Origin of the sequence: Streptomyces sp. SLBN-31, assembly GCF_006715395.1 — a bacterium.
GTDB lineage: Bacteria > Actinomycetota > Actinomycetes > Streptomycetales > Streptomycetaceae > Streptomyces.
The window spans coordinates 3,120,224-3,234,370 of record NZ_VFNC01000001.1; the positions used below are offsets into that span (position 1 = coordinate 3,120,224).

The 114,147-nt window shown below is 72.3% G+C and carries 98 protein-coding genes and 3 pseudogenes (1 of these 101 running past the window's edge); 50 read left to right on the top strand and 51 right to left on the bottom strand.

Going from position 1 to position 114,147, the window contains the following annotated elements:
* The 3 genes from FBY22_RS14395 to FBY22_RS14405 form a co-directional block, all read right to left on the bottom strand.
* Positions 1 to 433, bottom strand: the 5' portion of a protein-coding gene (locus FBY22_RS14395) for a chitosanase (protein ID WP_142145706.1). 413 nt of this gene lie to the left of the window's left edge; the window shows 433 of its 846 coding nt (coding positions 1-433); it begins with the start codon at positions 431 to 433; the stop codon falls past the left edge of the window.
* A 154-nt stretch (positions 434 to 587) separates the two neighbouring features.
* On the bottom strand, positions 588 to 3,380 hold the full coding sequence (locus tag FBY22_RS14400) for a SpoIIE family protein phosphatase/ATP-binding protein (protein WP_174267143.1): 2,793 nt from the start codon (positions 3,378 to 3,380) through the stop codon (positions 588 to 590).
* Positions 3,381 to 4,551: 1,171 nt separating this feature from the next.
* Complete coding sequence (locus FBY22_RS14405; protein WP_142145708.1) at positions 4,552 to 7,155, bottom strand: SpoIIE family protein phosphatase; 2,604 nt, start codon at positions 7,153 to 7,155, stop codon at positions 4,552 to 4,554.
* 713 nt (positions 7,156 to 7,868) lie between these two features.
* On the opposite strand from FBY22_RS14405, the gene FBY22_RS14415 reads away from it, so the two are divergent.
* The gene (locus FBY22_RS14415; protein ID WP_142145712.1) at positions 7,869 to 8,501 is read left to right on the top strand and encodes an N-acetyltransferase; all 633 of its coding nucleotides are present in this window, start codon (positions 7,869 to 7,871) and stop codon (positions 8,499 to 8,501) included.
* Between the two features lie 15 nt (positions 8,502 to 8,516).
* On the opposite strand, the gene FBY22_RS14420 is transcribed toward FBY22_RS14415, so the two are convergent.
* Positions 8,517 to 10,193 carry a dolichyl-phosphate-mannose--protein mannosyltransferase gene (locus FBY22_RS14420; RefSeq protein WP_142145714.1) on the bottom strand — a complete coding sequence of 559 codons (1,677 nt, stop codon included), beginning with the start codon at positions 10,191 to 10,193 and terminating at the stop codon, positions 8,517 to 8,519.
* Positions 10,194 to 10,295: 102 nt separating this feature from the next.
* Here FBY22_RS14420 and FBY22_RS14425 point away from each other — a divergent pair, with 102 nt between their 5' ends.
* On the top strand, positions 10,296 to 10,853 hold the full coding sequence (locus FBY22_RS14425) for an AAA family ATPase (RefSeq protein ID WP_142145716.1): 558 nt from the start codon (positions 10,296 to 10,298) through the stop codon (positions 10,851 to 10,853).
* A 69-nt stretch (positions 10,854 to 10,922) separates the two neighbouring features.
* On the opposite strand, the gene FBY22_RS14430 is transcribed toward FBY22_RS14425, so the two are convergent.
* On the bottom strand, positions 10,923 to 11,234 hold the full coding sequence (locus tag FBY22_RS14430; RefSeq protein WP_142145717.1) for a glycoside hydrolase domain-containing protein: 312 nt from the start codon (positions 11,232 to 11,234) through the stop codon (positions 10,923 to 10,925).
* A gap of 387 nt (positions 11,235 to 11,621) precedes the next feature.
* Between FBY22_RS14430 and FBY22_RS14435 the strand changes: the two genes are divergently transcribed.
* From FBY22_RS14435 to FBY22_RS14445, 3 genes are all read left to right on the top strand, one after another.
* Positions 11,622 to 12,410 (top strand): maleylpyruvate isomerase family mycothiol-dependent enzyme, encoded by a 789-nt coding sequence (locus FBY22_RS14435; RefSeq protein ID WP_260844835.1) that lies wholly within the window; start codon positions 11,622 to 11,624, stop codon positions 12,408 to 12,410.
* A 153-nt stretch (positions 12,411 to 12,563) separates the two neighbouring features.
* Positions 12,564 to 15,566, top strand: a complete 3,003-nt coding sequence (locus FBY22_RS14440) for a glycosyl hydrolase (protein WP_142145721.1) — start codon at positions 12,564 to 12,566, stop codon at positions 15,564 to 15,566.
* Positions 15,567 to 15,733: 167 nt separating this feature from the next.
* Positions 15,734 to 15,970, top strand: a complete 237-nt coding sequence (locus tag FBY22_RS14445; RefSeq protein ID WP_142145723.1) for a LamG-like jellyroll fold domain-containing protein — start codon at positions 15,734 to 15,736, stop codon at positions 15,968 to 15,970.
* Between the two features lie 15 nt (positions 15,971 to 15,985).
* Here FBY22_RS14445 and FBY22_RS14450 read toward each other — a convergent pair whose 3' ends face one another.
* Positions 15,986 to 16,519: a DoxX family membrane protein gene (locus tag FBY22_RS14450; RefSeq protein ID WP_142145725.1), complete on the bottom strand. Its 534-nt coding sequence runs from the start codon at positions 16,517 to 16,519 to the stop codon at positions 15,986 to 15,988.
* Between the two features lie 206 nt (positions 16,520 to 16,725).
* On the opposite strand from FBY22_RS14450, the gene FBY22_RS14455 reads away from it, so the two are divergent.
* From FBY22_RS14455 to FBY22_RS14495, 9 genes are all read left to right on the top strand, one after another.
* A complete protein-coding gene (locus FBY22_RS14455) occupies positions 16,726 to 18,873 on the top strand; it encodes a DUF1996 domain-containing protein (protein ID WP_399211104.1) in 2,148 nt (715 codons plus the stop codon).
* A 68-nt stretch (positions 18,874 to 18,941) separates the two neighbouring features.
* A complete protein-coding gene (locus FBY22_RS14460) occupies positions 18,942 to 19,394 on the top strand; it encodes a flavodoxin family protein (protein ID WP_142145727.1) in 453 nt (150 codons plus the stop codon).
* Positions 19,395 to 19,867: 473 nt separating this feature from the next.
* Entirely contained in the window at positions 19,868 to 20,227 is a 360-nt protein-coding gene (locus tag FBY22_RS44860; RefSeq protein ID WP_260844985.1) for a DUF485 domain-containing protein, read from the top strand.
* Positions 20,221 to 21,813 carry a cation acetate symporter gene (locus FBY22_RS14470; RefSeq protein WP_142145731.1) on the top strand — a complete coding sequence of 531 codons (1,593 nt, stop codon included), beginning with the start codon at positions 20,221 to 20,223 and terminating at the stop codon, positions 21,811 to 21,813. Before FBY22_RS44860 ends, FBY22_RS14470 begins: the two co-directional genes overlap by 7 nt.
* 80 nt (positions 21,814 to 21,893) lie before the next feature.
* Entirely contained in the window at positions 21,894 to 23,486 is a 1,593-nt protein-coding gene (locus FBY22_RS14475) for a serine/threonine-protein kinase (protein ID WP_142145733.1), read from the top strand.
* Between the two features lie 109 nt (positions 23,487 to 23,595).
* On the top strand, positions 23,596 to 24,771 hold the full coding sequence (locus tag FBY22_RS14480) for a serine hydrolase (RefSeq protein ID WP_142145735.1): 1,176 nt from the start codon (positions 23,596 to 23,598) through the stop codon (positions 24,769 to 24,771).
* A gap of 81 nt (positions 24,772 to 24,852) precedes the next feature.
* Positions 24,853 to 26,493, top strand: coding sequence for a phosphoglucomutase (alpha-D-glucose-1,6-bisphosphate-dependent) (gene pgm / locus FBY22_RS14485; protein ID WP_142145737.1), 1,641 nt, complete (start codon positions 24,853 to 24,855; stop codon positions 26,491 to 26,493).
* A 137-nt stretch (positions 26,494 to 26,630) separates the two neighbouring features.
* On the top strand, positions 26,631 to 27,461 hold the full coding sequence (locus FBY22_RS14490) for a PP2C family protein-serine/threonine phosphatase (protein ID WP_142145739.1): 831 nt from the start codon (positions 26,631 to 26,633) through the stop codon (positions 27,459 to 27,461).
* A 69-nt stretch (positions 27,462 to 27,530) separates the two neighbouring features.
* Entirely contained in the window at positions 27,531 to 28,550 is a 1,020-nt protein-coding gene (locus FBY22_RS14495) for an MASE1 domain-containing protein (RefSeq protein ID WP_142145741.1), read from the top strand.
* Here the strand turns inward: FBY22_RS14495 and FBY22_RS14500 are convergent.
* The 3 genes from FBY22_RS14500 to FBY22_RS14510 all read right to left on the bottom strand — a co-directional run bounded on the left by FBY22_RS14500 (position 28,532) and on the right by FBY22_RS14510 (position 30,069).
* A complete protein-coding gene (locus tag FBY22_RS14500; protein WP_142145743.1) occupies positions 28,532 to 28,999 on the bottom strand; it encodes a hypothetical protein in 468 nt (155 codons plus the stop codon). The two genes, FBY22_RS14495 and FBY22_RS14500, sit on opposite strands and share 19 nt — an antisense overlap.
* 114 nt (positions 29,000 to 29,113) lie before the next feature.
* A complete protein-coding gene (locus tag FBY22_RS14505) occupies positions 29,114 to 29,500 on the bottom strand; it encodes a helix-turn-helix transcriptional regulator (protein ID WP_142145745.1) in 387 nt (128 codons plus the stop codon).
* Positions 29,501 to 29,694: 194 nt separating this feature from the next.
* Positions 29,695 to 30,069: a hypothetical protein gene (locus FBY22_RS14510; RefSeq protein WP_142145747.1), complete on the bottom strand. Its 375-nt coding sequence runs from the start codon at positions 30,067 to 30,069 to the stop codon at positions 29,695 to 29,697.
* A 307-nt stretch (positions 30,070 to 30,376) separates the two neighbouring features.
* Between FBY22_RS14510 and FBY22_RS14515 the strand changes: the two genes are divergently transcribed.
* Entirely contained in the window at positions 30,377 to 30,790 is a 414-nt protein-coding gene (locus FBY22_RS14515) for an SRPBCC family protein (RefSeq protein WP_142145749.1), read from the top strand.
* A 24-nt stretch (positions 30,791 to 30,814) separates the two neighbouring features.
* Here FBY22_RS14515 and FBY22_RS14520 read toward each other — a convergent pair whose 3' ends face one another.
* From FBY22_RS14520 to FBY22_RS14540, 5 genes are read right to left on the bottom strand one after another with little or no spacing between them, the layout of a single operon-like run.
* Positions 30,815 to 32,281, bottom strand: a complete 1,467-nt coding sequence (locus tag FBY22_RS14520; RefSeq protein ID WP_142145751.1) for an HAD-IA family hydrolase — start codon at positions 32,279 to 32,281, stop codon at positions 30,815 to 30,817.
* A 51-nt stretch (positions 32,282 to 32,332) separates the two neighbouring features.
* The gene (locus FBY22_RS14525; RefSeq protein WP_142145752.1) at positions 32,333 to 33,409 is read right to left on the bottom strand and encodes an ABC transporter ATP-binding protein; all 1,077 of its coding nucleotides are present in this window, start codon (positions 33,407 to 33,409) and stop codon (positions 32,333 to 32,335) included.
* Between the two features lie 3 nt (positions 33,410 to 33,412).
* Complete coding sequence (locus FBY22_RS14530) at positions 33,413 to 34,228, bottom strand: ABC transporter permease (RefSeq protein WP_142145754.1); 816 nt, start codon at positions 34,226 to 34,228, stop codon at positions 33,413 to 33,415.
* On the bottom strand, positions 34,216 to 35,115 hold the full coding sequence (locus tag FBY22_RS14535; RefSeq protein ID WP_142145756.1) for an ABC transporter permease subunit: 900 nt from the start codon (positions 35,113 to 35,115) through the stop codon (positions 34,216 to 34,218). The genes FBY22_RS14530 and FBY22_RS14535 overlap by 13 nt, the downstream gene beginning before the upstream one ends.
* Positions 35,112 to 36,263, bottom strand: coding sequence for an ABC transporter substrate-binding protein (locus tag FBY22_RS14540; RefSeq protein WP_142145758.1), 1,152 nt, complete (start codon positions 36,261 to 36,263; stop codon positions 35,112 to 35,114). Before FBY22_RS14540 ends, FBY22_RS14535 begins: the two co-directional genes overlap by 4 nt.
* Positions 36,264 to 36,475: 212 nt before the next feature.
* On the opposite strand from FBY22_RS14540, the gene FBY22_RS14545 reads away from it, so the two are divergent.
* The gene (locus FBY22_RS14545; RefSeq protein ID WP_142145760.1) at positions 36,476 to 37,216 is read left to right on the top strand and encodes a GntR family transcriptional regulator; all 741 of its coding nucleotides are present in this window, start codon (positions 36,476 to 36,478) and stop codon (positions 37,214 to 37,216) included.
* 16 nt (positions 37,217 to 37,232) lie between these two features.
* Here the strand turns inward: FBY22_RS14545 and FBY22_RS14550 are convergent, their stop codons facing one another.
* On the bottom strand, positions 37,233 to 37,877 hold the full coding sequence (locus FBY22_RS14550) for a hypothetical protein (RefSeq protein ID WP_142145762.1): 645 nt from the start codon (positions 37,875 to 37,877) through the stop codon (positions 37,233 to 37,235).
* Positions 37,878 to 37,898: 21 nt separating this feature from the next.
* On the bottom strand, positions 37,899 to 38,618 hold the full coding sequence (locus FBY22_RS14555; RefSeq protein WP_142147627.1) for an FAD binding domain-containing protein: 720 nt from the start codon (positions 38,616 to 38,618) through the stop codon (positions 37,899 to 37,901).
* Positions 38,619 to 38,811: 193 nt separating this feature from the next.
* On the opposite strand from FBY22_RS14555, the gene FBY22_RS14560 reads away from it, so the two are divergent.
* Positions 38,812 to 39,492 carry a dienelactone hydrolase family protein gene (locus FBY22_RS14560; RefSeq protein WP_313905396.1) on the top strand — a complete coding sequence of 227 codons (681 nt, stop codon included), beginning with the start codon at positions 38,812 to 38,814 and terminating at the stop codon, positions 39,490 to 39,492.
* 10 nt (positions 39,493 to 39,502) lie between these two features.
* On the opposite strand, the gene FBY22_RS14565 is transcribed toward FBY22_RS14560, so the two are convergent.
* Positions 39,503 to 40,828 carry an alpha/beta fold hydrolase gene (locus FBY22_RS14565; protein WP_142145766.1) on the bottom strand — a complete coding sequence of 442 codons (1,326 nt, stop codon included), beginning with the start codon at positions 40,826 to 40,828 and terminating at the stop codon, positions 39,503 to 39,505.
* A 306-nt stretch (positions 40,829 to 41,134) separates the two neighbouring features.
* Between FBY22_RS14565 and FBY22_RS14570 the strand changes: the two genes are divergently transcribed.
* On the top strand, positions 41,135 to 42,610 hold the full coding sequence (locus tag FBY22_RS14570) for an MFS transporter (RefSeq protein WP_142145768.1): 1,476 nt from the start codon (positions 41,135 to 41,137) through the stop codon (positions 42,608 to 42,610).
* Positions 42,611 to 42,663: 53 nt separating this feature from the next.
* Here FBY22_RS14570 and FBY22_RS14575 read toward each other — a convergent pair whose 3' ends face one another.
* Complete coding sequence (locus tag FBY22_RS14575) at positions 42,664 to 43,038, bottom strand: ATP-binding protein (protein WP_260844838.1); 375 nt, start codon at positions 43,036 to 43,038, stop codon at positions 42,664 to 42,666.
* 359 nt (positions 43,039 to 43,397) lie between these two features.
* Between FBY22_RS14575 and FBY22_RS14580 the strand changes: the two genes are divergently transcribed.
* From FBY22_RS14580 to FBY22_RS44150, 4 genes are all read left to right on the top strand, one after another.
* Positions 43,398 to 43,973, top strand: coding sequence for a hypothetical protein (locus FBY22_RS14580; RefSeq protein WP_142145770.1), 576 nt, complete (start codon positions 43,398 to 43,400; stop codon positions 43,971 to 43,973).
* Positions 43,974 to 44,142: 169 nt separating this feature from the next.
* Entirely contained in the window at positions 44,143 to 45,669 is a 1,527-nt protein-coding gene (locus tag FBY22_RS14585; RefSeq protein ID WP_142145772.1) for an APC family permease, read from the top strand.
* Positions 45,670 to 45,839: 170 nt separating this feature from the next.
* On the top strand, positions 45,840 to 46,754 hold the full coding sequence (locus FBY22_RS14590) for an SGNH/GDSL hydrolase family protein (RefSeq protein WP_142145774.1): 915 nt from the start codon (positions 45,840 to 45,842) through the stop codon (positions 46,752 to 46,754).
* A 120-nt stretch (positions 46,755 to 46,874) separates the two neighbouring features.
* Complete coding sequence (locus tag FBY22_RS44150) at positions 46,875 to 47,051, top strand: hypothetical protein (protein WP_174267145.1); 177 nt, start codon at positions 46,875 to 46,877, stop codon at positions 47,049 to 47,051.
* A gap of 23 nt (positions 47,052 to 47,074) precedes the next feature.
* On the opposite strand, the gene FBY22_RS14595 is transcribed toward FBY22_RS44150, so the two are convergent.
* Positions 47,075 to 47,506 carry a MarR family winged helix-turn-helix transcriptional regulator gene (locus FBY22_RS14595; protein WP_142145776.1) on the bottom strand — a complete coding sequence of 144 codons (432 nt, stop codon included), beginning with the start codon at positions 47,504 to 47,506 and terminating at the stop codon, positions 47,075 to 47,077.
* Between the two features lie 147 nt (positions 47,507 to 47,653).
* Here FBY22_RS14595 and FBY22_RS14600 point away from each other — a divergent pair, with 147 nt between their 5' ends.
* The 3 genes from FBY22_RS14600 to gap all read left to right on the top strand — a co-directional run bounded on the left by FBY22_RS14600 (position 47,654) and on the right by gap (position 51,222).
* Complete coding sequence (locus tag FBY22_RS14600) at positions 47,654 to 49,063, top strand: DHA2 family efflux MFS transporter permease subunit (RefSeq protein ID WP_142147631.1); 1,410 nt, start codon at positions 47,654 to 47,656, stop codon at positions 49,061 to 49,063.
* An 80-nt stretch (positions 49,064 to 49,143) separates the two neighbouring features.
* Positions 49,144 to 50,100, top strand: a complete 957-nt coding sequence (locus FBY22_RS14605; RefSeq protein WP_142145778.1) for a GlxA family transcriptional regulator — start codon at positions 49,144 to 49,146, stop codon at positions 50,098 to 50,100.
* A gap of 123 nt (positions 50,101 to 50,223) precedes the next feature.
* Positions 50,224 to 51,222 (top strand): type I glyceraldehyde-3-phosphate dehydrogenase, encoded by a 999-nt coding sequence (gene gap / locus FBY22_RS14610; protein WP_142145779.1) that lies wholly within the window; start codon positions 50,224 to 50,226, stop codon positions 51,220 to 51,222.
* 132 nt (positions 51,223 to 51,354) lie between these two features.
* On the opposite strand, the gene FBY22_RS14615 is transcribed toward gap, so the two are convergent.
* The 4 genes from FBY22_RS14615 to FBY22_RS14630 form a co-directional block, all read right to left on the bottom strand.
* Positions 51,355 to 51,783 (bottom strand): pyridoxamine 5'-phosphate oxidase family protein, encoded by a 429-nt coding sequence (locus tag FBY22_RS14615; protein WP_142145781.1) that lies wholly within the window; start codon positions 51,781 to 51,783, stop codon positions 51,355 to 51,357.
* A gap of 45 nt (positions 51,784 to 51,828) precedes the next feature.
* Positions 51,829 to 52,395, bottom strand: a complete 567-nt coding sequence (locus tag FBY22_RS14620) for a hypothetical protein (protein ID WP_174267146.1) — start codon at positions 52,393 to 52,395, stop codon at positions 51,829 to 51,831.
* Positions 52,396 to 52,618: 223 nt separating this feature from the next.
* The gene (locus FBY22_RS14625) at positions 52,619 to 53,833 is read right to left on the bottom strand and encodes a carbohydrate-binding protein (RefSeq protein ID WP_174267147.1); all 1,215 of its coding nucleotides are present in this window, start codon (positions 53,831 to 53,833) and stop codon (positions 52,619 to 52,621) included.
* Between the two features lie 123 nt (positions 53,834 to 53,956).
* Entirely contained in the window at positions 53,957 to 54,256 is a 300-nt protein-coding gene (locus FBY22_RS14630; RefSeq protein ID WP_142145785.1) for a hypothetical protein, read from the bottom strand.
* On the opposite strand from FBY22_RS14630, the gene FBY22_RS14635 reads away from it, so the two are divergent.
* Entirely contained in the window at positions 54,255 to 54,554 is a 300-nt protein-coding gene (locus FBY22_RS14635) for a hypothetical protein (RefSeq protein WP_174267148.1), read from the top strand. The genes FBY22_RS14630 and FBY22_RS14635 overlap by 2 nt on opposite strands.
* Before the next feature lie 80 nt (positions 54,555 to 54,634).
* Here the strand turns inward: FBY22_RS14635 and FBY22_RS14640 are convergent, their stop codons facing one another.
* The 5 genes and pseudogenes from FBY22_RS14640 to FBY22_RS14660 form a co-directional block, all read right to left on the bottom strand.
* Positions 54,635 to 56,383 carry a cellulase family glycosylhydrolase gene (locus tag FBY22_RS14640; RefSeq protein WP_142145787.1) on the bottom strand — a complete coding sequence of 583 codons (1,749 nt, stop codon included), beginning with the start codon at positions 56,381 to 56,383 and terminating at the stop codon, positions 54,635 to 54,637.
* A gap of 84 nt (positions 56,384 to 56,467) precedes the next feature.
* Positions 56,468 to 57,976, bottom strand: a complete 1,509-nt coding sequence (locus tag FBY22_RS14645; RefSeq protein WP_142145789.1) for a glycoside hydrolase family 43 protein — start codon at positions 57,974 to 57,976, stop codon at positions 56,468 to 56,470.
* Between the two features lie 239 nt (positions 57,977 to 58,215).
* Positions 58,216 to 58,989 carry an NPP1 family protein gene (locus FBY22_RS14650; RefSeq protein ID WP_142145791.1) on the bottom strand — a complete coding sequence of 258 codons (774 nt, stop codon included), beginning with the start codon at positions 58,987 to 58,989 and terminating at the stop codon, positions 58,216 to 58,218.
* An 8-nt stretch (positions 58,990 to 58,997) separates the two neighbouring features.
* Positions 58,998 to 61,179: pseudogene (locus FBY22_RS14655) on the bottom strand (RICIN domain-containing protein).
* A gap of 27 nt (positions 61,180 to 61,206) precedes the next feature.
* Entirely contained in the window at positions 61,207 to 62,577 is a 1,371-nt protein-coding gene (locus tag FBY22_RS14660) for a chitinase (RefSeq protein ID WP_142145793.1), read from the bottom strand.
* Positions 62,578 to 62,790: 213 nt separating this feature from the next.
* Here FBY22_RS14660 and FBY22_RS14665 point away from each other — a divergent pair, with 213 nt between their 5' ends.
* Both FBY22_RS14665 and FBY22_RS14670 read left to right on the top strand, forming a co-directional pair.
* Positions 62,791 to 63,273, top strand: a complete 483-nt coding sequence (locus tag FBY22_RS14665; protein WP_260844840.1) for a flavin reductase family protein — start codon at positions 62,791 to 62,793, stop codon at positions 63,271 to 63,273.
* A 111-nt stretch (positions 63,274 to 63,384) separates the two neighbouring features.
* Positions 63,385 to 64,080: a DUF899 family protein gene (locus tag FBY22_RS14670; protein ID WP_142145795.1), complete on the top strand. Its 696-nt coding sequence runs from the start codon at positions 63,385 to 63,387 to the stop codon at positions 64,078 to 64,080.
* Between the two features lie 65 nt (positions 64,081 to 64,145).
* Here the strand turns inward: FBY22_RS14670 and FBY22_RS14675 are convergent, their stop codons facing one another.
* Together FBY22_RS14675 and FBY22_RS14680 are read right to left on the bottom strand one after the other, a co-directional pair.
* Positions 64,146 to 64,601: a hypothetical protein gene (locus FBY22_RS14675; protein ID WP_142145798.1), complete on the bottom strand. Its 456-nt coding sequence runs from the start codon at positions 64,599 to 64,601 to the stop codon at positions 64,146 to 64,148.
* A 131-nt stretch (positions 64,602 to 64,732) separates the two neighbouring features.
* Positions 64,733 to 65,764 carry a helix-turn-helix transcriptional regulator gene (locus FBY22_RS14680; RefSeq protein ID WP_142145800.1) on the bottom strand — a complete coding sequence of 344 codons (1,032 nt, stop codon included), beginning with the start codon at positions 65,762 to 65,764 and terminating at the stop codon, positions 64,733 to 64,735.
* 212 nt (positions 65,765 to 65,976) lie between these two features.
* Between FBY22_RS14680 and FBY22_RS14685 the strand changes: the two genes are divergently transcribed.
* Together FBY22_RS14685 and FBY22_RS14690 are read left to right on the top strand one after the other, a co-directional pair.
* Positions 65,977 to 66,792, top strand: a complete 816-nt coding sequence (locus FBY22_RS14685) for an SAM-dependent methyltransferase (protein ID WP_142145802.1) — start codon at positions 65,977 to 65,979, stop codon at positions 66,790 to 66,792.
* 151 nt (positions 66,793 to 66,943) lie between these two features.
* Positions 66,944 to 67,207, top strand: a pseudogene (locus FBY22_RS14690) (hypothetical protein); the annotation flags it as partial.
* A gap of 119 nt (positions 67,208 to 67,326) precedes the next feature.
* On the opposite strand, the gene FBY22_RS14695 reads toward FBY22_RS14690, so the two are convergent.
* Positions 67,327 to 68,571, bottom strand: coding sequence for a cytochrome P450 (locus FBY22_RS14695; RefSeq protein ID WP_142145804.1), 1,245 nt, complete (start codon positions 68,569 to 68,571; stop codon positions 67,327 to 67,329).
* A gap of 139 nt (positions 68,572 to 68,710) precedes the next feature.
* Positions 68,711 to 69,112 (bottom strand): DUF302 domain-containing protein, encoded by a 402-nt coding sequence (locus FBY22_RS14700; RefSeq protein WP_142147639.1) that lies wholly within the window; start codon positions 69,110 to 69,112, stop codon positions 68,711 to 68,713.
* A gap of 178 nt (positions 69,113 to 69,290) precedes the next feature.
* Here FBY22_RS14700 and FBY22_RS14705 point away from each other — a divergent pair, with 178 nt between their 5' ends.
* The 3 genes from FBY22_RS14705 to FBY22_RS14715 all read left to right on the top strand — a co-directional run bounded on the left by FBY22_RS14705 (position 69,291) and on the right by FBY22_RS14715 (position 71,834).
* A complete protein-coding gene (locus FBY22_RS14705) occupies positions 69,291 to 70,649 on the top strand; it encodes a rhodanese-like domain-containing protein (RefSeq protein WP_142145806.1) in 1,359 nt (452 codons plus the stop codon).
* A gap of 61 nt (positions 70,650 to 70,710) precedes the next feature.
* Positions 70,711 to 71,091 carry a rhodanese-like domain-containing protein gene (locus FBY22_RS14710; RefSeq protein WP_142145807.1) on the top strand — a complete coding sequence of 127 codons (381 nt, stop codon included), beginning with the start codon at positions 70,711 to 70,713 and terminating at the stop codon, positions 71,089 to 71,091.
* Entirely contained in the window at positions 71,088 to 71,834 is a 747-nt protein-coding gene (locus FBY22_RS14715; protein WP_142145809.1) for a sulfite exporter TauE/SafE family protein, read from the top strand. The genes FBY22_RS14710 and FBY22_RS14715 overlap by 4 nt, the downstream gene beginning before the upstream one ends.
* A gap of 21 nt (positions 71,835 to 71,855) precedes the next feature.
* Here the strand turns inward: FBY22_RS14715 and FBY22_RS14720 are convergent, their stop codons facing one another.
* Positions 71,856 to 72,143, bottom strand: a complete 288-nt coding sequence (locus tag FBY22_RS14720; RefSeq protein ID WP_142145811.1) for a metal-sensitive transcriptional regulator — start codon at positions 72,141 to 72,143, stop codon at positions 71,856 to 71,858.
* Positions 72,144 to 72,222: 79 nt separating this feature from the next.
* Here FBY22_RS14720 and FBY22_RS14725 point away from each other — a divergent pair, with 79 nt between their 5' ends.
* Positions 72,223 to 72,810, top strand: a complete 588-nt coding sequence (locus FBY22_RS14725; RefSeq protein ID WP_142145813.1) for a rhodanese-like domain-containing protein — start codon at positions 72,223 to 72,225, stop codon at positions 72,808 to 72,810.
* A gap of 78 nt (positions 72,811 to 72,888) precedes the next feature.
* Here FBY22_RS14725 and FBY22_RS14730 read toward each other — a convergent pair whose 3' ends face one another.
* From FBY22_RS14730 to FBY22_RS14760, 7 genes are all read right to left on the bottom strand, one after another.
* On the bottom strand, positions 72,889 to 74,619 hold the full coding sequence (locus tag FBY22_RS14730; RefSeq protein ID WP_142145815.1) for an aminotransferase class V-fold PLP-dependent enzyme: 1,731 nt from the start codon (positions 74,617 to 74,619) through the stop codon (positions 72,889 to 72,891).
* 129 nt (positions 74,620 to 74,748) lie between these two features.
* Positions 74,749 to 75,354: a class I SAM-dependent methyltransferase gene (locus FBY22_RS14735; protein ID WP_142145817.1), complete on the bottom strand. Its 606-nt coding sequence runs from the start codon at positions 75,352 to 75,354 to the stop codon at positions 74,749 to 74,751.
* A 76-nt stretch (positions 75,355 to 75,430) separates the two neighbouring features.
* Positions 75,431 to 76,816, bottom strand: a complete 1,386-nt coding sequence (locus tag FBY22_RS14740; protein ID WP_142145819.1) for a rhodanese-like domain-containing protein — start codon at positions 76,814 to 76,816, stop codon at positions 75,431 to 75,433.
* 71 nt (positions 76,817 to 76,887) lie between these two features.
* On the bottom strand, positions 76,888 to 78,117 hold the full coding sequence (locus FBY22_RS14745) for an FAD/NAD(P)-binding oxidoreductase (RefSeq protein ID WP_142145821.1): 1,230 nt from the start codon (positions 78,115 to 78,117) through the stop codon (positions 76,888 to 76,890).
* Positions 78,118 to 78,167: 50 nt separating this feature from the next.
* Positions 78,168 to 78,494 (bottom strand): rhodanese-like domain-containing protein, encoded by a 327-nt coding sequence (locus FBY22_RS14750; protein ID WP_142145823.1) that lies wholly within the window; start codon positions 78,492 to 78,494, stop codon positions 78,168 to 78,170.
* A 68-nt stretch (positions 78,495 to 78,562) separates the two neighbouring features.
* Positions 78,563 to 80,044 carry a cell wall metabolism sensor histidine kinase WalK gene (locus tag FBY22_RS14755; RefSeq protein WP_142145825.1) on the bottom strand — a complete coding sequence of 494 codons (1,482 nt, stop codon included), beginning with the start codon at positions 80,042 to 80,044 and terminating at the stop codon, positions 78,563 to 78,565.
* On the bottom strand, positions 80,034 to 80,729 hold the full coding sequence (locus tag FBY22_RS14760) for a response regulator transcription factor (RefSeq protein ID WP_142145827.1): 696 nt from the start codon (positions 80,727 to 80,729) through the stop codon (positions 80,034 to 80,036). Before FBY22_RS14760 ends, FBY22_RS14755 begins: the two co-directional genes overlap by 11 nt.
* A gap of 178 nt (positions 80,730 to 80,907) precedes the next feature.
* Between FBY22_RS14760 and FBY22_RS14765 the strand changes: the two genes are divergently transcribed.
* Positions 80,908 to 81,588: a DUF2202 domain-containing protein gene (locus FBY22_RS14765; protein ID WP_142145828.1), complete on the top strand. Its 681-nt coding sequence runs from the start codon at positions 80,908 to 80,910 to the stop codon at positions 81,586 to 81,588.
* Between the two features lies 1 nt (position 81,589).
* Here FBY22_RS14765 and FBY22_RS14770 read toward each other — a convergent pair whose 3' ends face one another.
* Positions 81,590 to 82,111 (bottom strand): DinB family protein, encoded by a 522-nt coding sequence (locus FBY22_RS14770; protein WP_142145829.1) that lies wholly within the window; start codon positions 82,109 to 82,111, stop codon positions 81,590 to 81,592.
* 13 nt (positions 82,112 to 82,124) lie between these two features.
* Positions 82,125 to 82,802 (bottom strand): metalloregulator ArsR/SmtB family transcription factor, encoded by a 678-nt coding sequence (locus tag FBY22_RS14775; protein WP_142145830.1) that lies wholly within the window; start codon positions 82,800 to 82,802, stop codon positions 82,125 to 82,127.
* A 98-nt stretch (positions 82,803 to 82,900) separates the two neighbouring features.
* On the opposite strand from FBY22_RS14775, the gene FBY22_RS14780 reads away from it, so the two are divergent.
* The 6 genes from FBY22_RS14780 to FBY22_RS14805 all read left to right on the top strand — a co-directional run bounded on the left by FBY22_RS14780 (position 82,901) and on the right by FBY22_RS14805 (position 91,437).
* A complete protein-coding gene (locus FBY22_RS14780) occupies positions 82,901 to 84,160 on the top strand; it encodes an MFS transporter (RefSeq protein ID WP_142145831.1) in 1,260 nt (419 codons plus the stop codon).
* 29 nt (positions 84,161 to 84,189) lie between these two features.
* A complete protein-coding gene (locus FBY22_RS14785) occupies positions 84,190 to 84,867 on the top strand; it encodes a DUF429 domain-containing protein (RefSeq protein WP_142145832.1) in 678 nt (225 codons plus the stop codon).
* Positions 84,868 to 85,061: 194 nt separating this feature from the next.
* Complete coding sequence (locus FBY22_RS14790; RefSeq protein ID WP_142147640.1) at positions 85,062 to 85,949, top strand: universal stress protein; 888 nt, start codon at positions 85,062 to 85,064, stop codon at positions 85,947 to 85,949.
* Between the two features lie 175 nt (positions 85,950 to 86,124).
* A complete protein-coding gene (locus FBY22_RS14795; protein WP_174267149.1) occupies positions 86,125 to 87,006 on the top strand; it encodes a universal stress protein in 882 nt (293 codons plus the stop codon).
* Between the two features lie 2 nt (positions 87,007 to 87,008).
* Positions 87,009 to 89,732: a cation-translocating P-type ATPase gene (locus FBY22_RS14800; RefSeq protein ID WP_142145833.1), complete on the top strand. Its 2,724-nt coding sequence runs from the start codon at positions 87,009 to 87,011 to the stop codon at positions 89,730 to 89,732.
* A gap of 175 nt (positions 89,733 to 89,907) precedes the next feature.
* A complete protein-coding gene (locus FBY22_RS14805; RefSeq protein ID WP_399211125.1) occupies positions 89,908 to 91,437 on the top strand; it encodes a hypothetical protein in 1,530 nt (509 codons plus the stop codon).
* Between the two features lie 99 nt (positions 91,438 to 91,536).
* Here the strand turns inward: FBY22_RS14805 and FBY22_RS14810 are convergent, their stop codons facing one another.
* From FBY22_RS14810 to FBY22_RS14820, 3 genes are all read right to left on the bottom strand, one after another.
* Complete coding sequence (locus tag FBY22_RS14810) at positions 91,537 to 93,867, bottom strand: heavy metal translocating P-type ATPase (protein WP_142145834.1); 2,331 nt, start codon at positions 93,865 to 93,867, stop codon at positions 91,537 to 91,539.
* A 154-nt stretch (positions 93,868 to 94,021) separates the two neighbouring features.
* Positions 94,022 to 95,131 (bottom strand): HAMP domain-containing sensor histidine kinase, encoded by a 1,110-nt coding sequence (locus tag FBY22_RS14815; protein WP_222127755.1) that lies wholly within the window; start codon positions 95,129 to 95,131, stop codon positions 94,022 to 94,024.
* The gene (locus FBY22_RS14820; protein WP_142145835.1) at positions 95,124 to 95,819 is read right to left on the bottom strand and encodes a response regulator transcription factor; all 696 of its coding nucleotides are present in this window, start codon (positions 95,817 to 95,819) and stop codon (positions 95,124 to 95,126) included. Before FBY22_RS14820 ends, FBY22_RS14815 begins: the two co-directional genes overlap by 8 nt.
* A gap of 87 nt (positions 95,820 to 95,906) precedes the next feature.
* On the opposite strand from FBY22_RS14820, the gene FBY22_RS14825 reads away from it, so the two are divergent.
* The 3 genes from FBY22_RS14825 to FBY22_RS14835 all read left to right on the top strand — a co-directional run bounded on the left by FBY22_RS14825 (position 95,907) and on the right by FBY22_RS14835 (position 99,788).
* Positions 95,907 to 97,022 (top strand): endonuclease/exonuclease/phosphatase family protein, encoded by a 1,116-nt coding sequence (locus tag FBY22_RS14825; protein ID WP_142145836.1) that lies wholly within the window; start codon positions 95,907 to 95,909, stop codon positions 97,020 to 97,022.
* 193 nt (positions 97,023 to 97,215) lie between these two features.
* The gene (locus FBY22_RS14830; protein ID WP_142145837.1) at positions 97,216 to 97,989 is read left to right on the top strand and encodes a polysaccharide deacetylase family protein; all 774 of its coding nucleotides are present in this window, start codon (positions 97,216 to 97,218) and stop codon (positions 97,987 to 97,989) included.
* A gap of 140 nt (positions 97,990 to 98,129) precedes the next feature.
* A complete protein-coding gene (locus FBY22_RS14835) occupies positions 98,130 to 99,788 on the top strand; it encodes a serine/threonine-protein kinase (protein WP_160159870.1) in 1,659 nt (552 codons plus the stop codon).
* Between the two features lie 49 nt (positions 99,789 to 99,837).
* Here FBY22_RS14835 and FBY22_RS14840 read toward each other — a convergent pair whose 3' ends face one another.
* On the bottom strand, positions 99,838 to 100,149 hold the full coding sequence (locus FBY22_RS14840; RefSeq protein WP_222127756.1) for a hypothetical protein: 312 nt from the start codon (positions 100,147 to 100,149) through the stop codon (positions 99,838 to 99,840).
* Between FBY22_RS14840 and FBY22_RS14845 the strand changes: the two are divergent.
* Positions 100,132 to 100,497: pseudogene (locus tag FBY22_RS14845) on the top strand (LysR family transcriptional regulator); the annotation flags it as partial. The gene FBY22_RS14840 and the pseudogene FBY22_RS14845 sit on opposite strands and share 18 nt — an antisense overlap.
* Before the next feature lie 291 nt (positions 100,498 to 100,788).
* Positions 100,789 to 103,386 carry a rifamycin-inactivating phosphotransferase gene (gene rph, locus FBY22_RS14850; RefSeq protein WP_142145839.1) on the top strand — a complete coding sequence of 866 codons (2,598 nt, stop codon included), beginning with the start codon at positions 100,789 to 100,791 and terminating at the stop codon, positions 103,384 to 103,386.
* A gap of 50 nt (positions 103,387 to 103,436) precedes the next feature.
* Here rph and FBY22_RS14855 read toward each other — a convergent pair whose 3' ends face one another.
* Both FBY22_RS14855 and FBY22_RS14860 read right to left on the bottom strand, forming a co-directional pair.
* The gene (locus FBY22_RS14855; protein WP_142145840.1) at positions 103,437 to 104,180 is read right to left on the bottom strand and encodes a cyclopropane-fatty-acyl-phospholipid synthase family protein; all 744 of its coding nucleotides are present in this window, start codon (positions 104,178 to 104,180) and stop codon (positions 103,437 to 103,439) included.
* 58 nt (positions 104,181 to 104,238) lie between these two features.
* Entirely contained in the window at positions 104,239 to 104,562 is a 324-nt protein-coding gene (locus FBY22_RS14860; RefSeq protein WP_142145841.1) for a hypothetical protein, read from the bottom strand.
* A 183-nt stretch (positions 104,563 to 104,745) separates the two neighbouring features.
* Between FBY22_RS14860 and FBY22_RS14865 the strand changes: the two genes are divergently transcribed.
* The 3 genes from FBY22_RS14865 (at position 104,746) to FBY22_RS14875 (ending at position 108,081) form a co-directional block, all read left to right on the top strand.
* The gene (locus FBY22_RS14865; protein WP_260844841.1) at positions 104,746 to 105,438 is read left to right on the top strand and encodes a GAF and ANTAR domain-containing protein; all 693 of its coding nucleotides are present in this window, start codon (positions 104,746 to 104,748) and stop codon (positions 105,436 to 105,438) included.
* Between the two features lie 344 nt (positions 105,439 to 105,782).
* Complete coding sequence (locus tag FBY22_RS14870) at positions 105,783 to 106,478, top strand: GAF and ANTAR domain-containing protein (protein WP_142147648.1); 696 nt, start codon at positions 105,783 to 105,785, stop codon at positions 106,476 to 106,478.
* 139 nt (positions 106,479 to 106,617) lie between these two features.
* Positions 106,618 to 108,081, top strand: a complete 1,464-nt coding sequence (locus tag FBY22_RS14875; protein ID WP_142145843.1) for an aminotransferase class I/II-fold pyridoxal phosphate-dependent enzyme — start codon at positions 106,618 to 106,620, stop codon at positions 108,079 to 108,081.
* 24 nt (positions 108,082 to 108,105) lie between these two features.
* Here FBY22_RS14875 and FBY22_RS14880 read toward each other — a convergent pair whose 3' ends face one another.
* From FBY22_RS14880 to FBY22_RS14890, 3 genes are read right to left on the bottom strand one after another with little or no spacing between them, the layout of a single operon-like run.
* Positions 108,106 to 109,803: a RecQ family ATP-dependent DNA helicase gene (locus FBY22_RS14880; RefSeq protein WP_142145844.1), complete on the bottom strand. Its 1,698-nt coding sequence runs from the start codon at positions 109,801 to 109,803 to the stop codon at positions 108,106 to 108,108.
* Positions 109,804 to 109,811: 8 nt separating this feature from the next.
* Positions 109,812 to 110,027 (bottom strand): hypothetical protein, encoded by a 216-nt coding sequence (locus FBY22_RS14885; protein ID WP_142145845.1) that lies wholly within the window; start codon positions 110,025 to 110,027, stop codon positions 109,812 to 109,814.
* A 56-nt stretch (positions 110,028 to 110,083) separates the two neighbouring features.
* The gene (locus tag FBY22_RS14890) at positions 110,084 to 111,838 is read right to left on the bottom strand and encodes a SpoIIE family protein phosphatase (RefSeq protein ID WP_142145846.1); all 1,755 of its coding nucleotides are present in this window, start codon (positions 111,836 to 111,838) and stop codon (positions 110,084 to 110,086) included.
* A gap of 289 nt (positions 111,839 to 112,127) precedes the next feature.
* Here FBY22_RS14890 and FBY22_RS14895 point away from each other — a divergent pair, with 289 nt between their 5' ends.
* A complete protein-coding gene (locus FBY22_RS14895) occupies positions 112,128 to 114,119 on the top strand; it encodes a hypothetical protein (RefSeq protein ID WP_260844843.1) in 1,992 nt (663 codons plus the stop codon).
* Positions 114,120 to 114,147 lie beyond the last annotated feature (28 nt).

The following is a 114,147-nucleotide window of genomic DNA, read 5'->3' on the forward strand; positions in this document are numbered from 1 at the left end:
AGTCCTTGGGGAAGTTCGGGTCGAGGCCGTCGTGCGAGTCGGAGCCGTTCACCTCGCGCAGGGCCGGCAGGTACTTGGCGAGGACGTTTCCGGGCTTGCGGTCGGTGTAGAGCTGGACCAGGTCGAGCATGTCGCCGGTGCCCGAACAGAAGCCGATGATCCCGGCGGTGTAGCCCCGTCCGTCACCGATGTCCTCGATGTACTTGTACTGCGCCTTCCAGTCGAGCGAGGAGTTCTCCGCGCTCGACACCAACTTCATCGCGATCTCCTTCTTGGCGGGGTCGTCCAGCCCCACGCAGCCCGCGGCGGCCGGGGACGCCGAGGCGTGGGAGGGGCGCAGCAGCAGCGGGGCCGCCGCCAGGGAGGCGCCGAACAGGGCGAGGAGGGTGCGGCGCGAGGTGTGGACGGCGGTGCCGTCGGAAGCGTCTCTCACGGGTGCTCCAAAGGGGAGTGGGGGGTGGGGAGTTGGCCGTACTTCACTCTGATAGGAAGGTTTCCTATCAGAAGCTGGCCGTGAGGAACACCCACCGCGGAGAACTTGGCGGGGAACCGGGAGAACTTCGTAGGGAACGACGAAGGACGTCCGCTCAGGGCAGCGGCTGCTCGGCCCAGATGACCTTGCCCGCCGGCGTGTACCGCGTCCCCCAGCGCTCGGCGAGCTGGGCCACCAGGAACAGCCCCCGGCCGCCCTCGTCGGTCATCGCCGCATACCGCAGATGCGGAGAGGTGCTGCTGCTGTCGAAGACCTCGCAGATCAGGGTGCGGTCGAACAGCACGCGTACGTGGATGGGATCGGCGCCGTAACGAATCGCGTTGGTGACCAGCTCGCTCAGGATCAGCTCCGTACTGAACTCCAGCTCGTCGAGCCCCCACCGCTCCAACTGCCGGTTCAGCGCGGCCCGCACCCCGGCGACGGCCGCCGGGTCCGGCGGTACGTCCCACTCGGCGACGCGGTCGGCGGGCAGGGCCCGGGTGCGGGCGACGATCAGCGCGACGTCGTCGCTGGGCTTCGCCGGCAGTTGCGCCTCCAGTACGGCCCGGCAGGTCTCCTCCGGCGACTTGCCCGCCCGCTCCAGCGCGCCGCGCAGCATGTCGAGTCCCTCGTCGATGTCCCGCTCCCGGTTCTCCACCAGCCCGTCGGTGTACAGGACGAGACGGCTGCCCTCCTCCAGCGCCAGCTCGGCCGTCTCGAACGGCAGACCGCCGAGCCCCAGCGGGGGACCGGCCGGCACGTCCGGGAACGTGACGCTGCCGTCCGGCCGGACGAGGGCCGGCGGGGGATGGCCCGCGCGGGCGACGGTGCAGCTCCGGGCCACCGGGTCGTAGATCGCGTACAGGCAGGTCGCGCCGGTGATCGGGGCGCTGCCGTCGTGGGCCGCCTCGTCCTGGTCGATGCGGGCGACCAACTCGTCCAGCAGCGCCACCAGTTCGTCGGGCGGCAGGTCCAGCGCGGAGAAGTTGTGCACCGCCGTGCGCAGCCGGCCCATCGTGGCCGCCGCGTACAGGCCGTGCCCCACGACATCGCCCACCACGAGCGCGACCCGCGCCCCCGACAGCGGCAGTACGTCGAACCAGTCGCCGCCCACCCCGGCCTGCGCGGGCAGGTACCGGTAGGCGATGTCCAGGGCCGACTGCTCGGGCAGGCGGCGCGGGAGCAGACTCCGCTGCAGCGTCACGGCCATGCTGTGCTCGCGCGTGTAGCGGCGCGCGTTGTCGATGGAGACCGCGGCCCGCGCCACCAGCTCCTCGGCGAGGGCCAGCTCCTCCGTGTCGAACGGCTCGGGCTTCTCCGAGCGCCAGAAGCTGACCACGCCCAGCAACAGGGACCCGGCACGCAGCGGCACGGTGATCAGCGAGTGGATGCCGTAGTCCACTACCTGGGCGGTCCGCTCCAGGTCCTGGGCGTGCCAGCCCATCGCCAGGTCGAGGTCCGGTTCCAGCACCGCCTGCTCGGTGCGCAGGCTGCGGGCCTGCGGCGAGGTGTCGACGAACCTGAGCTGCCGGCCCACCGGGTACAGCGGCGCGTCCTCGCGGATCCCGCTCACCGCGGTACGGCGCAGGGGCGTCACCGCCTCCGGCTGGCCGCCGCCGAGCACCGCGTCGAACAGGTCGACGGTCGCGAAGTCCGCGAACCGGGGCACGGCCAGCTCGGCCAGCTCCTGGGCGGTGCGGGTGACGTCCAGGCTGGTGCCGATCCCCACCCCCGCGTCGTACAGCATCTCCAGGCGTTCGCGAGCCGCCTCCGCTCGGCCGGACAGGGCACGCAGCTCGGTCGAGTCACGCAAGGTCGCGACACTGCCCGGCGGGCCGCCCTGGACGTCGGTGGGGCGCTGGTTGACCGCCAGCAGCCGGTCCTTGACCAGGTGCACCTCGTCCGTGGCGACACGGCCGGAGGCCAGCAGGTCGGCGGTGTCCGCGGGCAGGCCCAGCTCCAGGACGTGCCGGCCCTCGGCGTCCTCGGGGAGGTCGAGCAGCCGGTGCGCCTCGTCGTTGGCGAGCAGCAGCCGCCCCTCGTCCGTGGCGATGAGCACGCCCTCGCGCACCGCGTGGAGTACGGCGTCGTGGTGCTCGTACATGCGGGTCATCTCGTGCGGCCCGAGTCCGTGCGTCTGCCGCAGCAGACGTCTGCTCACCAGTGCCGTGCCGCCCGTGGCGAGGGCGAGTGCGACGGCGGCGGCCAGCAGGACGAGCGGCAGCTGACGGTTGGCGGCGCCGCCGATGTTCCTGGTGGTGACGCCGGCCGACACCAGGCCCACCACCTTGCCGTCGGGCGCGGTGACCGGCACGACCGCCTGGTCCAGCCGCCCGATCGTCCCGTTGACCTCCTCGACCACCGTCTTGCCGGCCAGCGCGGGCGCGATCGTGCCGACGAACTTCTTGCCGATGCGGTTCGGTTTGGGGTGGGTGTAGCGGATGCCGTCGGTGTTCATGACGACGATGAAGTCCACGCCGGTCGCCTTGCGGGCCGCCTCCGCCCGGGGCTGGAGGATCACCGTGGGACGCGGGCTGCTCAACGCCTCGCGGGTGCCCGGCGCGTTGGCGAAGGCCTGGGCGACCGCGACCGACCGTTTGCGGGCCTCCTGGGTGCTGTCGTGCCGCGCCTGCAGGTACAGCGACACCACCGCGGCGACCACCAGCAGCAGCACGATCACCACTTGCAGGACGAACACCTGCCCGGCGACGCTCCGCCCGGTCAGCGTCGACCGCAGTCTCCCCGTCCGCTTCTGCTCCGCGCTCTCCGTGCGCCCGCCCGCGCCGACCGCCGCGCCCCGGGCCCGCCGCCTGTGCGTCGCGCGGGCATGGTCGGCCACGCGCCGGGCACGGGGACCGCCGGGCCGGTGCGGGGACCGGCTCCCGGAGCGGTCCGGAAGTCGGACCATGTGCCCATGTCTACACTGCCGGGCCCCGGGAGGCGAGGGGCGTCACAGAGGGTGACAAGGCGGCATTCCGAGGGAAAGCGGTATCACCGAGGGGGTGCGGCGGTGCCGCGGGGGCGTTGTTCCGCGGTCCCGCACGGGCGCGGTCCCGCGATCCGGTGGGGTGATCGGGCGCCCGTGCGGTGGCGCCTGCGAGTGCGTGTGGGCGCGGTCTCGCGGTTCTGTGCGGTGGCGTCCGCGGACGCGTGAGGGCTCGGTTCCGGGGTCCCTTGTGGTGGCGTCCCGCGAGCGCGGTTTCGTGGTCCCTTGTGGTGGCGTCTCGCGAGCGCGTGCGGGCGCGGTTTCGTGGTCCTGTGTGTTGGCGTCTGCGGTCCGCCTGCGGGGTGCTGTCCGCGATGGCGGACGGGCGCGGACTGGCCGGTCCCGTGCGGTGGCGTTTACGGACCCGTGCGGGCGCGGTCTCGCGGGTCTTGCGCGTTGGCGTCTGCGGACGCGCGAGGGCTCCGTCCCGTGCTCTGTTGGAGTGGCGGCCCGCGAGCCCGTGCGGGCGTTGTCTCTAGGTCCGGTGCGGCGTCGGCAATCCGTGCGGGCGGTGGCGAAGAGCCGCGGAAAGCGGCGGCGAGAATCGTCTGAGGTCGGCGGTGAAGAGCCCTGGGGCCGCTGGTGACGGAGCCTCGGAGGACAGCGGCGCACGCCCGCCGGGGGCCGGGATGTACGCCAAGGGGCAGCAGTGGATTCCGGGCGGCGTGGGGTGAACGCCTCCGGGGATGGCGGTGAACTCCCGGGCCAGCGGTGAATGTCGCGTGGCCCGGGTGCACGCCCACGGGGACGGTGGTGAAAGCCACGGGGCAGCGGTGAACTCCCGGGCCAGCGGTGAATGTCGCGTGGCCCGGGGTGCACGCCCACGGGGACGGTGGTGAGAGCCACGGGGCAGCGGTGTACGCCCCCGGGGCAACGGTGGATTCCGCGTCGCCTGGGGTGCACGCCCCGGGGACGGCGGTGAACACCACGGGCAGCGGTGTACGCCCCCGGTCACTCGTGAATCCCCCGCGGCAGCGGTGTACGCCCCCGGCCACTCGTTAATCCCCCGCGGTAGCGGTAGATGCCCCCGGCCGCCCGTTAATCCCCCGCGGCAGCGGTGACGGCCCCCACGCCTCCCCTGAGGCAAAGCCCGTCAGGTCGGGGGGCGTAGGGGATGGACGGTGCCTCGGCGGTGGTTGCGGGCCGCTACTCGGCGGGTGGCCAGGAGGAGGGCGATGTCGTCGGGGCGGTCGGCGGTGTGCCGGGCCTTGGCGGTGAGCCGGTCGGCGACCCCGGCGAGGGGACGCCGGCCCGGACGCGCGGCGGAGGCCCCCGCCCTGGCCAGGGCGACGCGGAGCGCGGTGATGCCCTCGTCGATGTCGACGCCGGGCCGTTCGACGAGCCCGTCCGTGTACAGCGCGAGCACGGCGCCGGGCTCGATCAGCAGCTCGGTGACCGGGTAGCGGGCGTGTGGGTCCACCCCGAGCACCACGCCGCCGGGCAGGTCCACGACCTCCGTATGGCCGTCGGGGCGGCGCAGCAACGGCGGCGGGTGCCCGGCGTTCGCCGCCCGGGCCAGTCCCGAGGCCGGATCCAGCCGGATGTAGCAGCAGCTGGCGAACTGGCCGGGGTCGAGGTCGATGAGCAGATGGTTGATGCCGCTCAGCACCTCGTCGGGCGGCCGGTCGCCGAGCGCGAACGCCCTCACCGCGCTGCGCAGTTGCCCCATGGTGGCCGCGGCCGACACCCCGTGCCCCTGGACGTCGCCGATCACCAGCGCCAGACCGTCACCGGCCTCCACGACGTCGTACCAGTCGCCGCCCACCTCCATGCCCTGGGTGCCCGGCAGATAGCGCCCGGCGGTGTCGACCTGCGGATGGACGGACAGCCGGCGGGGGAGGAGGGCCTGCTGCAGCCCCCGGGCCAGCGCTGCCTCGCTCTCGTAGCGCTGCGCCTTCTCCATGGCGTGGGCGATCAGCCCGGCGAGCGCGGTGAGCACGGCCCGCTCCTCGGTGCTGAACGTGCGCGGTGTGTCGAAGCCCAGGATGCAGGAGCCGACCGGCCGGCCGGAGGCGATCAGCGGCAGGAAGGCGCGCGCTCCGCGCGTGGCGTCCAGCGGTATGCCGGGGTAGGCCTCCGTCAGCTGCTGCATCGAGTCGAAGAACAGCGGCCGGCCGCTGGTCAGCGTCTCCACACCGGGCAGATGGGCGTCCAGCCCCACGCCCTCGAAGGGGGTCAGGAAGCCTTTCGGGAAGCCGTTCTCCCAGGCCAGGTAGAGATGCCGGTCCTGCAGGAGGTAGATGGCGAGGCGACGGCCGCCGAACGCGGGCAGCAGCTCCCGCATGACCACGGCCGCCACCTGGCGCGCCGTGACCGCCTCGGTGAGCGCGATGGCCAGGACGATGGGCCGGTACAGCGGAGCCAGTGACGCGGCGCGGGGCGCCGCATCGGGGACCGTCTCTTCGGGCTCGGCCGGGGGAGGCAGCCCGGCGGCCTCGGCGACCCGGCTCGCCGGGCGGAAGGTGCACGCCAGGACGTCGGGCCCCGGAAAGACGCACACATCGAGCCAGGCGCCCTCGTACGGCGCTCCGCCCACCTCCTCCTCCGAGGGCGGGGTGGCGCTTCCGAGGGCCGGGCGGGCCACGTGGAAGCGCACCGGGTCCGGAGAGAGCAGGGCGCCGCGCAGGTGGTCCTCGCAGGTCGGCTGGTTCAGCCAGGGCACCCCCTCCCACAGCGAGCGGCCGAGCAGCTCGGCCCGGGGGCGGTGCAGGAGCTGTGCGGCGCGCGGGTTGGCGTAGTGGATCACGCCCAGCCGGTCCAGGCACAGGATTCCGTCCGGCAGCAGGTCGGCCGCCGCGTCGGCCGCCGCCCCGGGGCCCGGATCCACGACGAAGCCCCGGACCGGGTGAGCGCCCGAGGGCGTGCCGGGCGGAGAGGGCGCGGCGTACGGGCTCCACAGCTCCACCAGCCGCAGCGCCTCGTCCGCGGCCCGCACGTACAGCGGCAGCGGCGGCGGTCTGCCCGCCGCCGTCTCCCGCAGCGCGGCCAACACCCGTGACGGGTCGGCCGGGGCCACGGCCTCGGCGAGCGCGTGCACACCCGGGCCGAACTCCTCGGCCGGCACCCCCAGCAGCGCGGGCAGCCGTTCGTCGACGGTCACCACGTCGGTCACCGGGTCCCAGGCGAACCCGCCGGCCCGTCCGGCCGGCGGGCGGGTGCCGGGCGGCCGCACGCACACGGGCTCGCCGTCCCAGGCGACGGGCGGGCCGCCCCTGCCGCTCTCCAGCCGCAGCAAGGTCGCGCCCAGGTCCTCGGCCAGGGCCACCAGGCGGTCGCGGTGGTGCATCAGCTCGGCGGCGTCCGCGGCGGAGGGGCGCAGCACGGTCAGTACGCCGTAAGTGGTTCCCGCGCCCACCACCGGGACGTAGAGGGATCCGAACTGGAACGGCAGCCCCGCGGCGAACTGCGGGTAGCGGCGCATCGTCTCGGTGGCGTTCGGCAGGACCACCTGGACGCCGAGCCGGTAGGCGTCGGCCACCGGGAACGGCCGGTCGACGTGCATCCGCCACCAGGGCCGGAACAGCTGGCCGGGCAGTCCCGCGAGCACCGCCAGCCGCAGCAGTCCGGGCGTGCCGGAGCGCAGATAGATGCCCCCGGAATGGCCGCCGGCCACGCCGATCGCCTCTTCCGAGGCGTCGATCAGCAGCGTGGACAGCTGCCCGGACGTCCGGTGTGCCTCCTCCGCGCTCCCAGTCATCGGCCCTACCTCGTCCGTGCCGCCCTAGGCCCCGTCGTCAGATCCCCGCCCGCCCGGAGGCGCCCGGCGCCCGCTCCTCCGGAGGGCACACCCTCAGTGGCGTTCCCGAACCACCCACGTGGCTCCTCCTCCACGCTCGAATGCACTTGCGCGGCGGCACCCCCGTCGAGGGCGCCCCGGCGCCTTGCGATCGCACGCACCAGACACCTCCGGGCCGTCCTCCGGACGGACGACGGGAATTCGACGACAGGGCCTTGCGGATGACACAGCAAGAATGCGCCACCAGGGGCCTCGGGCGCACCCGGGCGGACAGTGTGGATCCGGCGACGAGAGCGAGACAGGCGTCGCGGGGGACCGCGCCGAGTGCCCCCAGGGGCACCCCGGCAGGCCCGGACCAGGGGCTTTTACGCCGACCGGGTGAGGCTCGCGCGCCCGGGCGGGGCGCGCCCGGCGGGATCTCCCGAGCGGCCCACGTCCCGTACCGAGTGCCACGGGGACGTCGAGGTGGCCGGAATACGGTTCCCGGCGGCGCGAGGAACGTGGCCGAGGAGCATGCCCTGGGCTGCTCGGCGGACCGGCCGGAAGATTGTCGTGGCCCGGCCGGAACGGCGATGCAGCGTTCCGGCGTTCCCGGTCCCGCCGGCTTGCGGGAGCCTGTGCGGGAGCTTGTAGAACCTCTTGTGGGAGCGCTCCCAGAGCGTCAGGATGCTGGGGTGACCCCGACTCCCATCGTCCGTCCGTACCGGCTCGAGGACCGCGAGGCCCTCGACGACATCTGCGTCCGTACCGCCCATGTCGGCCAGGACAGCCGGGGCGTCCACGCGGACCCCTCGATCTTCCCGGCGACCTTCGCGGCGCCCTACGTCCACCTGGAACCGGAGCTGGCGTTCGTCCTCGACGACGGTCACGGGCAGGCGGTCGGCTACATCCTGGGCACCGCCGACACCCCCCGCTTCGTCGCGGAGTTCCGAGCCAAGTGGCTGCCCCTCGTCGCGGAGCGCCACCCGGAGCCCGCCGGGCCGCCGGAGACCCCCGACGAGGCGATCGTCCTGCTGCTGCACCGGCCCGAGCGGATGATCGTCCCCGAAGTCGCCGCCTACCCCGCCCACCTGCACATCGACCTGCTCCCCGACTGGCAGGGCCGCGGGCACGGCCGTGCGCTGATGCGCACCTTCCTGCAGGCGCTGCGGGACCGGGACGTGGCGGCGGTCCACCTCACCATGGTCACGGCCAACACCCCGGCCCGGGCCTTCTACGACCGCATGGGCTTCCACGAGATCGAGGTGCCCGACCCCGGCCCGGTCACGTATCTCGGGCGCACGACGGGGGACTTGGACGCCCTGTGAGGTGCCGTACGGCCGTCAGATCCAGGTGTCCAGCCACATCCGCGCGTGCCAGTCGGCGTAGGGGATCGCCCGGCCCGCGTACAAGGGGAAGAAGTAGATGAAGCTCCAGGCGATGAGCAGCACCAGTGCCCCCGCGGCCACCGCGCCCACCACACGCCGTCCCTCACTCGACCGCGGCGGTCCCAGCAGGGCGCCCACCAGCATCGCGACGGCCAGACACAGGTACGGCACGAAGGCGACGGCGTAGAAGGAGAAGATCGTCCGGTCCTGGAAGCCGAACCAGGGCAGGTAGCCGGCCGCCACCGCGCACAGCACGGCCCCCGCCCGCCAGTCGCGGCGCAACGCCCACCGGAAGAGCAGGTAGACCAGCGCGGCGCAGGCCGTCCACCACAGCAGCGGCGTGCCCAACGCGAGGATCTCCTGGGGGCAGGGGGAAGTGCCGTGACAGCCCTGCTGCCCCGGCTGCGGGGTCTCGTAGTAGAAGGACACGGGACGGCCGAGGATCAGCCAACTCCAGGGATTCGACTGGTACTTGTGCGGCGAGTGCAGGTTCACGTTGAACTGGTAGACGAGGTACTCGTAGTGCCACAGGCTGCGCAGCGGGGCCGGGACCCACCCCCAGGGGCCGCCACGGCCGTCCGCCCAGTGCCGGGCGTAGCCCTTGGCGGACAGGAACCACCCCGTCCAGGTGGCCAGGTACGTCACCAGGGCGACCGGTATCAGGGACAGCACGGACCAGCCGAGGTCCCTGCGCAGGGCCGAGTGGTACGGGCGGTGCGCGCCGGCGACCCGGCGTGCGCCGACGTCCCACAGCAGGGTCAGAGCGGTGAAGAAGACCAGGAAGTACAGGCCGTTCCACTTGCTGGAGGCCGCCAGCCCCAGGAACACGCCGGCCGCGAGCCGCCACGGGCGCAGGCCCAGGCGTGTGTGCGTGCCCGTGTCGTGGTCGGGCCCGGCCGAGCCGTCCTCGCGCGGCGGCAGCGCGGCCGCGAGCCGGGCCCGGGACCGGTCGCGGTCGATCAGCAGACAGCCGAACGCCGCCAGCGCGAAGAACATGACGACGATGTCGAGCAGCGCGGTGCGGCTCATCACGAAGTGCAGACCGTCGACGGCCATCAGCGCCCCGGCCAGGCAGCCCAGCGCCGTGGACCGGAACAGCCGGCGCCCGATGCGGCACAGCATGAGGACCGACAGCGTGCCGAGCACCGCCGTCATGAACCGCCAGCCGAACGGGCCCAGCCCGAACAGCCCCTCCCCGAGGGCGATCACCCACTTGCCCACCGGCGGGTGCGCGACGAAGGAGGCGGTGTCGGAGAGCGGGACGACCTGAGGGTGGGCCAGGAGTTGCGGGTCGGCGATCTTGCGGTCCGGCCAGGTCCCCTCGTAGCCGAACCGCAGCATCGACCAGGCGTCCTTGGCGTAGAACGTCTCGTCGAAGACGACCGCCCGGGGCTGCCCCAGCCGCCAGAAGCGGAGCACCCCGGCGAAGACGGCCACGAGGACCGGCCCGAGCCAGCCCATCGCGGCGCCCGTCCGAGAGGTGGGCCCGGGGAAGGGCGGCACCAGACGTTCGCGGGTGTCGGGTCGGGGGAGGGCCAGGTAGCCGAACCGCCGCAGTCGCTCGGCCCATGCGGTGGCCTCGGGCACGACGGCCGTGCGCACGTCTTCGTCGACGCCGGTGTCACTGGTCATCCGGTCATCGTAGGGAACGCGCGTACGAGCCGTGACGATCTCCCGGACAGTGACAGCGCTGATCCACAACCGCCGTGCCACGGCGTCTGTTTCACTGGGCGGATGCTCTCCCGTCCCGCCCTGATCGTCGTCAGCGGCCCGCCCGGAAGCGGCAAGACGACCCTCGCCCACGAGCTCGCCCGCCTGGTGGGCTGCCCGGCCGTCTGCCGGGACGAGATCAAGGAGGGCATGGTCCACGCGACGCCCGGCTTCGTGCCCGGCCCCGGGGACGAGCTGAGCACGCGCACGCTGTCCACGTTCTTCGACGTCCTCGAACTGCTCCTGCGGGCCGGCGTGACCACCGTCGCGGAGGCGGCGTTCCAGGACCGCCTCTGGCGCCCCGGCCTGCGACCGCTGCTGGACCTCGCCGACATCCGTGTCGTCCACTGCCGGGCGGACGCCCGCGTGGTGCTGCACCGCAGGCGCCGGCGGCTGCGGGACAGCCCCCTGCGGTGGGCGCACGCCGAGCGTTCCTACGACGATCCCGCACAACATGCCCGCGACTACGCCGCGTTCGACCGGGTCTTGCTCGACGTGCCGTCCCTCGAGGTCGACACCACGCGCGGATACGACCCCGCGCTCGACGAGATCGCGGCGTTCGCCTCCGCCCGCCGCACATGACGGACGGCCGCCGTGGTCACCGCTGTCCACGACAGCCGCCGTCCGCCCTCAATCAGGTTGCGGGGCAGCTCACTTCGGCAGCGTCCCCGGGTTCGTGGCCCACTCGGTGTTCGGCTCCACGGCCAGCCGGAAGTCGAGCCGGCCACCGGTGCGCAGCAGACCGGTGTCCGTCCAAGACCGTTGCAGTGGAAGCCCGTTGAGCCGCACGGCGTCGATGTACTGGTGCCTGTCGTCGGCCGCCGGCGCGGTGATCACCAGGTCCGCCCGGCCCGGCCGGTCCACCACCGCGGCCGGGAAGACCGGTGCGCCCAGCAGGAGGGTCGCGGTGCCCGGCGTCTGCGGATAGACGCCGAGGGCGGAGAAGACGTACCAGGCGGACATGGTGCGTGGTGCGGCGGGGGTGCCGCGGGGTGGCGGGCGGTCGGGGTGAACGGTGCCGCCGGGGCGCGTCGGGGCGTCGACGCCGGGGGCCGGGCCGCACGGTTCCCCCGGAGCCCCGCCGCCGGGCGCGGGACCGCCGCGGGCGCCCGCACCGGCACATGGTGGCGGCCCCGACTTGACCTATGGGCGCGGGAGCCTCGGCGGCGGGGCGGGGGACCACAACGCCGACCGCGCCGAGTACCGCGGGAGCTTCTTGCGTGCGCGCACCGGCCGCCCGGCAGTGGCCCGGCCCGTACCGACCAGGCGGGACCGACCCGGGCACCCCCACCGCCGGCGGCCCGCGCCGCGGCCGACCAGCCGGCGGGCCCAATGCCCCATGATGTGCTCGTGACTTCGCTGACCTTCGAGCACTACTGTCACCAGATCGTCGCCCAGACCGACCTGCTCAGAGATCAGGTCGGAGGGGCGGACACCGGAATCCCCGTGCCGACCTGCCCCGGATGGGACCTCGGCCGGCTGCTGCGGCACGTGGGTGGGGACCATCGCTGGGCGGAGGAGATCGTCCGGACGCGGGCCGTCGACCCCGTCTTGGACGACGGCGTCAACGACCCCCAGGCGTATACCGGGTTGGACGGCTCCACGCTCGACGGCTGGCTGGGTGAGGGCGCTGCCCGGCTCGCCGCCACCTTGCGCGGTACGGGGCCGGACGTGCGGGTCTGGACCCCGGCCGACGGCAGTGTCGTACCGCAGTCCGCCGGGTTCTGGGCCAGGCGGATGACCCATGAGACGGTCGTCCACCGGGCCGACGCGGCGTTCGCGGTCGGCGACGGGTTCACCCTGGAGGACGGGTTGGCGGTCGACGCGGTGGAGGAGTGGCTGGAGTTCTCGACGGTCGCCGAGGCGTATGAGCCGGGGCCCGGCACCCCCGGTCTGCTCGGGCCCGGCCGCTCGCTCCGCCTCGACGCGCCCGGCGCCGGGCAGTGGTTCGTCGACCTCACCGGAGACCGGCCCGCATGGCACGCCGGGGCCGGGCGGGCCGCCGTGGTCGTGCGCGGACCCGTGACGGACCTGCTGTTGTTCCTCTACCGCCGCCCCGCGCCGGCCGTCGAGACGCGCGGTGACGCGGCGCTGCTCGAACTCTGGCTCCGCCGCACGGGGTTCTGGCTGGAGGCGTAGCCGTCGAAACCGACGTCTCGCGGCATGTGTTCGGTCCTGCCCTTGGCGATCACTTGCCGCCGACCCCTTGACCTTGGGCGAGCCACCGACCTAACGTTCCGGCGTTTACATCGGTTTGAAACGATTCAATCCACCGACTCCAGGGGCACACCCATGCACGAACTCGTCTCGCGCGGCGGGATGTCACGCCGCACGGTCCTCGCCACCGGACTGGCCGTGGGGGCCGTGGCCGCCCTCGGCACCGTGTCGCCCGCCGCGGCCGCACCGGCCGCCGGTGCCGAACCGGGCCCGGCCGCCGACTGGTTCGCCCGGCCCGCGCGGTCCGTGCGCCCCCGGTTCCGGTGGTGGTGGCCGGACGGCCTCGTCGACCCGGACGAGATCGCCCGCGAGATCGACCAGATCGCCGACGCCGGCTTCGGCGGCGTGGAGATCGCCGGTGTGCACCACAGCATCAAGGACAAGTCGGTCCTCGACACCGACCACCACGGGTGGGGCAGCCGACCGTGGCTCGACGGTGTGGAGGCGGCGCTGCGCCGGGCGGCGAGACGCGGCCTCACCGTCGACCTCACCCTGGGCCCCAGCTGGCCCGTGGCCGTCCCCGGTGTCGGCCCCGACGACGAGGCCGCCGCCCAGGAACTCGCCTACGGGCGGGCGTCGTTGGCCGGCGGAGCCACTTACCGGGGCCCGGTCCCGCCGCCCGCGCACGCCCCCGCCTCCGGCGTCACGCGCCGGCGGCTGCTCGCCGTCCAGGCCGCCCGCGTCGCACCGGCGAACTCCACCCGCAAGGAGACCGGCCTCGACCTGTCGACGGTCCGCGACCTCACCGCGACCGTCGCCGACGACGTCCTGAGCTGGACCGCGCCCACCGACGGCGACTGGGTCCTGATCTCCTACTGGCAGCGCGGCTCCGGCCAGCAGCCCGAGTCCGGCCCGCACACCGCGCCCGCCGCCTATGTGGTCGACCACTTCAGCCCGGCCGGCACCGCCGCCGTCACCGGCCACTGGGACGACATGCTGACGCGTGACCTGCGGCTGCTCCTGAAGGCCGCGGGCGGTTCCTTCTTCGAGGACTCCGTGGAACTGGAGACCGACGGGCTGACCTGGACCACGCGCCTTCCCGACGCCTTCCGTGAACACACCGGGCGAGAGCTGCTGCCGTACCTCCCGGCGCTCGTCCTTGACAAGGGAAACCAGGTCTTCGCCTTCGAGGCCCAACTCACCCGGCAGATCAGACACGACTTCTGGGAGACCGTCTCCGGCCTCTTCAACCGTCACCACCTCGGCGCCCTGCGGGACTGGGCGCACTCGCTGCACATGACCCTGCGCGCCCAGCCCTACGGCCTGCAGACCGACGCCATCGCGTCCGCGGCGCTCCTCGACATCCCCGAGGGGGAGTCCCTCGGCTTCAAGAACCTGGACGACTTCCGCTGCCTGGCCGGCGGCCGTGACATGGCCGGACGGACGGTGCTGTCCTGCGAGGCGGGCGCCTACAACGGCTCCGCGTACAGCACGACCTGGGACCGCTTCCTGCGCACCATGGGCGGCGCGTACGCGGCCGGCGTCAACCAGACCGTCGTCCACGGCTTCTCCTACGCCACCGCCCCCCAGGTGAGCTGGCCCGGCTTCGCGGCCTTCAGCCCCTACAACGGCGCCCCCGGGTACGGCGAGTCGTGGGGACCCCGGCAGCCCACCTGGGACCACGTAGAGGACATCTCCGGTTACCTCGGCCGCGTGCACCAGGTACTCCAAGCCGGCACGGCCAGGGCGGACGTCGCCGTCTTCCGGCAGACCGGCTACACGGCCACCGGCATCGGCGCCTCCTGGTTCACCTTGACCGGCATCCCCCTCGGCTGGACCCACCAGTTCCTCAGCGGTCCCCTGCTGGACCTGCCCGGCGCCACCGTGTCCGACGGCCGCCTCGCCCCGGACGGCCCCGCCTACAAGGCGCTGTTCGTCGAGGGCGACTTCTTCTACGGCTCCACGTCCACGCTCGCCCTCGCCGACGCCCGCAAGCTGCTTGGGCTCGCCCGGCGGGGACTGCCCATGGTCCTGCTCGGCGCCTTCGACCAGACCCTCACCCCCGGCGTGCCCGCCGACGGCGAGAGAGCCCGACTGCAAGGTGTGATGGACGAGTTGCTGGCACTGCCGCATGTCACCCGGATCACCGACAAGACCGCGGTCGGCGACGCCCTCGCCGGGCTCGGCGTCAGCCCCGACGTCCGGTACGCCACCGCCTCCACCCTCCTCAACGCCCACCGGGCCACCGAGGAGGCGGACTTCTACTACCTGTGCAACGGCAAGCACGCCGAGACCGTCAAGCCGCCGGTGGCCGCGATCGACCACGACGTGACCCTGCGCCGCACCCGGGGGAGGAAGTCGGTGCCGTACCTCCTCGACGCGTGGACGGGCCAGGCCGTGCGGCTGGCCCGCTACACCGAGGACGGCGACGACGTCACCGTGCGGGTCACGCTCCAGCCGGGCGAGACGATGATCGTGGCCCTCGGGCGGCCCGGGTTGTTCGGCGACCGCAACGGCGACCGCCCGCACGCCGTCACCTCCGACGCCGACACCGTGCTGTTCACCGAACGCGGCCTGACCGTGCGGGCCGGCGCCGGGGGCACCTACACCACGCGCCTGTCCCAGGGGCGCACCGTCGCCACCACGCTCCCGGCCGTTCCCGACGCTGTCGTCCCGAGCCGGTGGCAGCTCGACGTGGACGACTGGACCCCCGGCTCCACCCCGACGCGCACCGAACACGTCCGGCACACGGTGACCCTGGACGCCCTCGCCCCCTGGTCGCGTATCCCCGAACTGGCGGACTCCGCCGGTATCGGCCGCTACCGCACCACGGTCTTCCTGCCGGAGCACTGGACCTCGTCCCACGGCGCGGTACTCGAACTCGGCCAGGTCAGCGACACCTGCCGAGTGACCGTGAACGGCACGCGCCTGCCCCCGGTGGACCGACTGCACCCCGTCGTCGACATCGGCCGCCACCTCCGGGGCGGCGACAACGTCATCGAGGTCGAGGTCGCGACCCCGCTGATCAACCGTCTGAGGGTCGCGCAGTCGGCGGTCTTCGGCACGACGGCCCGTCAGGACCACGGCCTGGTCGGCCCCGTGCGGCTGGTGCCCTACGCCCAGGAGGCCGTGGCCTGACGGCGTCCGGGGGCGCACCGTCCCTCGGTGCGCCCCGGACGCAGTACCCCTGTCGCCGGACAACAGCCGTCCCGTCGGACACTGCCCACTCGGCGGCGACACGGCGGAGCCGAACAGCGCATCGACGCCGGCCCGTTGCCCGCCGACCGCTGGGTGCACGTCGCTGGGTGCACGTCGCGGTCACCTACGGCAGCGGCACGGCCGTCCTCCACGTCGACGGCCGCGAGACCGGCCGGAACGCGCGCATCATCGTGGAGCCGCGGTACTTCGGCAACCACATCCGGGCCGCGTCCATCGGCAGGTCCCAGTACGACGACCCCTGTTCGAAGGCCGCGGTCGACGACTTCCGTGTGTACGGCAGGACGCTGACCGCGGCCGAGGGCGCGGAACTCGCGCGGGCCTGACCGGCTCCCCTCCCGTCAGCGCGGCAGCTTGGCCCGCAGACCGCCGGCCACCGCCGCCGGACGGGCGGTGGCACGGGCGGTACGCCGCACCAGGTGCGCCTCCCGGCGCGCGCCCCGGGCGGCGTGCCGTCCTCGCCACAGCAGCGACGGGGCGCCGGCGGTGTCGTCGGCGGCGATCAGCAGACCGCCCAGCATGGACAGGTTCTTCAGGAAGTGGATGCGCTGCTGGGCCCGGTCCCCGGGATCCTCCGCCTCCCAGAAGCGATGGCCCGCCAGCGTCGTGGGCACCAGCGTGGCCGCGAGGGCCAGCGAGGACAGCCGGGGCAGCCGGCCCAGCCCCAGCAGCACGCCTCCCACCACCTGGACGGCGCCGCTCAGCCGTACGACCCGGTCGGTGCGGTCCGGCAGCGCCGACACACGCTCCGTCACCGGCCGCACCACCGGCTCGGCGGCCGGGGCGACCTCCTCGGGGGCCCGCAGGCTGTTCAGGCCACCTGCCACGAACATCGAGGCGAGCAGGGGACGGCCGGTCATGCGCAAGAGACTCATGGCGCTCTCCAGACGTGTCGATGCGGACGGCACCACCCGGGTTCCCGGTCCGGACGGCCGCAATCGACACCTCGTGTCACCAGCGGGATCGAACATCTTCTGAGAGGTTTCTATGAATTCTTGAGGCGATTGAACACTCCGGCGCCGCCGTCCGTATGGGGCGAGGGATTTCCATGCCGACCGCCGGAAGCAGTAGGAGAACACTCGTGGGACGCAACTCGCGCAGACGCCCGACAGGCCCACGCCGGGCCACGTTCGCGGCCATGGCCCTGATGCTGGGCGGCGGCGGACTGATCGCGGCCAACGTCTACGCCTCCGCCACGGAGGACGGCTCGGGGGCCCAGCAGGGGACGACGTTCAGTGCCACGGGTGGCACGATCGACTGCCCCGACGTGGGCAGCAAGCTGACCGAGGTCCCGGACAAGGCCAGGCCGGACGTCGACAAGGATTTGGCCGCGCTGGACCAGCAGATAGCGCAGGCATACCAGCAACTGCAGGCGGCGACGCCGCAGCAGCGCCAGGACAGCGGCTACACCGACGACAAGGTGATGAAGCCGCTCGAGGAGCAGCGGGGCCAGACCCTCGACAGCATCGGCGCCGCCATGGACCAGGCGGGCGGCAAGTCCGACGGCCTCGACTCCATGGCCGACTGCTCGATGCGCACCTGGAACGGCCAGGACGGCGGCCAGAACGCGGGCGACTCCCAGAACAACGGCCAGAACAACGGGAGTTCCCCGAGCGGCCAACCGCAGGGAGGCCAGCAGAACGGAAACGGCGGCCAGGCCGGCAACGGACCGGTCGCCGCCGACTACCAGGACATCAACACCGTCCAGCCCAACTCCCCTGCCCCGGACCTGAGTTCCTTCGCCTCCAAGGGCACCTTCACCACCAGCTGCGGGGTCAACGCCAACGGCCTGCGCAACTCGGACAACGTGATCGTGGCCCCCGGTGTCAGCAACGGCGCCCACCACTTCCACGACTACATCGGCAACCAGTCCAACAGCGCCTTCGCCAGCGACGACGACCTGGCGAAGGCCGACACCAGCTGCGAGAACGAGGGCGACAAGTCCACGTACTACTGGCCCGTGCTGCGCCTGCAGAACGGCACCCAGGAGCAGGACGCGGACAAGCCGGGCGGCGGCACCGAGGGCAACGCCGGCCAGATCGTCACGCCCAAGCAGGTCACCATGACCTTCATCGGCAGCCCGCGCAGCAAGGTCGCGGAGATGCCCCGCCTGCTGCGCATCATCACCGGCGACGCGAAGGCCTTCGTCAACGGCCCGGCCAATGCCAACGCCGCCTGGAGCTGCACCGGCTTCGAGGACCGGCAGCTGAAGGACAAGTACCCGCTGTGCCCGCAGGGCAGCGACGTGGTGCGCACCTTCCGCTTCCAGAGCTGCTGGGACGGCCGCAACATCGACAGCGCCAACCACCGCACCCACGTGGCCTTCGCCGACGCCTCGGGCGCCTGCCCCAACGGTTTCGAGGCCATTCCGCAGCTCGTCCAGCGCATCGTCTACGACGTCAAGGCGCCGAGCCTGCAGGACGGCGGCAAGACGACTCCGCTGTTCGCGGTGGACTCCTTCCCCGAGAACCTGCACAAGCCGGTCACCGACCACGGCGACTTCATCAACGTCTTCGACGAGGGCCTGATGAAGGAGATGGTCTCCTGCATCAACGGCGGCCGTAACTGCGGCGCCGGCACCGGCGAGGACCCGGGCGGCTCGGGCGGTTCCGGTGACACGGGCGGCAACGGCGGCGGTGGAAACGGCGGCAACGGTGGCTCGGGGGACAACGGCGGCTCCGGCGGGGGCGCGACCGAGTCGCCCTCCGTGCAGCCGACGGACCAGCCGTCCGAGCCCCCCTCGCAGGAGCCGACCGCCCAGCCCTCGCAGGAGCCCACCGAGCAGCCCACGCAGGACCCCGCCAAGGGGAACGACGGCAAGGGCGACGACGGTTCGGGCAAGGGCGACCAGGGCGGTTCCGGTGACGGGGCGTCGCAGCCCGCGACCGCCGCACCGCAGACCGGTCAGCCGGCCGACGACGAGCCGAGCGTGTCCAGCACGTCCGTGCCCAAGGTCTACGGGAAGTCCTCGGCCTCCAAGAGCGCCTCGGCCGCGCCGGCGAACAGCGCCCCGGCGGACAACGGCGGCTCCGGCGGCGGTTCCGCGCAGTCCGAGGCCTCGGGCGGGAACGACGCGTCGGCCGCGGGCCAGACCGAACCCCAGGCGGTCCAGGGGAATCTGGCCGAGACCGGTACGAGCCTGTGGCCCGCCGCGGCCGGCACCGTCCTGCTGGTCGCGGGCCTGATCGTACTGGCCCGCTCGAAGCGCACCTTCCTGCGGCAGCGCTGAGGACGCGTTCGCGCGGGTGACACGCCCGCGCTTGCGCGGGTGAGGCACGAAAGGGCAGGGTGCGGGATGTGCCCACCCTGCTGATCGTGCACCACACGCCCTCGCCGAACTGCCAGGCCATGCTGGAGGCCGTCGTCTCCGGTGCCACCGCGCCGGAGATCGAGGGCGTCGACGTGGTACGGCGGCCGGCACTGTCCGCCTCCGCGGCGGACGTGCTGGCCGCCGACGCATGTCTGCTGGGGACCCCGGCCAACATCGGGTACATGTCCGGGGCACTCAAGCACTTCTTCGACCAGATCTACTACCCCTGCCTGGACGCCACCCAGGGCAGGCCCTTCGGCTACTACGTGCACGGCGGCAGCGACGTCACCGGTGCCGTCCGTGCCATCGACACCATCACCACCGGGCTCGGCTGGCGTCGTACCGCGAGCCCCGTGACCGTGACCGGCGAGCCCGGCAAGGCCGACATCGAGGCCTGCTGGGAACTGGGGGCGACACTCGCGGCCGGGCTCATGGGCTGACCGTGCCGAACCCCACTTGCCTGCGCAGCATTTGAGACAGCCTGCCCGCGGAAATGGTATGGACTATCAATGCCCGTCCTCCTTTTCGCTGGCCGAGCGAGTCCCACTGCGCCGCGCGGAGTGTGGGAATGAGCCACCCGCGGAGAACCACCCCACCGTGCGATTGATTCTTCAATGGTGACGCTGCCATACTCCGGCTTCCGGCCGGGATCTTACTGATTCCCGCCCTTGCATCCGGAAAGCGGCAGTTCCGGATTCACCGATCCCCCACAATGTCCGCACGGGAAGCGATTCCAGCATGCCTCTTCCGTCTCCGTCTCTGCCTCTGTGAGCTGGACTTTCGACCTTTCGACGGAATTGCGTGCGCGGCCCGAAGCAGCGAAGAAGGTGCTCTGGTGTCAAGGAACCATGAAGGATTCGAACCGCCCCCGCGATTTTCCACCGCTACTGCCGATGAACTGCAACGGCGGGCGATATCCGGCAATCCAGAGTTTCAAACCCTGAAGCGCGCGCAGCACCGCTCCGGCGTGGCAATGGCGGCGATCGCCGTCGGCGGCTTCCTGCTGTATGTGCTGCTGTCGAGTTTCACGCCGGGCCTCATGAACAGTTCCCTCAGCGGCCATCTGACACTCGGACTCGCCCTCGGGCTGGGGCAGTTCGTCCTGATGGCCGTCATCGCCCGGCGCTACGTCGTCCACATGCGCACGCGCGTCGACCCGGTCGCCCGCGGCTTCCGCACCCAGCTCCACCGGCCGACCGCCGAGGGCCCCGGCCGTACCGCGCAGCACCCGTCGGTGCCCCGCCCGCGCACCGAGGAGTACCGCACATGGTGACGACCGGCGCCGGCGTCGTGGACCGGTTCAGTCTCCAACTGACCTTCCTGCTCTTCCTGTCCGTGGTCGTGGTCACCCTGTTCACAGCGCTGCTGCTCGCCCCGCAGCGCGACGAGATCAGCGAGTTCTACCTCGGCAACCGCGAGATGACCCCGCTGCGCAACGGACTGGCGATGTGCGGCGACTACATCTCCGCCGCCACCCTGCTGGGCAGCACCGGCCTGGTCGCCCTGACCGGCTACGACGGCCTCCTCTACCTGTGCGGCACCGCCGTCGCCTGGATGACGGTCCTGCTGCTGATCGCCGAACCCCTGCACAACGCGGGCAGGTTCACCCTCGGCGACACCCTGACGCTGCGTCTGTCGCAGGGACAGCGTTCGGTCCGCCTCGCCCTGTCCCTGTGCACCCTGGCCGTCACCACCCTCTACCTCGTGGCCCAACTGGTCGGCAGCGTCGCTCTGTTGACCCAGTTCACCGGCGAACCCAGCGCGGCCACGCGCACCCTGTGCGTGGTGGTGATCGGCACCATCGTGATCGTGTACGCCGCGATCGGGGGCATGCCAGGAGCGACGTTCATCCAGATCGTGAAGGCGGTCATGCTCATCTCCGGGATCGCGGTGACCGCGGTGATGGTGCTGAACCGCTTCCACTGGAACCTCGACGCGCTGCTCGGCTCGGCCGCCGACAACAGCGGCCTCGGCACCCGCTACCTGGAACCGGGCCTGCGCTACGGCGCCAGCACCGCCAGCAAGCTGGACTTCTTCAGCCTGCAGCTCGCCATCGTGTTCGGCCTGGCCGCCCTCCCGCACGTCATGATGCGGCTGCTCGCCCCGCGCACCACCCGGGTCCTGCGCTCCTCGGTGGTCTGGGCGATGGGCCTGGTGGGCTTCGTCTGCCTCGCGGCCGGCATCCTCGGCCTGGGCGCCACGGCCGTCGTGGGCCGCGCCACCATCGAGCAGACGGACCACAAGGGCGACTCGGCCGTACTGCTCCTGGCGCACCAGCTCGGCGGCGGAGTCCTGACGGCCCTGCTGTCCTGCCTGGCCTTCGTCACCCTCCTCGCCGTCGCCTCCGGGCTCACCCTCGCCGCGGCCTCCTCCCTCGCCCACGACCTCTGGGGCGAGGTCATCCGCAAGGGCAGGGCGGAGCAGACCGAGGAACTCGTCGTCGCCCGCCTCGCCGCCGTCGTCATCGGCGTTTTCGGCATGCTGCTGGCCCTGGTGTCCTGGGGCGCCAACACGGCGACGCTGGCCTTCCTCGCCTTCGCCATCGCCGCGTCCGCCATCCTCCCCACCCTCGTCTACACCCTGTTCTGGCGGCGCTTCAACGCGACCGGCGCCCTGCTCAGCCTCTGCGGCGGCCTGCTGTGCTCGGTGCTCCTCGTCGTCTTCTCCCCGGTCGTCTCCTCGACCCCGGCCTCCTTCTACCCGGACGTCGACTTCGCCTGGTTCCCGCTGCAGAACCCGGGCATCGTCTCGATCCCGGCCGGCTTCCTCCTCGGCTGGCTCGGTACGGTCACGGCGCGCCACGAAGCGCCCGACACCTACGACGAGTTCCAGGTGAAGGCGCTGGTCGGCGCCGAGTGACGGGCCCGCGCGAGCGTGCCCCGCACCGGACCTCCGGTGCGGGGCACGGGTTGTCCGAGGCGTCCCTTAAGCTCCTCGCCATGAACGACGGGGACAGCGGCAGACGCATCGTCGACGACCGCTTCGAGTTGCAGACCAGGCTCGGTGGCGGCGGCATGGGCACGGTCTGGCGCGCCCGCGACCTGCTGCTGCACCGCGCCGTGGCCGTCAAGGAGGTCCGCCCCGCGGACCCCGACCTCGCCGAGTACGACCCGGACAGCGCGCGGATGCTCCGCGACCGGGTGCTGCGCGAGGCCCGCGCCCTGGCCAGGGTCCAGCACCCGAACGTCGTGACGATCCACCACATCGTCGACGGCGGACCGGGCACCTATCCGTGGATCGTCATGGAACTCGTCGAGGGCGGCTCGCTCGCCGACCGGCTGGCCCGCGGGCCCATGGCACCCGCCGAGGCCGCTCGCATCGGCCGCGGGGTGCTCGACGCCCTGCGCGCCGCGCACGCCGCGGGCGTCCAGCACCGCGACGTCAAGCCCGCCAACGTGCTGCTGCGCACGGACGGCCGCCCCGTGCTCACGGACTTCGGGATCGCCGCCGTCCGCGAGGCCACCGCCCTGACCGCGACCGGCTCGATCATCGGCACCCCCGACTACATGGCACCGGAACGGGTGACGGGCGGCGACGGCGGCCCCGCGGCGGACCTGTGGTCGCTGGCGATGATGCTGTACGTGGCCGTCGAGGGCCACCACCCGCTGCGGCGCGGCACGACCCTGGCCACGCTGGCCGCCGTACTCCACGAAGAGGTACCGCCGCCCAAGCAGGCCGGGTCGCTGACGCACGTACTCGAACGCGTGCTGGTGCGGGACCCCGCGGCGCGGCCGGGCGCCGAGGCGATCGACGCCCTGCTCGCCTCGGCCGCGCAGGACCCCGGCGGTCCCGGCACGACGTCCTACCCGCTCGCGCCTCCGCGACCGCCGTCGACGCCGCTGTCGTCCGAGACCGTCGTCGCCCGCCCCGGACGCCCGCGCCGTGCGGTGATCGCCTCCGTCGCGGCCGGCGCCGTGCTGGTGGGCGGGGTGACCTGGCTGGCCCTGTCCGGCGGCGACAAGGGCGACGGCCCGTCGGGGTCCGCGGGACCGGGCGGGCATACGACGGCGTCGCACAGCCCGACGCCCACGAAACCGTCGGCCTCGGCGGCGCCCGGCGGGGCGTCGAAGCTCGCGACCGGCATGCTCACGCCCACCGCCATCCGAAAAGCACTGAAGGCCATCGAGGACGAGACCGGCAGGAACACCTTCGGCGACTTCAAGGTCTACCCCCAGTACGTGTCGGCGGAGGCGATGGTCCCGGGCAGCCGGACACGCTACGACACCTACACCTATCGCCCGGCGAGCGGAGTCGAGAAGGGCATCATCAAGGGCACGCTGACAAGCGGCGACACCCCGGTGAGCCGGAAGAACTACAACTGGGACGCCGTGCCCGGCCTGCTCGCAGTCGCCGAGAAGAAACTCCATGTCGACAAGCCGACACTCACCTACCTTTTGACGCAGATCCCGGGAAGCATCTTCGACGAGCCTGCCTCGATCCGGGTCTACCTCACCAACGACTACGGCGAGACCGGCTACCTGGAGGCCACCCCGCAGGGCAAGGTCACGAAGCTGTACCCGGCCGACGCGTGACGGCCGGAGGAGTGCCGTTCGGCCGGATGCAGCAGCACCGCAGGGCGCGGGTCCGGACGAGCGGCAAGGCTGGGTCCGCACCGCAGTCCCGCCCCCGCCTGGAGCGCCCATGCCCCGCCGCTTCACCGTCCGTTCCCGACTACTGATCTCCGGCTGCCTCGCGCTCTGCGTCACGGCCCTCGGCCCGGCCGCGACCGGCACCGCAGCGACCCCCGCCCCGCACCACGACGATCTGTGGCGCCAGGCCGAGCAGCTCACGCACGAGCCCGGCGGACCGCCCGGCGTCATCGCCGTACTGCGCCGGGACCGCGAGACCCGCGTCGTCCGCGCGGGCGTCGCCGACCTCGCCACCGGCCGCCGCCCGACCTCCGACGACCACATGCGCATCGCCAGCACGGCGAAGGCCTTCAGCGGCGCGGTCGCGCTGACCCTGGTCGACCAGCACGCCCTGCGGCTGGACGACACCATCGGCAAGCGGCTTCCCCAACTCCCGCGTGCCTGGGCCTCAGTGACTTTGCGTCAGTTGCTCGCCCACACCAGTGGTCTGCCGGACTACACCACCTCGCCCGTGTTCCGCAGTATCCTCGCGGCCGATCCCCACCACCAGTTCGACTCCCGGCGGCTGCTCGACTTCGTCGCCGACCGGCCCCTGGAGTTCCCCCCGGGAAGCCGCTACCACTACTCCAACTCCGACAACATCGCCGTCGCCCTCATGGCGGAGGCCGCCACCGGCACCCCGTACGAACAGCTTCTGCGCGACCTCGTCTACCGCCCGCTGCACCTGCGCCACACGAGCCTGCCCCAGGGCTACCGCATCCCCGAGCCCTATCTGCACGGCTACGACGTGACCCCGCCCGCGCCCCCGCAGGACGTCAGCGAACTCCTCGGCGCCTCGGGCTCCTGGGCGTCGGGAGGCATCATCTCCACCCCCGCCGACATGACCCGCTTCATCCGCGGCTACGCGGGCGGGCGCCTGTACGGTCCGGACGTCGTACGGCAGCAACGGCACTGGATCGCCGGCGCCTCCGAGCCCGCCGGTCCCGGGAGCAACTCCGCCGGACTGGCCCTGTTCCGCTACACCACCCGGTGCGGTGTCGTCCTCGGGCACACCGGTAACTTCCCCGGCTACACCCAGCTCATCGCCGCGACCCCGGACGGCCGCCGCTCCCTGACCTTCTCCGTCACCACCCAGATCAACGAGGCGCTGAAGCCGGACCTGTTGCGGCGGCTGCGCGCCGTTCAGGAGAACTTCGTCTGCGCGCTGCTCGGCCGGCCCGGGCACTGACCCGCTCTCGCTGCGTGCCGCCCCGGCGAGGGAAGATGGGGCGGCAAGCAGTTTGGACAACCGATGTGGAGGAGCGGGCACATGCAGCACGAGCGAGCGGGCCGCCCGGCCGGCCCCGAGGACCTCGTCGACGTCGCCCGGCTGGTCACCGCGTACTACGCGCTGCACCCGGACCCGAGCGACCCGGGTCAGCGGGTCGCGTTCGGCACGTCAGGGCACCGCGGATCGTCCCTGACGACCGCGTTCAACGAGGACCACATCGCCGCCACCAGCCAGGCGATCTGCGAGTACCGCGCAGGGCAGGGCACCGACGGGCCGCTCTTCCTTGGCGCCGACACCCACGCCCTGTCCGAGCCCGCCCGGGTCACCGCCCTGGAGGTGTTCGCGGCCAACGGCGTCACCGTGCTCATCGACAGCGCCGACGGCTACACGCCCACCCCCGCCGTCTCGCACGCCATCCTCACCCACAACCGCGGCCGGGCCTCCGGCCTGGCCGACGGCGTGGTGGTCACCCCCTCGCACAACCCGCCCGCCGACGGCGGCTTCAAGTACAACCCGCCCAGCGGCGGACCGGCCGGCTCGGACGCCACCTCCTGGATCCAGGACCGGGCCAACGAGATCATCGCCGGCGGTCTGAAGGACGTGCTGCGCATCCCGTACACCCGGGCGCTGGCGGCCGAGACCACCCGCCGCCACGACTACCTCGGCGCCTACGTCGCCGACCTGCCGCACGTCCTCGACCTGGACGCCGTACGCTCCGCCGGAATCCGCATCGGCGCCGACCCGCTCGGCGGGGCGTCCGTCGCCTACTGGGGCCGCATCGCCGAGCAGCACCGCCTCGACCTGACCGTGGTCAACCCGCTCGCCGACCCCACCTGGCGGTTCATGACGCTGGACTGGGACGGCAAGATCCGCATGGACTGCTCCTCGCCCTACGCGATGGCCTCGCTGATCGAGCAGCGCGACCGCTTCCAGATCGCGACCGGCAACGACGCCGACGCCGACCGGCACGGCATCGTCACCCCCGACGCCGGCCTGATGAACCCCAACCACTACCTCGCCGTCGCGATCTCCTACCTCTACAGCCACCGCGAGCAGTGGCCCGCGCAGGCCGGCATCGGCAAGACCCTGGTGTCGTCCGGCATGATCGACCGGGTCGCCGCCGACCTGGGACGACGGCTGGTCGAGGTGCCCGTCGGGTTCAAGTGGTTCGTGGACGGCCTCGTCGACGGCTCCATCTGCTTCGGCGGGGAGGAGTCGGCGGGCGCGTCCTTCCTGCGCCGGGACGGCTCGGTGTGGACCACGGACAAGGACGGCATCATCCTGGCGCTGCTCGCCTCCGAGATCACCGCGGTCACCGGGAAGACGCCGTCGGAGCACTACGCCGTCATGACGGAACGCTTCGGCGAACCCGCCTACGCGCGCATCGACGCCCCAGCGACACGGGAGGAGAAGGCGCTGCTGGGCAAGCTCTCCCCGGCGCAGGTCACCGCCGACACCCTCGCCGGGGAGGCGGTCACCGGAGTGCTCACCGAGGCGCCCGGCAACGGCGCGTCCATCGGCGGCATCAAGGTGACCACCGAGAACGCGTGGTTCGCGGCCCGTCCCTCCGGCACGGAGGACGTGTACAAGATCTACGCCGAGTCCTTCCGCGGGCCCGAGCACCTCGCGCAGGTGCAGGACGAGGCGAAGGACGTGGTCATGGCGGCGCTGGGCGGCTGACCCGGCGTCCTTGTACCGGGGGCGGACCGACGCGAGGCCGTCGGGCCGCCCCCGCTTGTCGCTGTCATCCGCTTAAATATGAATTCGGGGGTTCTGCCCTGAAGGGGCCACGGCCCACGCCCCCGCCGGAGTGATCGATGTCCACCATGCGCGACGCGGAGGACGGCGACGAACTGCTCGCCCGCCTCGGTTCGCTGACCGCCCAGGCGCGCGAGCTCGCCGAGGTGCAGCGTTCCCGCGTCGAGCTGGCCATCGCCCTCCAGCGCGGCATGCTGCCCCGGGACCTGCCCATCGCCCGCGGTTTCCAACTGGCCGTCCGCTACGCCCCCGCCTACCACGGCCTCAACGTGGGCGGCGACTGGTACGACGTCTTCACCCTGCCCGACGGGCACATCGGCCTGTCCATCGGCGACGTCCAGGGCCACAACATCGAGGCGGCCGCCTTCATGGGGCAGGTCCGGGTCGGACTGCGCGCCCTCGCCTCCGTGACCAGCGAGCCAGGAGAGCTGCTGTCCCGGACCAACGACCTGCTGCTGTCCCTCGGCACCGACCTCTTCGCCACCTGCACCTTCATGCGCCTCGACCCGTCCACCGGGGTCCTGGAGAGCGCCCGGGCCGGGCACATCCCGCACATCTGGGCCACCGCCGACGGACGGTCCGGCATCGCCGACGGCGAGGGCGGCCCGCCGCTGGGCATCGTGGCGGGCGTCGACTTCCCGGTCACCCGGTCGCGGCTCACCACCGGCGGCGTCTTCGTCCTGCTCACGGACGGCGTGGTCGAGGGACCCTCCCTGAGCGTCGACGACGGCCTCGAGCAGGTGGTCCGCCTCGCCGGCATGGCCGCGGTCGCCGGCATGGAGGCGGGCGCACTCGCCGCCGCGGTGATGAAGGTCGCCGAACGGGTGGGACACGAGGACGACGCGGCGGTCCTGGTGGTCGGCCACGACGGAGTCGCGACGCGACCATAGGCGCCCTCGGGCGGGCGGGGAACATCGCTCGCCTCGCACAGGCGGCTCGGTCGGTGTGTGATGGCAGGTGTGGTGGGAAACGAGGATCTGCGCCGAGCGGCCGGCCACGCCCTCCTGCTGACGGCCGTCGCCGCCTGTTACTTCGCCGCCGGACGGCTGGGCCTGATGCGGCAGCTGGTGGTGGACGGCGCCGTGGTCACGCCCGTCTGGCCGCCCACCGGCGTCGCGGTCGCCTGCCTGCTGCTGTTCGGGATGCGCGCCTGGCCCGGCATCGCACTGGGCGCCCTGCTGGTCGTCATGTCGATCACCTCGATCCAGCCGACCGTCATCGGCACCCTGGTGGGCAATACCGCCGCCCCCGTGTGCGCCTACTACCTGCTGTGCCGGGTGGGCTTCCGCACGGACCTCGCCCGACTGCGGGACGGCTTCGCCCTGGTGTTCCTCGGGGCCCTGACCGCCATGCTGGTCAGCGCGACGGCCGGCGCCGGCCTGCTGGTCCTCACCGGCAAGCTCGCCTCCGGCAGCTTCTGGCTCGTCTGGGCGACCTGGTACGCCGGCGATGCCATGGGCGTCCTGATCGTCGCCCCCGTCCTGCTCGTGCTGTGGCGGGCGCGCCGGCTGCCGCACACGCCCCGCTGGAAGGAGGCCGTGGGCCTGGCCCTCGTCGCCGGCGGCCTCATCCCCTTCGCCACCCGGAGCGACGTCAGCCTGCTGTTCCTCGTCTACCCGCTGGTGATCTGGGCCGCGCTGCGCTTCCAGCTGGCCGGCGGCATGCTGTGCGCCGCCCTGGCCTCCGTCATGGCCACGCTGGCCGCCACGGACCAGGTCGGGCCCTTCGCCCGGATGAGTCGCATCGAAGTGATGATCAAGCTCCAGGCCTTCAACGGCGCGATAGCCCTGACCGCCCTCCTGCTGTCGGCGGTGATCACCGAACAGCTCCACACCAGGCGCTCGGTGGAACAGGCCTGCAGGGAACTGGTCGAGGTTCTGGAACACCTCACCGCCGGCGAGTCCCTGCAGGGCCGCTCGCCTCTGGACGCGGGCGACCAGGGCTCACGCGAGGAGAGGGATCAGTCCCACAGCGGATAGACCACCGTCCGCGGGAAGGAGCGCGGCCGGTCGGTGTCGTAGACGAGGGTCATCCGCGTGTAGTGCCGCAGCCGCGGGTGCTTCTTCCACGGCTGCGCGTGGTCCAGCCGTACGACGACGGGGTAGGCGTGGAACCGGCCGGCCGCGCAGTACGGCTTGCAGTCGTTGACCCAGTTCACGCCCTGCGCCTTCGCCGCGTTCCGGCCCCACGTCGTCCAACGCAGCGACGCCAGGCGGCTGTTGCCGTCCCCGCAGGCGAGCATGAAGTCCGCCGGGCGGACCCGGGCGTGCCAGAAGCAGTCGACGAGCACCGGACCGGTCGCCGGCCGTGCGGCCTGCGCGGCGGCTACGGACGCGGCCCGGGCCGCCGAGGGAGGTGCCGTTGCCGCCGCCGTGAGCGACGCGGCGAAACACAGGGCGACCGCCGTACTGATTACCTGTCCGCGCATGACCGCTCCCGAGCGCGAGCCACCATCGTCCGTCCCCGATTCGACGCTACGGCCGGGCGCGCGGATCCACCACTCGGGCGGAGCAACGCGCCGTCGGCGGTCTTCCGCCCGCCGTCAGACACGGCCGCTCGTGGACACCGGCGGGGGACTCGTGGGCACCGGCGGGGGAGAGGTGTCGGCCTGCCGCAGCTCGGCCAGGAGTTCGTTCTGCCCGGCCAGCAGCTCGGTCAGGATCCGGCGGGCCGCGCGCAGCAGTTCGGCGACGTCACCGCCCGCGAGGGCGTAGGTGACGGTGGAGCCCTCCCGGATGGACACCACGATCCCGGAGCGGCGCAGCACGGCCAGTTGCTGCGAGAGGCTGGACGGTTCGATCTCGATGTCGGCCAGCAGGTCCCGCACCGGGACCGGACCGTGCTGGAGCAGTTCCAGGACCCGGATGCGCACGGGATGCCCGAGCATGCGGAAGAAATCCGCCTTGGCCTGGTAGAGGGGGACCTGCATCAGTGCTCTCTCCCTGCCGGGTCGGGTGCGGTTGCCATGGAGCGGCGGCCCCGAGGGCGCCGCCGCGGCTGCCCTTCGGAACCGATCCTGGCCGCCCGGGGCCGTGCGCAGGCACGAATTGGGATCATGCTGATGTGGTGAGTTGAAGAAGTCTTCACATCATGGGCGCACGACACCCGGACGCCGGAGGACCTTTAGACCTCGAGCTGTTCCTCGACGCGCTTGAGCTGGTGGCGGGCCATCGCCAGGTTGGAGCGCTCCTTGTCGAGTACGAGGTACAGGAACAGGCCGTTGCCGTTGCGGCCGGCGACCAGCCGGATCAGGTGGTACTGCCGGTCGAGCGTGATCAGGATGTCCTCGATCCCGCTCTTGAGCCCCAACTGCTCCATCGTGCGCACCTTGGCCCGGATCACATCGGTGTTGCCGGCCGCCGCGACCGTCAGGTCGAGGTCCTTGCTGCCGCCCAGTGTGCCCAGGGCCATTCCGCTGGTGTAGTCGACGACCGCGGCCCCCACCGATCCCTCGACCCCGGCCATCATTTCCTTCAGTGACACTTCCACGCCCGCCATGGCGCCCACCCCTTCGCAATGCGTTGTCGGCTGTGACGGACCGACGGCCCGCCCGGTCCTCGGAAGGTAGGCGCGGAGCCGGGGCGCGGGACGCGAGTCTCCGGGACTGACGGATGATGGACGGGAAACGACGCCGGAAGACCGTTCGGACAGCGGTAACTGGCGTACCGGGGAGACAACTTGTCGTCCGGCACCCGAGTCGGGGCATCCCGTCCGCCCTCGCCGGCCGATGCCGAGGCCGTGGGTTCAACCTCCTCAAAAGGGGCACGCGTCGTGTGCTGCGCCACGATCGCGGAGGTGATGAACGATGACCGAGTACGAACGCTCCCGCACGATGCCCGCCCTGCCGGAGCACGTCTTCGACCAGGCGGCCAACGTCGACCAGCTGGACAGCTGGCTGCCGGGCGAGCTGCACGTGCGCCCCGACGACCCGCCGGCGGTCACCGTCCACGAGGACGGCACGGACCACGACACACCCGCGCTCCTGCGGCAGCGCCGCGACCAGATGCGCCTGGAGTGGGGCACCCGGGAGGACGGCGGCTACGCCGGCTGGCTCCAGGTCGCCGGCCTGGACACCGGCACCAGCGAGGTGACCGTGCACCTGTCCTTCTTCGAGGACGCCCACGACCCGGGGGAGGCGGCGGCGTGCGAGGCCCTCGACCACAGCCTGGAGCGGCTGGAGGAGCAGGTGCGTCTGCGGGTCGACAACGCCGCCGGGTGACGGCGTCCGGGCGCTCGGCCCCGGTCAGTCCGGCGGGTTCAGCTCGAACGTCGTGAGCACGGCGGCGTGGTCCGAGGGCCAGTCGTTGCCGGCGACATCGGGCCAGGGGCGCGGGACGCCGGTGACGACCGTGCGGGAGTCGAGGACCCGCAGGCCGCGCCCGTTGTGCAGTACGTAGTCGATCCGGTCCTGCGGCTCCGGCAACGAGGGGTCGTCCTCGTGCCGCGGGTGGACCGGCGACCAGGTGTGGCCCGGGTCGCGCACCGGGTCGGGACGGGCCTCCCGGTAGGAGTCGCGCAGCCCGGCCTCCTCGGCCGCCCTGGTCACCGGCCAGTCGACGTCCGTCCGGTCGAGGTGGGAAGGGCAGTTGAAGTCGCCGGTGAGGACGACGGGCGTGGTCGCGCCCGCCGCCTCGGCGATCTGCCGCAGGGCCTGCCGCAGCTGGGCAAGCCGCACGTTCTCGTGGGCGATCAGCTCGTCCGGCCCCAGCCCGTCGAAGGCGGCCTCGTAGGGTCCGTACGGTGTGTAGTGCAAGTGGGCCGTCCACACGTCGAGTTCGTGCGTGCCGCCGAGGCGGATGCGGGCGCCGGCCGCCCCGTAGAAACCGACGGCCGGATCGCCCAGGGCGGCCGTGATCGGGTGGCGGCTGATGATGCCGAGGTTTTCGCCCGCCTGGTGGTGGTGCCAGCCCAGCGCCTCGGCGAGTTCCCGGGCCGCCGTGCCGGCCGTCTCCTGCAGGCCCACCACGTCGGCCTCGGTGTCGAGGATGACCTTGAGCTGCTTGGCGCGGTGGTCGTCGACCATCGTGCCGCCGTACCAGAGGTTCCAGCTCAGCACGCGCAGCCGCGGCCGGACCAGGCCCCGCAGCCGTTCCGCGGTCACTTCCTCCAGGCTGGTCACGACCGTCCGCCCGGGGGCCGCCTCGATGGGGGCGAGCGACGGCACCGCGAGGACCGCACAGCCCGCCGCCTCGGCGGAACTGACGCCGGTGGGCGTGTCCTCGACGGCCACGCAGCGGGCCGGTTCGACGCCGAGGGCGCGGCAGGCGGCGAGGTAGGGGTCGGGGGCGGGCTTGGTGCTTGCGGTGTCGTCGGCGGTGACCGACACCCGGAAGCGGTCGGCGCCCAGCACGGCCAGCACGCTGTCGGCGACGGACCGCGGCGAGGCGGTGACCAGGGCGATCGGGACGCCGTCCCGGGCGAGGGCGTCCAGCAGGGCAAGGGCGCCCGGGCGGGGCACGATGCCGGTGCGGACGCGGTCGGTGAACTCGCGGTGCAGCCGGTCGGCCGGCCCGGACGTGCCGGTGAGCCGGCCCAGCCAGTCGGCGGTGTGCTCGACGGGCCGGCCGAGCACCTCCGGCTGGTCGGCCTCGGTCAGCGGCCGGCCGAGGCCCGTGGCGACGTCCTGCACCGCCTCCCACCACAGCCGCTCGGTGTCGACGAGCGTGCCGTCCATGTCGAACAGGACGGCCTGGAGCGGGGGTCGGGTCACGGTCTCTTCTTTCGTGTGTGTGGGGGGTGTGCCGGGAGGCGGGGGGTGTCCTCACGCCGTTCGTTCGGCGACCAGCACCGGCCGCTCGGGCAGCGACACCCGTACGGCGGCGCCGGCGCCCAGCGCGGCGGCCTCGTGCGTGGACAGGTCGGCCTTTACCTCGGTGCCGTCGGCGAGGCGCACGGTCAGCCGGGTGGAGGCGCCGAGGAAGGCGGTGGCGATCACCGTCGCCCCGCCGGTGGCGTCCGCCTCGACGCGTACGGCCTCGGGCCGCACCAGGACGTCGACCTCCGACACCTGCGGCAGCGTGCCCTCGGCGGGCAGCCGCATCCCGAGGACCTCGACCGTGCCCGCGTCCAGGTGCCCCGGTATGCGGCTCATGGTGCCCACGAACTCGGCGACGAAGGCCGTCGCGGGCCGCCCGTACAACTCCGCGGGCTCGGCGCACTGTTCCAGTCGGCCCGCGTGCATCACGGCGACCCGGTCGGCGATCGACAGGGCCTCCTCCTGGTCGTGCGTGACGAACAGAGTGGTGATGCCGAGCTCCTGCTGCAGCCGGCGGATCTCCTCGCGCAGCGTGAGGCGCACCTTGGCGTCCAGCGCGGACAGCGGCTCGTCCAGCAGCAGGACCCGGGGTCGCAGGGCGAGCGCGCGGGCGAGCGCGATGCGCTGCTGCTGACCGCCGGAGAGCTGGTGCGGGAACCGGTCGCCCTTGTCGGCGAGCCCGATCAGCTCCAGCAACTCGGCTGCGCGGGACCGGCGTTCGGCGGTGCCCACCTTGCGCATGCGCAGCCCGAAGGCGACGTTGTCGAGCGCGTTCAGATGCGGAAAGAGGCTGTACGACTGAAAGACCATCCCGGCGTCGCGCCGGTGGGCCGGCACGTCGGTGACGTCCTTGCCGTCGACCAGCACCTCTCCGGCGTCGGGGTGTTCGAACCCGGCGAGCATGCGCAACGCGGTGGTCTTGCCGCACCCGGACGGGCCGAGCAGCGCCAGGAACTCCCCGGGGCGTACGGTCAGGTCGAGCCCGTCCAGGGCGACGGTGGCACCGAACTCCCGGCGCAGACCGCGGAATTCGACGGTGGCGGCCTTGTCGACGGCGGCCTTCTCAAGCGTGGTGGCGGTCATGGTTCATCCCCGGGACGAAGCGGTACGGGTACGGCCGCCGACACCGGCGAGCGCGAGGAGCAGGGCCCATGTGACGAGCAGGCTGAGCACGGACACGGCGACGGACAGCTGGGCCTGCGAGCCGCCGACGCTGTAGATCCACACGGCGAACGGCTGGAAGCCCAGCAGCTGGGCCACGGTGAACTCGCCGAGGACCAGCGCGAGGGTCAGGAACGCCGCGTTCAGCAGCGCCCCGCGCAGGTTGGGCAGCACCGTTCGCAGCAGAGCCTGCGGCCAGCTCGCGCCGCAGCTGCGGGCGGCCTCGACGAGGGTGCGCACGTCGATCGCGCGCAGCCCGGCGTCCAGCGCCCGGTGCGCGAACGGCAACGCCATCACCACGTACGCCAGGATCAGCACGAACGGGAAGCTCGGGTTCTGGATCGCCACGAACGTCTCGAACAGAGGCGTTCGGGATAGGTAGTCGGGGCCCCACTTCAGGACCGTGGAGATCCCGGCGACAAAGGCGATCGGCGGGACCACAAGCGGCAGTTGGCAGACGACCTCGACCACCGGGCGCAGCCGGGGCGCGCCGAGCCGCAGGGCCACCATGGCGGGCACCATCAGCAGCAGCACGATCGCGATGGTCGCCAGTGCCAGCTCCAGCGAGAGCAGCAGGCTGGAGACGAAGCCGTCGGCGGAGACGATCTGCGTGTAGGCGTCGAATGTGACGCCCTGGCCGGGCACGTCCACGGTGAAGATCACCGACGAGGCCAGCGGCACCAGGAAGTACAGCGCGGCCAGGCCGAGGACGACCCAGCGCCACGGGTTCAGGCGAGCCATCGCGCGCTCCGTCGTTGCAGGGGCAGGTACACGGCCATGACCAGGCCCGCGACCAGGACCATGTCGAGGCTGAGGGCGAGCGCCACGTTCTCCTGGCCGACGAGGACGTTGCCGGAGATGGCGTCGGCGATCTGCAGCGTCACCAGCGGCACCGAACTGCCCACCATCGCCGCGGCGGTGGCGTACGCGGCGAACGCGCTGCCGAACAGCAGCACGAACCCGCCCAGCAGCGAGGGCAGCAGCACGGGCAGGGCGACGTGCAGCCAGTACTGCACGGTGGTGGCCCCGTTGTTCTGCGCGGCCTCCCGCCACTGCGCGCGCAGGCCCTCCAGGGCCGGCGTGATGGTGAGCACCATCAGCGGGATGAGGAAGTACAGATAGACGATGACCAGGCCCCAGAAGCTGTAGAGGTCCCAGCCAGCCTTCGACAGGCCCAGGTGCCGGGTCAGCACGCCGGCGTTGCCGAGCGTGGCGACGAAGGCGAAGGCCAGCGGGATGCCGCCGAAGTTGGCGAGCACGCCGGACGCGGTGAGCACGGCGTCGCGCAGCGCCCGGAACCGGGACGTGACCACGACCTGGGCGAGCGGCAGCCCGAGCACCGTGCCGATGCCGGCGGAGACGGCCGACAGCTTGACGCTGCCGAGCAGCGCGGTCAGATAGGCGCCGTGCAGGGACGTGGTCAGGTTCTCGGCGCTGTACGAACTGGTCCCGGTGGCCGGGTCCTTGACGCTGAAGGCGCCGTCGAGCATGGCGACCGCCGGTACCCCGAAGGCGATCGCGGTGAACACGAGCAGCGGGACGACGGCCAGCCAGCCGGGGGCACGGCGCCGCCGCTTCACCGAGGTGACCGGCGGCGCCACGTCCACGCCAGTGAGGGTCGCCGTCATCCGCTGACGGCCTTCGCCCAGCCCTGCGCGATGACCGTCTTGGCCTTGGACTGCTGGGCCTCGGTCGGGAAGGAGGGCGTGCCGGAGACCTTCGGCAGCTTGGCGGCGGCCGCCTTGTCGAGGGTGCCGGCCGTGTCCATGGCCGTCATCAGTGCCGGGCGGGCGTAGCCCTTGAGCCACAGGTTCTGACCCTCGGCGCTGTACAGGTACTCCTGCCACAGGCGGGCGGCCGCCGGGTGCGGGGCGCCCTTGTTGACGGCCTGGGAGTAGTACTGCGAGAACTTGCCGTCGGTGGGCACCGCCACCTTCCAGTCGACGCCCTTGGACTTGAACTCGTCGGCGTAACCGGCGTTGAGGTAGTCCCAGTCGATGCTGATCGGCGTCTCGCCCTTCTCGACGGTCGCCGGGGTGGACTCCACGGGCGTGTAGTTGCCGTTCTTCTTCAGCTTGGCGAAGAAGTCCAGGCCGGGCTGGACGTCGTCGAAGGAGCCGCCGCTCGCGAGCGCGGCCGCGTACACGCCGCCGAAGGCCGAACCGGACTTGGTCGGGTTGCCGTTGAGGGCGACCTGGCCTTTGTACTGCGGCTTGAGCAGGTCCGCGAAGGTGGTCGGACAGGCCTTGACCCGCTTGGCGTCGCAGCCGATGGAGATGTAGCCGCCGTAGTCGTTGTACCAGCGGGCCTGCGGGTCCTTCTGGCCGGCCGGGATGTCGGCGTAGGAGGCGACCTTGTACGGGGCGAGCAGGCCCTGCTGGGCGGCGCTGAGGGCGAAGGAGGAGCCCAGGTCGAGGACGTCCGGGGCGCGGTCCTGGCCCTTGCGGGAGGTCACGGCGTTGATCTCGTCCTGGCTGGAGCCGTCGGGGTTCTCCACCTGGATCCTGATGCCGTACTTCTTCTGGAAGCCGTCGATGAGGGCACCGTAGTTGGCCCAGTCGCGGGGCAGCGCGATGGCGTGCAGCGTGCCCTCCTTCTTCGCCGCGGCCACCAGCTTGGACATGCCGCCGAAGTCGGCGGCGGAGGTGGCGGTGGCGGCGCTCTTGCCGTCGGCGGTGGTCGACGCGTTGTCGGGGGCGGCGCCGCAGGCGCTCAGGGCGAGCGCGGCGACGACGGCGAGGGAGCAGGCCAGAGCGGCTGTTCTCGGCTGGGACACGGGGACTCCAGAAGGGGGCGCAGGGGACGCACAAAGACTGAGAACTTGTCTGAACAAGTTGGCCTCAGTAATGCTGCCTGTGGTGACGCCTTCGTAAACAGTGGCGAAATTGTGACCTGTCATTCCCCGTACAGTTCGGGGAGAGCGCGATCGATCGCCGGCCTCGTTTAGGGTGGTCACGCTGTGCACAGCAGCAGACTCGGAGGGGCACGGTGGCGACGCGACACGAGGAGATCGCCGACGAACTGCGGCGGGCGATCGACCGCGAGGAGTACACGGTGGGCAGCAGGCTGCCGCCCGAGACGGAGCTCGCCGCCCACTACGGCGTCTCGCGCGGCACCGTCCGCCAGGCCGTCGCCGCGCTGACCGCCGAGGGACTCATCGGCTCCCGGCAGGGCGCCCGCCGGGTCGTCCTCGCCGGCCGCCGCAGCCAGAGCTTCGCCGAACTGCGCAGCTTCGCCCAGTGGGCGCGCGCGATGGGCCGCGAGGCGACCGGCCATGTCGTGTCCCAGGGGTACCTGCCCGCCACCGCCCAGGACGCCTCCCGTCTCCAACTGCGCGAGGGGACGCAGGTGTTGCACGTCCTGCGGGTGCGCGGGCTGGACGGCGAACCGGTTCTGGTGGAGCGCACCGTGTACGCCGACTGGATCTCACCCGCCGTCGAGACCGTCGACCCCGACGCGGCCTCCGTCACCCAACTGCTGTACGAGAGCACCGGTCTCGTCTTCGCCTATGGCGAGCACGTCATCGACGCCGTCGCGGCGAGCGCGCAGGACGCCGAACTCCTCGGCATTCGCCGCACCAGCCCGCTGCTGCGCGTGCGGCGTGTGACCACGACCCGGGAGGGACGCCCGGTGGAGTGGTCGGACGACCGCTACCGCTCGGACGCCGTCAGCTTCAGCGTGCACAACTCCATCGACAACAACGCCCTCGCCCGCAAGACGGCCGACTGACCACCGGGCCGCGGATTCACGCCCCGCCGGGCCGCACGCCCGCGGGCAGGACCGGTCGCCGCCACCACCGCCGTACCGCAGGGGAGACGCGCTCGCGCTCGTACCCGGTGTGGATGACGAACGCCTCGATCACCTGCGCGGCCGGCCGGTGCGGGGCGAGCGCCATCAGCACCGCGTTCCCCGTGCCCGACAACGGTGGTGCCACCAAGGCGACTTCGTCCCCGGAGCGCAGCCGCAGCAGAGCCGCGCGCAGCCGGTGCTCGTCCCCGGGCACGGGTCGCAGGCGGGAGAACAGCGGGTCCTGGGGCGGCGGGTACAGCCGCACGTGCGCCAGCAGCCGCCCGCTGCGGTACTCATCCCAGCGCTCCAACGCCAGGCTCCGGTACGGCGGTTCCAGCCACGGCCGCAGCGCGTCCAGGCGCTGGAGCAGCCGTCGCAGGAAGTCCCGGACGGCCGCTTCGCCGTGCGGCTGCCAGGACAGATCGTCCTCCCAGACCGGTGCGGCCAGCGCCGCCTCGATGTCGGCGTACTGCTCCTCGACCGTGAGGTCGTAGAAGGGCCGCTCCAGGACCATGGCCGCGATGCGCTCGACCTCGCCGCCGTCCAACTCCCGGCTGAACTGCACGCAGTAGAGGACCGCGGTGACCACCCCGAGACGCATGCGTCCAGTATGCCGGTGGCGCTACCGCGCCAGCCGTGCCAGCAATTCGGTGACGTGCCCGCGCACGACCTCCCAGCCCGTCTCGTGCAGCGAGCCGACGGCCGTCTCCCGGAGACGGTCCAGGGCCTGCCCGGCACCGTCGCCACCCGCGATGTCGGCGGCGAGCACGTCGTAGCCCTCGCGCACCGCGACGCGCACACGGTCCGGCCCTTCCTCCCCGGCGCGCACCGCGGCCGCGACGACCAGTGGCGGCGGACCGCCCGCCTCCCCCTCCAGCTTGCGGTAGCCGCTGATCAGTGGCTCGGACCAGTGGAGGCTGAGCAACAGGTGCTGTTTGGCGAGGACTTCGGCCAGATCGGTCTCGAAGACCCGGTCCCGCTCCAGCACCGTCGCGCGGGCGTCCAGCACCAGGGCGGCGGGCAGCAGGCAGCGCAACGTGCTGCCGACGATGTTGCCCCCGACGGTGGCCGTCCGGCGCACGGCACCGGTCCCCACCTGGGCGGCGGCCTGCCGGAGCACCTCCGGGACCCGTTCGTCGATCCGGTTCAGCACCACCGCGGCGCCCAGCCTGCCGCGCTCGACCACATTGGCCTCCGGCAGATTGCGCAGTGACATGGCCTGCTCGGGGAAGCCGTCGCGTTGCCAGCCCGCCCACACCAGCGTGGCCCCGCCGACGGGCACCGCCCCTTCGGCGACGCACTCCTGAGCTTCGGACACGGACTCGGGCAGACGCAACAGCACGGAGCCGACCTGCTTTCTCGACGGGGTGGAGCTCAGGTACGCGATGTCCCGGCCGAGCGGCCGCCGACACGGCACATCCTCCCCGTGGTGGTGCGGGCGCATGCAGGGCTCATTGGTCTGTGCGTGCGCCCCGCCCCGCGGAGGGGCGGGCACCGGGGTCCGGCGCTCCGCGGGGATGGGGCATGGTGGGAGGGTGCAACGCAACGAGTCCGCGCTGATCGTGCGGCACGCCCCGCAGCAGTCCGTCTCCGCCGCGATCGTGACGCTGCACGGCGGCCAGGAGGTGAGCCGCCGCGCGGTGCGCCCCTGGCAGCCGGCCGCGCTCCGTATGCACCCGGTGCTGCGGGCGGCCGCCGCGGCGGTGCCCCCGGACGCCCTGCTGGGGCAGGTCCGCTACCGCTACCGGGGGTGGAACACCGGCGATCCGGCCGACGACGCCCTGCGCGCGCTCGACGAACTCGCGGAGCTGGCCGAGGCCCCGCGGGTCGTCCTCGTCGGACACTCGATGGGAGCCAGGGCCGCCCTGCGCGCCGCCTGTCACCCGCTGGTGCGGGGCGTGCTGGCGCTGGCGCCCTGGTGCCCGCCCGCGGACCCCGTCGCCCACCTCGGCGACGTGCGGATCGTGCTCGTGCACGGAGACCACGACCGGGTGTGTGCGCCCGCCGAGTCGGCGGACTTCGTGCGCCGGGCCCGGGCCGCGGGCACGCCGGCCGGCATGGTGACGGTCCGCGGCGGGGACCACGCGATGCTCCGGCGCAGCGGCGCCTGGCACCGGGCCACGGCCGAGCTGGTCGCCCAGCTGCTGCGGCCGGACCCCGGCCCCGGCGGGCTGGCCGCCGAGGCCTGCGCCGCGGACGGCGCCGTACTGCTGTAGTGCGGGCGCCTCAGGAAAGCCCGGGCAGGCTCGCGCAGTTGGAGGTGGCCGGCTTGGCCTCCAGCCGGTCGGTCAGCCAGGAGATGGCGTCGCCCTGGTCGGTGAGCAGCGGGGTGACGTGATTGAGCAGCGCGCTGCCCAGGTCGAGCTGGCCGATCGGCTTGTACGTCACGTCGGCCCCCTTGGCACACCAGTCGGCGGCGAGGCGGCGTGCCTGGGCGTGCGGGACGAGGTTGTCCCTGGTCCCGGTGGCCACCCGGACCGGCGAGGCCGGCTTCATCCTGCCGATGCGCTGGTCGGCCAGGAAGTTCCGCAGGGCCGGCTCCGAGGCGATGATGTCGCTGAGGGACGAGCCGTCCGTGGTCCACTTCGTGCTGTGCGCGCCGCCGTAGGAGAACAGCGCGTCCCCCACGCACATGGTCGACAGATCCTTCAGCGCCGCCCGTCCCGCCGCGTTGAGGTGGGCGTCGGCGATCGGCACCAGCGCGGGGTCGGACTGCAGGAAGCCGTTGACCGACCAGCCCAGCGCGCCCGCGAGTTCGCTGCCGTCGATGGCCTTGGTCACCTCGACCAGGTCGGCCGGCGGGGCGCCCGCGTAGGTGCCGGAGAGGGTGACGTCGGGGGCGTAGGTGGGCTGGAGTTCGGCGGCGGCCGCGGTGGCCCCGCCGCCCTGGCTGTAGCCGTACAGGCCCACGCGGGACGCGGAGGTGATCGACGACCCGGGGAGGGAGCGTGCGGCGCGGACGGCGTCGAGCACGGCGTGGGCCTCGTCGACCCGGTTGACGTAGGTGTGCAGCCGGTCGGTGGCGCCGAGCCCGGCGTAGTCGGTGACGACGACGGCGACGCCCTCGGACAGCAGGCGGTAGGCCGCCAGGTCCTCGTAACCGACCGACACCGTCTGGCCGTTGAGAAACAGCGGGTGCTCGAGGCCGAGGGAGGCCGAGCACTGGTCGCCCTGCCCCAGGGTGCCGGGGGCCAGGGCGACCAGCGGCCGGTCTCCGCTGCCCTTCCAGGCGGCGGTCGGTTCGATGTAGGCGCCGGTGACCGCCATCGGACGGCCGGTGGAGTCCGTCGACTTGTACATCAGCCGGGTCGCCTTCCCCGGCAGCGGGCCGTCGACGCGGGGCAGGCTCAGCGCGAGGGGGAGCGGCTCGCTGCGCACGAGTGCGCCGTCGGCCGACGGCAGGGCGGCGGGCGGGTTGTAGAACTCGGGGATCGTGACGCCACGGGAGACGACGGCGTCGGTCTGCGACGCCGATGCGGCGGGCACGGCGGTGGCGCCGAGACACGCTGCGGTGGTGACGGCCAGGGCGAGCTGGCGTGCGGAAACGGGCATGACGAGCCTCCGGTGCGAGGGGAGGCCGAGCCTCGGTCTGCGGCTCGGGCGGCGGCTGATGACCTGGTGGGGCAGGTGCCGACGGCACGAGAGCACGGTCGTCCCACCGCACCCCGCACCGTTCTTAGACGAAGTGTCAGGACGGTACCGAGGCCGGTGTTACCGGGGGTAGCCCCTGGAAGGTTACGGTTCAGTAATTTAGCCGCGGACGAGCCCTGCGGGTCGCACGTGCCTCCGAGCCGGTGATTCGCGGCGGATTCGGGAACCCTCCCCGGACCGGATACGTGATCGGGCGAAGGAGGCACCGTGCCGACGCACACGGACGGCGGGAGCGACCCCAGGCGGTGGAAGGCCCTGTGGGTGACCCTGGTGGCGGGGTTCATGAGCCTGCTGGACGTGACGATCGTCGCCGTGGCACTGCCGTCCATGCAGCGGGACCTGCACGCGAGCGCGCCCGCCATCCAGTGGGTGGTCTCCGGCTACGCCCTCGCCTTCGCGCTGGTCCTGGTGACCGCCGGGCGGATCGGCGACGCAGTGGGCAGGCACCGCATCTTCCTGGCGGCCCTCACCGCCTTCGTGCTGTGCAGCGCCGCGGCCGGCGCCGCCCCCACCATCACCTTCCTCATCGCCGCCCGCATCGCCCAGGGCGTCGCCGCGGGCTGCCTGGCCCCGCAGAACTCCGCACTGATCCAGCAGATGTTCCGCGGAGCCGAACGCGGCCGCGCCTTCGGTCTGTTCGGTGCGACCGTGGGTATCTCCAGCGCCGTCGGCCCCGTCGTCGGCGGACTCATCCTCGCCCTGGCCGACGGCCCCCAGGGCTGGCGCTGGATCTTCTACGTCAACGTCCCGGTCGGCGCCATCGCCCTGCTGCTCGGCATCCGCCTGCTGCCCAGGGCGGTCCCCGGGCGCCGTGAGCGCCTCGATCTGGGCGGCGTCGCGCTCCTGGGCTGCGGCGTCCTGGCGCTGATGCTGCCGCTGGTGCTGGCCGAGTCCGGCGGCGTACGGCACCTGTGGTGGCTGTTCGTCGTGGGCCCCGCGCTCCTGGTGGCCTTCGTCCGCTGGGAACGCCGGGTCGCGGACCGCGAGGGGCAGCCCCTGCTGGACCCGCGGTTGCTGACCGAGACCCGCGGCTACGGCGTCGGCGCCGCCATCGCCACCCTCTACTTCGTCGGCTTCAGCGGTGTGTGGCTGGTCTTCGCCCTCTTCTTCCAGAACGGACTGGACTACTCGCCGCTGCGGTCGGGCCTGGCGGTGACGCCGTTCGCGCTGGGCTCGGCGCTGGCCGCGGCGGTGGCGGGCCGGCTGGTGGACCGGCTGGGCCGGCTGCTGACCGTGTGCGGACTCGCCGGCGTGACCCTCGGCCTGGGCGGCACCGCGCTGATCCTGTGGCTGGCGCCGAAAGGCCTGGCCGTCTGGCTCACCCCGCCCGTCCTGTTCGTCGGCGGTCTGGGCGGCGGCTGTGTCATCTCGCCCAACGTCACGATGACGCTCAGGGAGGTGCCGGTGCGTATGGCGGGTGCGGCCGGCGGCGCCCTGCAGACCGGGCAGCGGCTGGGCGGGGCCGTCGGGACGGCCGCGCTGCCCGGCCTGTTCTACGTCGTGCTGGGCGCCCGCGGACACGACTACCACCTCGCCGTGGCGACCTCCGTCGGCCTCGGCGTCCTGCCCGTGGTGTGCTCCCTGGCCCTCGCGGTGCACGACTGGCGGCGCGACCGCCGGGGCGAGGACGCGCCGTGCCCGCCCGAGGTGTCACACAGTCATCTGCACGCGGGCCAGGGGTGATGCCAGGAGGGGGGCGCCGTGGGTGCGGGTACCGGGCGGAGGTGTCCCGTCGGTCAGACGGGAAGCGCCAGAACGGCGCGCACGCGCTTGCCGCCCCCGGTGACCGAGCTGACGTCCAGACGCTGGGCAAGGCAGCGCACCATGGCGAGGCCGCGCCCGCTCTCGCCGTCGGCGGTGAACGGACGGATCCGGGGCGGGACCGGGTTGTCGTCGTAGACCTCGACGGTCACCCGGCCGTCCGTCATCTGCAGGCGCAGGCGGCAGCCGCTCTTGCCGTGCTCGGTGGCGTTGGCGACCAGCTCGGACACGACGAGTTTCACGTCGTCGATCCGCTCGGCCGTGACAGACGTCGCCCTGTGACGGGGGTGGGTGAGGAATCTGGAGGTCAGCCCCCGGGCCCGGCCGGCCGACGCGGCCTCGTCGGACAACAGGTACTCCACTCGCACGGAACGCCGATGGGTACGCCCCTGCGCACGCATCGCGGATCACATCCCCTCCAGGCGCATCCGGTATCCCCGCGGTCTGTCCGCCCACCGGGGCCGCGGCACCTCGCGCGCGGCCGGCCCTGTCCAGTCCTGATGCCCCGAGCGGGAGATCGTCAATCCCTCCCGTCGCACCGCTCTCAACGCCCTTGACCCCGCGTGGAGTTGGCGGCCCCCGTGCGGACGGTGGGCGAGGTCCGGCGATCGGGCCGGTTGCCGGAAATCCGGCCACGCGCGCGGGCGGCGTGCGGCATTCTCGGATCTCCGGGTGTCGCGGGGCGGCCCCGGGAGGAAGGGGAGTGGCCGTGGCGTGGCGCACCGAGGAGTTCGGCGACTCGCACGAGGGCATCGTCGGCGCGGTCCTCGCGGACGGCGGCGAGCCCGCGCCGGTGTACTTCGACATCGGCGGTGGCGGCGCGGGCCGGGAGACCCGCGAGCTGTGGGCCTACGACGGGCGACTCGGTCGGCCCGAGGCGGCCGCCTTCCGCGCCGCCTGCGCGTGTGGCTGGCGGGGCGAGAGCCATCCGCTCGACGGGCAGCGGATTCCCGAGGACCCTCTGGACGACCTCGACACCTCGGCCGCCTTCGACGACTGGCGCGAGCACATCCGGGCGGTCGAACGGCAGACGGTGCCCCTGCCCGAGGAAGTCACCGACCTTGTGCGGCGGCTCGACGAACGGCTGACCGTCCTCGCCGACCAGGCACCGGTCGCCGCCCTGAAGTCGGTGGCCGCCCTGGAACGCCTGTCCCGCCGCATCGGCCAGGAGGCCGCGTACGCCGCCCGGGCCGACGAACTCGCGCCCGAGGCGATCGGCAGGGCGCTCGGCATCACCCCGACCGCCGCCGAAGCCCGCCTCTCCCACTACCTCCTGCCGGGCTGATCGACGCCCCCCGGACAGGCGGCGTCCGACGCACGGTTTCCATGCGGTTTCCGCCGTATTGATACGGCGAAGCGATGGTCAAAACTTGTACAGCTGCGCTTGTGCCGTGGTGTGGCGCCACGGATCATTGGCCGAATCTCGCCCCGGCACAAGCACACAGGAGCGTCCGGTGACCGCTGGCCCCATAGCCCCCGAATCAGCCGGCACGCCGGCAGCCGCGCAGACCGAGCGCCAGAAGCTGCGCAAGCATTTCGGCCGCTTCGACATCCTCTTCTTCCTGCTGTGCACGATCGTCGGCGTCGACACCATCGGCACGGTGGCCGCTTCCGGGGCCGAGGCCTTCACCTGGCTGATCGTCCTGGCCGCCGTGTTCTTCGTGCCCTCCGCGCTGCTGACCGCCGAACTCGGCGCCGCCTTCCCCGACGAGGGCGGCCCCTACATCTGGACCAGCCGGGCCTTCGGCCGCCTGGCCGGCGCCGTCAACAACTTCCTCTACTGGATCACCAACCCGGTCTGGCTCGGCGGCACCCTGTCCGTCTCGGCCGTCACCGCCTACACGACCTTCTTCAACGGCGGCAAGGACCTGAGCACCCCGGCCTTCTACGCCTTCACCCTCGTCTTCGTGTGGGTCGGCGTGCTCGCCGCGATCCTCTCCTTCGACATCGGCAAGTGGATCCCCACCATCGGCGCCTGGAGCCGCTTCCTGCTGCTCGGCCTGTTCACCGTCACCGTCGTGATCTACGGCGCCCAGCACGGCCTGCACGGGTTCGGCCTCGGCGACTTCGCGCCGTCGTACGCGGGCTTCGTCGCCTTGGTCCCCGTCCTGATGTTCAACTACGTCGGCTTCGAACTGCCCAACACCGCCGGCGACGAGATGACCGACGCCCAGAAGGACGTCCCCTTCGCGATCTTCCGCAGCGCCGGCCTCGCCATCGCTCTCTACGCCCTGCCGATCCTCGGCATCCTGCTCGTCCTGCCAGTGAAGGCCATCACGGGTCTCGGCGGGTTCATCGACGCGATCCGCCAGGTCTTCACCGTCTACGGCGGTCATGTCGCCGCCGACGGCACCGCCACCCTCAGCGGAGCCGGCAGCCTGCTCGGCGACCTCGCCGCGGTCATGTTCATCCTCACGGTGCTGTCCTCCGGCGTCACCTGGGTCATGGGCTCCGACCGGGCCCTGGCCGTCTCCGGCTACGACGGCGCCGCCTCGCGCTTCCTCGGCGTCATCTCCAGCCGGTTCGGCACCCCGGTCCGCGTCAACATCCTCAGCGGCCTGGTCTCCACCCTCGTGCTGATCCTGGCCCACGAGCTGACCCACGGCAGCGCCGCGAAGCTCTTCGGCGCCGTCCTCGGCCTCGCGGTCTCCACCACCCTCGTCAGCTACCTGGGCATCTTCCCGGCGCTCGCGGTACTGCGCCGCAAGGTCCCGGACGTGCACCGCCCCTACCGGGCGCCCTTCCCGCTCGCGATCAGCGTGGTGCTCACCGCACTCGTGCTGTTCGCCACCGTGCAGCTGGTCGCCCCCGGCGCCGGCGACCACTGGTTCGGCTCCGCCTACGCGCCGGACGGCTGGACGCACGGCGAGCGCGTGCGGTACCTGCTCACCGAGGTCGTCCCGCTCGCCGCGTTCATGCTCTTCGGCGTGCTGTTCTGGGCCCTGGGCAAACCGACCCGCGACGCCGCCAACTCCCGCTAGATCGACGGGCTTCCGCCAACTCCTCCTCGCCTCACCGGCCGCCCCCGGAAATTGGTTGTTGTACGGCTCTGGCCCGTATGCGCTACTCGCGGGTATACAGGCGCAGTTGAACCGGTGACGGCCGTACGGGGGCCATGCCCGTCGTGACGGCTCCGAGGAGGAGGCTCTCCATGAAGAGTGACACGCAGTCGGCCGTCGCGCCGCGAAGACGCCGACGGACGAGGGCGGCCGCGGCGGCGGTCAGCGGCTGTGCCATGGTCCTGGCCGCGGGTACGCCGGCGGTGGCGCACGGCTCACCCGGCGGTCACGAGCGGCAGTACGTGGCCCTGGGAGACTCCTACACCTCGGGACCGCTCATCCCGACCCAGGTGGACGCGAACTGCGCCCGCTCCGACCACAACTACCCCTCCCTGGTGGCGGCGCAGCGCAGGGCGACCGTACTCGAGGACGTGAGCTGCGCCGGAGCGACCACCGAGGAGATGTGGAAGCCTCAGGGGACCAACCCGCCCCAACTCGACGCCCTCGACCGGGACACCGACCTGGTGACGGTCCAGATAGGCGGCAACGACGTCGGGTTCGGCTCCATCATCGCCACCTGCGCCCAGCTCGCCCCGCAGGACCTCGCGGGCAACCCGTGCCAGACCCACTACACGGCCTCCGGCATCGACGAGCTGGCCCTGGCCGTCCTGCGAACGGCACCCAAGGTCACCCAGGTACTGCGGGCCGTCCACCACCGGGCGCCGCACGCGCGCGTGGTCGTCGTCGGATACCCCGACCTCCTGCCCGACGACGGCAGCGGCTGCTACCCCTCGGTGCCCTTCGCCGCCAAGGACTTCCCCTACCTGCGCGACACCGAGAAACGCCTCAACCTGATGCTCCGTCTGACGGCCGCGCTCAACCGCGCGGAATACGTGGACACCTACGGGCCCACTCGCGGTCACGACATGTGCAAGGCGCCTGCCGACCGCTGGATCGAGCCGCTGCGGCCGGCCTCACCGGCGGCCCCCGCCCACCCCAACGCCAAGGGCGAGGCCGCCATGGCGCAGGCGGTCCTCGACCGGCTGGAGAGCGGGCGGGGCCACTGAGAGACCGCGACCACGGCCGCGTCCGTCGCCGAGGCGTCCGCCCCGTGTGCACGGCCGAGTTTGGGGGCATCCGGACCTCACATCCCGCGGGGGACCCCACCGGTCGAAAGGACGCACATCATGCTGGCCATCGTCTCGGCGATCCTGTTCTTCATCGCCTTCCTCATCAACGCCGCGGACATCTCGACGAACGACACGTTCACGTCCACCAACGTGATGCTGCTGGGCCTCACCGCGCTCGCCCTGCACCTGGCGGGCGTGGGCAGCGGCTGGAACGTGCGGGGCCGCAGAGGCTGACCCGTGGTGCGGAGGGGCCGTCGTCAGGAGGTGGCGCTGCGGATGCGCGCCAGCAGGGCACGCATCCGCTCGCGGTCCTCGTCGTCGAGCCCCGCAGTCGCCTCCGCGAGGGCGAGGCGGTCGACCTCCTCGGCCTCGCGGTGGCACCGCAGGCCCTCGTCGGTCAGACGCAGCAGGAACGCGCGGCGGTCGTGCGGGTGGCGTAGGCGCTCGACGAGACCGTCGCGCTCCAGCGTGTCGACGATGCTGGTCGTGGTCCGCGCCGCCACGCCCGTCATCTCGCTCAAGTCCCGCATCCGCAACGGCTGTTCCGCGCGGGCGAGCATTCGCATGGTGCGCAGGCGGGCGACCGAGGCCCCGCCGGTCCGCAGCCGCGCCTCCACGAAGTTGCGCAACTGGTGGGTCGTCTCGTAGAGCTCGTCGATCAGGATGTCGCTGCTGCCCTGTACTGCCATGCCGCTCCCCGTTCCATGCTCCACCGGAAAACCCAATTCTATGAGCACTCACATAGTGAGTATGCTCAGCATGTGCTGTCGTTCCCCCGCCGATTCCGCCCTTCCGCCCTGTCCCTCCGTCTGGACCAGCGTCTCGTCGTCCCCGTGATGTGCGTCAGCGTGACGTTCATCGCGATCGTCGACGGAGCGATCACCACGGTGGCGCTTCCCTCCATCGCCCGCCAGTTCGGGCTCACCACGGCCGCCCTGGACGGCGTCGTCGTGGTCTACCCGGTCTGTCTGGCCATGGCGATCCCGGCCTCCGCCTGGCTGGTCGAACGCTTCGGCGCCAAACACGTCCTGCTCACCGCGCTCACCGCGTTCCTCGGCTCCTCACTGCTGTGCGGTGCGGCCGCCGGACTCTCCCAGCTCGTCGCCGCCCGCGCCGTCCAGGGCCTCTCCGCCGGCGTGCTCTTCCCCGCCTCGGCCGCCCTGCTCTACTCCACGTTCAGCTCCGCCGAGCAAGTACGCATAGCCCGCTACATGATCGTCCCGCAGCAGATGGCCCCGGCGGCCGCTCCCGTCCTCGGCGGTCTGCTGGTGGACCACCTGTCCTGGCGCTGGGTGTTCTACGTCAACCTCCCGGTGGGACTGCCCGCCGTGCTGTTCGGGGCGCTGTGCCTCGGCGCGCACCGCGGCCACCGGCCGCCCCGCTTCGACCTGCCCGGCCTGCTGCTGAGCGCCGCGGCGCTCGGGACCACGATGTTCGGCGTCTGCGAGGGCCCCAACCGCGGCTGGTCCTCCACCGTCGTGGTCACGGCCGTGGTCTCCGGCGCGGTCCTGCTCGTGGCCGCCGCCGTCCACCAACTGCGCACCCGCACACCCCTGCTGAAGCTGCGCCTGTTCGCGAACCGGCTGTTCCGGGACACCAACCTGATCAACCTCGTCGGTCTGGTCCCGATCCTCGGCGCCATGTTCCTCGGCCCGCTCTTCCTCCAGGAGGCACAGGGCCGCACCGCCCTGGAGTCCGGCACCAGCACCTTCCCCGAGGCCTTCGGCGTCCTGCTCACCGTCCAGGTCGCCGGCATCCTCTACGCCCGGGTCGGGCCCCGCGTCATCGTCGGCTGCGGCCTCACCGGCGTCACCCTGGTGCTGCTGCTGTTCGCCACCTGCGACGAGCACACCGGCCTGTGGACCTTCCGCGCCTACATGTTCCTCCTCGGCATCGCCATGGGCGGGGTCTTCATGCCCACCACGGTCGCCTCGCTCGCCACCGTCGACCGGCGCGACCTGGCACAGGCCTCCACGCTCAACACCGTCGTACGACAGACCGGAGGCGCCCTCGCCCCGGCCATGGTGACCACGGCCCTGGTCCTGAACACCCCCGCGGCCGCCGCCGCGCACCCACCGGTCAGCGCCTACCAGCAGGCCTACCTGGTGCTGGCCGCCATCGCGGCGGTGACCGCCGTCTTCGCCTTCACCATGCCGGACGGCCCGGCCCGCGCGGCCGCGGGCGGCACCACCACCGTCTCGAGGCGGTCGGTGCCCGCGCGGTCCCGCGGAGCACGCACCCGCTGACACCGATCCGCCCGGGAGCGTCGACACGGCCCGTACGGCCTCGTACGGGCCGGACGCCGTGCGCTGCGTATCGTGGCCGCGTGTCAGCCTCCCGTCTGCGTCGTGTCGCCGTCCTCGTGCTCGAAGGAGCCAAGCCGCTGGACGTCGGTATCCCGGCGCAGGTGTTCACGACGCGCGCGAGCATGCCCTACGAGGTGCGGCTGTGCGGCGCCGCGCCAGGCCTGGTCACCGGAGGCGACGGGCTGTCGTACCACGTCGCCCACGGCCTGGAGGCGCTGGAGTGGGCGGACATCGTCTTCGTGCCCGGCTACCGCTTCCCGGACCGCGAGGACCCGCCGCGGACCGTCGTCGAGGCGCTGCGCGCAGCCCACGCCCGGGGTGCCAGGCTGGCCGCGATCTCCACGGGTGCCTTCGCCCTCGCGGCCACGGGCCTGCTCGACGGTCGGCGGGCCACCACCCACTGGCACTACACCCGCGCGCTGCTGGCCAGGCATCCGCTCGTCCGGGTCGACGAGAACGTCCTGTTCGTGGACGAGGGCAGCGTGCTGACCTCGGCCGGTGCGGCCTCCGGCATCGACCTGTGCCTGCACATCCTGCGCGGCGACCTCGGAGTCGCCGCGTCCAACCACGCCGCCCGCCGCCTGGTCGCGGCCCCCTACCGCAGCGGCGGTCAGGCCCAGTACGTGCCGCGCAGTGTGCCCGAACCGCTGGGGGAGCGGTTCGCCGCCACCCGGGAGTGGGCGCTGCACCATCTCGACGAGCCGCTCACCCTGGAGACACTGGCACGGCAGGCGGCGGTCTCGCCGCGCACGTTCTCGCGCCGCTTCGTGGAGGAGACCGGGTACACGCCCATGCAGTGGGTGATGCGGGCCCGTATCGACATGGCCCGCGCACTGCTGGAGCGTTCCGAGCGCAGCGTCGAGCAGATCGCCGCCGACGTCGGCCTGGGCACCGGCGCGAACCTGCGGCTGCACTTCCACCGCATCCTGGGCACGACACCCACCGAATACCGGCGCACCTTCGCCCAGGGCGAGTAACCCGCCCCGCGCTGCGCCCCGTCCCCGCGCCTTGGCGCGATCCTTTTGAACCATGGCGATCGCGCCACTGTCCGCGGTCGGCACGGCGAGCGACTCTGGTGGCGAACGAAAGGGACACAGCTGATGACTCGCATCGCCATCAACGGATTCGGCCGCATCGGACGCAATGTGCTGCGCGCGCTGCTGGAGCGCGACAGCGGCCTGGAGGTCGTCGCCGTCAACGACCTCACGGAACCCGCCTCGCTGGCGCGGCTGCTCGCCTACGACTCGACGGCCGGCCGGCTCGGCCGCCCCGTGACGGTCGACGGGAACGCCCTCGTCGTCGACGGCCGTCGCATCACGGTGCTCGCCGAACGCGAGCCGGCCGACCTGCCTTGGGCCGAACTGGGCGTGGACATCGTGCTGGAGGCCACCGGCCGGTTCACCTCGGCCAAGGCCGCGCGCGCTCACCTGGACGCGGGCGCGAAGAAGGTCCTCGTGAGCGCCCCGTCGGACGGCGCCGACGTCACGCTCGCGTACGGGGTCAACACCGACGCCTACGACCCGGCCGTGCACACGATCGTCTCCAACGCCTCCTGCACGACCAACGCGCTGGCACCGCTGGCGGCGGTGCTCGACGAACTCGCCGGCATCGAGCACGGTTTCATGACGACCGTGCACGCCTACACGCAGGAGCAGAACCTGCAGGACGGCCCGCACCGCGACCCGCGCCGGGCCCGGGCGGCCGGGGTCAACATCGTGCCGACCACCACGGGCGCCGCGAAGGCGATCGGGCTCGTGCTGCCGGGCCTGGACGGCAAGCTGTCGGGCGACTCGATCCGCGTGCCCGTTCCGGTGGGCTCGATCGTCGAGCTCAACACCACGGTCGCGCGCGAGGTGACACGCGAGGACGTGCTGGCCGCGTACCGCACCGCGGCCGAGGGCCCGCTCGCCGGCATCCTCGAGTACTCCGAGGACCCGCTCGTCTCCTCCGACATCACGGGCAACCCGGCGTCGTCGATCTTCGACTCGGCGCTCACCCGGGTCGACGGCCGTCATGTGAAGGTCGTCGCCTGGTACGACAACGAGTGGGGCTTCTCCAACCGTGTGATCGACACCCTCGGACTCCTGGCCGCCGGCTGACACGGAGTCGTTTCCGCCCCGGCGGCCCGGGACGCGCCCGCGTCCCGGGCCGCCGCGGCGCTCGGGCGACCCGCTCGCGCGGGACACGCGCGCCCGGCGAACCGGGCCGCGTCGTTCAAGGCCGACCGTGGCTCAGCCGACCGCGCCGAGATCGGCGGCCAGCCAGTGCTCCGGCCGCATGCGGACCACGACGTGATCGGCCAGTTCCGCCTCCGCCCACGTCGCGAAGGTGTCGAGGGCCTCTCCGGACAGATACCGGCCGGCCATCTCCCGGTGCAGCGCGCCGCTTCCCTCCGCCACTTCGGCGACCGGCCCCTCGACCGACACGTACCGGGTGGTCGGCGAGGTGCGCTGGACCAGCAGGCTGAAGCGGCCCGCCGCCCTGATCAGCCGCATCTTCCGGGAGTTCGCGCCGGTGAGGATCCAGGGCAGCCCGCCCGGCTCGTACGCGTACCAGATCGGGACCAGCAGCGGTCCGCGGTCGTCGCCGGCCGCGACGCCCAGGGCGGCGACATGCGGCTCGGCCAGAAAGCCTTCACGTTCCTCGCGTGACAGTGCCATACGCCGACTCTAGGCGCGGCCACTGACAACGGACGCGGCGACGGCTCACGACCCGGGTGGTGAGAACAGTTCGCCGAAGTACGTGCCCTGTGCCCAGCGCCTGAGGGCGGAGCCGTCGAGCAGACGGGTGTTGCCCTGGCGCCGTGCCCACTGGACGTCCCGCGCCCGGAAGCTGCCCCGGTGCACGATCAGCCGGAGGGGTTTCTCCGCGGTCCCGCGATGACGGTGCGGATGCGGCGGATCCTCGTCGGGCAGGGGTTCGGCCACCGGGCGGAACGCCACCTCCAGTTGACGGCCGCCGCGGTCCTGGGCGCATAAGCGGGGCCGGTCCGGGGCCGGCAGCAGACGCACCCGCCACCCGTCCCTGCGCAGCATGCGCGCGACGGCCAACGCCAGCCCCTGGGTGTCGAGTTCGAGAAGCTCGTCCGGCGTGTAGTACCCCAGTCGGCGCCGCATACCCGGGCGCCGGCGCCGTACCGCCACCGTGGTGACCAGGAGCAGGAGGACGACACCGGCGAGGGGCACGCCGGCTCCGGCGGCGCGGTAGCCCGCGGCGAGCGCGGCCGCCAGCGCGCACACCGCCACGACGGCCACCGCGAGAGCGGGAAGCACATCGCGGAATGTCGGCCCGGACGTGCTGGATCGGCGCGTCACAGTGCCAGCCCCCTCAACACCGCCTGCTTGCAACCGTGTTGAAGAGATACCCAGCGGGGGACCGGTTGTTCGATCCCGTGGAGCCATTCGGCCACACGCGCGGGCGCACGGAAGCACGGCAGGGGGACGGAAAGGCCCGCGCTCCCCCTCGGGGGCGCGGGCCGCGGGACCGTGAGGGCCGTCAGCAGGCGCCTTCGTCCTGCCACGGACCCCAGTCGGTGGTGGTCGGCGTCTCGTTCTGCGTCCACCACTTGGCCTTCCAGTCGTGGTGGTTGTACGAGGCCTCGTCACCGGCGGTGTAGACGGCGGTGGGACTCCAGGCGGTCTTGCACCCCGTCGGCGTCGGAGTGGGGGTGGGCGTCGGAGTGGGGGTGGTGGACGGCGGGGTGGCACCCGCGAACCGGACCGAGTACTTCGCGAAATCCCAGGAGTTCTGGGCCACGCTGGAGCAGGTGCCCGAGGTCCGCCCGCCGTTGTCGACCGGCGTGCACTGGCGGTCGCGGTTGAGGGACCAGAAGGTGAACCGGTCCATGTTGTGAGCGGTGGCGTAGTCCAGGACGGTCTGGAAGTCGGTCTGGGAGAAGATCTCGCCGGTGTCGCTGCGCCCGTTCATGCCGGAGAAGCCCTCGTGGGCGTAGGCCGTGGCCTGGTCCCAGCCGAACGTCGACTGGAGGATGGCGTTGAAGTTGGTCAGCGCGCTGGTCTGCGAGGCCGCTCCGTTGAAGCCGCCGTCGAACGGCATGATGGAGAAGTTGTTGGGCGTGAAGCCCTGCGACTTGGCCTCCAGCAGCATCTGCTTGCCGAACCAGCCCGTGCCGTCGGCCGTGCCGGCCGTGGTGACGGAGACGTACAGGCCTGGGTTGTTCCGCTGGAGGATCTTGGCTGCCCCGATCTCGTTCTTGATCGCCGCCGTGTTCTCGTACTCCGGCTCCTCCAGGTCGAAGTCGATGGCATGCAGACCGTACTTGGTGATGACCTGCTGGTACGCGGCGGCGGTGGCCGCCGCGTCCGCGCACGTCTGCCCGAGCTTGGTGCCGCCGTAACCACCGACGGAGATCGACACGTCGCCGCCCTTGCCGCGGACGGTGTCGATGACGGACTGCACGGCGGTGTCGGAGGAGACCGGGGCGGTGCCGCCCCAGGTGGGGGAGCAGCCACCGCCGTTGGGGGCGAGTACGAAGGCGAGCTGGAAGGCCTTGAGGCCGGTCGCGTCCATGATGGCGGCCGGGTCCAGCGGGTCGTTGTCAAGGGGCATCAGATAGGGGGCGGCCGCGTACCAGCGGTTGCTGAGTGCGGTGGTCGCGCCCGAGGCGTTGCCCGCCACGAGCGTCGTGGCTCCTGCGGTGGTCAGCCCGACGGCAGCGGCTGCGCCGAGACATGCGCGAAGACGTCTCACGGTGTGCCTCCGGTGGGGTGGGGGAAGAGCCCAAGCTTCGTGCCGCCGCACGGTCCACGTCCATGCTTCGGTCTAGACCAAACCCCATTTTGGTCTAGACCATACGAGCTCTTTGCGTACCCCTCACGCCCGCTCGACGGGCACGCCCGCGCGAAGTGCCCTGGGAATCTCGGCGACCTCGTCCACGACGTCGAGCAGCCGGTCCAGGTCCGCGGCCGAGGCCGCCGAGTCCAGCCTCACCGAGTAACCGACGCCGGTCGACGTCCAGTTGTCGCCCCCAGCTCGTGCCGAGGCGCGCAGGCCCGTGTGCCGGGCGTGAGGGGACGTGGGTCGGTCGCCGCGCACCCCGGTGCGCTCTACGTCGGCGGCGCCCTCGGGCGGGACGATGCCTGGGCTCGCAACACGACGAGAGGGGTGGGGCATGGCTGTGGTGCTGTCGATGAGGTGGGCCGGGGTCACACCGGAGCAGTACGACCTGGTGCGGGACGCGGTGGGCTGGGAGGAGGCCGCGCCGACCGGCGCCGAGCTGCATGTCGCCTGGTTCGACGCGGCGGGGCTGCATGTGGTGGACGTGTGGGAGTCGGAGCAGGCCTTCCAGGCCTTCTTCGCCGAACGGCTCGCCTCGGCGGTCGAGAAGGCGGGCATCGTGGGCGAACCCGAGAGCGAGTTCGCCCCGCTGCACAGGCGTTTCGTCGCTCCGGGAGTGACCGGCGCCGCCTGAGTCCTCGTGCGCTCGCTCCGGGGCTGGACCGTCGCCCGCCCCGGAGCGAGCGAAAGCATCGGGTGCGGCCGGGGCGGTCGTCAGGCGACGGTGCCCGTCACCGAACCGCCGGACCTCGTCACGTGGTACATGACGGTGGCTCCGCTCCAGAAATGGAACGTGAGTGTCGTCTGAGCGCCGTCGCGCAAGGCGTTGAGGTAGTCGGCGGTCAGGGTGATGGCGTTGCCGGAGTGGTCGGGCGAGAAGGCCACGTTGAACTCCTGGTACGGAGTCCAGCTGGTATTGCCGGCGTTGCTGCCGTCGGCGTACGTGGACTCCATGGTCGCCAGCAGGTCGCCGCGGAACTGGGTGGGGACGGTGAGGCCGCCGGTGGTGCCGTTCGCGTTCGACAGCATCGGTTTGTCGTACGTGGTCACGTAGATCTTCCAGGGCAGGCCGGCCGAGAACCGGGCCTCGATGGTCGCATTGGTCCCGTAGGCCCTGTTGCCGGCCAGCCGGGTCAGGGCGGAGGCCGTCAGCGTGAGCCGGTCACCGGACACGGTGTAGTCCCTGCCCTGGGCGAGTTTCGTGCCGCCCTGCCAAAGCCCCTTGAAGGCCAGCCCGTTGGGGTTCAGGGGCAGTGTCTGGGCCGTGATCGCGTCCGACTTCGACAGGAACACCCGGTCCGAGGAGGCGGTGCCCGAGCGGGTGGTCCAGGCCGACTTGATCTGGTTGATCAGGTCGGGGTCGCGCCACTGCAGTGTGCTGCGGTTCAGGAAGTTGAAGGCGTCCCACAGGGCCGTGGTCACTCCGGTGGTGCGCGCCTCGTGTCCGAGCATCTCGAAGTACTTGAGTCCCTCGCCCTGTTCGACGCGCGGGGGGTGGTTGTAGTCGGGGTAGCTGAGCAGGCCGTACTCACCCATGTAGACCGGGATCCCTTTGGCGATCAGGGTGTTGCCGATCGCGGTGAAGGTGTCGGTCATGTCCTTCTGCGAGGTGGCGTCGAACCGCGTGCCGCCGGCGATGTTGACGCTGAAGGGATACCAGCCGTAGTAGTGCACGGTGGCCACGAGGTTGGGGTCGCTCAGCGAGCCGATCTCGGTGACCAGTGGGTCCATGCGTTCCTGGGAGGGCGTGGAGCCGAGGCTGGGCAGCATCAGCAGGCGGCTCGCGTTGTTGCCGCCGGACTGGCGCACCACGGTGTGGAACGTGGTGTTGAGTTCGTCGAGGTACTGGTTGCCCTGGGTGTCGGTGGTGTTGTTGAACTGCGGTTCGTTGATGCTCTCGAACAGCAGGGCCTGCGGCGAGTCCCTGAACTCGGCGGCGATCTGGGTCCAGGTGGCCTTGAAGCGGGTCAGGACGTTGTCGTGGTCGGTCGGCATCGAGGAGATCCACTGCCACGAGTCGTGGTGGACGTTGATCACCACGTAGAGACCGTCGGCCAGGGCCCAGTCGACGACCTGCCTGACACGGCTCAGCCAGGTCGCGTCGATCGTGTAGGGGGCGGTGGAGGACTGGTGGCCGCTCCAGGTGACGGGGAGGCGGACACTGCGGAAGCCCTGGGCCTTGATGGTGTCGAACAGCGCTTTCGTGGCCGGCGGATTGCCCCAGGAGGTCTCGTCCGGGATGGCGTCCAGGGTGTTGCCGAGGTTCCAGCTGGGCTGCATCGCCGCGACGATGCTCTTCGGGCTGAGCACCCGTGTGGTGGCCGCCGCGGAGGTGCCCGGGCGGCCAGGTGCGGCGAGCGCGGGGGTGCCGGTCAGCGCGATGGCGGCGACCAGTGTCAGGAGCAGAGCGAGCACACGGCCCGGTCCGTGTCTGCGCTGACCGGGGTGTTGCGTTCCCTTCATCTGCGACCTTTCTCGTTGACCGAGCGGAGGTCCGCCCGTGGGGGGATGGTGAGGACAGGGGGCGAGTAAGGGGATGGGCCGGTTTCAGGGGGTGAGGGGCTCGTAGTCGAACCAGTCGAAGTGGACGGTGCCGGACGCGGCGTACATGCCGATGACCCGGCCGGTGAAGCCGCCGGCCACCTCGGTCGACAGGTAGCGCCCGTCGAGGGTGCCGAGTTCGGTGAACGTGCCGTCCGGCTCCTCGACGCCGAGCGTGAGCAGGTCCGGGCCGGTGCGGGCATCCCGCTGGGGGGCGCCGGAGACACGGACGCGCAGGACCACGGGCCCGGCGGGCACCGCCCGGGACGCCACGACCGCGCGCAGCGGGCCGATGCGGGTGAGCAGTCGCACCTCTCCCTCGGACGCCTCGATCTCGTAGTGGTGGTCCTCGTCCAGCCGGACCGCGAGCCCGCCGCGCCCCTGTGCCGTATCGATCAGGGTGCGCGCCTCGCAGGTCAGGTGCTGCTGCCGGCGGCCGACGAAGACGACGGCGGGCTCGTCGAGGGAGCCGCCCCGGGCGCGCAGGGTGAGCCAGCCGGACCGCTCCTTGACCGTGCAGTGCTCTGCCGGACGGTCCCGGAGCGAGATCCACAGCGGCCGCAGCTCGCCGAGGTCGAAGTCGTCCCGGACGGGCTCCACCGGAGCGGGCACGAGCGGCCACGGGGGCGCGGGCAGGCCGAGTGCCACCTCGCCGACGACCGGCCAGCCGTCCGCCCAGGTCACCGGTGCCAGGAAGGTCTCGCGGCCCAGGACGTGCCAGCCGGGGGTGCCGCCGCCGGGGCGCACCCCGAGCAGCACCATCCACCAGGAGCCGTCGGGTGCCTGGACCAGGTCCGCGTGCCCGGTGTTCTGCACGGGGTGGTCGGTGCCGCGATGGGTGAGGACCGGGTTGGCCGGGCAGGGCTCGAACGGGCCCTCGGGCGTGCGCGCGCGGGCGATGGAGACACCGTGGCAGCGCTCGGTACCGCCCTCGGCGATGAGCAGGTACCACCAGTCGCCGATCCGGTACAGGTGCGGCGCCTCCGGGGCCTTGGCGCCGGGCATGCCGGACCAGAGCCTGCGCGAGGGGCCGGACGTGTCCCCGGTCGTGGGGTCGAGGCGGATCTGTGAGACTCCGGCGACCGTGCACCAGCACGTTCCGTCCTCGTCCCAGGCCAGGTCCGGGTCGATGCCTTGAACACCGGGCAGCAGAACCGGGTCGGACCACGGGCCCGCCGGGTCGGTGGCCGTGACCAGCAGATTGCCGTCGGCGCTGACGTTGGTGACGATCAGCCAGAACCGGCCGTCGTGGTGGCGCAGGGTGGGTGCGTAGATCCCGCCCGACGAGGGCGAGTCCAGGGGCAGGCGCAACTGGCCCGGTCGGTCGAGGGCGTTGCCGACCTGCGTCCAGTGCACCAGGTCCCGGCTGTGGAAGACGGGCACGCCGGGGAAGTACTCGAAGCTCGAGCACGCCAGGTAGTAGTCCTCGCCGACCCGGCAGATGCTGGGATCGGGGTGGAAACCGGGGATCACGGGGTTGGACACAAGGGCGCGCGCCTGCTGCGTGTCTGACACTCGGTCGATTCCGTTCTGGATCGTCGAAGCGCTTCATCTGCCCGCGAACGGTAATGACATGCTTCCGACGAAACAAGAGCCGAAGCGCCGCGAAACTTTCTCTCGCACCCTGAATTGACAGGCCCTGGAGGGCCGGTGAGGCTGTCGAAGCGCTTCAACACATTGGGAAGAAGGTCCCTGGTGCCGGACACAAAGGACCGCCGGTCCATGGAGGACCGGCGGTCGTTTCGAGCGAGGTGTCAGGCGTTGGGGTCGAACGGGATGCCGGACGGCATGGAGTGGGCGAGCGCGTAAGGGAAGTCGCCATCCTTGATCTTGATGGTGGCGGCGCCGAAGTCGGCGCTCAGCAACTTGTCGCGGTAGCCGGCGGGATAGCCGTTCCAGCCCACCAGACGCGGGTAGAACCAGCCGCCGGTGACGTTCTCCGGCGGGTCGTCGTTGCCTCCTGCGAAGCGGAGGTCGTGGGTGGACACACCGTCCTTGTGGTAGACGATCTTCGGGTGGGTGCCGTCGAAGCGGACGGACGAGGCGGCGGCCACCTGATAGCCGCTGTGCTGCGACACCGACACGTACCGCACCTGGTTGTCGTTGATCCACACCACCACGTGCTCCCAGTCATGGGTGTGCCCGATGGCCGCGGGGCCCAGGGTGGCCTGGTCCTTCTCGAAGTAGCTGGCGTACATCACCGCACACCAGCCGTTGTTGCACTTCTCGCGCGAGTACGTGTTGGCGTTGGCGAGCTGGGCGTAGTCGTGGCAGTGGCCGTTGACGTCGCCGCCGAGCTTCAGGCCGGGGTTGATGGTGCCGTCCGCGCCGATGGCGGCAGTGGCGTAGCAGCCGTCGTCGTCGTAGTCGTAGGCGGGGGAGAAGGTCTGCTCCAGGCCGTCGGCGTTCTGCGGCAGCAGCGTGAGCACGTTGGCGTTCGCCTGGGCGGGGAGGGCGACGACCAGGGCCAGGGCGCCGAGGACGGCGGCCAGTGCGGACCTCCCCGACCGGGAGAAGGGATGACGCACGTCAACTCCTACGGGTAGCTGGTCAGGTTGGCCACATGTGCCGGAGTTGGACGGTCCTCCGGTGTTGTTGACGACGTGGCTGATGGTGCCGGTGCCGCCGAGGGAGACGGTCACCATGCTGGTGAAGCGGACCCCGGAGGTGTTCGGTGCCTCGATGGCGTGGGCGGCGACCACGGAGGGGTTGACGTTGAAGTAGCAGTAGCTGCCGAGGCCGTAGGCCTGGTGGCTGGTGACGGAGGCGGCGACCTTGTAGGCGGCGTAGCCCTGCGTCGAGCCGTTCATCCAGGCGGACTGGTTGGGCGGGTCGTACGGCATCTCGTTCTGGAAGAAGTACGTGCGGCCGCCGTTGCCGTTCCAGATCGTCTGGTACTTCTGGAAGTGCTCCACGAACAGGCCGTACATGGTGACGTCGTCACCGTTGACGATCAGTCCGGTGTCCGCGGTGTTGCTGGTCCAGCCGACACCGCTGCCGTGGTCGGCGCGCCAGATCCACATGTGGTCGCCGATGACGTTGTCGCTGTTGACGATCAGGCTGGTGGTGGCCCTGCCGACGCCCGCGCCGCCGACGCGGAAGTAGACGTCGTGCAGGGAGGTCGGGTCGGCCGCGTGGGAGGCGGCGGAGCCGGCGGGCCCGACCTCCAGCAGGGAGGGCGAGTTGGTGGTGCCCGCGTCGAACAGCAGGCCCGCGATCTTCACGCCGTCGACGTCGGCGACCTTCATCGCGGTGACGCCGTTGTCGGGGACCAGGGTGGCCAGGCCCAGGCCGAGGACGACCGTGCCGGCCCGATTGACCCGCAGGGTCTGGTCGAGGTGGTACACGCCGGGGGTGAACAGGAGGTTCTTGCCCGCCGAGAGCGCGGAGTTGATCTGGGAGGCGGTGGCGCCCGGCTTGACGACGTAGAAGGTGTCCAGCGAGAGGGAGGTGCCCGAGGGGCTGCCGCTCGCCCAGCTGGTGCCGGCGGAGTTGGACCGCACGGACGGGACGAACACCTGGTAGGCGCCGCTCCCGTCGACGTACAGGAAGGGCTTCTCGCGCGTCACCGGGCTCTGCGCGACCGTCGTGTACGGCGGGCTGGGGAAGGTGGTCGAGGGGACACCCGTGCTGCCGGTGAAGACCATGTTCCAGTTGGAGCCGGTCCAGCTGCCGAGCTGGGAGTTGCGGGTCAGCCACTGCTGCTGGCTGCCCGAGTTGACCTGGCCGTCGATCTTGCTGTCGGCGAGCAGGCCGCCGCTGGACCAGCCGCCGTCGTCGAGGGCGAGGCCCCCGCGCAGGTGCATCCGGCGGTACGGCGCCGCCTGCGAGACCGCCCAACGGTCGCTGCCGCCGCTCGGGTTGACCGACAGGTTCTCCGCGCCGCGCCAGAAGTTCTGGGTGGCGTTGCCCTGGAACCAGTCGGCCTCGGCGTGCACCGCACCGTTGACGGTCACCGCGTCGGGGGAGAGGCCGAGCCCCAGCACCTGGGTGTAGAAGCCGACATTGACGTCGGCGTCGTAGGAGCCGGGCTTGAACAGCACGGCGTGGCGCTGGGAGCCGAACTGGTTGGTCTCCTGCTGCTGGAAGACCGAGTTGAGTCTGCTCTGGATCGTCGAGGACGACATCGACGGGTCGAAGACGAGGACGTTCGGGCCGAGGTCGGGGTTGGCGGCCGACTGGTCGACGGGGACGACCTGGAAGCGCTGGGCGGCGGTGCCGTTGCAGGTGTACTGCACGAACTGCACACCGTCGGCGGTCGAGGCGCCGGGGTCGTCCAGGCACTTGCCGCTGTTGCGGTTGACGAAGTGGTAGGCGCCGCCCCCTTCGCTCACCGGGAGCCACTGCTGGTTGGCGCCGCCGCCGTAACTCCACAGGTGCACCTGGGCGTTGTCGGCGGTGGAGACGTCGGCGACGTCCACGACCTGGCCGGTGTCGTTGGCGTTGTCGATCCGGACGTAGCCGCTGTCGGTGGCGGTGAAGCTCCACCGCTGGGCGTTGGTGTTGTTGCAGCCGTACTGCTGGACGACGGTGCCGTTGGCGGTGGCGGCCGCCTTGGCGTCCAGGCAGCGGCCGCTCGCCGCGTTCATGACGGTGGCGAAGCCGGTGGGCAGGGCGGCGGCGGCCGCCTGTGCGGGGGCCGTGCCGAGGAGGGACGCGGCCGTCACGGCGACGACCGCGGCGGCGAGGGATCTGCCGCGGCGAGGTAGGGAAGGCATGGGGTCTCCTGGCCTGGGGTGGGGGCTTCAGCCGGTGTACTGCGCGAAGACGCGGGTGTAGTCCCAGTCGGACTGGGCCACACCCGAGCAGCTGTCGGCCGGGCCGCCGGTGCAGGGGCGGTCGCGGTTGGCCGACCAGAACGTCAGGCGGGCCAGGTGGTGCTGCTGGGCGTAGGCGAGGATGGTGCGGAAGTCCGCGACGGTGACCGTCTCGTTGTCGTCGGTCACGCCGTTCATGGACGAGATGCCCATGTCCCGGTAGGCCTGGTCGTCGCTGTAGTGGTAGGCGTTCTTGAGCGCGTTCTTCAGCCCCTCGGCGGCCTGGACGGTGAGGTTGCCCATGTTCTGGCCGGCACCGCCGAAGTCGAACGGCATGATGGCCCAGGCGTCCACGGTCAGACCGGAGGAGGCGGCCCGGTTGATGAGGCTGGTGTCGGGGCCGCTCTGGCCGGTACCGATCGTGATGTACACCTTCAGACCGGGGTTGTTGGCCTTGACGGTCTTCAGCGCGTCGACAGTGCGCTGCTGGACGGTGGGGTTGCTGTAGGCGTCGGCCTCGATGTCGATGTCGATCGCCTTCAGGCCGTAGGCGCTGACCACCTTCTGGTACGCGGCGGCGAGCTCGCCGGCGCTGGAGCAGGAGCTCTCCAGCTTGTTGCCGCTGTAGCCGCCGAACGACGGGATGATGTCACCGCCGTTCGCCCGCACGGTGTTCACGGTCTGCTGGTCGACACCCCCGGTCAGGGGGCGGCTGCCGTCCCACTGCGGGTTGCAGTAGCCGTTGCTGAGCACGAAGGCGAGCGTGAACCACTTCACGCCGGTCGCGTTGGTGATGGTGGTCGGGCTCGGCGGGCTGCCCCAGCCGTTGTACAGGTACGGCGCCACCGCCATGGGGGAGGACGGGGTGCCGCCGTTGTCGGAGGCGGGCGCGTTCCACTTCTGGTTGGCCGCGCCCGTGCAGCTCCAGATCTGGGCGCGGGCGCCGTTGGCTGAGGAGTTGTCGGTGACGTCGAGGCACTTGTTCGCCTGCGGGTTGACGATGTCGTGCGCGGCGGTGACCGTCCACTTCTGGTTCGCGCCGCCGGTACACGTCCACAGCTGCACCTTGGCGCCGTCGGCGGTCGAATTGCCGCTCACGTCCAGGCACTTGCCGAGGGCGCGGACCGTGCCGTCGCCGCCGACGGTCCACTGCTGGGCGGCGGTGCCGTTGCAGTCGTAGAGCTGAACGGCCGTGCCGTCCGCCGAGTTGGCGCCTGCCACGTCGAGGCACTTGCCGGCGAGACCGGTGATGGTGCCGGTGGCGGCCTGCGCCGGGGAGGCGGCGAGCAGGCCGCCGGAGAGGGTGAGGGCGGTGATCGCGAGGACGGCGGACGCGGGCAGGGGGAAGGATCTGGCCATGGGGGGCGGCCTTTCGTGGGGGGTGGGTCGCCCGGTGAAACTAAAGGTACGGACCACTTCCGTCAAGATGTGAAGTAAGAGTTGAGGGAAGCGAGTTGCCGCCTGGATGTATGGGGCGGGTCGCTTCGGGAAGTGAACGGGCGGGCCGGGTGGGCACGAGTGTGGTGAGCTGGTGCCGAGAGGGCCCGGAACGCAGGACGGGAGTGATGGCAGGTGGACGGAGCCGACGTGTTCACGGACCGGCTGAACCCGCAGATGTGTGTGGTCACGGCCGCTGCCGAGGGGCGGCGGGCGGGCTGCCTGGTGGGCTTCTTCTCGCAGTGCTCCATCCGGCCGGTGCGGTTCATGGTGTGGCTGTCCACGGCCAATCACACCTACGAGGTCGCCCGCGCCGCCGACTTCCTCGCCGTCCACCTCCTCGACCGCGAACAGCACGATCTGGCCGAGCTGTTCGGCGGGGAGTGCGGCGCGCGGACCGACAAGTTCGCCCGCGTGCGGTGGCGCGGCGGACACGGCGGGACGGTCGTGCTGGAGGACGCCGCGGCCTGGTTCGTCGGCACCGTCGTACGGCGTGTCGAGGACGGCGATCACGTGGGGTTCGTCCTCGATCCCGTGGAGTGGGACGGACGGGCCGAGGGGCACCTGCTGCGGCTGCGCGAGGTGCTCGACATCGCCCCCGGACATCCGGTGGACTGACGCCCGCCCCCTCGTGGGCCGCCCCCCGAGCGGGTCGACCGATGAGTTCCGCGGCCGGCCGGGGTCTACCCGCTCCGGAGGACAAGCGCCCACGAGTTCTGTGAGGGAACCATGACAGCCCAAGCACTACCCCCGGTCGTCGACGCCGCGACATGGGAAGGCCGACTGCAGGCACTGCGGGCCCGCGAGAAGGCGGCGACCAGGGAACTCGACGCCATCGCCGCCGAGCGCCGGCGCCTGCCGATGGTCGAGATGCCCGACTACGTCCTGGAGGGCGAGAACGGCCCGGTCCGGCTGGTGGACGTCTTCGAAGGCAAGCGGCAACTGATCGTCTACCACCACATGTGGACCGCCGGCCGGGAATGGCAGTGCCCGGGCTGCACGGGATTCACCTCGCAGTACACCCGGCTGGAGTTCCTGGACAACTACGACGCCCGGTTCGTGGTGGTCACCCAGGGCCCGATCGAGGAGGCACTGGCCTACAAGCGGCGCGTCGGCAACCGCATGACCTGGTACTCGACCGCCGGCAGCCCGTTCGGAGCCGACGTCGGCGCACCGCCCGGCGGCGGATTCGCGGTCAACGTCTTCCTGCGGGACGGCGACCGGGTCCACCGCACCTGGCACACCGACGGCCGCGGCACGGAGCAGCTCGGTCACACGTTCGCACTGATCGACCTCCTGCCCTACGGACGGCAGGAGGAGTGGCAGGACTCGCCCGAGGGCTGGCCCCAGTCACCCACCTACAGCCGGTGGGCGACGTCGAAGGACATCGCGGCGCTCTACGGCGACGCAAGCGCCGGCGCCTGAGCGCGAAACGGCCGGTGCGCGGGACGAGACGTCGCCCCGCGCACCGACCGGCCCCCCGGTCACCGTCAGTCGGCGTACACCTTGCCCTGCTTCACCACGTAGTGCATCGAGCCGGAGCAGCCGATGGACGGGGTGATCGTCAGGCTGACCGCGACCGGCGCGGGGGCCGTGCTCGCGGTCGAGAACTCGCAGACGGCGCCGTCACCGGTGAGCGGGTACCAGAACCAGCCGTCGGCCTCGCCGACGGTGACCCGGTCGGACTCCTTCCAGGCGCCGGTGGAGTGCGTGTACACCTGCATCCGTACCGAGGCGGCGTACTCGTCCTGCGTCGACCGCACCGCCGTGAGGGTGATCTTGTAGGTGCTGCCGAGCACCGAGGAGGCGATCTGCCGCGTCTGCGGCGCCGCGGTGTCGGCGCTGGACGCGGTGGCTCCGGCGGTCCCCAGGGCCGCGGCCGTCATAAGGGTGAGGCCTGCCGTCGCGGCGCGACGGGCAAGGCGGTGTGCGCGGATCGGTCTCATGGTTCCCCCGTGTGGTCTGCGATGTGCCGTTCGGCCGTACGGCCGTCGATCTGCCGGTGATGATGGTCCGCCCACCGGCCGGGTGGAAGCTTTTCGAACCTGCTCGAAGTGCCGGAGCCGCGAAGCGGTCCTCAGGCCCGGCCGAGCGTCGAACCCACACCCGTCTCCTGCAGTCTCTCCGCGTCCCCGTCCAGGAGGCGGTGGCCCACGGGTGTCACCGAGTGGCGGACGTACTGCCCCTCGCGATGGCTCGCCACCAGCCCTCCGTCCCGCAGCACGCTGAGCTGATAGCTGGCACTGGGCAGGGCGATGCCGACGGCCGCCGCCACTTCGGAGGTGGTACGGGTGCGTCCGCGGGCCACCTCCGTGAGGACCGAGGCCCTGGTGCGGCCCAGCAGGCGGTCCAGTCCGCCGTGGCGCAGGCCGGTCACGTCCAGCGGCCGTGCGGTGACGGGGTAGACGAGGACGGGGCCGAGGGTGGGATCGGCGAGGGCGGTGGGCCTGCGCCAGCAGAAGTAGGACGGCACGATGCGCAGGCCGCGGCCCTCCAGATGGAGCTCACGGTGGGTGGGGTAGTCGACCTCCAGGACGGGGGCCTTCCACTGGGCGAGCGGACGCAGGCTCTCCAGCAGGGCGAGGACGCCGCCGTCGAGGAGTATCCGGGACCGCAGGTCGATCTCGTCGTGGATGGCCCTGCGGACATGGGGCCAGCGGGGTTCGAGCAACGCGCGGGAGGAGATCTCCAGGGCTCTGACCAGCGAGCGCATGCTGCGGCCGTCCGGCCGGCCGAGCGCCGTGGTCCACGCGGGGAGTGGTCGCGCCGTGCCCAGCCTGGTCAACTCGTGCCGCAGACGGCTCGGGGGAGTGGCCCCCACCTCCTCCAGCGCCGCGGGCAGACCTCCCTCCGGGACGGACGACGGGGTGAGGAAGTCGGGGATGTATCCGACGGGTGGGACGAGCGTCTGCAGAGCGAGCACGGCACGGTGCGACATGGGGTCGTCGGTCAGCCGTTCACGGACGGAGCGGCGCCAGGCCCCGAACTCCAGCGGTCCCTGGTGCGTGGGGAGCCGGCAGGTCGCGCAGACCAGTTCCCACAGCGGATCGGGGCGGCGGGAGATCCGGATGTTCTGTAAGTCCTCGGGCGTGAAGTGAATGCGGAGCATGCGGCCTCTCTCTTGGACTGTGGGGGGTGGGCCGAGGGTGGAACGCGTACAGGCGGTACACGTCGTCATGGGTGACGACTGACACGTACCGATGGTTGGCCGCGACGTCGAAACCAACCGTCGGAAAGGTCGAACCCGCAGGCGAGTGGGGGGCGTTGGGGCGTAGGTTGTGCTGTGACTCGATCTCATCGTGGTGAAAGGCGGAGCGGCTGATGAGCGACCCCGGGGCGAGGCCCGACAAAGTTCTGAGCCAGACGATCGACACCTCGGTCCCGCATTCGGCCCGGATCTGGAACTACTGGCTCGGCGGCAAGGACAACTATCCCGTCGACGAGGAGGCCGGCGACGCCTACACCGCCGTCTTCCCCGGCATCGTCACCATCGCCCGCAGCAGCCGGGCCTTCCTGCGCCGCAACATCACCCATCTGGTGTCCGAGGCGGGCATCCGGCAGTTCCTCGACGTCGGCACCGGCCTGCCGACCGCCCAGAACACCCACGAGGTCGCCCAGGGGATCGCCCCCGAGGCACGGATCGTCTACGTCGACAACGACCCGATGGTCCTGGCCCACGCCCGCGCCCTGCTCTACTCCTCCCGGCAGGGCGCGACGGCCTACATCGACGCGGACGTCACGGACCCGGACCGCATCCTCGCGGCGGCCGCCGAGACGCTGGACTTCGAACGCCCCACCGCGCTCATCCTCAGCAACATCCTCGGTCACGTCGCCGACTACGACCAGGCCCGCGCCATCGTCGGCCGGCTCATGGGCGCGCTGCCGTCCGGCAGTTACCTCTCCATCAACGACGGTTCACGCGGCATCGACCCCGTCTTCGAACAGGCCCAGGACGCCTACAACGACAGCGGTGCCGTCCCGTACAACCTGCGCACCGTCGAGCAGCTCACCGGGTTCTTCGACGGCCTGGAACTGGTCGACCCCGGCGTGGTGTCGGTCACCCAGTGGCGCCCCGAGCCCGGTTCACCCGCGCCCGAGGTCATCGCCGAGCACGGAGGTCTCGCCCGCAAGCCCTGACCGGCGACGGCCGTACTCGACGACGGCATCCACCTCCCCGGGGCCGGCCTCCGCGTGAACCAGAACCCGCCCTTTGCGCCACTTCGGTGCGCCGAGGGCGTTGCGCGGTGCCGCCCCGGGCGGCGATCTCACACGTGTGACCTCGGCAATCATGGGCCGAAGCCTGGCGTACGGCGGCCTCGCGCCTGCCGCGGAATTCGCCTCAGCGAAGCAGCACGTGGTCGAGAGAGGGTGGGAACGTGGCCGGGGCCGTGTCCGACGGAGCGTCCGGCGCAAGAAGCACGCCTTCCGTGCCGACGACGTCCAGGTCGTCGAACCGCCGCTGCTGCGGCGCGCGGTCGGCGCCTCGGCGCTCGGCAACTGCATGGAGTGGTTCGACTTCGGCGTCTACAGCCACCTGGCCGCCACCATCGGCTCAACGGCTCGCAGCCCATGGTCGGTTCGCGGGGGGAGCGGCAGGAACTGATCACCGCCTCGCAGGAGTTGTACCGCGTCTTCGCGCAACAGCACGAAGGCGCACCGCAGTCGGAGGCATCAGCCCACTCGTGCCGGCGCTGATGCCGAAAAACGCACGGGCAGGTGCAGCGGGCCGCGGATGAGCAGGCCGCCCCGCCAGGTCAGCGCCGCCGGATGGATGTCCAGTGCGAGGTCCGGGCACCGCCGGAGCAGGGCATCGATCGCCACCCGGGCCTCCAGCCGGGCCAACGGGGCGCCCAGGCAGTAGTGGATGCCGTGGCCGAAGGCGACGTGCCCGCGCGCGTCTCTGCGGATGTCGAACCGGTCGGGGTCGGGGAAGCGCGCCGGGTCCCGGTCCGCGTCGGCGAGGGCGACCAGCACGAGCTCCCCGCCCCCGGGGACGGTGGTGCCGGCGATGTCCACGGCATCGGTGGTGAAGCGGTACGTGGGGGTCTCGACCGGACCGTCGTAGCGGAGGACCTCCTCGACCGCGTTGTCGATCAGCGACGGTTCGGCGCGGAGCAGGGCCAGTTGGTCGGGGTGGCTGAGCAGTGCGAGCACCCCGTTGGAGATGAGGTTGACGGTGGTCTCGAACCCGGCGACCAGCAACAGCCAGACGGTGCCGGTCAGTTCGTTCGGGGTGAGGCGGTCGCCGTCCTCGTCGGAGGTCCGGATCAGGGCGCTGACCAGGTCGTCGCCGGGGTTGCGCTGCTTGTCCGCCAGGAGCTGCCCGATGAACCGGGACGTCGTCCCCGCCGCCTCGCGCTGCTCGGCGGGATCGGGGGAGGACACGGCCGTGTTCGACGCGGCGGCGAACTCCTCACGGTCCAGCGCGGGTACGCCGATGAGCTCGCAGATCACCGACATCGGCAGCGGGAACGACAGGGCGGCCACCAGGTCGGCACGCCCGTCCGGTGCGGCCAGCATGGCGTCCAGCAGGCGGTCGGTGATCCGCCGCACCCACGGCTCCAGGGCCTGGACGCGGCGCGGGGTGAACTCCTTGGCGACCAGTTTGCGCAGCCGGGTGTGGTGGGGCGGGTCGGACGAGAGCATGTGACGGCCCGCCGCGACCGTGGTCATCCCCAGCGCCGGCGAGGCCTTGTCCCAGTCCTTCGTCAGCCGTGGATCGGCCAGTGCCGCCCGCCCGGCCTCGTACCCGACGACCAGCCACCCTTCCGCGCCTCCGGGCATCCGGATCCGGTGCACCGGCCCACGAGACCGCAGCCGCGCGTATACGGGGTACGGATCGCGGGTGAAGTCCTCGCCCAGGGCACCGAGGTCCACCGGGCCGCCGGCGGTGTGCGTGGTGTCCGTCTGCGTCATCTGGCCTCTGTCCGTCGTCCTGCTCCGTCGCCCCCATCCTTTCCTTCCGCGGTGACCCGGAACAGGGGCATCTCGGACGGCACCGGTCCGATTCCGCCTTCCCCGTACGGAGCGGTCCACTGCCCCTCGTCGACCGGCCTCAGCTCTCGTCGGTCCTGACGAGCGCGGCGAGTGCGGCGTCGAGGCGGCGGGTGGCCTCCTCGGCGACCGGGCGCAGGGCGTCGAGTTCGGTGAGGGCGACCATCGTGTTCGGATCGAGTGCCTGTACGACAGTGCCGTCGCCGTCGCGGCGGACGACCACGTTGCAGGGCAGCAGCAGTCCGATCGAGCGGTCGGTGTCCAGGGCGCGGTGGGCCAGGGGCGGGTTGCAGGCGCCGAGGATGACGTAGTCCTCCATGTCATGGTCCAGCTTGGCCTTGAGCGTGCCGGTGACGTCGATCTCGGTGAGGATGCCGAAGCCCTGCTCGGCGAGGGCGTCACGGGTGCGGGTGACGGCGGTGGCGAAGTCGGCGTCGAGGCGGACTGTGCGGTCGTAGCGCATGGCGGTGATCCGTTCCTTCTGGATGCTCGCGCGGCACGGGACGGGTGTCCGGGCGTGAGCGAGGTACTCGAGCTGTGTTCCAGGGGTCTTCTTGCCCCTGTGGATACCCCCCGGGGTACTCATGTTACCGTCGTTGGTATACCCCCAGGGGTAAATCTTCACCGGAAGGGAGTACCTCGTGTTCTTCGTCGACACGATCGAGGTCGCCGGACTCGGCAACCGCAGCTATCTCGCGGGGGGTGAGCGGACCGCGGTGGCGGTGGACCCACCCCGCGACATCGACCGGGTGATCGCGGCTGCGGCCCGGCGCGGGGTGCGGATCTCGCACGTGGTCGAGACGCACGTGCACAACGACTACGTCACCGGTGGTCTGGAGCTCGCCCGGCTCACGGGGGCCGCGTACCTGGTTCCGGTCGGCGCGCGGGTGTCGTTCGAGCGGATATCCGTGCGCGACGGCGATGTCACGACGCTCGACACCGGCCTGGCCCTGCGCGCGCTGGCCACGCCCGGCCACACCCCGCACCACACCTCCTACGTACTGGAGGAGAACGGCGCGGCGATCGCCGTGTTCACCGGCGGTTCGCTCCTCATCGGCACCGTCGGCCGCCCCGACCTGGTCGAGCCCCGTCTCACCGAGGACCTGGCCCGCGCCCAGCACGCCTCCGCCCACCGACTGGCCGCCGAACTGCCCGACGAGACGGCCGTACTGCCCACCCACGGCTTCGGCAGCTTCTGTTCGTCCACGCAGTCCGCGGGCGGCGACACGACCATCGGCAAGGAGAAGGTGTCCAACGAGGCCCTGACCCGGGACGTGGACGTGTTCGTCGCCGACCTGCTGGCCGGCCTGGACGACGTCCCCGCCTACTACACGCACATGGGACCGGCCAACGCCGCCGGACCCGCGCCGGTCGATCTGACCCCGCCCGCCGTCGCGGACGCCGAGGAGATCGCCGCCCGGCTGGCCGCGGGGGAGTGGGTGGTGGATCTGCGCAACCGGGTGGCCTTCGCCCAGGGGCACGTCGCCGGCTCCTTCAACTTCGAGGCGGAGGGCCAGCTCGCCACCTACCTGGCCTGGCTGATCCCCTGGGGCAAGCCGGTCACCCTGCTCGCCGAGTCGCCCGAGCAGCTCGCCGCCGCACAGCGCGAGCTGGTGCGGGTGGGCATCGACCGCCCGGCTGCCGCGGCCACGGGCGGCCCGAGTGAGTGGCTGCGCGAGGGCGAAGCCCCGGCCTCCTTCACGCGGAGCACCTTCGCCGATCTGGCCGCACGCTCCCGGGAGGGCGTGGTCGTCGTCGACGTGCGCCGGGCGTCGGAACGCTCCGACGGGTACGTGGAGGGTTCGGTGCACATCCCGATCCACACGCTGCCCCGCCGCCTGGACGAGATCCCCGACGGCGAGGTGTGGGTGCACTGCGCCGGCGGCATGCGCGCCGCCATCGCCGCCTCCCTGCTGGACGCCGCGGGCCGGGACGTCGTCGCCGTGGACGACTCCTTCGACGCGGCCGGCAGGGCGGGCCTCATCGTCCGGACCCCCTGACGCCGTGCCGGCGCGCAGAGAACTTCCGAACCGACACGGGAAACAGGAGCCAGAAACCGAGATGAGCATCTTCCGACGGGAACGGGGCGCTCCGGGCCGGGTGAGTGTGCGGGTGGCGGCCGAACGCACCGGGCACGGAGACGGCGGCGCCGACGCCGTACTGCTGGACGTACGGGAGCCGTACGAGTGGCAGGCCGGGCATGCGCCGCGAGCCGTGCATCTGTCGTTGTCCGCGCTGGCCGCCGGGGCCGGACTGCCCACCGGCGCGCAGGCGCGGCCCCTGATCGTGATCTGCCGCTCGGGCAACCGCTCCCGGCAGGCCGCGGAACTGCTCGTGGCCCGCGGCTCGCAGGCCGTCGACGTGATCGGCGGGATGCGGGACTGGGCCGCGGCGGGACTGCCGGTGGTGGACGCCCGCGGCGGCAACGGCACGATCGCGTGAGCGCGGTCGTACTCGCCCTGGCCGCCGGGGCCGTGATCGGCCTGGCGCTCGGCGCGCTCGGCGGCGGAGGGAGCGTCCTGGCCGTCCCCGCGCTGATCTACCTGCTGGGCTTCAGTCCCGTAGGGGCGACGACCGCGAGCCTGGTCATCGTCACCCTCACCTCGGTCACCGCGCTCGTCGCGCACGCCCGCGACGGCCATGTGCGCTGGCGGACCGGGCTGCTGTTCGCCGCGGCCGGGATCGGCCCGGCGATGCTGGGCGGCGCGCTCGCCTCCAGTGTCCCGGCGGCCGTACTGACGTCGGCGTTCGCCGTGGTCGCGGGAGTGGCCGCCGTGCGCATGCTGCGCTCCCGGCCGGCCGCGGCAGGCGCCGTGACGGTGCGTCCCGGGCGGGCCGCGGCGGCCGGCGCGGGCCTCGGCGCGGTCACCGGCGTCCTCGGTGTCGGCGGCGGCTTCCTCGCCGTCCCGGCGCTGGTGGGCGTGCTCGGGATGAGGATGCGCAACGCGGTGGGTACCAGCCTGCTGGTCATCACCGTCAACTCGCTGGCCGCACTGTCGATGCGCGCCGGTACGGTCGAGACGCTGGACTGGACGGTCGTCGGGCCGTTCATCGCCGCCGCCGTCCTCGGCGCCTGGGACGGCAAGCGACTGTCCGCGAAGGTCTCCGGACACACGCTCCAGCGGATCTTCGCGGTGGTGCTGCTGGCCGTGGCGGCCTTCATGCTCATCGACGCGCTGCGGTGAGCGGTCGCGCGGCCGGCGCCCTCAGGCCAGGGACAGGAACAGCTTCTCCAGGCGGGCGCGCATCGCCTCCGGATCCTCGCCGTTCTTGCGCCCGGACTCCATGTCCGTCAGGCACTGCTGCAGCCCCGTGGCGATGATCGCGAAACCGGCGCGGTCCAGCGCGCGTGACGCGGCGGCCAGCTGCGTGACGACCTCCTCGCAGTCACGACCTTCCTCGATCATCCGGATCACCCCGGAGATCTGACCCTGCGCGCGGCGCAGCCGGTTCAGCACGGCCTTGAGATCCGCGCCCTCGAGTTCCAGTTCCACGATCACTCCTTGAAATACCCCTAGGGGTACTGTACGTCCCGGTTCGGGACGGCGTCGACCATTAAGGATCACACCTGTCATGACCCACTCCCCCTCGCCCCTCACCCTCGTCCCCGAGCAGGCCCGCACCCGGCTGCCGGAGCTCACCGTCATCGATGTGCGCACGCCCGCCGAGTACGCCTCCGGTCACCTCCCGGGGGCGGTGAACATCCCGCTGGACCACGTCCGGCGGGCGCTGCCCGAGATACGGCACGCCGCCGGGCGCGGTGACGTCCTCGTCGTGTGCGCCTCCGGGGCCCGCTCCGAGAACGCCTGCAAGCTGCTGGCCGAGGAGGGCATCGCCACGGCGACCCTGGCCGGCGGCACCGGCGCCTGGGCCGCCGAGGGGCACGACCTGCACACCCCGGCGGCCTGCGTGACCCGCTCCGCCTGGAGCATGGAGCGCCAGGTGCGCTTCACTGTCGGCACGCTGGTCCTCCTCGGCCTCGCCCTGGGGCTGCTCGTGCATCCGGCCCTCCTGCTGATCTCGGCCGGCATGGCGGGCGGCCTGGTGTTCTCCGCCCTCACCAACACGTGCGGCATGGCGGTCGTGCTCGGCAAGCTGCCGCACAACCGCCCGCGCGCGGCCGATCTGGACGCCGCCCTGACGGCTCTGCGTACCCGCTGAAGCCACGACCGGAGGGCACCCGTGCCATAGGCGCGGGTGCCCTCGGCCGTGACGGGCTGTCGATACCGGTCCGGGTATTCAGTCGGGGCAACCGGCTCCCGGCCGGGTTTGTTCCACGCAGACCGGCGGCAGCGGGAACCACCGCATCCGCTCGAAGTCGGCGGCCAGTCCGGTCGGACCCGCGTCGAGACGGCCGGGACGGGCGGCCAGTGCCTCGCGGGCGCGATCGAGCTGTCCGGCCAGGGACTCCTCGCCCAGTCCCGGGTGGCGCACGGCCGGCGCGGTGATCCGCCCGTCGGCGCCGAAGCGCACGTCGGTCAGCCGCAGCGGGGGCTCGGCGGGTCCGTCGTGGTGGCGCCACTGCCCGGTGTGCGGGTCGAAGCGGTAGTCGGGCAGGAGCCGGTGGCCGTGTGTGGCGATCAGGTCGACCGAGTCGACGAGGTAGTCGCGGACGGTGTCGCTGATGAAATAGTTGAAGTTGAGGCGTATCCACCCGTACTTGATGCCGTCGCAGCCGTGCGCGACCTCGTCGCGCAGCGCGTGGGAGGTGGCGGCGTCGATGGCGAGCAGGCGGTGCCCGTAGGGGCCGGCGCAGGAGCAGCCGCCGCGGGCCTGGATGCCGAAGAGGTCGTTGAGCAGGGCTACGACGTAGTTGTGGTGCAGATACGCGTGCTCGCCGTGGCGGATGCGGAAGGAGACGATGGACAGCCGGCGCGCGTGGTGGTCGCCGAGGATCTCGATGCCGGGGTTGCCGTCCCAGCGGGCGAGGGCGTACCGCCAGTGCCGTTCCTCGGCGGCCTGGATGGTGTCGGTGCCGACGGCCTGCTTGAGAGCGAAGACCAGGCCGGCCCGGACGGACTCGACGATAGCCGGGGTGCCGCCCTCCTCCCGGGCCACCGGGTCGTCGAGGTAGCGGTGGCCCAGCGGGTCCACGAAGGACACCGTGCCCCCGCCGGGCGCCGTGGGCACCGCGTAGCGCACCAGTTCGCGGCGCACGACGAGCACGCCCGGGGTCTGCGGGCCGCCGACGAACTTGTGCGGCGACAGGAACAGCGCGTCCTTGTGGTCTCCGGCCCCCGGCGCGCTCTCGGCCGTCCGGATCGGGATGTACGGCGCCGCCGCCGCGTAGTCCCAGAAGGACAGGGCGCCGTGCGCGTGCAGCAGGGCTGCGACTCGGTCGGTGTCGGTGAGGATGCCGGTGACGTTGGACGCGGCGGAGAAACTGCCGATCAGCAGCGGGCGGTCGGCGTACCGCCGCAGTTCCGTCTCCAGCCGGTCGAGATCGATGTGGCCGTCGGCGTCCGCGTCGATGACCACGACGTCGGCGACCGACTCGCGCCACGGCAGTTCGTTGGAGTGGTGCTCGTACGGGCCGACGAACACCACCGGACGCTGCTCCGGCTCCGCCCGGTCCGGGCCCCGCAGCCGAAGGATGCCGACCAGCTTGTTGACCGCGGCGGTCGCGCCGGAACCGCAGAAGATCACCAGGTCGTCCGCGGTGCCGCCGACCGCGTCCCGGATGATCCGGCGGGCGTCCTCGCGCAGCCGGGTCGTCTGCAGGCCGGTGCTGGAGCTCTCCGTGTGGGTGTTTCCGTAGCGCGGCAGCACCTGTTCGCGGATGAAGTCCTCGACGAAGTCCAGCGAGCGGCCGGAGGCGGTGTAGTCGGCGTAGACGATCCGTCTCGGGCCGTAGGGCCCCTCCAGTACCTCGTCGTCGCCGATGAGGCCGGATCTGATCCGTTCGACGAGCGTCGGCGCGGCCGGTGGGAACAGATCCGAGCCGACGGTCAGCGGGGTGGTGTCGGTCATCGTCGGGTCCCTTCGCCGTGCCGGCCACTGCCCCCGATACCCGGCAGGGTATTTTCCCACAGTCGGCCGCTCGCCGCCTCGGGCCGGGACGGTCTTGGCCGGAGTGCGACGACGCGTCCGGCGCGGGTGTCAGTTCCGCACGGCGCGTACGAGTGCGTCGAGGGCCGTACGGCCGACTCCCCCGGCGTCGGTCACCGGCCGGGCGACCGTCTCGGCCCGCACGATGTCGGCGAGCGGTCGCCACAGGTCGGCGACCTGCTCCGGCGTGTACAGCACGCCCGGGTCCTGCGGGCCGCCGTGGCCGCGCGCCGGATTGGCCGCGTCGTGGCCCACCAGCAGGAGGGTTCCGCCCGTGCGGACGCAGTCGGCGGCCCGGGTCAGCACCCGGGCCATCCGAGGCCACGGCAGGTGGAGACAGGAGATCAGGGCGAGGCCGTACGTCGACGGCTGGGCCGTCCAGGCCGTGAGGTCGGCCCGGACGGTACGCAGCCGCACACCGCGGTCGGCGGCCAGCCGCTCGGCCTTCTCGAGCGCCACGCCGGAGAAATCCACGGCGTCCACCTCCCAGCCGCGCTCCGCCAGCCAGACCGCGTTACGGCCCTCGCCGGCCGCGAGGTCGACCGCCCGCCCGAACGGGCGAAGGTCGCGCAGCTCCTCCTCGACGAACCGGTTGGGCTCGGCCCGCCACACCAGTTCGCTGCCCCGGTACCGCTGGTCCCAGTCCGCTGCCTCCACCGTGGGCACCTCGTTCCTCGGTCGGTGTGGAAACCTCGCTCCTACTGTCGCCGACACAGGGGCGGTCGCGGCGGATTCACACGTCGGCGGGTGCGGGGAGGGCGAGCCAGGCGCCGTAGCCGCCGAGCAGGTCGGAGACGTCGGTGCGGCCCGCGTGGCGCAGCAGGCTGGCGGCGATGGAGGAGCGGTGGCCGCCGGCGCAGTGCACGACCAGGGGGCGGTCGGCCGGGATCTCCTCGACGCGGCGGGCGAGTTCGGCCAGGGGGATGTGCGCGGAGCCCTCGATGGAGCCCTCTTCGCGCTCGGCGGTGTTGCGCACATCCAGGACCAGCGGGGGCTCCGCTCCGGCGAGTGCCGAGCGCAGCTCGTCCGCGGTGAGCCGACTGGCCTGCGCCATCTCCTCGGCCAGCGCGGGGAAGGCGCCCTCGGGCTCCCGCAGGTATCCGCCGACCTTGTCGAAACCGATCCTCGCGAGCCGGGTGACGATCTCCTCCTCCCGGTCCTGCGGCGCTATGACGACGACGTCCTGATCGGGTGCCACGACCATGCCGGCCTGCTCGGCGAAGCGGCCGTCGGCGGGCACGTTGACCGAGCCGCGCAGATGACCGGCCGCGAAGTCCTGCGGGGAGCGGGCGTCGAGCACGACGGCCCCGTCCGCACGCCGCCGCATGAACTCCTCGGCGGACAGCGGCAGGGGTGCGGCGGCCGCGTCGAACAGGCCGTGCTCCTTGCGGTTGAGGATGGCGTCGTAGACGAAGTAGGCGGGCGCCGAGGGCTGTCCCGCGGTCACCAGCTCCACGAACCTCTCCCGGCTCATCGGCCGGCACGCGTAGTTGCTGACGCGCTGCTCGCCGATGGTCGACTGGCGCTGGGTGGAGAGGTTCTTGCCGCAGGCGGAGCCCGCGCCGTGGGCGGGGAAGACCCGCACCGCGTCCGGCAGGGCCATCAGCTTGTGCTGGATGGTGTCGTACAGCATCGTGCCGAGCTCGTCGGCGGTCACGCCGATGGAGGCCAGCAGATCCGGCCGTCCGACGTCGCCGATGAACAGCGCGTCGCCCGTGAGGACCCCGTAGGGCACCGCGTCGTCGGCGTGCTCGTACACCACGACGCTGATCGACTCCGGGGTGTGGCCGGGGGTTTCGAGGATCTGCAGCTGCACGTCGCCGAGGCCGATGCGCTCGCCGTCGGTCAGCTTGCGGATCGGGTACTCGGCCTCGGCGCGCTGTCCGTAGCCGATCCAGGCGCCGGTGCGGTCGGCGAGCTCCAGGTGGCCGGCGAGGAAGTCGGCGTGGAAGTGGGTGTTGACGACGGCCTCGATGGTGAAACCGTGGGCCGCGGCGTCGGCGAGGTACTCGGAGACGTCGCGGCGCGGGTCGACGACGACGGCCTTGCCGGTGGTCTCGTCGGCGATCATGTAGGACGCCTGGGAGAGGCAGTCGAGGTAGTACTGGGCGAAGAACATGGTCGGAGGACCTCCGTGAAGAACATGGGATAGGGGTCCTGATACCCCGCGGGGTATCAGGAGGGGCTGTTTCAGAGGCGGCCGGTGAGCATGCCGTGCCAGTAGACCGGCGGCAGTCCGTACCGTTTGAACAGCCACATGCTGCGCCGCTCCTTGAAGGGGTCGAGCAGCGGGAACGTCGGGGTGGGCTTCAGGTCGTAGTCGAACTCGGCGAGCAGCATCCGGTCCCGGGCCGTCACCAGCGGGCAGGACGTGTAGCCGTCGTAACGGTGGGACGGGGACCGGCCGTTCATGACCTCCAGCAGATTGCCGGCCACGACCGGGGCCTGCTTGCGCACGGCCGCGCCGGTCTTGGAGGTCGGCAGGTTCGCCACGTCGCCGAGGGCGAAGACGTTGTCGTGGAGCGGGTGTCGGAGGGTGTGTTTGTCGGCGGCGACGAAGCCCTGCGGGCTGGTGGGGTCGGCGAGGGGGCTCTCCTTGACCCAGTCGGGTGCGCTCTGCGGGGGCACGGCGTGCAGAAAGTCGTAGCCGAGGGTCTCCTTCGTACCGTTCGCGTGGTCGGTGACGGTGAGTTCGCGGGCGTCGCCGTCGACGGCCGTCATCTCGGAGCGCAGTCGCACCTCGATGCCGTAGCGGGCGGCGACCTTCTCCAGGACCTGCGACCAGGCGGGCACCTTGAACATCGAGGGGTCGGGGATGACGAGGACGACGCGGATGTCGCCGAGGACCTTCTGCCGGCGCCAGTGGTCGGCGGCCAGGTAGGCGATCTTCTGCGGGGCGCCGCCGCACTTCAGCGGGGTGGCCGGGTGGGTGAAGACGGCCGTGCCGGACCGCATCCGCTTGATGAGGTCCCAGGTGCGCGGGGCGTACTCGGGCGCGTAGTTGCTGCTGACCACGTCGTGGCCGACCGCTTCGGCCAGACCCGGCACGCCGTTCCAGTCGAGCTGGATGCCGGGCGCCATGACCAGGAACTCGTAGCTCAGGTGGTCGCCGCCGGACAGCCGCACCGTACGGGCTTCGGCGTCCACGGCCACGGCGCGGCGACGGATCCAGTGCACGCCGTCGGGTATGACGGAGCCCTCCGGGCGCCGGGTGCCGCTCAGCGGGGCCTGACCGCCGCCGACGAGGGTCCACAGCGGCTGGTACCAGTGGGTGTCGGACGGTTCGATCAGAGTGATGTCGGTGATGCCGGCGCGCCTGAGGCGGGCAGCGACGCTGATCCCGGCGCTGCCTCCACCGATGACGACGACGCGGTGACGGCCGTCGAGCGGTGCGTCGGAGGGGGAAGGGGTGGCGGCCAAGGCGGTGCTCCTTTCCGATTGGCCGGTGGTGCGGGTTACGAAGGCGGGTGTCAGGCCGCGCGTTCGGCGGGGCCGACGGCGATCGGGCGGCCGGCGCGGGCCCAGGCGCCGGTCCCGCCGGCCACCGAGTAGGCGTCGATGCCGCGGGCGGTCATCCAGTCGGCGGCGCTCTTGCTCCGGTTGCCGCTCGCGCAGATGACGAACACGGGTCGGCCGGCGGGCAGTTCACCGCACCGGGCGGGCACGGTCCGCAACGGCATCGGCCGGGCGCCCGGGACGTGCCCGGCCGCGTACTCGTCGGGCTCTCGTACGTCGATCACGAGTCCGCCGTCGGCCCAGGCGGCCGCCAGCTCGTCGACTGTTGCTTCTCGGGCCATTTGGTTGCCTCCTCAAATACCCCCGGGGGTTTCTTGTCGGCGAGAGTACGGGGCTTCGGGCTGGACCGTCAAATACCCCTGGGGGTATTTGCCCGCGAGGCAACTCGCGGCTCGGCGACGGCCCCTTGGCGCAGTGGTGAGCTGCTCGGGGGCGCGGCCCTGGGCAGCCGGAGGGTCATCCGCGTCCCGCCCTCCGGACCGGAGGAGGCGGCGACGGTGCCGCCGTGAGCGGTGACGAGTTCCTTGACGACGGCGAGCCCGATCCCGCTGCCCCCGCCGGACCGGGCGCGCGCTCCGCGCCACAGGCGGTCGAAGACGTGGGGCAGTTCGTCGGTGGGAATGCCCGGACCGGTGTCGGCCACCTCCACGACCGCCTCGGCGGGCGTGGCGGAGGTCGTGACGGTCACGGTGTCGCCGGGACGGCAGTGGCGGGCGGTGTTGCTGAGCAGGTTGCCGAGCGCCTGGTGCAGCCGGTCCGCGTCCGCCCGGACCGGCAGGGGAGCGGGGCCGGGGACGGTGCGCACGGTCAGTCCGGCGGTGCGCAGTTCGGCCTCCCGCTCGGCCACGGCCGCGACGGCCAGTGCGGTCAGATCCACTTCGGCCGGCCGCAGCGCCAGCCGGGCCGACTCGGCGTCCGCCAGCTCCCCGAGATCGTCGACGATCCGTCCCAGCCGCAGTGCCTGGTCGTGCAGGGAGGCCAGGCGCCGGGCCGACGGGTCGGCGTAGCCGTCGCGCAGTTCCTCCAGCCCCGCCTGCAGGGAGGCCAGAGGCGTGCGCAGCTCGTGGGCGACGTCGGCGGCGAGCCGGTGACGGGCCTGCTCGGCGTGGGAGACGTCGTCCGCCATGGCGTCGAAGGCGGCGGCGAGGTCGCCGAGTTCGCCGGGCGCGTCGACGCGGGCGCGCGCGGTGCGGTCCCCGGCGGCCAGCGCCCGGGCGCTCGCGGCGACCCGGACCACGGGCGCGGTCAGGCGCCGGGTGACGAACCAGCTCACGGCCAGGGCCAGGACCAGCGCACCGGCGGCGGCAGCGGCCACCCAGCCCCAGGCGACGTCCAGGCCCGCGGACCCGGAGCCGGCCGGGAAGACCAGGTGCACCGAGCCGACGGTGCGGCCGTCCACCACCACGCCGGCGCTCGCAGTGGGGCCGCTGCCCTGTCCGTGCTGACCGTGACCCGAGCCGGTCATGCCGTGGTCGTCCTCGGCCCCGGGGCCGGTCCCCTCGCCGGAGCCGCCGGACATCATCCCGCCCTCCGCGTCGCGGACCGTGAGCGCCGCTCCGGCTCCGGCGGCGATGGAGCGCGTGGTCGACAGGTCTGCCGTGGACCAGCCGCCCGCCGCCCGATAGGCGTCGGCGGCTGCCGCGGCGACCCTGGTGGCGGTGTGCTGCCGGTCGGCCTGATGGGCGCTGCCGAGGCCGCGGCCGGCGCCGACGAGGGCCGCGGCCGTCAGCAGGGCCACGGACGCCAGCGCGACCACGGCGAAGGCGGCGAACAACCGGCGGCCGAGGGGGCCGAGCCCGCCCGGACCGGCCGTAGGGGGTTCACGGGTCACGGGACCACCCCAGCCGGTAGCCCACGCCCAGCACCGTCTCCACCAGCTCGGGACCGCGGGCCCCGAGCTTGTGCCGAAGGTTCTTCACATGCGAGTCGATCGTCCGCTCGTACCCGGCGAACTCGTAGCCCCGCACACGGTTGACCAGCTCGTAGCGCGAATACACCCGGCCCGGCACCGCCGCCAGCGTGGTGAGCAGGCCCCACTCGGTGGGCGTCAGTTCCACGGCCGCGCCTTCCAGGACGACCTCGTGCCGGCCCTCGTCGACGCGCAGCCGGCCGCCGCCGTACGACTGGAGCGGTGCCGCCCCCGCGGCCGTTCCGCGTGCCCGCTGCAGCACCGCCCCCACCCTGAGCACCACCTCGGTCGGGCTGAACGGCTTCGTCACGTAGTCGTCGGCGCCCAGCCGGAGCCCGTGGATGCGGTCCTCGACGCTCGTGCGCGCGGTGAGCACCACCACCGGCACGCCACCCCGGTCGTGGGCCTCGCGCAGCACCTCGTCGCCGTCGACGTCCGGCAGCCCCAGATCGAGCAGCGTCAGGTCGACGCCCCTGTCGGCGAGCAGCCGTACGGCCTCCGCGCCGGACCCGGTGGTCAGCACCCCGTACCCGGCACGCTCCAGATAGCGGCGCAACAGCTCGCGGATCTCCCTCTCGTCCTCGACGACGAGCACCGTGGCGGACATGTTCCACACCTACGTGCCCCGCACCCCTCCCGGCGAGGGGCCGAACAGCCCCAACCCGGCACCGGCCGGCTTCTCCATCCCGTCTCCACACGCACCGCACGGCGGCTGCAGGGGCCGGCGCGACGGTGACGGTGCGGGAAACGGCACGGACCCTCCCGCGAAGCCGAGGAGGTTCGCCATGAAGCGCAACATGAAGATCGCCACGGCGGTCGCCGCGGGCGCCCTCGCCATCGGCGGCGTCCTGACGGTGGGGCCGGTGACCGCGGACCCCGGCGGCGCCGTACCGGTGGCCGCCCGGACCATGTCCCACGGCGGGCCGGCGATGGGCGACCACCGGGCACGCGGGTACGGCGACGACGCCACCGGCATGCGGCACCACGACGGGCCCTGCACGGGGAGCGGCCTGGCCTCGCGAGGCACGCTGACGGCCGCCCAGAGGACCACACTGACCGGCACGGCCGAGGAGGAGAAGCTCGCGCACGACCTGTACACGGCGTTCGCCGCGCGCTACGACGCGCGGGTCTTCGAGCACATCGCGGCAGCCGAGACCGGGCACCTGACAGCCGTCCGCACCCTCCTGGACCGCTACGACGTCACGGACCCGACCGCGGGGCACCGGGCCGGCGTGTTCACCGATCCGGCCGTACAGGCCACCTATGACCGGCTGCTGAAACAGGGCCAGGGCGGCCTGGACGCGGCCCTGAAGGTCGGCCGCACGGTCGAGGCCGACGACATAGCCGCGCTGACCGAGGCACTGCCGGGGCTCACCGCCCCGGACGCGCGCCAGGTGTACACGCACCTGCTCACCTCCTCGGAGCGGCACCAGGAGGCCTTCGACCACTGGATCGCCGACGAGTGAGTCAGGAGGGGGCGTCGAGGGTGAGCTGGGCGCGGTGGAAGTCGAAGTGTCTGGTGGGATACCGGTAGACGTCCTCGAGGGTCATGGTGTCCGCGAAGAACGGGTCCCACCGCACGGGGAAGTGCATCGTCCGTGCCAACTCCGTGTCCCGCTCGCCGTTCAGGCGGCGGGAGAGTGCCGCGACGGTGCGATCGAACTTCGCGCCCATGCGGCGGTGGCCGTACACCCGGGCACCGCCCACGGCCCCCCAGTAGTTGATCACGTCGAACGGGCGCGTCGAAGCGTTCAGCAGACGCGCCCAGGCGCGGCTCGCGCCCGGCGGAAGACGGCCGAAGAGCCGTACAAGGGGCAGCAGGGCCAGGACGACGAGGTAGCCGAACAGCATGTGGTAGAGCAGCTGTTCATTGGTCCAGCGGGTTCCGCTGCTTCGGCGGCGCAGGTCCTCGGTGCTCGCCGAGTCCAGCAGCGCGTGGAAGACCGCACCGGCCTGCCGGAGCTCCGCGTGCACGACGTCCCGGTCCATGGGGCCTCCAGGGTCAGGTGGGATCACCCGAGTCGACGGGCAGTTCGGCCAGTCGCCACTCCAGCATGCCGTCGTCGAGACGGATCGCCCGGCGCCCGTGATCGGTGAGCAGCCGGACGGCGTCGTGGGCCAGCACGCAGTACTCGCCGCGGCAGTACACGACGATCTCCGACTCCTCGGGCAACTCGGCGATGCGGTCGGCCAGTTCGCCGACCGGGATGGAGCGCGCGCCGGGAATGTGTCCGGCGAGGTACTCCTCCAGCGGCCGCACGTCCAGCACCACCACCTCACCCGCCTTCGCGCGGGCGCGCAGCTCGTCGCGGCTGATCCCCCGAGCGCCGTCCGCGCCCAGGTAGGCGTCCCGGGCGGGGGGTACGGCGGCCTGGTGGCGCTCGGCGACCTTGCGCAGCAACGCGAAGAGCCGGGCCACGTCGTCCCCGGCCAGCCGGTAGTGGATGCGTACACCCTCGCGTCGGGTGGCGACGAATCCGGCCTGCTTGAGGGTCTGCAGATGCGCCGAGGCCGTCGTGAGATTGAGTCCGGCCGCCTTCGCCAGGGCGTCGACCGTGCGCTCGCCCTGGGCCAGCAGATCGAGCAGCTCCAGACGCTTTCCGCTGGCCAGCGCCTTGCCGCTGACCGCGAAAGCGTCGTACAGCCGCGCCTTCGAAGCCGCTGTCGTGGTGTCCGCCATCAGCATCCTCCATAATTCCATGGAATAGTGTAGACGAGGTCGGTGCGCAGCGAAGCCCGCTGCGCCGCACCACCCCTCGACCAACCTGGAGGACTGCCGTGAGCCCCGCCGCGACCAGCCCCGTACAGCTCGGGCTGCGCGAGAACCGGCTGCAGTTCACGCTGCTGGTCATCGTCAACGTCTGCGTCGGCGGGCTGGTCGGGCTGGAGCGCACCACCGTCCCGCTGATCGGCGCCCGCACCTTCGGACTGACCAGCGACCTGGCGGTCTTCTCCTTCATCATCGCCTTCGGCCTCACCAAGGCCCTGACGAACCTGGCCGCCGGAGCGCTGACGGCCCGCTACCGCCGCAAGCAACTGCTGGTGGTCGGCTGGCTTCTCGGCATTCCCGTCCCCTTCGCGCTCGCCTGGGCACCCTCCTGGGGATGGATCGTCGCCGCCAACGTGCTGCTCGGCGTCAACCAGGGCCTGACCTGGTCGATGACCGTCAACATGAAGATCGACCTCGTCGGCCCGGCCCGCCGCGGCCTCGCCACCGGCCTGAACGAGGCCGCCGGATACACCGCCGTCGGTGCCACCGCCCTGTTCACCGGCTACCTCGCCACCACCCACGGACTGCGCCCGGCTCCCGAACTCATCGGCGTCGTCTTCGTCGCCGCCGGACTGGCCCTCTCGCTCGTCGTCCGCGACACCGCCGCCCACGTCGCCCTCGAACTCGCCCGGCACGCCCAGCCACCGCCCGCCCGGGAGGACACCGGCCTGAAGGTCACCTTCGCGCGCACCTCCTGGCACGACCGTTCGCTGCGCGGAGCCAGCCAGGCCGGACTCGTCAACAACCTCAACGACGGGCTGACCTGGGGCGTCTTCCCCCTGCTGTTCACCGACCACGGCCTCGGCATCGCCGCCGTCGGACTGATCAAGGGCCTCTACCCCATCCTCTGGGGCCTGGGGCAGATCCCCACCGGCCACCTCGCCGACCGCATCGGGCGCAAACCGCTCATCGTCACCGGCATGTTCGTCCAGGCCGGCGGCTTCGTACTCGCCCTGGTCCTGCTGTCGCGTCCGCTGGCGGCCGGCATCCTGTCCGCCGTCGCCCTCGGTCTGGGCACCGCCATGGTGTACCCGGCCCTCATCGCCTCCGTCTCCGACCACGCCCACCCGAGCTGGCGGGCCAACGCGCTGGGCACGTACCGCTTCTGGCGCGACATCGGCTACGCCGCCGGTGCCCTGGTCGCCGGTGTCCTCGCCGACGCCTTCGGCCTGAACGCGACCGTCGTCGCGGCCGCCGTCCTCACCGCCGCCTCCGGTGTGCTCGCCGCCCGCTGGATCACCGAGCGGCACGCGGCGACGCCGCGCTAGGCTGCGCCACCTGCGCGAAGTGGGGTGGAATGGACGTCCTGGGAGTCGACGCCTGTGGCAAGCAGGGCTGGGTCGGTATCACGCTCACGGACGGCGCCTACGGGGGCAGCCTGGTGGACATCCGGCTCGACTCGCTGATCGAACGGGCCGCGGGAGCACGCGTGATCGCGGTCGACATGCCGCTCGGCCTGGTCGAGCAGGGCTGGCGCGCCGCGGACCTCGCGGCCAGGGCCCTGCTCGGTGTGCGGCGCGGCAGTGTCTTCCTCATCGCACCGCGGCCGGCCTGGCAGGAGCGGGAGTACGTGGCGGCCGCGGACCGCTGCCAGGAGCTCACCGGCAACCGGCTCAGCCGTCAGGCGTGGGCGCTCGCCCCGAAACTGTTCGAGGCCCGGGCGTGCTGGCTGGCCGATCAGCGGCTCCACGAGGTCCATCCCGAGCTGTCCTTCCAGACCCTCGCGGGCGGGGTGCCGCTGACCCACCCGAAGAAGACCTGGCGCGGTCAGCACCTGCGGCGCTCCTTGCTGGCCGAGGCCGGGATCGTGCTCCCGGACGCGCTGGGCGAGGCGGACCGCGTTCCCGCCGACGACGTGCTCGACGCCGCCGTGGCCGCCTGGTCTGCGCACCGGATCGCCCGGGGCACCGCCGGCCGGGTTCCCGAGACGCCCGAACCGGACGCGGAAGGCCGCGCCGTCGAGATCCGGTTCTGACCGGCCGCCGTACGCCGTACGGCGGTCGTGGACCGGACAGCGGCAGGCGGCTGGCGGGTGGCCGGTGGCCGGTGGCGGCCGGCGGGTGGCGCCGGTCGGCCGCCGTGGTGGCCGATCGGCCCTATGGCGACGGGGCTCGCCGAGTGAGTCTGAAAGTGGAGACGCTCTCATGTCTGGAGGTGGGAGCCATGATGATGAGCCGTCTGGTGGTCGTGGGCGTGGACGGTTCGGCGTCGAGCCTCGCCGCCGTCGACGCGGCGGCCCGGGAGGCCCGGTCGCGCGAGGCCGGTCTGCGCGTGGTGCATGCCTTTCTGTGGCCCGCGACCCACGTACCCGTGGGACCGTGGCCGCTGGGACCGCCCGAGGGCGGGGTCCGGAACATGGTCGAACATATGGTGGCCGAGGCGGTGGAACGAGCGCGCAAGGCGGCACCGGAGGTCGAGGTCAGCCATGTCGTGGTGACCGGTGAACCACTGACCGTGCTGGAGGGCCAGTCGCGGGCCGCCGAGCTGGTGGTGGTCGGGTCCCGAGGGATGGGCGGGTTCGTCGGACTGCTGGTGGGATCGACGGCGGTGCACCTGGTGGCGCACGGCCGCTGCCCGGTGCTGGTGGTACGCGAGGAGCCGGACCCCGACGGGCCGATCGTGCTGAGCGTGGACGGCTCGCCCGCGGCCGAGCGGGCGGTCGACTTCGCGTTCGCCGAGGCGGCGCTGCGCGGCACCGGCCTGACGGCGGTGCACGCCTGGACCACCTGGAACGCGCCGCTGCCCCCGCCGCAGGACGCCTCCATGCCCTACGCGAACCCGCCGGGCACGCTGGCCGCCGAGGAGGAGCGCCTGCTCGCCGAGGCCCTCGCCGGCCACCGCGAACGCTATCCGGAGGTGGCCGTGGAGCATCGGGTCGTGCACGGCAGGACACGCGAGACGCTGATCGAGGCCAGCCGCTCCGCCCAGCTGATGGTGGTCGGCGCCCGAGGCCGCGACGGCTTCGCGGGCCTGCTGCTGGGCTCCGTGAGTCAGGCCCTGCTGCACCACGCCCACTGCCCGGTCGCGGTGGTACGAGGAGACGCCCCGCACCACTGACGATCGCCCGGGCGGTTCTCGGGTCCGAGGGCGGGCGGAGGCGTTCGAGGGGGGGGCCGACCGGTCCCCGCTGCGGTCGGATGGCCCCTGCCGGCCGGAGGCGGCCGCGTCGAAGCTGGGAGACGGAAGCTGGGAGCGACCGCTCTCCGGTGGTCCTTCGGGACAGGAGCGCGCCATGAGTGATCCAGTGGTCGTCGGGGTGGACGGCTCCGCCTCCAGCCTCAACGCGGTCGCGGTGGCGGCCCGTGAGGCGCACCTGCGTGCCGCACCCCTGCGGATCGTGCACGCCTGCGACCGCCCTCCGCCGTTCCTCCCGCCCGGCGCACCAGCCTGGCCCCCGCTCGACCCCGTACTGGAACCGACGGTGCAAGGGGTACTGGCACGTGCCGAGGAACGGGCGTACGAGGCGGCGCCGGACATCGACGTCTTCCGGTCGGTGGTGACCGGCGAGGCCCTCGAAGTGCTGGAGGTCGAGTCCCGGTCGGCGGCCCTGGCGGTGGTCGGCGGCCGGGGCCAGTCCGCGTTCGCCGGGCTGCTGCTCGGCTCGACGGCCGTGCAGCTGGCGGCTCACGGCCGCTGTCCGCTGATGGTGGTCCGCGGCCGCCCCGCCCCGGACGGCCCCGTGCTGCTGGCCGTGGACGGCTCCCCGGCGGGTGAGACGGCGGTGGAGTTCGCCTTCACGGAGGCGGCACTGCGCGATGTACCGCTGGTGGCGCTGCACGTGTGGAACACCTGGAGCGCACGCGCCCACGAAGACCCCGGAGACCCGCCGATCGCTGTCGTAGCGGACGTCGACCACCTCCGTGCCGCCGAGCAGCGGCTGCTGGACGAGACGGTCGCCCACCGCCGTGAGAACCGGCCGGCGATCGACGTAGAGCGGCGCCTGGTGCGCTCCCGGATCCGCCCCGCCCTGATCGACGCCAGCCGAGAGGCCCAGCTGATGGTGGTCGGCGCCCGGGGCCGGGGCGGCTTCCCCGGCCTGCTGCTCGGCTCGGTCGGCCAGGCCCTCCTGCACCACGCCCACTGCCCCATCACCGTCGTCCGCGGCAAGGAGTGACCATGCCTCAGCAGGCACCGTCCACGCCGACGCTCCACGCGCCCCTCGCCGAACCGGTGACGGACGTCCACCGGCGGGAGGCCGACGAGGTGGCCGGCCTGCTCGGCGTGGACCCGGCCACGGGCCTGACCACGGCCGACGCCGAACAGCGCGCCGACACCTGGGGCGCCAACGAACTGGCCGAACCCGCCCGCCGGCCGCAATGGCTGCGCCTGCTGGACCAGTTCCGCAGCTTTCTCATCGGCATCCTGATCGCCGCCGCCGTCGTCGCCGGGATCATCGGCGACATCAGGGATGCCGTCGTCATCGCCATCGTCCTGCTCATCAACGCCACCCTCGGCTACCTCCAGGAACGCCGGGCAGAACGCAGCCTGGAGGCTCTGCGCCAGATGCTGGTGCCCACCGCCCGGGTGCGCCGCGACGGCCGCGTGTGGGAGCTGCCCGCCCGTACGCTGGTGCCCGGCGACGTCGTCCTGCTGGAGGCGGGCGACCGTGTCCCCGCCGACGGCCGTCTCGTGGTCGCCGCGTCGGTCGAGGCCGCCGAGGCCGCGCTGACCGGAGAGTCCCAGCCGGTCGCCAAGACCACGGCGCCGAGCACGGCCGACGAAGGGGCCGTCTCCGTCGCTGAGCGCACCGGCATGCTCTTCATGAACACGGCGCTGACCCGGGGCCGCGCCGAGATGATCGTCACCGCCACCGGCATGCGCACCGAGGTCGGAGCCATCGCCGAGGCCCTGCGCACCGAGGGCGAACCCCCGAGCCCGCTGACGGTCCAGATGGACAGTCTGGGCCGGCGCCTGGCCCTGGTCAGCGGGGTCGCCGTGGCCGCCTACGCGCTCGTCGCCCTCGTCCGCGGCGAGGACCTGGCCGACTTGGCGCTGCGCGCGGTGGCCCTGGCGGTCGCCGCGATCCCCGAGGGACTGCCCGCCGTCATCGCCCTCACCCTGGCTCTCGGCGTCTACCGCATGGCCGGCCGCGGCGCCATCGTCAAACGCCTGGCCTCGGTCGAGGCGCTGGGCTCCGCGACCGTGGTGTGCAGCGACAAGACCGGCACCCTGACCCTGAACGAGATGACCGCTCGCGCGCTGTGGGCGGCGGGCCGCCGGTACGACGTCACCGGCGAGGGCTACGACACCGCCGGCACCGTCCGCTCCCCGCATCCGGGGGAGTCGGCCGAACTGCTCGACGCGGTGCGGCCGTTCGCGCTGTGCAACGACGCCCGCCTCACCCCGGACGGACCCATCGGCGACCCCACCGAGGCGGCCCTCGTCGTGCTCGCCGCCAAGGCCGGGCTCGACGTCGACGCCCTGCGAGCCCGCACACCGCGCGACGGCGAGGTCCCCTTCGACCCCGCCGTGAAGTACATGGCCACCTTCCACACCGGCCCCGACGGCCGCACCCGCGTCCACGTCAAGGGCGCCGTCGACGTCCTGCTGGACCGGTGCACCGACGTCCTGACCGCACAGGGCCCCGCCCCGCTCACCGCCGAGCGCCGACGCGAGGTCACCGAGGCCGCCCGGCGGATGGGCAGTCGGGGCCTGCGCGTCCTCGCCGCCGCCACCGCCGACCACGCGGACGCCCGGGAGGTCACGGGGCTGATCCTGACCGCGGTCGCCGGTATCGCCGACCCGCCTCGCCCGCAGGCCCGCGAGGCCGTCGCCCTCGCCCGGGGCGCCGGCGTCGCCGTGAAGATGGTCACCGGGGACCACGCCGACACCGCCGCGGCCGTCGCCGGCGAACTCGGCATCACCGGTGACGTCGTCACCGGCACCGACCTGGAGCGGATGGACGAGCAGGACCTCGCCGGCCGCATCGAGGACATCGGCGTCTTCGCCCGCGTCGCCCCCGAGCACAAGGTCGCCATCGTCCGCGCCCTGTCCCGGCGCGGCCACATCGTGGCCATGACCGGCGACGGCGTCAACGACGCCGCCGCCTTGCGCGCCGCCCACATCGGCGTCGCGATGGGCGGAACCGGCACGGACGTCGCCAAGGAGGCCGCCGACATGGTCCTCACCGACGACGACTTCTCCACCATCGTCCGCGCGGTGCGCGAGGGCCGCTCCATCTACGACAACATCGTGACCTTCGTCCGCTTCCAGCTGTCCACCAACATCGGCGCCATCATGACGCTGCTGGTCACCGTGCTGGCCGGACTGCCCGCCCCGATGTCCGCCATCCAGCTGCTGTGGATCAACATCATCATGGACGGGCCGCCCGCCATGGCCCTCGGCGTCGACCCGCCCAGGGACGACGTCATGAACCGCCCGCCCCGCGCCCCCGGCGAACGCATGCTGAACGCACGCCGGCTGACCGCCATCACCCGCTCCGGCGCCGTCATGGCCCTCGGCACGGTCGCGGTCTTCGCCGCCGCCCGCCGGCTCACCGACGAAACGACCGCCGCCACCATGGCGTTCACCACCTTCGTGCTCTACCAGCTGTGCAACGCCCTGACGGCCCGCAGCGAGGACGGCCCCGTCCTGGGCCGCCACCAACTCCACAACCGCGTCCTGTGGAGCTGCCTGGCCGTCGTCCTGGTTCTTCAGTTCATCGCCGTACAAGTGCCGTTCGCCCACGGCGTGTTCGACACCGTCTCCCTCGACCCCGCCCAGTGGGCGGTCTGCCTGGCGACCGCATCCACGGTGCTCCTGACCGAACACGTCTGGCGCACCATACGAACGCGGTTCTCCCACGCGCCCCGCGCCGTCCTGCCCATGCCGCCTTCGTGAGGTGCGCCCGAGCGGCCCGTGGCCGGTGACACGGGCGGCCGAGCCCCGCCCCGCGTCGGCGACCGGGGCGCGTTAGGTTGTCGGTGTCGTTTCCCTGCCGTTCGTGGGCCGTCCGCTGTGTCCTGCGCCTTGTGCGGCAGGGGAAGGCCACCATCTTTCAAGGGGGAGCGGGGACATGACCAGAAACCTGCACGCGGACACCAGTGCCGTCCGGAGCGAAGTTCCGTTACACCACGAGCCGTGGTGGAGCCGCCGGGACGACCGCGTGTGGCTCGCGCTGGTGGCGGCCGCCTTCACCCTGGCGCAGCTGCTGCTCGTCCGGCCCGGTATGGGGCTGGGCTGGGACGAGACGGTGTACGTCAGCCAGGTCAGCCCGCAGGCACCGGCGGCCTTCTTCAGCGCGCCGCGCACCCGCGGTGTCTCCGTGCTGGTGGCGCCCGTCGCCGCCTGGTCGACGTCGACGCCGTTGCTGCGGGTGTACCTGGCGCTGCTCTCGGGGCTCGGCCTGTATCTGGCCCTGCGGTGCTGGCGGGGCTTGTTCCCGGCGCGCGTCCTGGCCGTGGGCGGCGCGCTGTTCGCGAGCCTGTGGGTGACCGTGTTCTACGGCCCGCAGGCGATGGCCAACCTGTGGGTGGCCCTCGGCGCGCTCGCCGCCGTCGGCTGCTTCCTGCGTGCCGGGGCCGACCGCACCCGCCGTGCCCCGCTGTGGGGGCTGGCGTTCAGCGCGGCCCTGATGGCCCTGATGCGGCCCACGGACGCCGTGTGGGCGGCGTTGCCGCTGCTCGTGCTGCCCGTGGTCGCGCGGCGGTTCCGGCAGCCCCGGCTGCTGCTCGCGCTGGTCGGAGGGCTGGTCGCCGGGGCGGCCGAGTGGGTGGTCGAGGCGTACGTGAGCTTCGGCGGTGTCGCGGAGCGGCTGTCCAGGGGCTCCGACATCCAGGGCGGTCTCGGCTGGAACCTCGCCGTCGACGACCAGTTGCGCAGCCTCGGCGGCCGGATCTTGTGCCGCCCGTGCACCGGGGCGACACCCCATGCGGCGGTGTACGCCTGGTGGCTCGCGCTGCCCGTGCTCGCCGCCGTGGGACTGCTCGTCGCCGTGCGCGTCCGCCGCACCCTGCCCACGCTGCTGCCGTTGGCCTGCGCCACGACGGCAGCCCTCCCGTACCTGTTCATGATCGACTACGCGGCGCCGCGCTTCCTCCTGCCCGCCTACGCCCTGGTGGCGATCCCGGTCGCCGACGCCCTCGTATGGCTGCTGACGGCGCCGAGCGCGCCGTGGCGGCGGCTCGCGACGGTGCTCCTGGCGGTGGGGCTGGCCGGACATCTGGCAGTGCAGTACATAGTGCTGGACCGCACCGTGGACCGCGCCACCTCCAGCCATCGCGACTGGGCGCGCACGGCGGCCGCGCTGCATCGCGAGGGCGTCCGGCCGCCCTGTGTGGTGGCGAGCCACGGCACCGACGTGCCGCCCATACCGATCGCGTTCTCCGCCGGGTGTTCCTCCGCCGCCACGAAGGGCCACAACGCCAACACGACGGCCGCGCGGCTCGCCCGCACCGCACGGCGCACGCCGGTCGCCGTCCTCACCACCGCCACCGGCCGCGCGCCTTCGTACGCGCGCGGCTGGCCCTTGGTCCACCTGGACGGACCGGTGTACGCCTACCTCAGCCTGCTCCCGGTACCGACGGCGGGTGCGTCGGGGCAGTGACCGGCGGTCTGCTGTATGCCGGGTGCCGTTGACTCGGGAGCGGCTCGGGGCCGTTCGCCCCGCGCCGGCGGGTCGTTGATCCCCTCGAGGCGTCCGATGTCACGGGGCGAGGGAGAAGTAGTTCTCCTCCTCCTGGGTGAAGTGCAGGCGCAGGACCGTGTTCAGGCCGTACAGGCAGGAACGCAGGTCGTCGAGTTGTTCGGGCGCCAGGCCGCCTTCGGCGTGGGCCAGTTCGAGGTGCGTGGCCACGCGGCGGGAGAGGCGTTCGATCTCGGTGTGGGCGCGGCTCATGGTGGCGGTGGCCTCGGGACCGCCGAGGGTGGGGGCGAGGGCCGGATACAGCTGGTGCTCCTCGGCGTACTCATGGGGCAGCAGGCGCTCGATGAGCAGCCGGTGGGTCTCCTCGACGGCGGCCAGCGCGCTGGGTCCCGGCGTGTCGGAGAGGCGGTCGGCGGCGGCCCGTACGGATTCCAGTACGTCCTGGAGGTCGTCGTGTTCGGCGGCGAAGCGGTGGATGAGGGCCTCGGCGGCGGGGGTCAGCGGCGGACGGGCCGCCTGGTCGACGCGCAGGGCACGCAGCGCGTTGAGGATGACGGCGACGTCGATGCCCTCCTGGAGCAGGGCGCCGGCGGCGGGCGGGAGCAGCCCGGCGGCCGCCGCGGCCATGGCGGCCAGGGACATCAGCATGCCGCCGAGGGCGCTCTGGACGGCGATGCGGCGGGCGCGCTGGGCGATGGTGACGGCGTCGGCGAGCCGGTCCACGCGGTCGGTGGTCAGGACGATGTCGGCGGCCTCGGAGGAGGCGGTGGAGCCGCGGGCCCCCATCGCCACGCCGATGTCGGCGGCGGCGAGGGCGGGGGCGTCGTTGACGCCGTCGCCGACCATCACGGTGACCGCGCGCTCGCGCTCGGCGCGGACGGCGGCGACCTTGTCGGCGGGGCCGAGTTCGGTGCGCACCTCGTCCAGGCCGAGGACGGCGGCGACCTCCTGGGCCGGCGCGGCGCGGTCGCCGGTGAGCATCAGCAGCCGCTCGATGCCGGCGGCCCGCAGGTGGCGCAGGGTGCGCGGGGCGTCGTGGCGCAGCGGGTCGCGCAGCAGGACGGCGCCGGCGGGTTCGCCGTCGAGGGTGAGCCAGGCGATGGCCGCACCGTCGAGGAGGGCGCGGTTGTCGACCGCCTTGGCCCAGACGGGAGGTTCGTCCTCGCGGCCGAGGCGCCCGATGGAGACCCGGTGTCCGTCCACGACGCCGGTGGCGCCGCGGCCCGGTTCCTCGGTGACGTCCGTCGGGGCCGACAGCTCCAGCCTGCGTTCCCGGGCAGTGTCGACGATGGCCTGGGCCAGGACGTGCGGCGAGTACTGGTCCAGGGAGGCCGCCAGGCGCAGTACCTCGGCCGGCTTGAGGCCGGGGGCGGCTGTGATGTCCAGGACGCGCGGGCGTCCTCGGGTGAGGGTGCCGGTCTTGTCGAGCAGGAGGGTGCGGGCGCGGCCCAGGTTCTCCAGGGCGCCGCCGTCACGGATGACCACGCCGAGCCGGGAGGCGCGGGACAGGCCGGAGACGATGGCCACCGGGGCGGCCAGCAGCAGCGGGCAGGGGGTGGCGACGACCAGGACGGCCACCGCGCGCACGGCGGAGCCGCTGAGCAGCCACGCCAGTCCCGCGACCACGAGGGAGAGGGGCAGGAACCAGGCCGCGTACCGGTCGGCGAGCCGCACGACGGGCGCCGACTCGGCCCCCGCCTGCCGGGCCAGCCGTACGATCCCGGCGTAGGTGCTGTCCTGCTCGGCGGCGGTCGCCCGCAGCTCGAAGGCGCCGCCGGCGTTCACGGCGCCGCTGCGCACTCCTTCTCCCTGGATCCGCTCTACCTGGAGCGGTTCTCCGGTGAGCACGGACTCGTCCAGGACGGCGGCCGTGCTCTCCACGCGGCCGTCCACGGGGACGACCTCGCCCGGCCGCACGACGAGCAGGTCGCCGACGGCGATCTCCGCCAGCGGCACGGTGTCGACCCCGGCGTCCGTGCGGCGGTGCGCCGAACGGGGGGCGTGTTCGAGCAGGGCGCGCAGGTCGTGGGAGGCCCGTCGCTGGGCGGCCGACTCCAGGGTGCGGCCGGTGGCGAGCATGAGCGCGATCAGCGCGCCGGCCAGGTACTCGCCGACGGCCAGCGTGCCGCCGAGGGCGAGGACGGCGATCAGATCCACTCCCGCCTGACCGCGCCGCAGCGCGCTCAGCACCCACCCCACGGCGGGGACGACGGCGGACACGGTGCCCAGGCCCCAGAGCAGGTCGGCGAGGCCCCCGGCGTCCGCCAGCCAGGCGATGACGCCGCCGGTCAGTGCGGCCGCCGTGACGGCCAGGAGAACGGGTTCGAGCCGTGGGGACACCACTGCGGCGGTCAGCCGGCGCAGCCGTGCGATGCGATCGGAGTGGTTCATGACACACCTCGGTGGGGCCGGCGCGGCGGCCGCCGGACCGGTCTTCCTTCGTCCCATCTCTCTCTTCATCCCATCGCGGCACCGGTCCCCGCGGCAGGGGACGTCCGGCCCTGCGTCGGGGCCGAACGACCGGTGCACGTGGGTGCTTCGCTCCTCACGCGCCCGGCGCGGGGCTGTGGCGGGGGAGTTCCACGGTGATGCGGAGCCCGCCGGCCGGGCGCGGTGCGAGGGTGAGCGTGCCGTCGTGCGCGTGGGTGATGGTCCTGACGATCGCCAGGCCGAGGCCGACGCCCGCGTGGTCGCCGTGGGTGCGTTCGGTGCCGCGTTGGAACGGTTCGGCGAGCGTCTCGGCCAGTTCCGGGGGGACGTGCTCGCCGGTGTTCTCGACGGTGAGCACCACCGTCTCGGAGCGGACGGCGGTGTGCACCCGCACGGTGCCCCCTCCGGGCAGGTTGTGGACGATCGCGTTGTGCACGAGGTTCATGGTCAGTTGCAGTAGGAGTGCCGGCGATCCGGCCGTCGGGGCGATGTCGCCGCACGCCTCGACGGTGACGCCGTGCTTCTCCGCGAGGGGCAGCAGCGTCTCGGTGGCTTCCTCCGCCACGAGGGACAGGTCGACGGGCTCGCGGACGAAGGACCGCTGGTCGGCGCGGCTGAGCAGCAGCAGCGCCTCGGTGAGGCCGATCGCCCGGGTGTTGACGGCGTGGAGCCGGTCGATGAGCTCGTCGGTGTCGTGGTGCGGATCGGCCCGGGCCACGTCGAGGAGCGCCTTGGAGATCGCCAGCGGGGTGCGCAGCTCGTGCGAGGCGTTGGCGGCGAATCTGCGTTGTTCGTCGACGTGTGCTTCGAGCCGTGCGAGCATCGCGTCGAGGGCGTCGGCGAGTTCGCGGAACTCGTCGCTGCGGCCCGGCAGCCGGACGCGGTGGGAGAGCGAGCCGCTCGTGGCCCTGCGGGTGGCGTCCGTGATGCGGGTCAGCGGGGCGAGCATGCGTCCGGCGAGGATCCACCCTCCCAGTAGCCCGAAGAGCAGCAGGAACGCCAGTACCGCTGCGGCCCTGGGAGCGAAGACCTCCAGAAGGGCGGACCGGATGGGGAAGACGCCCGCCGGCCTGTCGTCGGGGTTGATGAGCATCGCGCGGTTGGGGACGTAGCGCAGGAGGAAGACCCAGACCGCCGCGAGCAGCAGGACGCCGGCGAGCATGAGGAACCCGGCGTAGCTGAGGGTGAGTTTGAGGCGCACGCTCACACCGGGCGCCCTATCCACGGTCGCCTCCCTCGTCCGTGGCCTCCGGCTGCGTGTCGATGCGGTAGCCGACGCCCGGCACGGTGGCGATGATCCAGGGCTCGCCGAGCCGTTTGCGCAGTGCCGAGACGGTGATGCGTACGGCGTTGGTGAAGGGGTCGGCGTTCTCGTCCCAGGCGCGTTCCAGGAGTTCCTCGGCGCTGACGACCCCGCCCTCGGCGGCGACGAGGACTTCGAGCACGGCGAACTGTTTCCTGGTCAACGCGACGAAGCGGCCGTCACGGTAGACCTCTCTGCGGAACGGGTCGAGGCGCACACCCGCGATCTCCCGCACCGGGGGCCTGCTGTGGGCGCGTCTGCGGTCGAGTGCCCGGAGCCTGAGCGCGAGTTCGCGCAGTTCGAAGGGCTTGGTCAGGTAGTCGTCCGCGCCCAGCTCGAAACCGGAGGCCTTGTCGTCGAGGCGGTCGGCCGCCGTGAGCATGAGGATCGGCATACCGCTGCCGGAGGCGACGATGCGCTTGGCGATCTCGTCACCGGAGGGTCCGGGGACGTCCCGGTCGAGCACGGCGATGTCGTAGGCGTTGACGCCCAGCAGCTCCAGGGCGGTGTCGCCGTCGCCCGCGATGTCGGCGGCGATCGCCTCCAGGCGCAGACCGTCGCGGATGGCTTCCGCAAGATAGGGCTCGTCCTCGACGATCAGCACACGCATGCCTTCGATGCTACGAACCGGCGCGTATCGCCGGCATATCGAAAACCGCATACGTGCCCGCAACACCGCGCCGCCTTGACTGCGAGCATGATGCGGCCGACACCGTCAACACGTGAGACGTCCCCTCCGAACGATCCGTCCGCACCGCCTTCCGACTCGGGGCCGGGCGATGCCGGTACGCCCGGCACCGGCACCGGTCACGGGCGTTTCCGCCGGGCGGCCCGTGCCCTCGCCGGGCCGGGCCCCTGGAGGCGCGGTCCGGTGCTCGCGGCGCTGGCGCTGCTGCTCGGCCTGGTCATGCTGCTGCACGCGCGGATCACGGACCGCGGGAGTCTCGGCAGCCTGGTGGAGACCTTCCTGCCCTGGTTCGGCCTGCTCGTCCCGGTGTTGCTGGCCGGGGCGCTGTGGCGCCGCTCCGCGTCCGCGGTGATCGCGCTGCTGCTGCCGGTCGTGGTGTGGCTGAACCTCTTCGGCGCCCTGCTCGGCGACAAGTCCCACCCCGGCGGCGACCTCACCGTGGTCAGCCACAACGTCGACGCGGGCAACCCCGACCCGGCCGGCACCGCCCGCGAGCTCGCCGCCTCCGGGGCGGACGTACTGGCCCTGGAGGAGCTGACCCCGCAGGCCCTGGGCGCGTACCAGAAGGGGTTCGCGAAGGCGTACCGATATCACACGGTGCAGGGCACGGTCGGGCTGTGGAGCAGGCTGCCGCTGTCGGACACCGGGCCGGTCGACATCCAGACGGACTACGGGCCGCTGGCCGCAACCAAGCCGGCCGACGTCAAGATGGCCGGCAATCGGGCGCTGCGCGCCACGGTGACCACCGGCAAGGGGCCGGTCGCCGTCTACGTGGCGCACCTCGGGTCCGTCCGCCTGATGCCGAGCAGCGGCTTCTGGACGGGCAGCCGGGACCGCAACGCCACAGCGCTCGGCAAGGCCCTCGCCGCCGAGCCGAACGAGCGGGTGGTGCTCCTCGGAGACCTCAACGGCACCACGGACGACCGCGTCTTCGACGCCATCACCTCCCGGCTGCGCTCGGCCCAGGACGTGGCCGGGGACGGCTTCGGCTTCACCTGGCCGGCGGGGTTCCCGGTGGCGAGGATCGACCAGATCCTGGTCCGGGGTGTGACGCCGCGGAGTTCCTGGGTGCTGCCGTCCACCGGCAGTGACCACCTGCCCGTGGCGGCCCGGATCGACTGGTGACGCGCCGAGCGGTCGCCGCCGCCTCCGTTCAACGGCCCTGCCCGGCCACCCGGTTGCCGAGTTGTCCGCGAACGCCCCCGGAATTGTCCTTGATCGGTAACGGACGCATCCCGCGGCCGCCGTCACTCGTCTCGTCAGGTGGTCGGAAGTCGACCGGGGAATCGGCGAGGAACTGCGCGGAAGCGGGGCGGACATGGCACGGCACGGCGGCGGGCGGGGCTGGTACGGCAAGGTGGTCGTGGCGGCGGTCGGGGTGACCGCCCTGGCCGCCGGTGCCTCGGTGTGGACCGCCCAGGCGGGCGTCGTGGGCGGTTCGTCGCCGAAGGCCGCCGCCTCGGCCGCGCACGGCAGCGAGGTCGAGCCGGTCGCGGTAACCATCGTGCACGCCTCGGACAAGGGGGCGCGCGGCGTGAACATCACCATCGACGACGGCCCCGACCCCGAGTGGACCCCGCAAGTCCTCGACGTGCTGCGCCAGTACGGGGTGAAGGCCACGTTCTGCATGGTCGGCACGCAGGCACAGGCGCACCCCGACCTCGTGAAGAAGGTGGTCGCCGCCGGGCACCGGCTGTGCGACCACTCGGTGTCGCACGACACGGGCATGGACAAGAAGTCCGAGGCCTACCAGTCCCGGGAGATACTCGACGCCGAACGCATGATCACCGAAGCGTCCGGGGGCGTACGGCCCATGTACTACCGTGCGCCCGGCGGCGCGTTCACGCCCTACAGCCGCAAGCTCGCCGCCTCCCGCGGCATGCGCCCGCTGGGCTGGAACGTCGACTCCAAGGACTTCGAACGGCCGGGCACGGACGCCATCGTGGCCACCGTGGAACGGGAACTGCCCAACGGACCGACGCTGCTCTTCCACGACGCCGGCGGCGACCGCTCCCAGACGGTCGAGGCGCTGCGCCGGATCCTGCCCCAACTCAAACAGCAGGGCTATTCGTTCGGCTTCCCGGTGCGCTGAACCGCGCGATGGAAAGTCACCGCTGCCGGGCCTGATGGTCTCTTTGTCAGCAGACCTCGCCAAAAGTCCTGTTACGGCCCCGGAAACCCCATACGCTGAAGACGGCCATGAGCCGGGGGCGGGGCTGGGGGGGCGGGGGCATGGATCCTCGGATGCAGTTGTCGGTGGGCGGATACGTCTACGAGCGCGAGCTCGGCCGGGGCGGGCAGGGTGTGGTGTGGCTCGCCCGGGACAAGGCGGGACGCCAGGTCGTGGTGAAGTTCCTGCTGCCGGGCAAGGAGTACGACGAGGTCGCGCTCGCCCGGGTACGCCGGGAGTTCGGCGCGGCGAGCCGGGTGGGTGAGCTGGCCACGGCGCGGGTTCTGGATGCCGACCTCTCCGGGCCGCACCCGTACATCGTCAGCGAGTTCGTGCCCGGGCCCACCGTCCACCAACACGTGGCGGTGGGCGGCCCGTTGGCCTCCGGGCGGCTTCAGTCCGTGGCGCTGGCGGTGGCGCACGCGCTGGCCCAGGTGCACCGCGTGGGTGTGGTGCACCGGGACGTCAAACCGTCCAACATCCTGCTCTCCCCGGACGGCCCACGGATCATCGACTTCGGCATCGCCCGCGACGACCGGCTGCTGGAGTCGGCGCTCACCACGCCGGGCAGTGTGCTTGGCTCGCCCGCGTACATGTCTCCGGAGCAGGTCAAGTCCCACCGGGTGACCAGTGCCTCCGACGTGTTCTCCCTCGGCGGCACGCTCTACTTCGCCGCCACCGGCCGGCATCCCTTCGACGGGGAGAGCGACTACGAGGTGCTCGTCGCCGTGTGCGAGCGCGAGGCGGACCTCACCGCGGTGCCCGAGCCGGTCCGCTCGGTCATCGCCGACTGTCTGCGCAAGGACCCGGCCCGGCGCCCCACCGCGGCCGAGCTCGTCACCCGGCTCGCCGCGGCGGCGGGGGCGACAGAAAGCGCGCACGCCCAGCCGGTCGTGCCGGCACCGCAGCGGCCGCCGTCACCCGTGCGGGCGAGCGGCGCGGCGAGCGGCAAGCAGCTGCGGCTGTGGGCCCTCGCGGCCGGCAGTGCCGCGGTGGCGGTGCTGCTCGCCGTCGTTCTCAGCACCACTTCGGGCGGATCGGCGAGCGAGGGCGATCCGCAGTCCCACGGCTCCGTGTCCGCGGCGGCCGGGAACTCCAAGAGATCAGCGGGCACCCGACTCCCGTCGTACACCGATGACTTGACCGACTCGGGTGACTGGACGCACAAGGACCCGGCCCTGGCCACGATCACACACCAGGGCGGGACCATGCTGGTGGACCCCAGATCCGAGCTGGAGGTGTGGCCGCAGGCGCCCTTCCAGCCGTCGTCGTACGCTGTCCGGCTCAGCACCCAGACGGCCTGGTACGGGGGCGAGGGCGGCGTCGGACTGTGGTGCGACGGCTCGGGCGACTACCGCACGGGCTCCCGCTGGGCGACCTACCTGACCACGGATCAGGAGGCCTTGATCGTGCGCGAGTTCCGCTTCAAGGGAGCCTTCCAGCACGACCGGGTCGTCGAGGTGAACCTCGCGGACATGGGGCTCCGGGTGGACAGCCGGCAGCTGGTCGACATGGCCATGAACTGTTCGTCGGCCGGTGCGGGCCTGATCAAGGTCGAACTGGCCGTCGACGGCACCCAGGTGGCCTCCTACACCGGAGCCGCCTTCGACGCGCGCGGCTGCGGTGTGGCCGCCTTCCACTACAGCGCGACCGACCCGCGGGGCACGGCCTTCCACGCGGGCTTCGAACGCTTCACCGCGTCGGAGCCACCGGCACACTGACCACGCGGGCGCCGTGACCATGACCGGTCAGCGCGGCGGGCGCCGCGGTTCAACCGCGCACGGCGGCCAAGCACTCGTCGTAGAGGTCCATGAGCTCACCCTCGCCGTCGTTGTCGACCCATGTCATCGACGCGGCATCCAGGCATGCGAACGCCGTCGCGATCACGGCACGGGCCCTGGGAGCCGTGTCACCCGCCGCGGTGCCGGCCATGCGCGCCTCGACGAGCGGCAGCAGCTCCTCCTGGAAGCGCAGTCGCTTCTCGAGCCAGCCGGCCCGCAGCGAGGCCGTGTTGTGCAGGAGGCGGAACCGCTTCAGGGCCTGTTCCCGGCTGTCGTGCAGGGCATCCTGCCCGCGGGACATCCGCTGGCCTCTCGCGAACAGCTCACGCTGGCGGAGGTGAGCGACGTGCCGGACCTGCCGATCGCGCGATGGCCCCGCCTCGACGGCACCTACCCGGACGGTCCCGGCCCGGAGGTGCGCACCCAGTCGAAGCTCGCCCAACTCGTGGCGCTCGGCAGGACGCTGCTCGTCATCCCGGCGTCCAGCCGTGCCTGGCAGTGGCCCGAACACGTCGCCGTGCCCGTCGTCGACGCCCCCCGCGTCACCACGGTGCTCGCCTGGCCCTCCGGCAGCAACTCCCTGGCCGTGGCGGCGCTCGTGCGCTCGGCGGCCGCACTGCGTGACGGGGCGCCATCCGTGCGGGCCTGAGCGACTTCGAGCCTTCGGCGGCCGGAGAACAAGAAGGGCCTGGAGAACAAGAAGGGCCTGGAGAACAAGCAGCGCCCGAAAAACAACAAAGGCAAGGAGACCTCTCCTTGCCACTCTCAACTTATAGCGCACTGGGGGGCTTGCGGCAAGGCCCGGGTCACGGCGCAGAATCGTCGGCCAAGGCCATGACCTGCGGAGATGAGGGCGCTACATGGGTGGGCTGTTAACGGGGGCGGGCGTTGGACCGGCCGGTGCGGGGGACGAGGGCACGGCTGCCCGGGAGGAGTCGCGATGAGTGAGCAGTACGTGCTGGATCTTGATGAGGTCGACGAGACGCAGGTCGCGGTCGTCGGCGGCAAGGGCGCCCATCTGGGCGGCCTGGCACGGATCGAGGGCGTCCGGGTGCCGGGCGGCTTCTGTGTGACGACGGACGCCTTCCGGCAGATCATGGCGCAGGTGCCGTCGATGGCGGACTGGCTCGACGTGCTGTCGCAACTGAACCCGGGCGACCGGGCGGGGATCGGCACGCTCAGCGCGCGGATCCGCCGGGCCGTCGAAGGGATCGCCGTACCGGACGACGTGGCGGCGGCCGTCACCGGCGCGCTCGCCCGGCACGGCGAGCGGGCCGCCTACGCCGTCCGGTCCAGCGCGACGGCGGAGGACCTGCCGACGGCGTCCTTCGCGGGCCAGCAGGACACGTACCTGAACGTCGTAGGAACGACCGCGGTCATCCAGCACATCAGCCGCTGCTGGGCGTCCCTGTTCACCGAGCGAGCCGTGACCTACCGGCAACGCAACGGCATCGACCACCGCACGGTCCACATGGCCGTGGTCGTGCAGCGGATGGTCCTCCCGCGGGCGTCCGGCATCCTGTTCACGGCCGACCCGGTCACGGGCAACCGGAAGGTCGCCACCGTGGACGCCGGGTTCGGTCTCGGCGAGGCCCTGGTCTCCGGCCTGGTGAACCCGGACGTCTTCAAGGTGCGGGACGGCGAGGTGATCGCCAGGACGGTCGCCGCCAAGGAGCGCGCCCTGCACGCCCTGCCGGACGGCGGTACGCGGGAGACGGCGGTCGACGCCCGGTTGCGTGAGCAGCCGGCGCTGACGGACGAACAGGTCCTGCGGCTCGTGCGGCTCGGCCGGGACATCGAGGCGCACTTCGGCAGTCCCCAGGACATCGAGTGGTGCCTCGTCGGAGACGACTTCCGGTTCGTCCAGAGCAGGCCCGTCACGACGCTGTTCCCCGTCCCCGAGGCCAACGACCGGGAGAACCACGTCTACGTCTCCGTCGGCCACCAGCAGATGATGACCGACGCCATGAAGCCGCTGGGGCTCTCCCTGTGGCGGCTGACGGCCATGGCGCCGATGCGGGAGGCCGGCGGGAGGCTGTTCGTCGACGCCACCCGGCAGCTTTCCTCACCCGCGAGCCGAGCCCGCCTCCTGGATCTCATCGGACGGGGAGATCCGCTGACCAGGGACGCGCTGGAGACCGTGCTGGAGCGCGACGGCTTCGTCCCGACGCTCCCGGACGCGGCTCCCGGCGGGCCGCCTGTCACCGGCGCTTCCGCGCGGCTCGACACCGATCCGGCCATCGTCACCGAGCTGATCAAGCGCAACGAGGAGTCCCTCGCCGCCCTGGAGCACGACATCCGGAACCGGACCGGACCGGCGCTGTTCGACTTCCTGCTGGAGGCCTTCGAGGAGCACAAGCGCGTTCTCACCGATCCGCTCAACCTCCCCGCGATCATGGCGGGGATGGAGGCCACCTGGTGGCTCAACGACAAGCTGCTGGAGTGGCTGGGCGAGAAGAACGCGGCCGACACCCTCACGCTGTCCGCTCCCGGAAACGTCACATCCGAGATGGGGCTGGCGCTGCTCGACGTCGCGGACGCCATCCGCCCGCATCCGGAAGTGGTGGCCTTCCTCCAGGGGGTCGAGGACGAGCACTTCCTGGACGAGCTGGCCGAACTCCCCGGCGGGATCGAGGCACGGGCCGCCATCGAGGGCTACCTCGAACGGTACGGAATGCGCTGCGTCGGCGAGATCGACATCACCAGACCCCGTTGGCGCGAGCGCCCCGACACGCTCCTGCCGCTGATCCTCGACAACGTCAGGAACTTCGAACCGGGCGCCGCCGAGCGGCGGTTCGAGCAAGGGCGGCGGAAGGCGCGGGAGAAGGAAGAGGAGGTGCTGTCCCGCCTGCGGGCGCTGCCCGACGGCGACCGCAAGGCCGACGAGACCAAGCGGATGATCGACCGGGTACGGACCTTCATCGGATACCGGGAGTACCCCAAGTACGGCATCGTCAGCCGCTACTTCGTCTACAAGCGGGCGCTGCTCGAAGAGGCCGAGCGCCTGGTGCGGGCCGGGGCGCTGCGGGAGAAGGAGGACGTCTTCTACCTCACCTTCCAGGAGTTCCACGACGCCGCGCGCACGAAGCGGGTGGACGAGCAGCTCATCCGGCGGCGCGAGGAGGCCTTCCGGTCGTACAAGGCGCTCACACCGCCGCGGGTACTCACGTCGGACGGCGAGACCCTCAACGGGGCGTACCGGCGCGACGACGTACCGGCCGGCGCCCTGATCGGCCTGCCGGTCTCCGTCGGGACCGTCGAGGGAAGGGCCCGGGTCGTCCTCGACATGGCGCAGGCCGATCTCGAGCCGGGCGACATCCTGGTCACGGCCTGCACGGACCCGAGCTGGTCGCCCCTGTTCGTCGGAATCGCGGGCCTGGTGACGGAGGTCGGCGGTCTGATGACGCACGGCGCGGTGATCGCCCGGGAGTACGGTCTGCCCGCCGTCGTGGGCGTGGAGCGGGCCACCCGGCTGATCCAGGACGGACAACGCATCCGGGTGCACGGGACCGACGGCTACGTCGAGGTCCTGCCCTGACCGCCTGAACCGCCCCCGCGATGCCGGCCCGCCCCGGCATCGCGGCCGGCTCAGGCGGAGCCCGGTGTGGGACGCAGCACGAGGGAGAAGAAGCCGAAGGGATCCCGGTAGACGCGGAGCCATTCCGTACGCCGGGTCGTGGCCGTCCGCAGTGCCTGCGCGCTGTGCGGGTCGTTGGGGTGGTCCAGGGCCCAGGCGGCCAGGTAGCCCCAGCAGGCCCATTCGTAGTCGTCCAGTTCCTGACGTGTGCTGACGTGCCCGTCCACGGGAGTCCAGCCCTCGGCGACGACCCGGTCCACGGTCGTCGCCAGGTCGGTGAAGTCCCCGAGCATCTCCACGGCCTCCTGCGAGGGAGGCCTTTCCCAGAAGCCGTCACCGATGAGGACGAGGCCACCGGGGGCCAGGTGCCGGCGGGCCGCCGCGAGCGTGGGGAGCAGGCCGCCGAAGGCGTGTGCGGCCCCGAAGCTGAGGACCACGTCGAACGGCTCCTCGGGCGCGAACTCCTCGGCCTTGCGGTGGTGCAGTACGAGACGGTCCCGGACACCGAGGCCGCTCGCCGCGGCGGCCGCCTGGGCGAGGGCCTCCTCGGATATGTCCACACCCTCGGCACGGACGCCGGGTCGCATGTCCAAAGCGCGCAGGAGCCACTCCCCGGTGCCGCAGCCGAGGTCGAGAACCCGCTCGTCGCCCCTGGGCAGCGCGCGTTCCAGCAGGCGGCGCACCGAGTCGTCGGAGAGCGGGGACTTGATCGGGTGTTCGGTATGAGCGATGCGGGAGATCTGTTCGCGATTCACCGGGGCAGCGTGCCAACGGCGTGGCGTGTCCGCACCTCATTTACGCCCGGCACCTCGGTCACCCCCGGTAGGGCGCCAGCACACGGTCCAGCTCGTCGGTCACCGCGGCGGGCGCGTCCAGCCCCTGCACCACGTTCAGCAGGTGTTCCGCCACCGTGGCGACGTCCATCCCGACGGCGCGGCCGAGGTCCGCCAGCACCTGCCTCGCCTCGCCGAGGGGCACGGGCCCCAGCACGGCCAGAGCGCCTTCCGCCATGTGGACGGCGGACTGCGCCGCCAGCGCGCGACGGAACTGGTCATCCTCCGACGGGGCCGGGCCCTGGCGCAGGACAGTGGTCGAGAGGAGGCTGAGGACACGCGATTCCGGTCTGGGAGAGTGCATACGACCGCCTTGGCATGGGACTGGGAACTCCAATTACCCGCAATCACCTGCTCAATAGCGCCGTATGGGCCATGGTCACATCACCCTCACCGTCGGCGGACCCTCGCCGTCCGCATGGGTCCGCGGCCCGCGAGAGGGCGGGCGGTAGGCTGGCCGGACCGGTGATCGAGGCGGGTGGTGGCGGTGGAGTGGCGAGAGTTCGCCGAGGCGATGGCCCAGCTCGCGCGGAACCTGCTGGCGCAGGAGTCGGTGCAGGGGACGCTGGACGAGATCGCGAACTCGGCGGTGCGACTGGTGGAGGGCTGCGACGCCGCCGGAATCCTGGCGGTGCGCAAGGGCCGGGCGGTCACCCTGTCCGCCTGCGGGGACGTGGTCGAGGCCTCCGACCGTCTGCAGGGCGAGCTGGCCGAGGGCCCCTGTTTCGACCTGGCCCGACGAGCGAACGGGGAGCGGGTCTTCCGGATCGAGGACATGACGCGGCCGCAGGAGTCCTGGCCGCGGTTCGCGGAGGCGGCCCGCTGGCTGGGGATCGGCAGCATGACCGGGGTGCTGCTCTACACCCACGACGAGGACTTCGGCGCGCTGAACCTGTACGCCCGCCGCCCCGGCGCCTTCGGCAAGGACATCGAGACCGCCGGCTGGCTGCTGGCCTCGCACGCCGCCGTCGCCCTGGCCGACGCCCGCACCATCGACCAGCTCGAGGACGCCATGAAGACCCGGCACGCCATCGGCGAGGCCATGGGCATCCTGATGGAACGCCACAAGCTGAGCGAGGACGACGCCTTCGACGTGCTGCGGCGCATCTCCCAGCAGCACAACATCAAGCTGCGTGACGTCGCCCAGCGCGTGCGCAGAGACCCTCCGGGCCAGGCCTGATCACATCGTTCGCACGAGGGGCCACGGGCGGGCGGGTGTCGGGGGGGAATCGCACCCGCCCGGCCCGTGGGCAAGGACCCGCACGGGGGAAGCGGGCCTTGCGGGCCTTGATCAGGGCCCACCGGTTACAGCGCACCGCGCACCCCATGTGTCACAGTCCACTGCTCCCTCGACGCCGGCCCGGCCGACGGGCCGACGCCGCACCTCGCGTCCGTCGTCGTGGGAGCGCCATGTCGCATCCCGGCGCTCAGCGGGTAACAGCATGTCTCGGAGCCCTGGAGAGGCCCTGACATGGGAGGTGACGGGCGGTGGATCGGCTGGATGGCAACCAGCGCGCGCTCGACATGATCGACTGGCTGACGGAGACCGCCTCGGTACGCGACTTCCTGCAGCACCTCGTGGACGACGCCGTGGGCAACTCGGGGGCGGACGGCTGCGGGGTGACACTGCAACGACGCGGGCGCCCGCTGACCGTGGTCAGCACCGGGGGAGTGGCGGACAAACTGGACGAGAAGCAGTACGGCCAGGACGACGGCCCCTGCCTACAGGCCCTGCGCACCGGTCTCGTCGTCCATGTGCCGGACACCCTGGACGAAGACCGCTGGGGTTCCTACCCGTCGTTCGCGGCCGACCTGGGCATCCGTTCCTCGCTGTCCCTGCCGGTACCGGTGGGCACGCACACCGCCGGGGCGCTGAACTTCTACGCCGCCCAACCGGACGCCTTCACCGAGAGCGACCGCTCCGCCCTGGCGTCGTGCGCCGCACAGGCCGGTGGCGCCATCGCGCTGGCGCAGCGACTGGCCGACACCGAGGACTTCACGCGCGAGCTGCAGGGCGCACTCGCCTCCCGCCGCGTCATCGACCAGGCCATCGGCAGCGTCATGGCGCAGCACCAGTGCACGGAGGAGGAGGCCTTCGGCCTGCTGCGCCGGCTGTCCCAGGAGACCAATCTCAAACTCCGGGACGTCTGCACGCGTCTGCTCACCGATCTCGCCGGCCGGCCACCGGCGCCGCGCCCGCCGCTGCGTCCCCGACCGTGACGCCCCGGCGAAACGCCGGCGCGTCGGCGTCCGACGGCCGGCCCGGCGTTTGAGTGCCCCGACCCGGTCAACACGGTGACCAGAGGGACACGGCCGTACGGCCCGGTCCCCGGACTCGGTGGATGGACGTGGAGGAGTCATGGATCACTCGCGGGTGCCCGTCCTGGAGGCGCTGCAGGAGTTCCGGCGCCGTGGAGACGTGGTCTTCGGTCCGCCCGGCCACAAGCAGGGCCGAGGCGTCGACCCGCGGGTGGCGGAGATCGTCGGCATGGACGTGTTCCGGTCGGACGTGCTGTCCCTCAACGGCCTGGACGACCGCCGCCAGTCCCAGGGTGTGCTCAGCCAGGCGCAGGAACTGATGGCGGACGCCGTCGGCGCCGAGCAGGCGTTCTTCTCCACGTGCGGCAGCTCCCTGTCGGTGAAGACCGCCATGCTCGCCGTGGCCGGTCCCGGCGAGAAACTGCTGCTCTCCCGCAACGCGCACAAGTCGGTGATCTCGGCCGTCGTTGTCAACGGCGTCGAGCCGATCTGGGTCCACCCGAAGTTCGACCGCGAACGGCACATCGCCCATCCGCCGGAGCCCGACGACGTACGGCGGCGGCTCCAGGAACACCCGGACGCCAAGGGCATGCTGCTGATCAGCCCCACGGACTGGGGTACCTGCGCCGACATCCGGGGCGCGGCCCGGGTGTGCCACGAGTTCGACGTCCCTCTGATCGTCGACGAGGCATGGGGCGCCCATCTGCCCTTCCATCCCCAGCTGCCCGCCTGGGGCATGGACGCCGAGGCGGATCTGGTGGTCACCAGCGTGCACAAGATGGGCGGCGCGATCGAGCAGAGCTCCGTCTTCCACCTCCAGTACGACCGGGTCTCGCCCGAGGCGCTCAAGCAGCGTGAGGACCTGCTCGGCACCACCAGTGCCTCGACCCTGGTGTACGCCACCCTCGACGGCTGGCGGCGCCAGATGGTCGAGTACGGACACGACCTCCTGGACGCCGCCCTGCACCGCGCGGAACGCGTGCGCCAGGCGGCCGGGGACCTGCCGGGACTGCGGCCCATGGGCGGGGAGATCATGGACGAGGGGCTCGCCGCGGACTTCGACCCCCTGAAGATCGTGATCGACGTACGCGAACTCGGCATCAGCGGTATGCAGGCCGCCGAGTGGCTGCGCGCCGAACGCCACGTGGACGTCGGCGGCTCCGACACCTGCCGCATCAGCGCCTCCATCACGCACGCCGACGACGACGAGACCGAGAAGGTGCTGCTGGACGCCCTGCGCGCCCTCGTCGACCGGGCGGACACCATCGAGCGCCTACCCCAGGTGCACCTGCCCGAGCCGTCCGTCCTGGAGCTGGAGCAGGCGATGCTGCCGCGGGAGGCGTTCTTCGCCGAGGTCGACCACGTGCCGGCGGAACAGGCCGCCGGGCGGATCGCCGCCGAGATGATCAGCCCCTACCCGCCGGGCGTGCCGGCCATCGCCCCCGGTGAGGTCATCACCGCCGATGTGCTGGACTACCTGCGCAGCGGCGTCGAGCACGGCGTTCTCATCCCGGACGCGGCGGACCCCACGGTGAAGACGCTGCGGGTGGTGGCCCGGCGCTGAGGCCGTTCGCAGGACCGGGCCCGTTCAGCTCTTCTCACCCTCGCGCGTCGTGAGCAGTTCCTGGTCGGCGATCGCGGCCAGGGACAGCGTCCGGTAGCCCATGGAGTCGAACAGGACGGTGATGCGGTCGCCCTCCTCGCTCATCACCGTGCCGTCGCCCCATTCCCGGTGCCGCACCAAGGCGCCCGCCGGATAGGACGGGGCCGCCGGATGGGCCTGACGGGTGTCCTCGGTCTCGCGGACCCCGTCGACGACCGTGTCCTGCGCGGAGGCGGGCACGCACACGTCGCAGTTGTCGCACGGCGCCTCGTACGGCTCACCGAAGTAACCGAGCAGGAAGCGCCGGCGGCAGCCCGTCGCCTCGGCGTATCCCAGCACCATCTCCAGCCTGGACTGCTCCAGTCTGCCGCGGGAGCGGGCTGCCTCCGCGGCGCGTGCGCCGGCGTCCTCGGGCGTTGTGCCGTCGACCGCGCGCACCCGCCCCCGCTCGTCGGTACGGACGACACCCGCCTGTTCGAGGAGGTTCACCGCGGCCGTCGCTCGCCGGCGCGAGAGGCCCGCCTCCCGGCCGATGTCGTCCAAGGGCAGCCACCCGCCGTGTTCGTGGATCTCTTCCGCCACCGAGCCGAGCGTCTCCTCGTCGGGTGCCCGCTGGGCGAAGAGGTGCTGCAGGGCGCTGTCCTGGGGCCGGTAGTGCAGGACGGCGACCGCGGGCCGCCCGTCCCTGCCCGCGCGGCCGATCTCCTGGTAGTAGGCGTCGAGCGAACCCGGCACGGACGCGTGGAGCACGAACCGCACGTCCTCCTTGTCGATGCCCATGCCGAAGGCGGAGGTGGCGACCACCACGTCGGTCTCACCGGCCAGGAAGGCGTCGTGCACCCGGGACCGCTCACCGGACGCCAGACCGGCGTGGTAGGCGTCGGCGGACAGGCCCAGGTCGGCGAGGTCGGCCGCGTACTCCTCGGCGTCGCGGCGGGTGGCGGTGTAGACGATGCCCGGTTTGGGCTCCGCCGCGGCGCGCTCCACGACCGCCCGCCGCTTGTCCGCGTCCTCCTGGAAGCGGCGCACCTCCAGGGCGATGTTCGGCCGGTCGAAGCCGGCGACGACCAGCGCGGGATCGTCCATGTCCAGCCGTCGCACGATCTCCTCGCGTACGGGTGGCGCGGCGGTGGCCGTCAGGGCGAGGACCGTGGGCCTGCCCACCCGCTGGATCGCCTGGGCCAGGCGCAGATAGTCGGGGCGGAAGTCGTGCCCCCAGGCGGCCACGCACTGGGCCTCGTCCACGACGAACAAGGACGGCGCGGCCGCGGCCAGCCGTTCGACGACCTCGTCCTTGGCCAGCTGCTCGGGGGAGAGGAACAGGAATTCGGCGTCCCCGTGGCGTACCGCGTCCCAGGCGGCCGCCGTCTCGCCGGCGGCCTGCGCCGAGTTGACGGCGACGGCGCCGGGCGCCCGCCGGCGGCCGAGCAGGCCGGTGATCTGGTCCCGCTGGAGGGCGATGAGCGGCGAGACCACGACCGTGGGACCGGGGAGCAGCAGCCCGGCCACCTGGTACACGGCCGACTTCCCGGCGCCGGTCGGCATGACCGCCAGCGCGTCACGCCCCTGTACCACGGCCTCCATCGCGGTCGGCTGTCCCTGCCGCAGCTCACTCCAGCCGAACACCTCGGCGGCCGTCCGCCGCAGCCGTTCGGCGACCGTCGCACCGCCCTCGTTCGCCATGCGCTCGCTCACTCGGAGTCTTCCGGCGGCTCCCGGAACTCGGGCGCGAGCGGGCCCCGGTCCTCGGCGTCGTGCACCGCGAACGCGGCGGCGCTCGTGTCGTCCTCGATGGCCTCCTGCACGGAGGGCTCGTCCTCCATGGCTCCGGCGCCGTCCGCCGGCATCGTCTCCTCGCCCCGGTCCTCACGTTCCCGGGCGGACTGTCCGTCGTCACGGTCGGTCATGCGGTCACCTCCGGTCGAAGAACATCGCGCGGCGCGAGTACCCGAACGGCGGCGCCTCACCGCCCGCGGCCGGAGGCGTGCCAGTCCGTCGCGTGGCCGGGGGTACGCAGGGCCAGAAGGGCGACGTCGTCGTCGTTTTCGGCCAGCCTGACGCGGCGCAGCAACTGGTCGGTGAACGAGCCGAGGGGACGGTGCGCGAGGGCGGCGGCGTGTTGGCGCAGCCGGTTCAGGCCCACGTCCAGGGTGTGACCGCGTGCCTCGACCAGTCCGTCGGTGTAGAGCACCAGGGTGGAGCCGGGCGGGAGGGTGACCGTGGCGTCGGGGCGCGTGGTTCTGGCACCGGTGCCCAGGAGCAGGCCGTGGCCCTCGGTGAGGTAGTGGGTCAGGCCGTCGCGGCTGATCAGCAACGGCGGAGGATGGCCCGCGTTGGTCCAGGACAGCCGCCAGTGGCCGTCCTCCGCCGCTTCGAGTCGGCCGAAGAGCACGGTGGCCATGGAGACGTCGGTGATGTGCTGGATCGCCTCGTCGAGCCGTTCGACGATCCGGCTGGGCGGTTCCTGCTGGGACCAGGCGTAGGCGCGGAGCATGTTGCGCACCTGGGCCATGCCGGCCGCGGCCTCCAGGTCGTGGCCGACGACATCGCCGATGGCCAGGGCGGTGGAGCCGTCGGACAGGCGGAAGGCGTCGTACCAGTCGCCGCCCACCTGCGAGGCGTGCGGCGCGGGCAGATAGCGGACCGTCATCTGCAGGTCCGGCACGCCCGGCATCTGGGGCAGCAGATGGTTCTGCATGGTCTCGGCGACCTTGCGCTGACGCTGGTAGAGGCGGGCGTTGTCCAGCGCGAGACCGGCACGGCGGGCGATGTCCTCGATCAGGGGGAGCTCGGCCGAGGTGAAGGCCACCGGGTTCTCGGAGCGGCCCACCGTCAGGGCGCCCAGCACGTCGCGTGTGCTGCGGATGGGGGCGATGGCCGCGGAGTGCATGCCGGTGGCGTCGAACAGGCGGCGCTGCTCGACCGCTATGCCGGCATCCGGCGGCTGCTGGTAGGTGTGCTGGTCCGCCAGGGTCGAGGCGACCCCGCGCAGGGCACGGGAGAGCGGCATCGCGGATTCCTGCGGGACCGGCGGCATCGGGCCCTGCAGGTCCTCCCGGTGGAGCAGGGTGCCGTCGTCCTCGGCGTGGACCACGACGGTGCGCCACACCTCGTCGCCCTCGCTGATCAGGTCGACGACCGCCCAGTCCGCCAGCCGGGGCACGACCAGTTCCACCAGTCGGCGCAGCGTCTCGTCGGTGTCCAGCGTGGAGGTGAGCCGCGTGGTGGTCTCGGCCAGCAGGGCCAGGCGTTCCAGCTCCGGCATCGGCTCGGCCGCCGGCTCCGGTTGCGGGACCGTCTCCAGCGGGTCCTCGGCGGCGTGGAAGACGATGAGCGTGCGGCCCCCGTCGGCGCCGACCTCGTACGGCGTGATCATCCAGGAGATGGGCAGCAGTCTGCCGTCCGCGCGGGCGAAGTAGTCGATGTCGGCCTGGGCCGGGCGCCTGTCGTGGAACGCCTGGCGCATGCGGCACTGTGTCCTCGGCAGGGTCTGGCCCTGCGGTCCGCGGTGCAGCAGCTCGTGTGCGTCGTGGCCGAGCAGGTCCTCGGCCGGCCAGGCCAGCAGCTGCTCGGCGAGGACGTTGGCGGCGATGATGCGTCCTTCGTCGTCCACGACGTACGCCCCGGCCCCGATGGCCTCAAGCGCCGTGGTCAGCTCGGCGGACGGCGACGGCACGGTCCGTCGCCGTGCGGTCCCCCTGTTCACCGGCTCCGCCATGTCCTCACCTTCTCGTCGCTCGCGCTGCCGCCGCCCCCTGTCCCGGGTGCCCTTCCCCGTATGCCCCTCCGAAGGGGAAGTGCACGCCGATTCGAATCCACGTCCGAGGCCCGCGCGGAAGCCGAGTGAACGCCGGTGTGAATCGAAGGTGAACAACTTCCGCTCTCAAGGTGCACAACCATGCGCCCTCTGTCCAAGTCGAACTGGCATGCGCGGTGCTACCGCCAGTAGTCAGTTCCGTGGGGGGAACATGTCCATGATGGCCCGTCGGTTGTGTGGTGTCCTGCGCGTGCGCGGGACCACTGACCTGCTCCTCGTCCTCTTTCTGGCCGCCGGTTTCGCGGCCCTGCCCGTCTGCGCGCTGCTGCCGTCGCTGGGCGGTTTCGCCGTCGCGTCGACCGTCAGTTATGTCGCGGACGAGGCGCTGCACGTCCGCGCCCCCGGCTTCGTCCGCCGGCTGGCCACGCTGCAGCTCGACCGCACGCTGCGCTTCGCCGTCCGGACGGTGATGCTGCTCGCCCTGGCCGACCGGATGAACGCGCCCGACTCCCTGCTGGTCGCCGCACTCGCCGTCTTCAGCGCTCATTTCGCGCTGGTGATGCTGTTCACCGCGCTGCATCACGCGATCCGCAGACGGCGCGTCCTGCCTCTGGTGGTGCGCAACCTCGACATGAGCGCGCTGCCCATCCCGAAGCAGCCGCCCGCCGTGCTGTTCCGGCGCTTCCTGCGCAAGCTCCTCCATCTGGACCTGGCCGCCCATGTGGGACTCCTGGCCGCGCTCGCCACCGGCAGCCGGGTACCGGCGTACATCGGCTTCGCCCTGACCGTCGGCGTCACCGCGGGGGCGGTGGCCGCACTGCTGGGGCAGTACGTCCGGGTGCGCCGTATGCCCCCGAGGGAAGAGATCTTCGCCGAGGTCAACCGTCAACTCGCCGCCCACCGGCCCGAGGTGGCCCTGTACTTCAGCTTCGCCGCGGTGTCCCGGGACTTCATGTACCAGGTCAACATGTGGATCGAGACGCTGGAGCAGCTCGACCGGCGCCCGCTGATCATCCTTCGTGAGCGGGCCTCGTTCCGTCATCTCAGCCGGACCAAGCTCCCGGTACTCTGCGTGCCCAAGGCCGACGATCTCGCCGAACTCGACCTGTCCGGCATCCGGGTCGTCCTCTATCCCGGCAACGCCGGCAAGAACGTGCACATGCTGCGCGTGGCCGAGGCCAAACACGTCTTCATCGGCCACGGCGACAGCGACAAGCTGGCCAGCAGCAACCGGGTCAGCAAGGTCTACGACGAGATCTGGGTGGCGGGCCGGGCCGGCCGCGACCGCTACCGGCGCGTCCGGCACGCCATCAGCGAGGAGGCCATCGTCGAGGTGGGCCGCCCGCAGCTGGCGCCGATCCGGCTGCACGCCGACCACACTCCGGGCCCGCGGCCGGTCGTCATGTACGCCCCGACCTGGGAGGGCTGGAGCGACGACGACTGCCACACCTCCCTGATCCCGATGGGCGTCCCCCTGATCGACAAGCTCCTCGCCGACGACGTCCGGATCCTCTACAAGCCGCATCCGCTCACCGGCAGGCGGTCGGCCGAAGCGGCCGCCGCGGACCGGGCGATCCGCGAACTGCTGGAGGCGGACAACGAGCGCCGGGAGGCCGTACCGGCGCGGTCGGCCTCCGCCGCGGCCCGCTCGCGGCTGACGTGGATCCGGGCGCGGCTCGACGAACTGGCCGGACGGCAGGCCGGCGACGATGCCCAGCAGACCCGTGAGGCACGCCCGCCGCAGCACGACGACGCGGCCGAGTGGCACGCCCTGCACGCCGAGTGGCACCAACTCTTCTGGGAGAGCCGCGGCCCGGTCGCGCACCACGTCGTCCTGGAGCAACTGCCCACCCTGTACGAGTGCTTCAACCAGGCCGACGTGCTCATCAGTGACGTGTCCTCCGTGGTCGCCGACTTCGTCGCGGGCCTCAAGCCGTACGTCCTGACCAACGCCCACGACCTGCCCGACGAGGAGTTCCGGGCCGCCTACACCACGGCGGGCGGCGCCTATCTGCTGGATCACGCGTGCAGTCGTCTCCCGGACATCCTGCGCTCGGTGCGCGAGCCCCGGCACGACCCGATGGCCCCGCACCGCCGCACGCTCAAGGAGTACGTCCTGGGCCCGGACCACCCCACCTCCATGGCGCGGTTCAACGCCGCCGTCAACGCCCTGGCCGACAAGGGCGCGGCGGAACTCGCCGAGGACCGCACCCTGTGGGAATCGAACGACCTCGTCGGATGAGTGACCGGGGCACCGGTGCGTCAGGGCC

Coding starts and splice junctions, on each gene's coding strand:
- FBY22_RS14400 (WP_174267143.1), bottom strand. CDS start 3,380: ATGGTCCGACTTCCGGACCGCTCCGGGAGCCGGTCCCCGCACCGGCCC.
- FBY22_RS14405 (WP_142145708.1), bottom strand. CDS start 7,155: ATGACTGGGAGCGCGGAGGAGGCACACCGGACGTCCGGGCAGCTGTCC.
- FBY22_RS14420 (WP_142145714.1), bottom strand. CDS start 10,193: ATGACCAGTGACACCGGCGTCGACGAAGACGTGCGCACGGCCGTCGTG.
- FBY22_RS14425 (WP_142145716.1), top strand. CDS start 10,296: ATGCTCTCCCGTCCCGCCCTGATCGTCGTCAGCGGCCCGCCCGGAAGC.
- FBY22_RS14430 (WP_142145717.1), bottom strand. CDS start 11,234: ATGTCCGCCTGGTACGTCTTCTCCGCCCTCGGCGTCTATCCGCAGACG.
- FBY22_RS14440 (WP_142145721.1), top strand. CDS start 12,564: ATGCACGAACTCGTCTCGCGCGGCGGGATGTCACGCCGCACGGTCCTC.
- FBY22_RS14450 (WP_142145725.1), bottom strand. CDS start 16,519: ATGAGTCTCTTGCGCATGACCGGCCGTCCCCTGCTCGCCTCGATGTTC.
- FBY22_RS14470 (WP_142145731.1), top strand. CDS start 20,221: ATGGTGACGACCGGCGCCGGCGTCGTGGACCGGTTCAGTCTCCAACTG.
- FBY22_RS14475 (WP_142145733.1), top strand. CDS start 21,894: ATGAACGACGGGGACAGCGGCAGACGCATCGTCGACGACCGCTTCGAG.
- FBY22_RS14480 (WP_142145735.1), top strand. CDS start 23,596: ATGCCCCGCCGCTTCACCGTCCGTTCCCGACTACTGATCTCCGGCTGC.
- pgm (WP_142145737.1), top strand. CDS start 24,853: ATGCAGCACGAGCGAGCGGGCCGCCCGGCCGGCCCCGAGGACCTCGTC.
- FBY22_RS14490 (WP_142145739.1), top strand. CDS start 26,631: ATGTCCACCATGCGCGACGCGGAGGACGGCGACGAACTGCTCGCCCGC.
- FBY22_RS14500 (WP_142145743.1), bottom strand. CDS start 28,999: ATGCGCGGACAGGTAATCAGTACGGCGGTCGCCCTGTGTTTCGCCGCG.
- FBY22_RS14505 (WP_142145745.1), bottom strand. CDS start 29,500: ATGCAGGTCCCCCTCTACCAGGCCAAGGCGGATTTCTTCCGCATGCTC.
- FBY22_RS14510 (WP_142145747.1), bottom strand. CDS start 30,069: ATGGCGGGCGTGGAAGTGTCACTGAAGGAAATGATGGCCGGGGTCGAG.
- FBY22_RS14515 (WP_142145749.1), top strand. CDS start 30,377: ATGACCGAGTACGAACGCTCCCGCACGATGCCCGCCCTGCCGGAGCAC.
- FBY22_RS14525 (WP_142145752.1), bottom strand. CDS start 33,409: ATGACCGCCACCACGCTTGAGAAGGCCGCCGTCGACAAGGCCGCCACC.
- FBY22_RS14530 (WP_142145754.1), bottom strand. CDS start 34,228: ATGGCTCGCCTGAACCCGTGGCGCTGGGTCGTCCTCGGCCTGGCCGCG.
- FBY22_RS14535 (WP_142145756.1), bottom strand. CDS start 35,115: ATGACGGCGACCCTCACTGGCGTGGACGTGGCGCCGCCGGTCACCTCG.
- FBY22_RS14550 (WP_142145762.1), bottom strand. CDS start 37,877: ATGCGTCTCGGGGTGGTCACCGCGGTCCTCTACTGCGTGCAGTTCAGC.
- FBY22_RS14565 (WP_142145766.1), bottom strand. CDS start 40,828: ATGCCCGTTTCCGCACGCCAGCTCGCCCTGGCCGTCACCACCGCAGCG.
- FBY22_RS14590 (WP_142145774.1), top strand. CDS start 45,840: ATGAAGAGTGACACGCAGTCGGCCGTCGCGCCGCGAAGACGCCGACGG.
- FBY22_RS44150 (WP_174267145.1), top strand. CDS start 46,875: ATGCTGGCCATCGTCTCGGCGATCCTGTTCTTCATCGCCTTCCTCATC.
- FBY22_RS14595 (WP_142145776.1), bottom strand. CDS start 47,506: ATGGCAGTACAGGGCAGCAGCGACATCCTGATCGACGAGCTCTACGAG.
- FBY22_RS14600 (WP_142147631.1), top strand. CDS start 47,654: ATGTGCGTCAGCGTGACGTTCATCGCGATCGTCGACGGAGCGATCACC.
- gap (WP_142145779.1), top strand. CDS start 50,224: ATGACTCGCATCGCCATCAACGGATTCGGCCGCATCGGACGCAATGTG.
- FBY22_RS14615 (WP_142145781.1), bottom strand. CDS start 51,783: ATGGCACTGTCACGCGAGGAACGTGAAGGCTTTCTGGCCGAGCCGCAT.
- FBY22_RS14635 (WP_174267148.1), top strand. CDS start 54,255: ATGGCTGTGGTGCTGTCGATGAGGTGGGCCGGGGTCACACCGGAGCAG.
- FBY22_RS14630 (WP_142145785.1), bottom strand. CDS start 54,256: ATGCCCCACCCCTCTCGTCGTGTTGCGAGCCCAGGCATCGTCCCGCCC.
- FBY22_RS14640 (WP_142145787.1), bottom strand. CDS start 56,383: ATGAAGGGAACGCAACACCCCGGTCAGCGCAGACACGGACCGGGCCGT.
- FBY22_RS14660 (WP_142145793.1), bottom strand. CDS start 62,577: ATGGCCAGATCCTTCCCCCTGCCCGCGTCCGCCGTCCTCGCGATCACC.
- FBY22_RS14670 (WP_142145795.1), top strand. CDS start 63,385: ATGACAGCCCAAGCACTACCCCCGGTCGTCGACGCCGCGACATGGGAA.
- FBY22_RS14675 (WP_142145798.1), bottom strand. CDS start 64,601: ATGAGACCGATCCGCGCACACCGCCTTGCCCGTCGCGCCGCGACGGCA.
- FBY22_RS14680 (WP_142145800.1), bottom strand. CDS start 65,764: ATGCTCCGCATTCACTTCACGCCCGAGGACTTACAGAACATCCGGATC.
- FBY22_RS14685 (WP_142145802.1), top strand. CDS start 65,977: ATGAGCGACCCCGGGGCGAGGCCCGACAAAGTTCTGAGCCAGACGATC.
- FBY22_RS14695 (WP_142145804.1), bottom strand. CDS start 68,571: ATGACGCAGACGGACACCACGCACACCGCCGGCGGCCCGGTGGACCTC.
- FBY22_RS14700 (WP_142147639.1), bottom strand. CDS start 69,112: ATGCGCTACGACCGCACAGTCCGCCTCGACGCCGACTTCGCCACCGCC.
- FBY22_RS14710 (WP_142145807.1), top strand. CDS start 70,711: ATGAGCATCTTCCGACGGGAACGGGGCGCTCCGGGCCGGGTGAGTGTG.
- FBY22_RS14725 (WP_142145813.1), top strand. CDS start 72,223: ATGACCCACTCCCCCTCGCCCCTCACCCTCGTCCCCGAGCAGGCCCGC.
- FBY22_RS14730 (WP_142145815.1), bottom strand. CDS start 74,619: ATGACCGACACCACCCCGCTGACCGTCGGCTCGGATCTGTTCCCACCG.
- FBY22_RS14740 (WP_142145819.1), bottom strand. CDS start 76,816: ATGTTCTTCGCCCAGTACTACCTCGACTGCCTCTCCCAGGCGTCCTAC.
- FBY22_RS14750 (WP_142145823.1), bottom strand. CDS start 78,494: ATGGCCCGAGAAGCAACAGTCGACGAGCTGGCGGCCGCCTGGGCCGAC.
- FBY22_RS14760 (WP_142145827.1), bottom strand. CDS start 80,729: ATGTCCGCCACGGTGCTCGTCGTCGAGGACGAGAGGGAGATCCGCGAG.
- FBY22_RS14765 (WP_142145828.1), top strand. CDS start 80,908: ATGAAGCGCAACATGAAGATCGCCACGGCGGTCGCCGCGGGCGCCCTC.
- FBY22_RS14770 (WP_142145829.1), bottom strand. CDS start 82,111: ATGGACCGGGACGTCGTGCACGCGGAGCTCCGGCAGGCCGGTGCGGTC.
- FBY22_RS14775 (WP_142145830.1), bottom strand. CDS start 82,802: ATGGCGGACACCACGACAGCGGCTTCGAAGGCGCGGCTGTACGACGCT.
- FBY22_RS14785 (WP_142145832.1), top strand. CDS start 84,190: ATGGACGTCCTGGGAGTCGACGCCTGTGGCAAGCAGGGCTGGGTCGGT.
- FBY22_RS14790 (WP_142147640.1), top strand. CDS start 85,062: ATGAGCCGTCTGGTGGTCGTGGGCGTGGACGGTTCGGCGTCGAGCCTC.
- FBY22_RS14795 (WP_174267149.1), top strand. CDS start 86,125: ATGAGTGATCCAGTGGTCGTCGGGGTGGACGGCTCCGCCTCCAGCCTC.
- FBY22_RS14800 (WP_142145833.1), top strand. CDS start 87,009: ATGCCTCAGCAGGCACCGTCCACGCCGACGCTCCACGCGCCCCTCGCC.
- FBY22_RS14805 (WP_399211125.1), top strand. CDS start 89,908: ATGACCAGAAACCTGCACGCGGACACCAGTGCCGTCCGGAGCGAAGTT.
- FBY22_RS14810 (WP_142145834.1), bottom strand. CDS start 93,867: ATGAACCACTCCGATCGCATCGCACGGCTGCGCCGGCTGACCGCCGCA.
- FBY22_RS14820 (WP_142145835.1), bottom strand. CDS start 95,819: ATGCGTGTGCTGATCGTCGAGGACGAGCCCTATCTTGCGGAAGCCATC.
- FBY22_RS14825 (WP_142145836.1), top strand. CDS start 95,907: ATGATGCGGCCGACACCGTCAACACGTGAGACGTCCCCTCCGAACGAT.
- FBY22_RS14830 (WP_142145837.1), top strand. CDS start 97,216: ATGGCACGGCACGGCGGCGGGCGGGGCTGGTACGGCAAGGTGGTCGTG.
- FBY22_RS14835 (WP_160159870.1), top strand. CDS start 98,130: ATGGATCCTCGGATGCAGTTGTCGGTGGGCGGATACGTCTACGAGCGC.
- FBY22_RS14840 (WP_222127756.1), bottom strand. CDS start 100,149: ATGTCCCGCGGGCAGGATGCCCTGCACGACAGCCGGGAACAGGCCCTG.
- rph (WP_142145839.1), top strand. CDS start 100,789: ATGAGTGAGCAGTACGTGCTGGATCTTGATGAGGTCGACGAGACGCAG.
- FBY22_RS14860 (WP_142145841.1), bottom strand. CDS start 104,562: ATGCACTCTCCCAGACCGGAATCGCGTGTCCTCAGCCTCCTCTCGACC.
- FBY22_RS14870 (WP_142147648.1), top strand. CDS start 105,783: ATGATCGACTGGCTGACGGAGACCGCCTCGGTACGCGACTTCCTGCAG.
- FBY22_RS14875 (WP_142145843.1), top strand. CDS start 106,618: ATGGATCACTCGCGGGTGCCCGTCCTGGAGGCGCTGCAGGAGTTCCGG.
- FBY22_RS14880 (WP_142145844.1), bottom strand. CDS start 109,803: ATGGCGAACGAGGGCGGTGCGACGGTCGCCGAACGGCTGCGGCGGACG.
- FBY22_RS14885 (WP_142145845.1), bottom strand. CDS start 110,027: ATGACCGACCGTGACGACGGACAGTCCGCCCGGGAACGTGAGGACCGG.
- FBY22_RS14890 (WP_142145846.1), bottom strand. CDS start 111,838: ATGGCGGAGCCGGTGAACAGGGGGACCGCACGGCGACGGACCGTGCCG.